Source organism: Enterobacter sp. PI-10 (assembly GCF_027947695.1).
GTDB lineage: Bacteria > Pseudomonadota > Gammaproteobacteria > Enterobacterales > Enterobacteriaceae > Enterobacter > Enterobacter vonholyi.
Window position 1 is genome coordinate 281,373 of sequence record NZ_JAJNOG010000002.1, and the last position, 115,343, is coordinate 396,715.

Below are 115,343 nucleotides of genomic sequence, written 5' to 3' on the forward strand. Positions count from 1 at the left end.
TGCCCAGCGCCAGACCGGCATTGTTGACCAGCACGTCGATGGCGCGCCACTCGGCGGGCAGGTTAGCAATCATCTCTTCAATCGCCGCGCGGTTACGCACGTCCAGCTGCGCGGTCAGGATGCTGTCGCCTAATTCGTCCTTCAGCTCCTGCAGACGTTCCTGACGACGGCCGGTCGCAATAACCTTGTGCCCGTTGGCGACGAAGCGACGCGTGATGCTTTCACCAAAACCTGCCGTTGCCCCGGTAACTAAAATAATCATCTCACTGTTCCTCAACGCTTTTTGTGTTGTACTAACATAGCACGGCCGCAGAGGGTGCGTTAAGGCAACATTTGTATGACGGCGTTGCAGGGGATGGCGGCCTGGCCTACTCTGGGAGGATACCCGTACTCAGGAGCGAAAGATGACGGCCACGAATCCTTTTTTTGAAATCAGCCTGCTGCCTTACCAGGCACCCCATTTTGATAAGATCGACGACAGCCACTATCGTCCGGCCTTCGATGAAGCCCTTCGCCAGAAGCGGGCGGACATTAACGCTATTGTCTCTCAGGCCGCTGCGCCTGACTTCACGAACACCGTGCTGGCGCTGGAGAAAAGCGGCGCTTTGCTCGCGCGCGTCAGCAGCGTGTTCTTCGCCATGACTTCCGCGCACACCAATCCGTATTTACAGGAGCTGGAAGAACAGTTCTCCACCGAGCTTGCCGCGCTGGCAAACGATATCTGGCTGAATGACGTGCTGTTCGCCCGCGTGGAAAGCGTCTGGCAGGACCGTGCCGCGCTGGACGCCGAATCCCGTCGTCTGGTCGAGGAGACGTATCAGCGGTTTATTCTGGCCGGTGCGCGTCTGAATGAGACGGAAAAGGCCGAGCTGAAGGCACTGAATACCGAGGCTGCCTCCCTGACCAGCCAGTTTAACCAGCGCCTGCTGGCTGCCGATAAAACGGGTGGGCTGGTGGTGGATTACGCGCACCAGCTTGACGGGCTCAGCGCCGGTGAAATCGCGGACGCCGCGCAGGCTGCCGCGGAGCGAGGGCTGAACGATCGCTGGCTGATCCCGCTTCTGAACACCACTCAGCAGCCCGCGCTTTCCGCGCTGCGCAATCGTCAGACCCGCGAAAACCTTTTCAACGCAGGCTGGACGCGCACCCAGAAAGGGGATGAAAACGACACTCGCGAGCTGATCCTTCGTCTGACGGCGCTGCGCGCGCGGCAAGCCCGCCTGCTGGGCTTTGAGGATTACGCCAGCTGGAGCATCGCCGATCAGATGGCGAAAACCCCGGCCGCCGCGCTGGAATTTATGCGCGGCATTGTGCCTGCCGCGCGCGCCCGCGCGGAACGCGAGCAGGCCGACATTCAGAAAGTCATTGACGATGAGCAGGGCGATTTCACCGTCCAGGCCTGGGACTGGGCGTTTTATGCCGAGCGCGTACGACAGGCAAAATATGCCCTTGATGAGTCGCAGATCAGGCCCTACTTTGCGCTCAATACCGTGCTGCAGGATGGCGTATTCTGGGCCGCCAGCCAGCTGTTTGGCATTCGCTTCGTCGAGCGCTTTGATATCCCGGTGTATCATCCGGACGTCCGCGTATGGGAAATTTTCGACCACACCGGTGAGGGCATGGCGCTGTTTTACGGCGACTTTTTTGCCCGTGATTCCAAGCAGGGCGGGGCATGGATGGGGAATTTCGTCGAACAATCCTTCGAGTTTGCTTCTCGTCCGGTTATCTACAACGTCTGTAACTACCAAAAACCGACGAATGGCGGGATCGCGCTTCTCTCGTGGGATGACGTGATCACCCTGTTCCACGAGTTTGGCCATACGCTGCACGGTCTTTTTGCCAGCCAGCGTTTCGCCACGCTTTCCGGCACCAATACGCCGCGTGATTTTGTTGAGTTCCCGTCGCAAATCAACGAGCACTGGGCCAGCCATCCACAGGTGTTTACCCATTATGCGCGCCATTACGAAACCGGGGAGCCGATGCCGGACGCTCTGCGGGAAAGCATGCTCAACGCGACCCATTTCAACAAGGGGTATGACATGACGGAGTTGCTGGCTGCCGCGCTGCTGGACATGAACTGGCACGGCATCGGCGAGGCCGTTTCGGACGTTGAAGGCTTTGAAGCGGCAGCGTTGAAAAAAGAAGGGCTGGATCTGCCCGCCGTACCGCCGCGCTACCGCAGCAGCTATTTTGCCCATATTTTCGGCGGCGGGTACGCGGCGGGGTATTACGCCTACCTGTGGACGCAGATGCTGGCGGATGATGGCTATCAATGGTTTGTCGAGCAGGGCGGCTTAACTCGTGAAAACGGGCAAAAATTCCGCGAGGCGATTTTGTCTCGTGGTAACAGCACGGATCTGGCTGAACTTTATCGCAGCTGGCGCGGGCGCGATCCGAAGATTGAACCGATGCTGGAGAATCGCGGGTTGAGCGAATAGCGACAGTTTCGTCAGAAAAAAGAGCCGGGCTTTACGCCCGGTTTTTTAATTTCATCTTGCTGGTAAATGCTTTAGCAAAAAAGTTTTAACAGGCATTCTTTATAAATAAAAAATGTGAGATTAAAACTCGCTTCTACCGGTATATATAATTTTCCAAGTGTAGTCTGTAAGTGAGTGAATAATTAATACTTTGATCTGGATTGTAAAAATAAAAAATCTTTTAACTGCGAATTTTTAACTATAAATTTTTATTATTTTGTGCCGATAAATGAAAATGGCATAAGAATCGACGCAGTAGCAGTCAAGAAGGCGAAAGATGACCCTACCTCTGAACAATCCGGGCTTCACGGATACCGAGCCTTCTAAAGGCCTGATAAATAAAACTTTTAGCTATATAGTAACGTTGTTGATAAGTATTTTTATTGCAGCAATAATTTCCCTGCTCATAATAAAAGATAATGTTAATGAAATCAGCGACAAGCACGATGAATTTTTGCTAAGTAAGGCCCTGGATACCCGCCAGGAAAACATGCGAAGTCATTTGAAAGACAATGCCGAGTGGGGAGATGCCTACAAACATCTTCATCTGACCACAGACGTTCACTGGGCATGGGATAAGCAGAATCTGGGTAAGTCCCTGTATGACAACTTTGGCTACGAAGGGGTGTTTGTTCTCTCTCCGGAAGGGAGCACGCGATACAGCGTGGTTGACGGGAAACTGAAGCTTCAGGATCTGGAGCGCTGGTTAGACAAATCAACCAAAGACCGTTTACTGCGTGAGATAAGCATAAAAAATGGATTGCCGGTTTCTGTACTAACGCTTATCAATTCGGTCCCGGCCATTGTTTCTGCTGAATGGATAACGACCGGCGATGATACGAGCGTGCAACCCTTACCGGGGAAACCTTCGACAATGGTGTTTATAGATAAGTTAACGGCTAAAAAATTCCTCACGATTGGGCAGGATGCCGGCATTCTGAATGTTCGTACCTCACCGGCTACAGTGACTTCTCAAATAAATAATCAGACGGAATTTACCTTAAGCACCCAGAATGGTGATGTGCAAATTATCTGGGACGGTGAAAATCCCGGCCAGGCGTTGATAATTTATTTTTTGCCATTACTCATTCTTTCAGTCGTTCTGACGGTATCAATGACGCTAATATTAATGCGTCATATTATGCACAAGGCTAGAATGCTTGACGAAAATAGCTTTCTCCTTGAGCAGGCGCGATTAAATCTAATTACGAGTGAAAAACGATTCCGGGACGTCAGTGAAACAACCAGCGACTGGTTCTGGGAAGCAGATTTATCGTTAAAGATAACATGGCTGTCAGGTCGTTTTACTACAATAACGGGATATGAAAATAGCAAATGGATAGGCCGCAGCCTGGATGAACTCTTTCCGTCGACAAGCGGGTTATCACATGCCTGTGCCAGCCAGCGGGACTTAACTGAGCGCTTTGAATTTAAAAACTGTCCTTATACTCACGCGCATCAAACCACGTCATATTGCACGCTCCTGGCAAAATTTTCTGCTCAGCCTGATGGAACGGTGGTTTTGCGAGGCGCGGCAACCGATGTCTCTCAGGAAGTTGAAGCAACAAAACGTGTGGAGTTTCTGTCACGTCATGATGAATTAACCGGTCTGCCGAACCGTTATCATATTAAGGAATTTCTGGCAGGTCAGCTGGCTAAAGAAGACCTTAACCATTATCCCTTTGCCATGATTTGTCTCGATTTAGACAAGTTTAAACCCGTCAATGATATTTTTGGGCACTCTACTGGGGATGCTCTGCTCGGTGAGGTCGCTTCACGTCTTAAATATTGCGTTCGACGAGGTGATTTTGTCGCACGGCAGGGAGGGGATGAATTTATGATTCTTCTCGGCAACACCAGCCAGCAAGACCAGATTGAAGAGGTGTGTCGCCGCATCGTGCAAGAACTGAACCGACCTTTTTCCATTGAAGGAAATGAGGTAGCGATAGGCGTAAGCATGGGCATCGCACAGGCTCCCCGGGATAGCAGCAGCGCAAACGATCTTCTACGCTATGCAGATATTGCGCTGTATCAGGCAAAGCAATCCGGCAGAAACCGATGGGTCTATTATCGCCCGGATATGTCGGAAAAGCTGACCGAACGCAGGAAACTGGAATTAGAGCTGAAGACCGCGATTCGCGAAGAACAGCTCTACCTGGTTTACCAACCCCGTTATAACCTCCGGTATTCTAAAATAGAGGCCGTCGAAGCGCTGGTACGCTGGCAGCACCCGACTCGGGGGACCATAATGCCCGACCAGTTTATTCCGCTGGCAGAAGAAACCGGGCTTATTATTAGCCTGAGCAACTGGGTCATACGCAAAGCGTGTGCGGAAACGAAAGATAAATTGCCGGGATTATCGGTATCCGTAAATATTTCTGCTATCGAATTCCAGGCAAGCGATCTTGCTGAAAGGATAAAAGAGTTACTTCACGAAACAGGGCTTGAATCCAACCGGCTGGAAATAGAAGTGACGGAAAACGTAACGCTTTCCGATCCTGAAAAAACGCTGCAGACCATGAAGTCTCTCAAAAAAATGGGCGTCCGCATTCTGATTGACGATTTCGGAACCGGCTACGCCTCTCTGAGCTATCTGCGGAAGTTTCAGTTTGATGGGCTTAAGCTCGACAAGAGCTTTATTTTTACCCTGGGTGACTCGCCGCAGAACCAGTCAGTCGTGGAGAAAATTATCGACCTGGGGAAAGCCTATTCCATGGCGGTAACCGCAGAAGGGGTGGAGACCGTCGAACAGCTCGCTTTTCTTAAAGAAAATAAATGTGATGAGGTTCAGGGCTACTTGCTTGGAAAACCGGTCGCCATTACGGACTTAAATTTAAACGCAAGCAGAGTAAATCTCTAAAGCGTGCTTTCATTCAGGGAAGCGTAACTGAAAAACCGGGCTTCTCGCCCGGTTGAGTATTTACATTGCGTGACAGCTAACGGACGCGATAATTTTATTCCCGCCCATATTGCCCATAATCAGTTCGAGTAATTTTCGGTATTCCTCACGGGTCATCACCTCAGCCCGAATTTCGGTTTTTCCCTCAGCCTGCGCCGTGGCGGAATAAATCGCTTTCAGACTTAACGTCAACTCTTTCGCCATATTAACGATGCTCTGCCGCACCGCATCTTCATGCTCGTCAGCACAGGTGATTTTCAGAACATAGCTTTTTTCGCCTTCATGGAGCACGGGCAGCTGATTAATCCGCTGCGCGGCTTCGCGAAGCAATATGTTGGCGCAGAGAATAATTAAGCTGGCCATGGCGGCATTCCAGAACTGGCCTAAACCACATAGCACGCCAATTCCGGCCGAGCACCACAGCGTGGCGGCGGTGTTCAGACCACGAATATTCATTCCTTCACGCATAATGACGCCTGCGCCAAGAAAGCCGATACCGGAGACGATCTGCGCTGCGATACGCCCCGGGCTATCAGGAGAGGTGGATACCGAGCTTAAGATGAACACTGCCGCGCCCGTGGCAACCAGTGCATTGGTACGAAGTCCGGCCATACGCTGGCGCCACTGTCTTTCCGCGCCAATAATTGCGCCCAGCAGCATCGCTGCGAGCAGATGAGAGATATAAGGGAACATCAGCCTGTCGCCTGTAAACGTTAATAAATAATAAGCGTCAGTGCTTTGCTAAGCACATCATAACGCCGTTTAAATGCTAAACGTGTCAGGACGACGGTGGCGGAAAGAGTGAATGTGTAAACATGAACATGCGATGCCCCACAAATTGAGTGGTTTTACTATTTCGGGATACAATCGCTTAACGAGGATTGCTGCCCACCCTTTCAGGTAAGCAGCGAGAAAATTGCGCTAGCTTACCTTCGTATCGACGATAAAATGACTTTCCAACGAAGGTCTCCTGTGAAAATTTATTGCCAGTATAGTCAGGCGAAATAATGAGTAAAGCGAAAAAACAGCCTCCGTTATGAATTGTTTAAGTTCGAAAGGCATATTTTTAAGACGTCATCTGATTTTCAAAAATACCCGGTATACTACATTTCCTTTTTTTCAGGCGATAACAGACAAAGGCAGGAAGTATGTCTCTTCGTTCGCTGCGGGCATTGTGCCTGACAAGTTTTTTCATCGCGGATGTCCGCGATGGCCTGGGGCCTTTTCTCGGTATTTTCCTGACCGAACGCCACTGGACCCCTGATGATATCGGCATCCTGATGACGGCCGGTGGGCTGGCGGGATTACTGGCCACGCTGCCGGCGGGATTCATCACCGACACCTCACGCAGCAAGCGGACCGTGCTGGCGCTGGTGTGCCTGCTCATTACCCTCAGCACAATCCTGCTCTGGTTTAGCCAGCAGAGCGCTGTTGTCGCCGTTTCGCAAATTGTCTCCGGTATCTGTGCGGCGTTTGTCGGGCCGCTGATCGCCGGGATTACCCTGGGGCTGACCGGCCAGAGCGGGTTCAGCGCGCAGATGGGCAAAAATGAGGCATTCAATCACGGCGGCAACTTTGTTACCGCACTGATTGCAGGGGGCATTGCCTGGTACTGGGGCGTCGGCGGAATTTTCCTGCTGATGACCTGTACCACGCTGTTAACGCTGTGCGCGCTGCTTGCCATTCGCAGCGGGGATATCGATAACGACGCGGCGAGGGGGCTCTCTTCTTCAGCGAGCCTGCCGGTTCCCGGCTTTGCCGTGCTGATTAAAAACCGGGCGCTGTTTGTGACAGGTCTGACGCTGCTGCTGTTTCACCTGGCGAACGCCGCGCTGCTGCCGATGCTGAGCATGAGGGTGGCCGCCGCGCCCGCCTCGATCAACCCCGGTTTGTACGCGGCGGGCACCGTTATCATCTCTCAGGCCGTGATGATCCCCGTCGCCATCTGGGTCGCCCACCGAATAGACCGCTACGGCTACTGGCGCTTGATTATGCTGGCGCTGCTGGTGATGCCGGTGCGCGCCGCGCTGGCGGCGTCTACGGACGCGCCCCTCATGATGATCCCGGTACAAATTCTCGACGGGCTGGCCGCAGGGATCCTGGGCGTCGCGGTACCATCGTTTATCGTGGTGCTGTTGCGCGGGAGCGGGCACGTCAATGCCGGGCAGAGTGTGGTGATGCTGATGCAGGGGATTGGGGCATCCATGAGCCCGGCGTTAACCGGCACGATTGCCGGTCATTACTCATTTGCCACGGCATTCAGTGTCCTGAGCGCGATTGCACTGGCCGCCGTCCTGCTCTGGTGGCGCGTTGCGCACCGGAGCTGGGAAACGGACAGTACGCCGGGTGGGCCATAGCCGCCACCCGGCGTCACGCTTATGCCAGTTCGTTAGGGCACGCTTCGCCCTTTTCCAGCTGCTGCAGGTTCCCCAGCGTGGTTTCTGAAATGCTGATCAGCGCTTCGGCAGTCAGAAACGCCTGGTGGCCGGTAAACAGCACGTTATGGCAGGCAGAGAGGCGACGGAATACGTCGTCCTGGATCACATCATTCGACTTGTCTTCAAAGAACAGATCGCGTTCGTTCTCATACACGTCCATCCCCAGCGCGCCAATTTTCTGGGTCTTCAGCGCTTCGATAGCGGCCTGAGAATCAACCAGCCCGCCGCGGCTGGTGTTGATGATCATCACGCCATCTTTCATCTGGTCAAACGCCGCCTGGTTCAGCAGGTGGTAGTTCTCCGGCGTCAGCGGGCAGTGCAGGGAGATCACGTCAGACTGGGAGAACAGGGTCGGCAGGTCGACGTATTCCACGCCCAGCTCCAGCGCTGCGGCGCTTGGGTACGGATCGAACGCCAGCAGACGCATGCCGAAGCCTTTCAGAATCCGCAGGGCGGCGACGCCGATTTTACCGGTGCCGATCACGCCCGCGGTTTTGCCGTACATGGTAAAGCCGGTCAGCCCTTCCAGCGAGAAGTTGGCGTCACGGGTGCGCTGATAAGCGCGGTGAATACGGCGGTTGAGCGACATCATCATGCCAATCGCATGTTCCGCCACCGCTTCCGGGGAGTACGCCGGAACGCGCACCACCTTCAGACCCAGCTCTTTCGCCGCATCGAGATCCACGTTGTTAAAGCCCGCACAGCGCAGGGCGATGTACTTCACCCCCTGTTTTTTCAACTCTTCCAGCACCGGGCGACTGCCGTCATCGTTTACGAAAATGCAGACGCCTTCACAGCCGTGCGCCGTTTTGGCGGTTTTTTCGGACAGCAGAAAGTCGAAAAATTCAAGCTCAAACCCGTAAGCCTCGTTAACATGTTGCAGATACTTTTTGTCGTACTGCTTTGTGCTATATACCGCGAGTTTCATAAGACTTTCTCCAGTGATTTTGCATTCACGTTAGCATGATTAAAATTATCTTACAATTTCTAAAATATTATTGAATTCAATAAGTTCTATCAATTATTCTAGAGCATCTATCCTTAAAAATGGCATTCCCTTCAACTGACTGGCTAAACATGCGACAATGATCGGCACTGCCGGCTTAATTCTTTCGCTAAATCAGGATATTAACTGCCCATGAAGGGTAAATACAAAGCCGCTCTTGCGCTTTTACTGCTGTTCATACTGTTGCCGCTGACGCTGCTGATGACGCTCGCCCAGTGGGTCCCGACGCTCGCCGGGATCTGGCTGCCCGTGGGGACGCGCATCGCGTTCGAAGAGAGCCCGAAACTAACCCGCCACGCGCTGGTGATCCCCAATCTTCGCTATCTGGTTGAAGATTGCGAAATTGCCCGCATCGATAACGTGACGCTGTCACATCCGAGCCGCTGGAAGCTGGATATCGGCGCGCTGGATTTAAATTCCGTCTGTCTGAGCAAAATTCCTCAGTCAGCGCCTTCAACGGTCGCCCCGAAAACGCTCGCGCAATGGCAGGCAGTATTACCCAATACCTGGCTCACGATTCACCGTCTGACGCTCTCTCCCTGGCAGCAGTGGCAGGGCGAGCTGCGTGCGTCGCTGACCCCGTCCAGTCAGGAGATCGCCTATAAAGGCGAGCAGGTCAGCATTAAAGGCACGCTTCGCGGTCAGACGCTCTCGGTCAGCCAGTTCGATGTACAGCTCCCGGACCAGCCGCAGCCGATTAAGCTGGTGGGCGAATTTACCCTGCCGCTGGTACCGGATGGCGTACCGGTGAAAGGCCACGCGGTCGCGACCTTTAACGTGCCACAGTTGACGTCTCTGGTCGATGCCGATCTGGACTGGGAAGACAATCAGGGACAGCTGGTGGTGATGGCGCGGGACAATCCCGATCCGCTGCTCGACCTGCCGTGGCAGATCACGGCGGAACAGCTGAACATCAGCGACGGGCGCTGGAACTGGGATCTCTCGGGTATGCCGCTGAGCGGGCGGGTGTCCCTTCGCGCCGACAACTGGCAGCAGGGGCTGGAGAAAACCACCCTGACCGGACGGCTGAATGTGCTTACCCACGGTGATGCGGGGAAAGGGAACGCGGTACTGAATATCGGGCCAGGCAGGCTCAGCATGGAAAACAGCGACATGCCTCTGCACCTGAGCGGCGAGGCAAAGCAAAACGATCTCATTCTTTACGCTAAATTGCCCGCAACGCTGACCGGCAGCCTGTATGAACCGAAGCTGGCCTTTGAGCCGGGCGCGCTGCTCCGCTCGCGCGGGCGCATCATTGATTCACTCGATATCGATGAAATCCGCTGGCCGCTGGCGGGCGTGAAGCTCACCCAGAAGGGCGTGGACGGCCGTCTGCAGGCTATTCTGCGCGCCCATGAAAACGAGATGGGCGATTTTGAACTCCACCTGGACGGTCAGGCCAGCGACTTCTTACCCGATAACGGCCTGTGGCAGTGGCGCTACTGGGGGAAAGGCGGTTTTACGCCGATGCATGCCCGCTGGGATGTCGCCGGGAAAGGCGAGTGGCGCGACAATCTTATTGAGCTGACGGCGCTCTCCACCGGTTTTGACAAGCTCCAGTACGGCACGATGGAGGTCAGCAAGCCTCGCCTGGTGCTGGATCAACCGGTGCGCTGGTTACGTGACCCCGAAAAACCGACCTTCAGCGGCGCGCTGTCGCTTAACGCCGGGCAAACCCGTTTCTCCGGCGGCAGCGTGTTGCCGCCATCGGTCCTGACCTTTAGCGTCGACGGCAGCGACCCGACTATTTTTCAGTTTAAGGGTGACCTCCACGCGGACAAAATCGGTCCGGTACAGGTAAACGGGCGCTGGGATGGCGTACGCCTGCGCGGGCAGGCCTGGTGGCCGAAACAGTCTCTCACCGTATTCCAGCCGCTGCTCCCGCCTGACTGGAAAATGACGCTGCGCGACGGGGAACTGTATGCGCAGGTCGCCTTCTCGGCGGCGGCCGATCAGGGTTTTGAAGCGGGCGGGCACGGCGTGCTGAAATCCGGCAGCGCCTGGATGCCGGATAACCAGATTAACGGCGTCGATTTTGTGCTGCCGTTCCGCTTCAGCGACGGAACCTGGTCTCTGGGCACGCGCGGACCGGTGACGCTGCGCATTGGCGAAGTGGTAAACCTGGTGACCGCGCGCAACATTACTGCCGATCTACAGGGGGACTACCCCTGGACGGAGGACAATCCGCTGCTGCTCACCAACGTGAAGGTAGAAACCCTCGGCGGGAAGATCACCATGCAGCAGCTGCGGATGCCGCAGCACGATCCGGCCCTGCTGCGGGTGGACAATATCTCTTCGAGCGAGCTGATTAGCGCCGTTAATCCGAAACAGTTTGCCATGTCGGGGCCAGTCAGCGGGGCGCTGCCGTTCTGGCTGGACAATGAAAAATGGATCATTGAAGATGGCTGGCTCACCAACCCGGGCCCAATGACGCTGCGCATCGACAAAGATACGGCCGACGCCATCGTCAAAGATAATATGGTCGCGGGTGCCGCGATTAACTGGCTCCGCTATATGGAAATTTCGCGTTCGTGGACGAGAATCAATTTAGATAATCTGGGTGAATTAACCATGCAGGCGACCATCAAGGGGAACAGCCAGGTGGATGGCAAAAGCAGCTCCGTCAACCTGAACTATACCCATGACGAGAATGTCTTTACCCTCTGGCGTAGCCTGCGCTTTGGGGACAACCTGCAAACCTGGTTTGAGCAACATGCGGCGATACCTGCTCCCCGCAGTTTGACCGGCAAGGAAAGTGAGGAACAACAATGAAAAAGATGGCTGGTGTGCTCACCGTTGCCGTTGCCGCGCTACTGACCGGCTGTACGCCGCGTATTGAAGTCGCTGCGCCAAAGGAGCCGATTACCATCAATATGAATGTCAAAATCGAACATGAGATCCACATTAAGGTCGATAAAGACGTCGAAACCCTGCTTAAATCGCGCAGCGATCTGTTCTGAGGACGCCATGAAACGAGTAGCACTGATTTTACTGGCGCTGGGGATGAACGTGCAGGCGGCTGCGCTCACCCTGAACGATGCCCGGGCGCAGGGGCGCGTGGGGGAAACCCTCAGCGGTTATCTTGCCCCGATTCAGCAGGACGCCGAAACGCTGGCGCTGGTCAATCGCATCAATGCGGCGCGCACGGAAAGCTACCAGAAGCTGGCTGATAGCAATAATTTGCCGGTTGATGAAGTGGCCAAAATGGCAGGGCAAAAACTGGTTGCCCGCGCGCAGCCGGGCGAGTATGTGAAGGGCATTAACGGAAAATGGCTCAGAAAGTAGCTAGCGGTAGCGCCTGCGGTATTCACCCGGCGAGACGCCAAAACGCTGCTTAAACGCCGTTGAAAAATGGCTATGGTCGGTAAAGCCCCAGCTGTAGCCAATGCCCGCCAGCTTTTCATCATCGCCAGCAGTGCGCAGTACCTGCGCGCAGAGATCCAGGCGACGGTTTTTAATGTACTGCGCGACCACCAGCCCCTTTTCGGCAAACATGCGGTAGAGACTGCGCACAGACATACCGCTCTCGGCGGCAATCCATTCAGGACGCAGCGATTCAGACTGAATATGGTCGTCAATCAGCGCCACCACATGCTGGAACTGGCGCTCCTTGCGCGGCTGAATGATTTCACGTTGCTGGAAAGCGGGGCGCAGCAGGCAGATCATCGCTTCGAGCGCGGCTTCACTTTCACGATCGCTCAGGTCGGCATTGCTCATACTCTCCATCAACAGGCGATGGCTCAGCTGCACCGTGGGTAAGGTGCGGGAAAGGGCGGTCGCGCAGCTTATCTCCTGGAAACGACACTGCTGCTCAATAATCTGACGCGGAACCAGGAGCGAAATCTGGCGGGATTTTTCCTGCCAGTTGATTGAACAGGGACGCGACGCGTCAATCAGCGTGATATCACCGGTTTTGAGCAGCGCGCGACGGTCATCCTGCTCAATTTCTGCACTCCCTTCGAGCTGGAACACGGTATAGAACCAGGCATCGTTACTCTGAGCGATCTCCTGGCGGGAGCGGAACAGGTTAACGCCACCCGCGGTCACGGTACTGAGCTTCAGACTGCGCGCATAGCTGGTCTCCAGCTCGCCGTAGAATTTACCCCCGGTGGGCTGCGCGTTAAAACGCCCGCAAACCTGGTTAATTTGCGCCAGCCAATGCTGATACTGTTCCTGCTCGCTTGCACACGCCATCGTTTCTCTCACTGCACCGTCAACGTTTTCGCATTGTTGCATTTGTGTTGCATTTTGTCAGAGCTATGAGGCTGACTATAGGAAAGAACACTCACCGGTTACAGCGATATAAGCGGCAATTATCGCGATTTGCGGAGCCTGTCACAGGTGGCAAAGCGAATGTCACAGAGACAAAAGCGAGAATGCAAAACCCCTCTTAGACTGGATGAACACCCTGCGAAGAATAACGAAGGAGTATCCTATGTCTGAATCACAGGTGGCTATTCAGCCTGCCGTGCAGCAGTTTTTAGACCGACATCATGGCCTGTGGATTGAAGGGCGTCAGGCCGCGTCGGACAGTGAAAAGCGGCTGAATGTCTTCAACCCGGCTACGGGCGAGGTGATTGCCTCGACTGCCGATGCCAGCGTCGATGACGTTGATCGTGCCGTCATGTCCGGCTGGCGCGCCTTTGTGGCCCGCACCTGGGCCGGAAAACTCCCGGCGGAGCGCGAGCGGATCCTGCTCCATTTCGCCGATCTGGTGGAACAGCACAGCGAGGAGCTGGCCCAGCTTGAAACGCTGGAGCAGGGCAAATCCATCAACATTTCCCGTATGTTTGAAGTCGGCTGCACCCTGAACTGGATGCGCTATACCGCCGGGCTGACAACCAAAATTTCGGGTAAAACTCTCGATCTTTCTATCCCGCTGCCGCAGGGCGCCCGCTATCAGGCGTGGACGCGTAAAGAGCCGGTTGGCGTGGTGGCCGGGATTGTGCCCTGGAACTTCCCGCTGATGATCGGCATGTGGAAAGTGATGCCAGCGCTGGCAGCTGGCTGCTCTATCGTCATTAAGCCGTCTGAAACCACGCCGCTGACCATGCTGCGCGTGGCGGAACTGGCCAGTGAAGCGGGCATCCCGGATGGGGTGTTCAACGTGGTGACCGGGAGCGGCGCGGTGTGTGGCGCGGCGCTGACCTCGCATCCGCATATCGCGAAGGTGAGCTTCACCGGCTCAACGGCGACGGGTAAGCAAATTGCCCGCGCGGCGGCGGACACGCTAACCGGCGTGACCCTGGAGCTGGGCGGGAAAAACCCGGCAATTGTGCTCAAGGATGCAGACCCTGCGTGGGTGATCGAAGGCCTGATGACCGGCAGCTTCCTGAACCAGGGGCAGGTGTGCGCGGCGAGCTCGCGCATCTACATTGAGGCACCGCTGTTTGACACGCTGGTCAGCGGGTTTGAACAGGCGGTGAAATCCCTGAGCGTCGGGCCAGGCATGTCGCCGGAAGCGTTTATTAACCCGCTGGTGTCGCGCGCGCATTGCGACAAGGTGCAGACCTTCCTCGATGAGGCGAAGTCGCGCCACGCGGAGCTGATCGTCGGTAACCGGGGGCCGGAAGGCAAAGGCTATTACGTTTCACCTACGCTGGTGGTGAACCCGGATGCCTCGCTGCGCCTGACCCGCGAAGAGGTGTTTGGCCCGGTGGTCAACCTTGTGCGCGTCGCCGACGGGGAAGAGGCGCTCCAGCTGGCAAACGACACCGAATATGGCCTGACGGCCAGCGTCTGGACGCAGAATATCAGCAAGGCGCTGGAGTATACCGACCGGCTGCAGGCGGGCACCGTCTGGGTGAACAGCCATACGCTAATCGACGCCAACCTGCCGTTCGGCGGCATGAAGCAGTCCGGTACCGGACGCGATTTTGGCCCGGACTGGCTGGACGGCTGGTGTGAAACCAAGTCGGTGTGCGTGCGGTATTAAAAAGCAAGCCGGGTAAGGCGTAGCCGCCACCCGGCTTTTTTTCTACAGCGACCACCGATCCCGACCTGCCTCTTTCGCCCGATACAGCGCCGCATCGGCGCGGGCGATGATCTCGGTGCCCGCTAACCCCTCGGCCATGCTCGCAATCCCCATGCTCACGGTGACATGGTCGCTGACCGTCGAGGCGCCGTGTGGTATGGCTTCCGTACGCAGGCCGTCCTGAATACGCAGGGCAACCTTTTCCGCGATGTTCTCCGGGCAATTAAACAGAATCACCAGAAACTCTTCGCCGCCGTAGCGTGACACCACATCGTCAGGCGTGCGCACGGACTGCTTCAGCACGCGCGCCACGCGCGTCAGACAGTCGTCGCCCGCCTGGTGCCCGTAGGTATCGTTGTAGCGCTTGAAGTAGTCGATATCCAGCATGATCACCGAGAAGGTTTTTTTCTGCTCAACCGCGTTCTCCAGCACCACCTCCATTTTCCGGCGATTGGCGGTTTTGGTTAACGGGTCCTGATGCGCCAGCGCGTCCAGCCGCGAAATAAGCAGCTGATTTTGCTGGTTACGTCGCCAGGCTTCGTCAAACCAGCTCAGCAGAATGAAACGCCCGCAGATCAGGATCAGCGTAAACACGCTCCAGATAACAACGAAGTGTAGGTTGAGGCCATCGTTTCGTATCCAGCTTGCTATCGGCAGGGTGATCCAGAGCGGGAGCACAAAGGCGAGCAGCCCTTCAGGGTAGAAATAGAGCGCCGTCAAACCGGCGAGTAACAGAATAAGGCACAGCGGCCAGACGTGCGGGAGCAGCAGCTGGGTGATAAACCAGAAGCAGGAGACCGACCAGATGGCGCTGCAGATAAACAACACCACGCTGATACCGGCGATACGCCGCCAGGCCATGAGGATCAGCGCGGCCGAGAGGATGATAATACCGAGCATGGAGGCATCAACCATTCTCGTCAGCTGGGGCGAGTGGGGATAAAGGGGATCGCTGGGCTTAAGCAGAACGTGTCGCAGCAGAATCATCACCGCAAAGCTGATATTGACGAAGGCCAGCCACGGCAGGTTCATCGCCAGCCCGTGCATGACCATGGCATGGCGCGTTGGCCAGGTCGCCCGTTCCAGCGACGGTTTTTTTCTTTTTTCCATAAAGCCCTTTCCCGTCCGGGGGATAAATCATGTCGATGAGATATCTGTAACTATAAGCAAGCCAGGACGATCCTCAAACGTCAGGGCAAAAAAAACCGGGCTATTGCCCGGCGGGTGGTTATTTTTCGTCTTTTTTCTTCCCGAGCGTTGGCGTCTCGTCGAAGAAGTTCCACGGCTTAAGCAGGGTATGCACCCATTCCGTTGGCATGATCGGCCACTCTTCCGCGCGCGCCACGTGGGTGGTGCCGGTGGTCATCCAGACTACGTCGTCCCGATCGTTGAGCGACTCGTTATCCTTGCTGTACTGCCCGAGGCCCGTGTCGTGTACGGAGCGGTTAGGGAATTTACCTTCCGGGTAGAGCTCATCAGGGTGGTAGCGGGTCACCCACAGCTGTTTGTCCATAAAGCTCAGGCGATGGTAGATCCACTCGTCCGGGGCAAATTTCGCGCCGGTCGCTACCGGGTGCGTACCGCCCGCATAAGGGATGATCTGGTACGAGACCGGGTTACCCATGCGGTTCTCTTTACTTGTGTTGCTCAGCAGGCGAATCGTGCCCGGGTCGAACTTCTGCGCCGCCTGCTGCTCGGTATCAATATCATACTGATTGATCTGCATGGTGCTGGTGCGCGGACCACCGGCGGTATTCGGCTTCACTTCCGGATCCATAGCCACCAGCTTGTTGTTGATGCCATCCACGTCCATATCAAGACGGAAGTTGTAGATGTGCTGGTGCGTGGTGCCCACGATGTTGTGGTCGATCAGCGTGCCGTATTTGGTGTCATCTTTGGCGGTGGCATCGTGCATGGTTTTCGCCTGCACGCCTTTCACCGCTTCGATACCCGTCGCGCCGGCGTCAATACCGATGGTGCCATTTTCATGGAACACCCAGTCGAAGATGTAATCGTAGTTGCCCACGGTACTCACCCAGCGCACCACCAGCTCGCGGCGCTCGGTGCTGACGTTTGGCTGACCCATCTCCTGATGTTTGTATTCCGGCCCCGCGTAGCGTTCGAAAATGGCGATCGCGCGCGGGATCTCCATCGGCGCGCCGGTGTAATCCGGGATGGTTTCGTTGAGCATCACCGCGTTGGACGGCACGTCTTTCCCGCGCACCAGAGGGGAGGTCAAGGTGCCCATGCCGTAGTCGCCGGAATCAAGATAGGCCTTGAAATACCAGCCCACGTCCGGATCGCCGTAAGGGACGATCATGCCGCCGAGCGACCCCTGATACATAATCTGGCGCTTTTTACCGTTGTCGTTATACGTGACGGTTGAAATCATCGGACCGACGCGAGAGTCCAGGCTCAGGTGGAAATCCCAGTTCTGCCAGTGCACCATATCGCCGGTAATGGTGTAGTTCTTACCTTCCGGCTCGATGATGTCGAGCGGTTTTTTCGGCGTTTCTATACGATCGCGGCCATCGTAGGGGCGCGGCGTCATCGGAACCGGAACAACGGCACCTTCCTCAATCTTCTGGATTTTCTTCTGCTCAAGATCGACCACGGCCACCAGGTTTTCAATCGGGTGCGCCCAGTAGTTGCCGTCGCCCACATCCAGATAGCTCACCACCTTCAGCAGGCGATCTTCCTGCTTCAGGCCGTCTTTACCGTCGAAATAGCCGACGGTCAGCGGCGTGGTAATCACTTTTTTCGGGTCGGTGATGCCGTGTTTTTTAAGCACCTCGGCAAATTCCGTACTCTCGTTAACGATCTGCTGTACCGCGGTGAAATCATCCAGCAGCACCATGCCGTGCGCGTCTTTCACCGGCTCCCAGCGCAGGATTTTTTTATCCTTCAGATCCACCAGGCTTTCGATAACGTGCTTTCCATCGAGCATCACAATCTTTGCCTGACGCGGGGCATCCACCGCCGTACCGTTAAGCACAAAGTCCCACACTTTGGCTTTCTCTGGCTCTGCAAGGGCAATCTGGGTAAAGCGCGTATTAGGCTTAAAGTCCGCCGAGGCTTTCACAATCTCAACGGCCTGCTTAATTTCGTCCGCCGTTAGCGCGTTTAGCGGGTGAGGGCGTTTTTCAACCTGGAAGGTCTGGTCAAGGCCGGACTGGAAAACATCGTTGATAAAGGTATCGGAAATAAAGGCTTTCTTGCCTTTCATCACCACCGGCACCTCAAGCCTGAGGGTTTTACCGTTGACGATGGCGGTTTTAGCGCCCGGCTTGACCTTCACGAAGGCACCGTCTTTCGCAATGGTGAACATCTGTGCGTAATCATCCCACTGAACGTCGGCGCCAAAGTCCTGCAGCGTTTTGTCCATCGGGACCATATGCGCCTCACTGCCGTGGGCGAAAACAGGGGATTGCCAGGCGCAACACAGCGCAACGGCCATAGCCAGCGCCGTTCTACGGGCAGAAAAAGAAGAATTGCTTCCCATCGTAGACCTCATCTTGTTGTGTTTATTGTGTTGTGACAGCCTTATCCTGACAGGCGCCTGAGAAAAGCGTTTGCCTGCATCTGCCAGATTATTTGCCAGTCTTGCCAGGTTAAAAAAAGAGCGGGGATACATCACATGCCGGGCCATTTCCTCTCCCCACAAATGATGTCAGCACAGGCGACCCCCTCTCCCTTGAGGGAGAGGGCTGGGGTGAGGGGGAACATACGGCTGTAGTGGTCATTCCGTTCACTTCATGTTCCTTGCTACTCTGTCACGACATGACCAGTGAACGTGCCAGGGCGGCTCAATCGCCGCCGCCCTGGCGACCCGGGCTCCCGGCGGTAAATCGCCGCTTCGCGGTGCCCTCAGCTTATTCCTTCAGGCTATCGGGTCGGGCATGAGCCTGCATCCCTGCAGGCCACGCCCTCTCGGCGCATCCCTGCGCCTCGCCCCGGCCTTACGGAAACGCTTCGGCGATTTGCAGCCGGACCAGGGTATCGCTGTAAGCCATTAATTTTCGTGAAGCAATTTATCGCTTCTGGTTAAAAAAATTACAGGGATTCCTCCCCCTTTGGGGAGAGGGTCAGGGTGAGGGGCGTTAGCTGAAATCTCCCTGCTGGCGCGCCACCAGCGTCAGAATGGAGTAAAGCGCCACGGCCTGCTGGTGCTGGTTGAAGATCTCAACCGCCCATTCCACCACGCCGGTCGGTTTTTCCTCGGCGGTGCGCTGTTTCTTCAGCGTTTTGCGCTTGCAGGTCAGACGCACCTGAATGGTATCGCCCGGTTTGACCGGCTCGATAAAGCGCAGGTTTTCCATGCCGTAGTTGGCAATCACCGGCCCGACGCCCGCATCAACGAACAGTCCCGCCGCGGCGGAGATCAGGAAGTAGCCGTGCACCACGCGCTCGCCAAAGATCGACTCTGCCGCGCCGATCTTGTCCATATGGGCGTAGAAGTGATCGCCGCTCAGGCAGGCAAAGTTCACGATGTCCGCTTCCGTGAGGGTACGGCGCGGCGTCAGCAGGCTGTCGCCCGGCTGTAGCTCCTCAAAGTATTTGCGGAACGGATGCACGCGATCTTCCTGCACCGTTGCGCCACGCACCCACTGCTTGCCGATGGCGGCCAGCATGCTCGGACTGCCCTGAATCGCGGTGCGCTGCAGGTAGTGCTTCACCGCACGCAGGCCGCCCAGCTCTTCGCCGCCGCCCGCGCGACCCGGGCCGCCGTGCACCAGCTGAGGAAGCGGGGAGCCGTGGCCGGTGGACTCTTTCGAGGCTTCCTCGTTGAGGATCTGAATACGCCCGTGGGCGCGCGCCGCGCCGAGAATAAACTGGCGGGCAATGTCCTGGTCTGCGGTGACCAGCGTGCCCGCCAGGCTGCCGCCGCCCGCGCGGGCAAGCTGCATTGCGTGCTGTGCATTGCGATACGGCATCAGCGTCGCAACCGGGCCAAAGGCTTCGGTTGAGTGCACTGCCGGAGTTTCATCCGGCTGCGGGCAGAACAGCAGCGTCGGCGGGAAGAACGCGCCCGCGGCCTGCAAATCCGCTTTGCCACCCAGGCGGACCTGGCAGCCTGCGGCGATCAGGTGATCCACTTTCTCCTGCACGTCCGCACGCTGTTCGGCGTTGACCAGCGCACCCATCTTTACCCCTTCCTGCGTCGGGTCGCCCACCAACACCTTTTCCAGCCGGGCAATCAGCGCCTGGCTCACGGCGTCAATCTGGCTCTGCGGGACGATAATGCGGCGAATGGCCGTACATTTCTGCCCGGCTTTGGCGGTCATCTCGCGGACCACTTCCCGGATGAACAGGGCAAATTCCGGCTGCTCAGGGGTGACGTCTTCCCCCAGCACGCAGCAGTTCAGGGAGTCGGCCTCCATGGTGAACGGAATGGCATTCGCCACAATATTCGGGTGCACGCGAAGGCTTTGCCCGGTGCTGGCGGAGCCTGTAAAGGTCACCACGTCCTGGCTGTCGAGCTGGTCGAGCAGATCGCCCGCGCCGCCGCAGATCAGGCTGATGGCACCGTCCGGCACCAGCCCGCTGTCGACGATGGATTTCACCATCGCCTGCGTCACCTGCGCGGTGGCGGTGGCGGGTTTGATGATGGCGGGCATGCCGGCAAGCCAGGTCGGCGCCAGCTTTTCCAGCATCCCCCAGCAGGGGAAGTTAAAGGCGTTGATGTGCACCGCCACCCCGGATTTTGAGGTCAGGACGTGGCGCGCCGCAAAGCCGCCTTCTTTCGACAGCGGGATTAACTCGTCTTCCGGCCACACGGTGTCATCCGGCAGCTCGCGGCTGCCCAGGCTGGCGTAAGTGAAAAGGGTGCCGATCCCGCCTTCAATGTCCACCCAGCTGTCCGCTTTAGTCGCCCCGGTCTGGGCGGACAGGGCATAAAACGTCTCTTTCTCGCTAAGCAGGTGCTTTGCCACCGCCTTCAGCATGGCTGCGCGTTCGATAAAGGTCATCGAGTGAAGCGCTTCGCCGCCGCGATCAATCGCATAGCGGCGGGCGGCCGCCATATCCAGCCCTTCGCTGGTCACGCTCCACAGCGCTTCGCCACTGATGGCGTGATGAATAGTGCGTTCGCGGCCCCGGCCAGACTGCCAGGAACCGGACAAGAAGCTGGCTAACTGCTGCATCGCTTATCTCCAAATGTTACGTGATTTACTCATTAATAGTTTAATCATGAATCATAAAAATCAAGCGGCGTTTTTAATGAATTGTTAATGATGTGATCTGGCTGGATGAATTTCAGAATACGAAGGCCCGCTTATCAAGGCTTCCAGAAAAAGGCTTGCGAGCAACGTCACAGAATCAGGAAACAATTCTTGGGGTTGTATTTAACCTTTGTGTAACTTTTAAAAAACAAAGTGATTCAACATTACGCTTTAATTTGCAAACTAACGAATCATAAAGGTGATGACGTGACGCAAGAACAACGGTTTGAGCAGCGCATAGCGCAGGAGACGGCGATTGAGCCTCAGGACTGGATGCCTGACGCCTACCGTAAGACGTTGATCCGTCAGATTGGCCAGCATGCGCACTCCGAAATTGTCGGCATGCTGCCGGAAGGGAACTGGATCGCCCGCGCCCCGACGCTGCGCCGAAAAGCGATCCTGCTGGCGAAGGTGCAGGACGAAGCCGGACACGGGCTTTACCTCTACAGCGCGGCGGAAACGCTGGGCTGCGCGCGGGAAGACATCTACCAGAAGATGCTCGACGGCAGGATGAAATACTCCTCCATCTTCAACTATCCGACCCTGAGCTGGGCCGATATCGGCGTGATCGGCTGGCTGGTGGACGGCGCGGCCATCGTCAACCAGGTGGCGCTGTGCCGCACTTCCTACGGTCCGTATGCCCGCGCGATGGTGAAAATCTGTAAAGAAGAGAGCTTCCACCAGCGTCAGGGCTTTGAGGCCTGCATGGCGCTGGCGCAGGGCAGCGAGGCCCAGCGCCAGATGCTGCAGGATGCCATCAACCGCTTCTGGTGGCCGGCGCTGATGATGTTCGGGCCGAACGACGACAATTCGCCGAACAGCGCCCGCAGCCTGGCGTGGAAAATCAAACGCTTCGGCAACGACGAGCTGCGCCAGCGTTTCGTCGACAACACGGTGCCGCAGGTGGAAATGCTGGGCATGACGGTGCCCGATCCCGACCTGCGTTTTGATGAAGAGAGCGGTCATTATCGCTTCGGCGAGATCGACTGGCAGGAGTTTGACGAGGTCATTAACGGGCGCGGCATCTGCAACCACGAACGCCTGGCCGCGAAACGTAAAGCCTGGGAAGAGGGCGCGTGGGTGCGGGAAGCCGCGCTGGCGCACGCCGAAAAACAGCGCGCCCGTCAGGCCGCGTAAGAGGAAACAACCATGAGCAATGTCTACTGGCCGCTGTACGAAGTGTTCGTACGCAGCAAACAGGGGTTATCCCACCGTCACGTTGGCAGTCTGCATGCCGCCGACGATCGCATGGCGCTGGAAAACGCGCGTGATGCCTACACCCGCCGCAGCGAAGGCTGTTCTATCTGGGTGGTTAAGGCGAGCGAGATTGTCGCCTCCCAGCCGGAAGAGAGCGGCGAGTTCTTCGACCCGGCGGAGAGCAAGGTTTACCGCCATCCGACGTTCTACACCATTCCCGACGGCATCGAGCATATGTGAGGCAAACAATGAATTCAGTGACTGCCTATGCCCTGCGTCTGGGCGACAACGGTCTGGTGCTTTCCCAGCGTCTCGGCGCCTGGTGTGGCCACGCGCCGGAGCTGGAAATCGACCTCGCGCTCGCCAATATCGGTCTCGACCTGCTGGGGCAGGCGCGCAATTTCCTGACCTATGCCGCGGAGCTGGAAGGCCAGGGCGATGAAGACACGCTGGCGTTTGGCCGAGACGAGCGCCAGTTCCGCAACGTTCTGCTGGTGGAGCAGCCGAACGGCAGCTTCGCCGACACCATTGCCCGCCAGTACCTGATGGATGCCTGGAACGTGGCGCTGTACGAACGCCTGACCCATAGCCGCGACGGCCAGCTTGCCGCCATCGCCGCCAAAGCGGTTAAAGAGGCGCGCTACCACCTGCGCTTCAGCCGCGGCTGGCTGGTGCGTCTGGGCGACGGGACCGAAACGTCCGCGCAAAAAATGCAGCAGGCTATCGACAATCTGTGGCGTTTTACGGCGGAGCTGTTTGAAGCCGATGACGTCGAGGTGGCGCTGATTGAGCCCGGCGTGGCGGTTGACCCGCGCGTCCTGCGCCAGCCGTGGGAAAGCGAAGTCTTTGCCGGTCTGAATGAAGCCTGCCTGCAGGTTCCCGCCGAGGTGGCGTACCGCACCGGGGGCAAACAGGGGCTCCATACCGAACATCTGGGCCCGATGCTGGCGGAAATGCAGTATCTCCAGCGCGCGTATCCCGGTCAGCAGTGGTAAAGGAGAACGCTATGCAACGCCTCGTCGACATCGCGCCTGCGCAAATCCCGCAGATCTGGTCGCTGTTAAGCCAGATCCCCGATCCGGAAGTGCCGGTATTAAGCATCACCGATTTAGGCATGGTGCGCAGCGTGAAGGCGCAGGGTGAAGGTTGGGTTATCGGCTTCACGCCCACCTACTCGGGCTGTCCGGCGACGGAGCACCTGCTGGGGGCGATCCGCGAGGCGATGACCGCGCACGGCTTTACCCCGGTGCACATTGTGCTCCAGCTTGAACCCGCCTGGACCACCGACTGGATGACCCCCGACGCGCGCGAGCGCCTGCGGACGTACGGCATCAGTCCGCCGGTGGGGCATAGCTGTCACGCGCACGCCCCGGTGGAGGTGAGCTGCCCGCGCTGCGCCAGCACCGACACCGCGCTTATCAGTGAATTTGGCTCGACGGCCTGCAAAGCGCTCTACCGCTGCAATTCCTGCCGTGAACCCTTCGACTATTTCAAATGTATTTGAGGCTGCCATGACAACGTTTCATTCATTAACAGTGGCAAAAGTGGAACCCGAAACCCGCGACGCGGTGACCATCACCTTTGCGGTGCCGCAGGCCCTGCAGGAGGCCTACCGCTTCCGTCCCGGCCAGCACCTGACGTTAAAAACGAAGCTTGAGGGGGACGAGCTGCGCCGCTGCTACTCCATCTGCCGGAGTACCGCCCCGGGCGAAATCAGCGTGGCGGTCAAAGCCATCGACGGCGGGCGCTTCTCCCGCTATGCCCGGGATGAGATCAAAGCGGGCATGGCGCTGGAGGTAATGGTTCCTCAGGGGCAGTTTGGCTACCAGCCGCGGGCCGAACGCGAAGGCCACTATCTGGCAATTGCGGCAGGCTCCGGGATCACCCCGATGCTGGCAATTATCTCCGCGACGCTTGAGACCGAACCGAACAGCCATTTCACCCTGATCTACGGCAACCGCAGCAGCCAGAGCATGATGTTCCGCCAGGCGCTGGCGGACCTGAAGGACAAATACCCGCAGCGGCTGCAGCTGGTCTCCATCTTCAGCCAGGAGCGGCTGGACAGCGATCTGCTCTATGGCCGCATCGACGGGGAAAAACTGCAGGCGCTGGCGAAAACCCTGATCAACTTCCGCCAGTACGACGAGGCGTTTATCTGCGGCCCGTCCGCAATGATGGACGACGCGGAAGCCACGCTGAAGGCGCTGGGGATGCCGGACAAATCCATTCACCTTGAGCGCTTTAACACCTCCGGAATCACCGTTAAGCGCGCGGTGCACGTGCAGGTGGGTGGACAAAAAGTGACCGTTCGCCAGGACGGGCGCGACCGTGAAATCACCCTGACGGCGGACGACGAAAGCATTCTCGATGCCGCCCTGCGTCAGGGGGCGGATCTGCCTTATGCCTGCAAGGGCGGCGTCTGCGCCACCTGTAAATGCAAAGTGCTGCGCGGGAAGGTGGACATGGCAACCAACTACAGTCTGGAGCCGGACGAGCTGGCGGCCGGGTATGTGCTGAGCTGCCAGTCGCTGCCGTTAACCGCCGACGTGATCGTCGACTTCGACGCGAAGGGGATGGCATGAGCGAACTGATTGTTACCCGTCATGGCCGCGTGCTGCAGCTGACGCTAAACCGTCCGGCGGCGCGCAACGCTCTCAACAACGCGCTGTTGACCCAGCTTGCGGAACAGCTTGAGGCCGCCGCCGTGGATGCCGAGATTTCCGTCTGCGTGATTTACGGCAGCGAGCGCTGCTTTGCCGCCGGGGCCGATCTCAACGAAATGGCGGAGAAAGACCTGCCCGCCACGCTAAACGATATTCGCCCGCAGCTGTGGTCACGCATCAATACGTTCAGTAAACCGCTGATCGCCGCCGTGAACGGCTTCGCGCTGGGCGCAGGCTGCGAGCTGGCGCTGCTGTGCGACGTGGTGATTGCCGGTGACAACGCCCGTTTCGGTCTGCCGGAAATCACGCTCGGCATCATGCCCGGCGCGGGCGGCACCCAGCGTCTTATCCGCAGCGTCGGGAAATCGCTGGCCAGCAAAATGGTGCTGACCGGTGAGAGCATTACCGCAGAGCAGGCGCTGAGCGCCGGGCTGGTGAGCGATGTTTTCCCGGCAGCGCTGACGCTGGAGTATGCCCTGAAGCAGGCGGCCCTGATGGGGCGCCACTCGCCGCTGGCTTTACAGGCAGCCAAACAGGCGCTGCGCCAGTCTCAGGAGGTGCCGCTTCAGGCTGGTCTGGCCCAGGAGCGCCAGCTGTTTACGCTGCTTTCTGCCACCGAAGACCGCCGCGAAGGCATCAACGCCTTCCTACAAAAACGCACTCCCGACTTTAAAGGACGCTAATTGTGGAATTTATTCTCAGTCATGTAGAACAGGGCGTGATGACCATTACGCTGAACCGTCCGGAGCGTCTGAACAGCTTTAACGACGTGATGCACCAGCAGCTGGCCGAGTGCCTGAAACAGGCCGAGCGCGATGACACTATCCGCTGCCTGCTGATCACCGGGGCAGGACGCGGCTTTTGCGCCGGTCAGGACCTCAACGACCGCAACGTCGACCCTAACGGCCCGGCGCCGGATCTGGGCATGTCCGTTGAAACCTTCTACAACCCGCTGGTGCGCCGCCTGACAAAGCTGCCGAAGCCGGTCATCTGTGCCGTTAACGGCGTGGCGGCGGGCGCGGGCGCCACGCTGGCGCTCGGGTGCGACATGGTGATTGCGGCGCGCTCCGCCAGCTTCGTGATGGCCTTCAGCAAGCTCGGCCTGGTGCCGGACTGCGGCGGCACCTGGCTGCTGCCGCGCGTGGCCGGACGCGCTCGCGCCATGGGGCTGGCGCTGCTCGGGGACAAACTCAGCGCCGAACAGGCGCAGGCGTGGGGCATGATCTGGCAGGTGGTGGATGACGAGCAGCTCTCCACCACGGCACAGCAGATGGCCCTGCATTTTGCGTCGCAGCCGACCTTCGGCCTGGGGCTGATCAAGCAGGCGATCAATGCTTCGGAAACCAATACTCTGGACGCGCAGCTCGATCTCGAGCGCGACTATCAGCGCCTGGCCGGGCGCAGCGACGACTACCGCGAGGGCGTCAGCGCCTTCCTCGCGAAGCGCGCACCGAACTTTACGGGGAAATAAGATGCTGAACATACGTACGGTCGCCGTGATTGGCAGCGGCACGATGGGTGCCGGGATTGCCGAAGTGGCGGCCAGCCACGGGCATCAGGTGCTGCTCTATGACATTTCCAGCGATGCGATATCACGCGCCATCGACGGGATCCGCCAGCGTCTGGCCTCCCGTGTGACGCGCGGAAAACTCTCCGCCGATGCCGGGAGCCAGACCCTTGCCCGGCTTGTTCCCGTCACGGAGATCGACGCGCTCTCCGCGGCCGATCTGGTGATTGAAGCGGCCTCAGAACGGCTGGAGGTGAAAAAGACGCTGTTTGCCCAGCTGGCTGAGATCTGCCCGCCGCAGACGGTGCTGACCAGCAATACCTCCTCCATCTCCGTCACGGCGATTGCGGCGGACGTCCACCACCCGGAGCGCGTCGCAGGGCTGCATTTCTTTAACCCGGCGCCGGTAATGAAGCTGGTGGAGGTGGTCAGCGGGCTGGCGACCTCCCCGGAAGTGGCCGACGCGCTGTGCGAGCTGGCCCTGAACTGGGGCAAACAGCCCGTTCGCTGCCAGTCAACGCCGGGGTTCATCGTCAACCGCGTCGCGCGTCCGTTTTATTCTGAAGCCTGGCGCGCGCTGGAAGAGCTGGTCGCGCCGCCGGAGGTGATTGATGCCGCCCTGCGCGAAGGCGGCGGCTTCCCGATGGGGCCGCTGGAACTGACCGACATGATTGGTCAGGACGTAAATTTTGCGGTGACCTGCTCGGTATTTAACGCCTTCTGGCAGGAGCGTCGTTTTCTGCCTTCGCTGGTTCAGCAGGAACTGGTGCTGGCTGGAAGGCTGGGCAAGAAAAGCGGGAAGGGCGTGTACGACTGGCAGGGCGACAAACCTGACGTGCAGTGGGTTGAGTCGGTGAACGACAGCTATAGCCCGATGCGCGCGGAAAAAAGACGTGACGGTGTCACAGAAATTGATGATGTGTACCTGATTGAAACGCAGGGAGAGACCGCGCAGGCGCTGGCGCTGCGGCTTAACGGCCCGGTAGTGGTGGTAGACCGCATCGAGCGTGACGTGGCGGTCATTGCCGCCGCGGTCAGCAACCCGCATACCGCAACGCAAAAAGCCATCCGCTACCTGCAACAGCAGGGACACCGGGTGGTGCGAATTGCCGATTATCCCGGCCTGCTGATCTGGCGAACGCTGGCGATGATTGCCAACGAAGCGCTGGATGCCCTGCAAAAAGGGGTCGCCAGCGAGAAGGATATCGACACGGCCATGCGCCTGGGCGTGAACTACCCGAGCGGGCCGATCGCCTGGGGCGAACGCCTGGGCTGGCAGCGCCTGCTGACGCTGCTGGAGAACCTGCAGCGTCATTACGGCGAAGAGCGCTATCGCCCCTGTTCACTGCTGCGCCAGCGCGCGCTTCTGGAGAGTAGCTATGAGTCATAACGCCTGGCATAACGCCCGCACCATGTACGAACGGGACGCCTGCGCGCAGGCGATGGGGATGGACATTGTCGAGATGGACGAGGGCTATGCGGTTGTCACCATGACCATCACCCCGCAGATGCTGAACGGCCACAAAACCTGCCACGGCGGCCAGCTGTTTTCGCTGGCGGACACTGCCTTTGCCTACGCCTGCAATAGTCAGGGGCTGGCGGCGGTGGCCTCCGGCTGCTCAATTGATTTCCTGCGTCCGGGCTTCGCCGGGGACACGCTCACCGCCACCGCGCGGGTGAAGCATCAGGGCAAGCTGACCGGCGTGTACGACATTGAAATCCAGAACCAACAACAGAAAACCGTCGCCCTTTTTCGCGGAAAATCTCACCGCATCGGCGGCAGCGTGACAGGAGAAGCCTGATGCGTGACGCATTTATTTGTGATGGCGTTCGAACCCCGGTGGGTCGCTACGGCGGCGCGCTTTCCGCAGTCCGAACCGACGATCTGGGTGCCGCTCCGCTGCGCGCGCTGCTGGCCCGCTACCCGCAGCTCGACCTGGAGCGGATCGACGACGTGATTTTCGGCTGCGCCAACCAGGCGGGGGAAGATAACCGCAACGTAGCGCGCATGTCGTCGCTGCTGGCCGGGCTGCCGGAGACGGTGTCCGGGACCACCATTAACCGCCTGTGCGGTTCCGGGCTGGACGCGATTGGTTTTGCCGCCCGCACCATTAAGGCGGGCGACGGCGACCTGCTGATCGCGGGCGGCGTGGAGTCGATGTCCCGCGCGCCGTTCGTGATGGGCAAAGCCACCGCCGCGTTTCAGCGTCAGGCGGAGATCTTTGATACCACCATCGGCTGGCGATTTGTGAATCCGCTCATGCATCAGCAATTCGGAACTGACAGTATGCCGGAAACGGCAGAGAATGTAGCTGAATTGTTAAATATCAGCCGTGCCGATCAGGACGCGTTCGCCCTGCGCAGCCAGCAGCGTACCGCGCTGGCACAGCAGAACGGCATTCTGGCGCAGGAGATCGTGCCGGTGCAGGTGCCGGGTAAAAAAGGGGCGGTCACAGAGTTCAGCGTGGATGAACATCCGCGCGCGGACACCACGCTTGAACAGCTTGCCGGGCTGAAAACGCCATTCCGTAAGAACGGGGTGGTCACGGCGGGGAATGCCTCCGGGGTCAACGACGGCGCTGCGGCGCTGATCGTCGCCAGCGAGAGGATGGCGCTGGCGCAGGGGTTAGTCCCGCGCACGCGGATCGTGGCGATGGCGACGGCAGGCGTGGAGCCACGTCTGATGGGGCTCGGCCCGGTGCCGGCCACCCGCAGGGTGCTGGAGCGCGCCGGACTCAGCATTCACGATATGGACGTCATCGAGCTTAACGAAGCTTTCGCCGCGCAGGCGCTGGGCGTGCTGCGTCAGCTGGGCCTGCCGGATGATGCCGCGCACGTTAACCCGAACGGTGGCGCGATTGCGCTGGGACACCCGCTGGGCATGAGCGGCGCCAGGCTGGCGCTGGCCGCGAGTAATGAACTGCACCGACGCGGCGGGCGCTACGCGCTGTGTACGATGTGCATCGGTGTGGGTCAGGGCATTGCCATGATCCTTGAGCGTGTTTGAGCATAAAAACAATGTGAGTACCCTACAATGACAAATACAACAAAGCTTGATCCGATTGAAACGGCCTCCCTTGACGAGTTACAGGCGCTGCAGACAGAGCGTCTGAAATGGACGCTGCATCACGCCTACAACAACGTGCCGATGTACAAACGCAAGTTTGACGCCGCGGGCGTTCACCCTGACGATTTCAAAGAGCTGGCGGATATCCGTAAATTCCCGTGCACCACCAAGCAGGACCTGCGGGATAACTATCCGTTCGATACCTTTGCCGTGCCGATGGAGCAGGTGGTGCGCATTCACGCGTCTTCCGGCACCACCGGCAAACCGACCGTTGTCGGCTATACGCAGGGCGACATTGATAACTGGGCCAATCTGGTGGCCCGCTCCCTGCGCGCGGCGGGCGGCAGCGCGAAGGACAAAATTCACGTGGCGTATGGCTACGGCCTGTTTACCGGCGGGCTGGGGGCGCACTACGGGGCCGAGCGTTTAGGCGCGACGGTGATCCCGATGTCCGGCGGCCAGACGGAGAAACAGGCGCAGCTGATCCGTGATTTCCTGCCGGACATGATCATGGTGACGCCATCCTACTGCCTCAACCTGATTGAAGAGCTGGAACGCCAGATGGGCGGCGATGCCAGCACCTGTTCCCTGCGCGTGGGCGTCTTCGGCGCCGAGCCGTGGACGCAGGCCATGCGCCGGGAAATTGAAAAACGCTTAGGCATTACGGCGCTGGACATCTATGGCCTCTCCGAAGTGATGGGGCCGGGCGTGGCGATGGAGTGTATCGAAACCGTCGACGGCCCGACCATCTGGGAAGATCATTTCTACCCTGAGATCGTCAACCCGAACGACGGCACGCCGCTGGATGACGGCCAGCAGGGCGAGCTGCTGTTCACCACGCTGACCAAAGAGGCGCTGCCGGTGATCCGCTACCGCACCCGCGACCTGACGCGCCTGCTCCCGGCCACCGCGCGCAGCATGCGCCGTATGGACCGGATCAGCGGCCGCAGCGACGATATGCTGATCATCCGCGGCGTCAACGTCTTCCCGTCGCAGCTGGAAGAGGAGATCGTGAAGTTCGAACATCTTTCGCCGCACTACCAGCTGGAGGTGAACCGTCGCGGACATCTTGATTCACTTTCCGTGAAGGTGGAGCTAAAAGAGAGCAGTCTGACGCTGACCCACGAGCAGCGTTGCCAGGTGTGCCACCAGCTGCGCCACCGCATTAAGTCGATGGTGGGGATTTCCACCGACGTGACGATCGTGAACTGCGGCAGCATCCCGCGCTCGGAGGGAAAAGCCTGCCGGGTGTTTGACCTGCGTAAAGCGGCGGCCAACGGCTAAGTTTCCTCTCACCCCGGCCCTCTTCCAAAGGGAGGGGGTTAGGGTGAGGGGCTATCCCAGAATCCTATGCTATGATTCATCCAGGACAAAAATAACAACAGAATGAATCACATGAATAAACTCGACGCCTTTATCCAGCACGCGGTCAGCTCCGTTCCCGTCAGCGGGACCTCGCTTATCTCCTCGTTATACGGTGACGCGCTTTCCCATCGCGGCGGTGAGATTTGGCTCGGCAGCCTGGCTGCCTTACTGGAAGGCATGGGGTTTGGCGAACGGTTCGTGCGTACCGCGCTGTTTCGCCTCAACAAAGAGGGCTGGCTGGACGTCTCGCGCATCGGGCGTCGTAGCTTTTACCGCCTGAGCGATAAGGGGCTGCGCCTGACGCGTCGCGCGGAGAATAAGATCTACCGCGCGGAACTGCCCGCCTGGGACGGAAAATGGCTATTGCTGCTCTCAGAAGGGCTGGACAAAACCACCCTTGCCGACGTCAAAAAGCAGCTGATCTGGCAGGGGTTTGGCACGCTGGCGCCGAGCCTGATGGCCTCGCCGTCGCAGCATCTTGCGGACGTGCAGTCCCTGCTTCACGATGCCGGCGTGGCGGAAAACGTGATTTTCTTTGAAGCCCACTCGCCGCTGGCGCTCTCCCGCGCCGCGCTGCGTTCACGCGTGGAAGAGTGCTGGCAGTTAACCGAGCAAAACGCGATGTACGAGTCGTTTATCAGCTCGTTCCGGCCGCTGCTGCCGCTGCTGAAAGAGGCCGCGCCCGAGGAGCTGACGCCGGAACGCTGCTTCCAGATCCAGCTGCTGCTGATTCACTTTTATCGTCGCGTGGTGCTGAAAGACCCGCTGCTGCCGGAAGAGTTGCTGCCCGCGCACTGGGCGGGACAAAGCGCCCGACAGCTCTGCATTAATATCTATCAGCGTGTCGCGCCGGGAGCGCTGGTGTTTGTCAGCGAGAAGGGCGAAACCTCCGTCGGCGAACTGCCCGTGCCCGGCACGCTCTACTATCAGCGCTTTGGTGGTCTTACAAGCGCCTAAGGAGGGAAGATGCCTGTTTATCAAATTGACGGCCTGACGCCGGTGGTACCTGACGAGAGCTACGTTCACCCAACGGCGGTGCTGATTGGCGACGTGATTCTGGGCAAAGGCGTGTATGTCGGTCCTAACGCCAGCCTGCGCGGTGATTTTGGCCGTATCGTGGTGAAAGACGGGGCGAACATTCAGGATAATTGCGTGATGCACGGCTTCCCGGAGCAGGACACGGTGGTGGAAGAGGACGGGCATATTGGCCACAGCGCCATTCTTCACGGCTGCGTGATCCGCCGCAATGCGCTGGTGGGCATGAACGCGGTGGTGATGGACGGGGCGGTCATTGGTGAAAACAGCATCGTCGGCGCGGCTGCGTTCGTGAAGGCGAAAGCGGAGATGCCCGCCAACCATTTGATTATCGGCAGCCCGGCCAAAGCGATTCGCGAGCTGAGCGAGCAGGAGCTCGCCTGGAAGCAGCAGGGCACGCGGGAATACCAGGTGCTAGTGGAGCGCTGCAAGCTGACGATGCATCAGGTTGAACCGCTGCGCGAAGTTGAGCCTGAACGGAAGCGGCTGACGTTTGATGAGAATTTAAGGCCGAAGTCGGCGGTGTAGGACGGGAAGTCTGCGCCAGGGCACTAACGGGAAGATGTGACCCCGCCTCATCATGCTATAAATCCTCCGACACAGACTCATCACGATAAAGGACGCAGAATTATGCTGAGAGGAAAACGCGCTGTTATCACGGGCGGCGGCGGGGGATTTGGTCAGGCGCTTTGCGTCTGGCTGGCGCGAGAGGGCGTTGACGTTGATTTTAGCGCCCGTCGCGAGGAGGATATAGAAAAAACTTGCGCCCTCATCGCGGCTGAAGGGGGTATGGCAAGAGGGTATCTCTGTGATTTAGCCCAGCCGGAATCCGTTTCTCAGTTCTCTTCGCAAGTCTTACATTCAGACAGGCCAATCGATATTTTAATACTGAATGCTGCTCAGTGGCTGTCAGGAACAATAGACGAACAATCGAGCTCTGAAATCGTCAATACCGTTAGTTCAGGCCTGACAGGTTCAATCCTGCTCGCCCAGACGCTGCTTTCAGGATTGCGACGCTCAGACGGCGCAGACATCATTGCGATTATATCCGCATGCGGTATTCCGAACTTTACAGATTCCATTGCCCATCCCGCTTTTTTTGCCAGTAAACACGGGCTAAGCGGCTTTCTAACAAAACTGTCAGCACACTTATCCAAAGAAAATATTCGGGTAACCGGGTTATATCCGCCTGATTTTGAACTGACCGGTTTAGATGCGCCTGTCGAACGTCAAACAAGAATGGGGGAGCGTCTGGTGAATGGACGGTCCATCTGGGAAACGATGCGTTTTGTGCTGACTCAGCCTCGAAGTTGCCATATTAGTACCATCTACTTTCAGGGGCCGACTCGTGAAGATCTGGCGCATCAGGCCTGAATCTGACGGCGGGCGCTCACCGTAATTGCTGATAAACGCGTTCAGGCATCCCATTATTCGCAAAACGGTTGCCAGAGATAATAAGGCTGTCTTTTTTCGCCATGTCCATCAACAGCGCGATGCCAATGTAATTACTCCAGTTAAAGGTATTTTGCAGCACCACCACCGCATTGCCTTTTTCTTTGTCATAACCGATAAAGCTGGAGTAGCCGCCGATATAGCCGACCTGATAGGTGATTTTTTCCAGACCGATAAAGTCGGTGGTCCAGGCAATACCCTGTACCCCGTCGGGACGTTGAATATCGGTATTTCTGACTTCGGCAAAGACGCTGTCCAGCAAGGGATTGTGGGTCGTCGATACGTGATAGCGCGCATAGGCCGCCAGATCTTCGGCGTTGCTGTATAAGCTCGCTGCCGCCACCATGTTGTTGGAAAAATGCCAGTCCGGCGTGAGCTGTCCGCGCGGGATGAATTTCGGCTGATCGCCCGCGTGGCCGAGGGCGCGCTGCGGGTATCCTTTTAGCTGCTGTGGCGTAAAGCTGCTGTTAGCCATTTGCAGCGGATGGAAAATATAGCGCGAGGCTAAACTCTGGATATCTTCGCCTGTTTTGTGTTTCAGGATATAGCCGATCAGCGCGTAGCCGGTATTGGAGTATTGCGGCACTTTACTCTTTGGCGCTTGCCAGTCGGCGAGGTAACGCAACACGTTATCGCTATCCAGCTCGCCGTAGAAATTATCGCCCGTGCTTAAATAGCTGATGAATTTTCCAAGCATCGGAACATCCATATTCTGACGCGGCAGGCCGGAGGTGTGGGTAACCAGTTCAAGCAGGGTGATTTTTTGTGCATCCGCGCTAAGCGGCGTACCCGGCGGTAACAATGTTGCCAGGCTATCGTTCCAGTTCAGTTGCCCTTCATTGACCAGACAAGCCACCACTTCCGCCGTGATCCCTTTGCTGAGCGAGCCGAGTGCAAACAGGGTGTCGGGCCTGACCGGATAACGATTGACCGCATCGGTTACGCCCCAGGTGTAAAACTGCGGTGAGCCGTGATTATGAATGACCGCGACCGTCATTCCTGGAACGGATTTTTGCGCCATGTAGTGACGCACCACGCTGTCAACGTCGCCATCCAGCGAATCATGAGTGAGAAGTTCCTGAGTACCTTCCGGGGAGGACATTTGTGAAAGCGTGCCACAACCGCTGAGGAGTGGGAGAGTAAGCAGAAGCCAGCGAAATTTTTTTGTTATGTTCTGCATACCTGATAGCGAGTGTGGTGGTCATTGGCGCGCCAGGAATGTATCACAAATAGCCTGCTTGAATGTAAACTTTCTACACGGTGACGGCCCTGCGGGTGGTCACCATGACTTTTCGGCCAGCTTTGAGGGATTTTAGTATGACTCGCTTTTATCAACTTACCGCCACCCGTCTGGATGGACAGCTTACCTCTATGGCCGACTATGCCGGAAAGGTGGTTTTGGTCGTGAATACCGCCAGCCAGTGTGGCTTCACGCCGCAATATGCTGGTCTTGAAGCGCTGTACAAGAAGTACGCCGATCGGGGGTTAGTGGTGCTGGGCTTCCCCTGCAACCAGTTCGGTAAACAGGAACCCGGCGGCGCCGACGAAATCTCGAAAACCTGTTACATCAACTACGGCGTGAGTTTCCCGATGTTCGAGAAGGTTGAGGTTAACGGTAGCGCAGCGCATCCGCTGTTTCGTTATCTGAAAAACGAATTACCCGGCGTGCTGGGTGAGCGAATTAAGTGGAACTTTACTAAGTTTCTTATCGGACGCGACGGTAAACCACTGAAGCGCTTTGCTCCGATGACTACCCCAGAGAAAATGGAGGGGGAGATTGTTGAGGCTTTGCGGAGGTAGGTGCTGTGGTGACTGGAGCATTCCACAAATCCAGTGCTAACGAAAATGAATTATATGGAAGCTGGCAACTGACGCCCCTCGATTGTGGAAGATCTTACTGCCTTTCCTTATGACTGCTTTGTGCCAAAAGCGGACGATATGAGAGTATAAGTATTAGTAGTTCCAATAACTTATATTAGAAGTTGAATATGAACATTCTGACAAAATTAAATGTGGCACTTACTCGTTCATCATTGGAAGCTTTTTAAGAAACTCTTTAAGATTCCAGGCATCCCACGGCAGATGTTCGGTAATACCTATAATCACAATTTCTGTTTCAGCAGAGACATCACGGATGATTCTGAGCATCTGTGCAAGATTCAGTTTTCCTACCGGATACACTGCCTGCCAGTCAAACTCAGGTTCAGGCTCTGCGAACAGCAGTGAACGAAAAACCTCCGGGTTAAGGACGTCCAGGTCCAGATGCACTGCCAGTTTGCGGATGTTCTGTTCTTTTATCCAGCGAGTGATCCTGTCACTGTTCTCATAAAGTTCTTCAGGCCGGGCGATCTGCAGACCAAGATCGCTGATAACGGACGATTCCTGCTCGGTCAGCCCTTCTTCAATCAGACCGGCATACATGACGCGCGAGGGTGCTACCGGAGTTTTCACTTTTGAAGCAAACCCCGTATCGCCGCCGCCTAAAAGATTGCCCAGTACCATGGTATGACCATTGGTAAAATCGCGCGGGGTCTTCACATCGGGGTGTGAATCGATCCACAGTACGCCCATTTCACCATTGTGCCTGGCGTTCATCCAGGCAAACGGAGCCTGGTCTACAAGGCAGTCACCGCCGAACACCACGATATGATCCGGTTCTTCTTTTTCCAGCACTGCCCAGGCTTCATCATGCTGGCTGAGTAACTGCCGGCGATAAAGCAGACCCTCTTCAGGCTCAGGCGTGTCCGGGTTAAATTCCGGCACGCTGATAGTATGCAGAGGAGAGCGTGACTCCGGAGAGAGCCAGTGCAGCAACCGGGCACCAAACCCGTAGAGCTCCTGGTTGCCACCCTGCCACTGTGGAAATAAGATCCTGATGGTTTTTTTCGACTTGTCAGTCATGTTAACTCCCTGGTTTCAGCACAGCTGGTGATAACAATTAAAAACGCTCTTTTTCCTTAATGTCCGCAACCGGCGAAAGAATATCGCCAGGAAGTTCGTGGAGTGGCAGACCGCTGCCGACTTTTCGTGGCCAGTCAGGATTGGCAAGCGCAGCCTTGCCAATGGAAACAAAGTCTGCCCCCATACCCAGAAGTTTTTCTGCCGTTTCACCGTCATCCAGCCCACCGTTAGCAATTATGATGGTCTCCGGAGCGGCTTCACGGGCAAGCTCAACAAGGCTCTTGTCGCTGTTTTCGAATGCAGGTAGCCAGGATTTGTATTCGGTCACATGGATATAGTCCACGCCAGCATCGGCGAGCAGACCGAAGATTTTCCTGGCACCGGCCTCACCTTCTTTCCATTTATGATGAAAATCGTTTACTTTTCCCTGCGAAATCCTGACGCCCAGAGTCTTTTCTGCGCCAATTTTGCCGCGTACGGCACGGATAACTTCCAGCGTAATGGCCAGCCGGTTTTCTAGGGAACCACCCCATCCATCGGTACGCTGGTTGGTATAATCTGTCAGGAACTGGTCAAGCAGGTACCCGTTCGCCGCATGGATCTCAACCCCGTCAAATTTTGCATCACTGACGGCGCGCTCCGCGCTGTCGGCAAAACTGGAGATGATATCGCGGATCTGCTCTTCATTGAGTGCCCGGGGAGTGCTGTATTCTCCGGAACCATAGTAGAACTCAAGCTGCTGCCCTTTAGGTTTTACGGGGGAAGGACCGGCAGAGTCCGGACGGTAAATATTTTTCTGAGACAATGTGCCGGCATGAATGAGCTGGGCTATGACCCGTGCACCGCGCTGATGCGCTTTTTCGACAATATTTTCCCAGCCGCAGATCTGTTCTTCATTCACGATGCCTGGCTGAAACGCATAGGTCTGTGACCACGCCTGATCAATGTAGATCCCCTCGGTGATGATGGCGCCGAAACCTCCCCGGGCAAAGCGGGAGTAATAATCCTGCATCTTTTCCCCCGGTACGCCGGTTTCAGACGCGGAGATACGCGTCATAGGGGCAACCATGATGCGATTGCGGTACAGAGTGCGGTTAATAAATGTGGCTTCGAATAATGATGCGTGGCGCATGGTGACTCCTCGGTAACAATTATAATAAAAATAATTATAATGCCGTTATCAGGAACGTTATACTGGTAAGAAATGCATCGCTGTATAACGGAAATGGATATAATGAATCTCCGGGACGTCGAACTGTTCACCGTTCTTGCGGAAACCTGCAATCTTTCTCAGGCCGCACGCAGACTTGGCATGAGCGCGATGAGCGTGTCGCGACATCTCGCCCAGCTGGAAAAGGATTTAGGTGCGCGTCTGTTTCAGCGCACGACACGCGCGGTGTCGCTGACCAGCGAGGGCGAAGAATTTCTTCCCTATGCCAGAACCATGATGGAAGCAGAGCAGGGCGCGCGGATTATATTCAGCGAGGACGCTGGCGGGGCAACAGGCCTCTTGAGGATCACGGCACCCTCCGGCATCGGCCGCCGTTACATACTTCCCCTGCTGCCTGAACTCATGGAACGGAATCCGAAGATGAAAATCGACCTTAACCTCAGCGATGACGTGGTGGATATCGTGGGTCAGGGATACGATGTGGCCATCAGGGTTGCCCCGCTCAGGGATTCGAACCTGATTGCCCATAGACTCAGCAGCAACCCCCGGGTCCTCTGCGCCTCACCTGCTTATCTGTCCCAGCACGGGATTCCCACCACTTTTGCAGAACTGACCAATCATCAGTGTTTGAGAACGGCAATGGTGTCTCAGTGGACATTTGTGAAAGATGAGAACCTACTCAGTCATTTATTTGAGCCACGGTTCATTTGTAACAATGTAGAAGGTGTCCGAAGTATGTGTAAGGCCGGAGCGGGCCTGGCACAACTAACAAAAGCAGATATTCACTCTGAACTGGCAACCGGAGAACTCGTCGAAATAACACTTAGTGATGCGGAATGCCACATGCTGGCAATATGGGCGCTGTTTCCGACAAAGCGCTATCTGCCATGCCGCGTTACTGTCTTTCTAGATGCTTTAAAGTCTTCGCTGAATAGACTTATGCCATGAATGTTAAGTTTAAATTTTGCAGAGAGTGATAAGGCCACAATGTCCACATTTCGCTCAAAGCAGACATTATCCTCATCCAAGTCTGCATCGCGCCAGGATAAAACCCATTACCCCCGCAGCCACGGCGTAATCGTCAGCCCGGTAAGCAAACCTTCCGGGCTGAGCAGGCGAGTGACGGTTTGCCCCCACGGCTCTATACGGTTAGCCACCAGCAACCGATAGCCTTTTTCGCTCAGAACGCGGGTAGCCGAGTCCAGATCCTGTACTTCGTACTCAATCCATCCCTGCGGTATCGGGTGCTCCGTGGGCCACAGTTCTTCTCCAAAACAGGACGCAGCCGCCTGTGCGAGCGGCCAGACGGCAAAATGCTTCACGCCTTCCAGCTGGCCCTCTTCAGTGAGCAGATATTCGCTGTTCCCCTCCATCCGCCTCAGCGGAAGGCCGAGTGTCTGGACATAAAACGCGGCGCTGGACTCCGTATCCCGCGATATGGGCCCGAACCCGGCGACGAACAAGACATCAATACCCGGTAACGTCTGCAACATATCCACTCCTGAATGAGGTGAAATTCACCCTGAAATTATCTCACGATCGGCTGAAATACGACTCTCAATTTTGGTATCGCATTCACCGTGCCTGAACGTCCACGACGGGTTTAAAATTCAGCGCGATGACGATCAGCAGCACGACTCCCGCACTCATGATCAACCATGCGCTGGTCAGCGAGACCGAACTGTCGCGAACGATCCCCGCAATTAACGGCATAAGCGCGGCAATCATATATCCACCTCCCTGAACTTTAGACAGTAACTTCCCGGCCTGCGCGGGCGTTCGCGCATGATCGAACGTGACGATAAGCGACAGCGGGAAGAGGGCGCCGATCCCGGTGCCAAGCAGCAGCGTGGATAAGACGGGCGTTGTACCCGGCGAAAAGACCAGGCACAGGAGTCCCGCCAGCAGCAGCAACAATACGGCGATCAGCGGCACGCGGCGATCGGGGAATTTACCAATCAGCGCGGAGACGACAAACCCTGCAACAACCTCGGTTAACGTCAGCCAGGCCAGCATGTAGCCGCTGCTGCGTGCGGTCCATCCCGCCTGAATATAGAGCGGGGGCAGCCAGGCCAGTACCAGCGTATAGGCTCCCGTTCCCACGCCGAAAAAGAGCAACAGTTGTGACGTACGGGAGGACGAGAGCGTAACGGTTTCGCGTGCTGGTTTTTCCCCCTGAGGATGCTTAACCAGAGTTAACCACATTATCAACGCCAGCAGCGCTAACAGCCCTGCCATAGCCAGTGCGGGCTTGAGCGTGAGCCATGAAAACAGCGGCTCGGCGCTGGCGGCGGCGACAGCAGCTCCGGCCATAATGCCCGTGCTGAATAGCGACATAATCGTGCTGGCCGTTTGCGTATACTCCTTTTTTATCAGGGCGGGCATTAACGCCTGGATAGTGCCTATGCTGGCCCCGCCGAGTAACGCGGTGCCCATAAGATTCTCCGGTGAGGCGCTAAAACCGCGTAATAAGCAGGCTACCAGCAGGATGAATAGCCCGAACATAATTCCCCGTACGGCTCCGACTGTGGCCAAAAGCCAGGGACCACACAGGGCAGCCAGTCCCATCATCGCCACCGGCAGGGTGGTCAGCAGGCTAAATTGCGTAGCGGTCAGTCCCGCTTCGCGCTGCAGCACGGAGAAAAGTGGTCCGACCGAGGCCAGAATGGGGCGCAGGTTCAGCCCGACGATAAAAGCGATAACGGCGAAGAGTAATGGCGATGTGCGTTTCAACAGGAGATCCTTTTCGGTTGTGAATGGCCCGGGCAAATCGCTGCGAGCATTTATCTTAACGTTAAGATAAAATGTGTTTTTGCGTAAGATGTACCGCACAACAGGATAAATACCCACCCCATTAGAGGTGAAAATGAAAGACCATGTAGATTTCGTCGTCGGCCAGTGGGGCCGCGCCATGCCGGAGCTGGACGCCTCGTCGATGAAAATTTTTGGCCGAATGCTCCGGCTGATGAAGCATCTTGGAAAAGAATGGGCGGAGGCGATGGCGCAGTTTGGCTTTCGCGAGGGCGAGTTTGACGTCCTCGCCACGCTGCGTCGCGCCGGGGAGCCGTACTGCCTTTCGCCCACGCAGCTGTATACATCGCTGTTGATCACCTCCGGGGCGATGACGAACCGGCTCAACCGTCTTGAACAACAAGGGCTTATCAGGCGGATTGCCGATCCCGATGACAAGCGCAGCTCGCTCGTCAGCCTGACGCCGCGCGGGCAGGCTCTTATCGAACAGGCGCTGGTCGTGCACACGGAAACGCAGAATGCGCTACTGAGCAGCTTGTCGGACGCGCAGCGCGCGCAGCTAGAGTCCCTGCTGAGGGAATTGCTGCTGACGTTCCCATCTGAGGAATTGGGCGACAAGTCACTGAGTGCCGATAATACAAAAACTGCATGATTACACCTTACAGAAAGGGAACGTATGTCTTTACCGCCACTGTATGCGCTGCGCGCGTTTGAAGTTGCCGCACGGCTGAACTCCTTCAGCAAAGCGGCTGAAGTCCTGAATATCACGCCGGGTGCGGTCAGCAGGCATGTCCAGACGCTAGAAATGTGGTTCGACTGCGAGCTGTTTAAACGACAGGGGCCGAGAGTGGAGGTCAGCGACGCCGGGCGTATTCTGGCCGGTCAGCTTAGCGAAAGTTTCTCGAATATTGAGTGGGCCTGTCGCGCATTTAAAAGTGAAAACCACCTTCTGCGACTCAAAGCACCAAGCTCCCTGACGATGCGATGGCTTCTGAATGTGCTTAAATCCTTTCGCGAGAACCATGCGAAGCCGAAAATCGAAATTGCCAGCGTCTGGATGGACTTCGACACGGTTGACTTCAGCCGGGAACCTTACGATTGCGCGATCCTCCTCGGTAATGGCTATTTCGGCGAGTCGACAGAAAGCAGGCTGCTCTTCAGTGAATGGCTTATTCCGGTTTGTACCCCGTCTTTGCTGGAGTCTGCGCGGCATCAGCTTGCCCAGTGCGAGCTTATCCACCCCTCACCGGACCGACGAGACTGGCGACGCTGGCTTAAAAGGACGGGCTTATTCCCCGGACTCGACATGAGCGGCGGGATCGTGTTCGACACCCTGGAGCAGGGAAGCCTTGCGGCCATGCACGGACATGGTGTTGCTATAGCCGATCTTCGACTCACGCTGGAAGCCCTGAAAAGCGGGCTGCTTGCATTGCCCTTCAGGGAAGCCATCGCAACCGGTGACGGCTACTATCTTGTCTGGCCCAAAAGTTCGCTCAGAGGAGAGAGCATTGAACGGTTGCTGGCCTGGCTTAACCTTAATGCGCCAGTGGTGCCTTCTTTGGATATCGTCTGTATTGATTTCAATGAAAAGCGGGTTTAATAAATAGCGGAATATGAATTGCGAGATATTCCGCATATTGAACGTATTTATGCGTAGGGGATATTTGCCATCTTTTTATATCTATCCGGCAGGGCGCTGTTCAGGTTGAGTAATTTATCCAGTATATAAAGCGCAGGCGTTCCCTTTGCGCGTTCAGCTTCGATCAGCGCAGAGCGTAACAGATTGGCAGCCGATGTCATTTCACGGAAGTACTCCTCAGATTCAGCCGTCTGAACTTCGCCTGACGCGGCGTAATGCACCCTTGGCCAGTCCGCAAAGTCAAGCAGCGGAAGGAGACCATCTTCTTTGGGCAAATGCGCTGAGAGCAACTCTTCAGCGTTACCCGGATTGCTTTGGGCGAAAGACAGAAGATGCAGTCGATGAATAAAGGGCGAAAGCACCTCACCGCTATCGTTTTCTGACGAAAGTAACGTTATTAACGCATGAATATTTTCACCCGTGATGTTTTTTTCAGGTGAGATCATTTTCATTAGATGAAATAAAACATCGAGTGTCATACGTACTCCATATGCATGCAGGTGTATTTATTATTTGAGTTTCGCTCTCTGTTCCAGGTCAGGAAGAGACCGGGAATGAAGGGATGGTATTTCAATGAGATTACGTTTGAAAAACGAGAAATAGTGGGAATCAATGTGAGTTTAACTCAACATAGGTTTTATTATTCAATGAGATTCTCCAGATGTGATGATTAACTTACAATGATCAGCAGAATATCTGTCCGACAACCGTCTACAGAGGCGAGCAGACATGAGATTAGAGAGTGCGTCAGTTTTAGAAGAACTCCGGACCAGGCTAAGACCCGCATCGGTCGCGCAGGTCGGTGGGTTCCGGCCGCCTGAAGATCCCATTACGTCATGGTTTCTGAAGGGCGTTTCTCGCGCAGATGAAGGATTACCCACCTGGAAGGGCAAACCCATGTTTCCACTTCTTCAGATCAGGGTCGACGAGCTTCCTGTTATTCCTGACCAGTTGAAGGGCATAGCCCTTCTGGTGTTGTTTCACAATGTGGAACAACATCCCTTTGACGAACCGCACGGTGAAGGATGGTTAATTCGCGAGTATGCCAGCCTCGAAGGGCTTCAGCCATTGCCTGAATTGGACACGCCGTATCGGCCGTTTCCAGTTCAATGGCTGAGTGTCATTGACGATGCTCCTGGATGGGAAGATGCCTGGGATATTATTGATCTCTCTTGCGTAAATGATGATGAGCAGGCCAGTGAGAGTTTTTTTGAAGATTTCAATCGCTACAGGGGAACCAAGGTAGGGGGATTTCCGACTGAGATACAACACGGTGTGGGAATCGAAGAGTTTGTTTTTCAGGTTGGGTCAGAAGAAAAAGTAAACTGGATGTGGGCGGATAACGGTATCGGTTACTTTCACCGGTCATCAGAAGGGGAATGGCGGTTTTCATGTCAGTTCTACTGATGAGCTTCCTGCCGGGGGATCGACCACTCGCCCGGCAGTGATTTGTTTCACAAATCCCATCGCTCCTCGAGCGTTCAGGATGGTATAACGTCCTGCGGCAACCGGGTTGCCGCAGACAGCCCACATAACTAAAGGCGTATATGAAACAGATTACTTTCAGTGACCTGCAGCAGCAAAGCGAGCAGGCGGCTAATTCCCCTCGCTTACGCGCGCATCGCAATTTACATCCTGAGCTTAGCGACCCGGTGCAGCGCCTGGCCATTGCAATGGAGCCCGGCACCTATGTTCGTCCCCATCGCCATCCGCACACCTTTGAACTGCTGACGGCGCTGAGCGGTCGCTTTCTGGTGCTGAACTTTGATGACAGCGGTAGCGTGACCCGGCGCGTCGTATTAGGCGAAGAGTGCAAGGTGCTGGAGATGGATGCCGGTACCTGGCATGCCGTGCTGTCGCTGGATAAAGGCGGCGTCATTTTTGAGGTTAAGCACGGGGGGTATCAGCCCGTGCCCGAGCACGATACCGCCCCATGGTCACCGGCAGAAAACGAGCCCAGCACCGGGAAGCTGATGAAATGGTACGCTCAGGCACAGGTGGGTGACGGTGGGTTTACCCTGTAATTATTCTCTTATGTGCCCGGCGTGCGGAAAGGCGAGCCGGGTAAAGAGATAAGCGATCACCTGAGTCAACTCACCGTACTAAAAAGCCAGTCACGAGCAGTCGACAGCGTCACAAACGGGCCTGCCAGCGTGCTGTTGTGATGGGCAATAATGTCGCTGGCGGATAAATAGTCATTATCCATTGTGGTATGCGCATCTGAAATCAATACCGTCCTGAAACCCAGCTCCGGTGCGGCCCGGCAGGTCGTATCGACACAAAACTCTGTTTTCATCCCGGCAATGACCAGCTGTTTGATGCCTCTCTGATTAAGTTCACGCAGCAATTCGGTATCACGAAAACAGCTGGGATAGCGCTTGATGAAAACAACGTCCTGCTCCTTCACGTCCAGTTCAGGTATCAGCTGTGATAACGGCCCATTCTCTGAGAGCGGGGAATCATCTGGTCCAATATGGCGGGCAAAAAAGACGGGCGCCTGAGCGTGTCGCGCGTTGGTGATTAACAGACGGATATTGGCCAGAACGGCATCGGCGGAGCGAGGGGAAACCGGGACCCGAAAGAGGCCCTGCTGCATGTCGATAATCAAGAGAGCATTGTCAGATGAAACCATTTTCTTTCTCCATTCAGAGGGTGGTGAACGGAGAGAGATTTCCCCGTCCATGTCGGCGGGGATTGAGGTTCTGTTTGTCAGTCGTTCACTACAGATACGCTCGCACCGCCGAAGGTTCCGGTGGTGGTGAGGATGGTTGTTGGCTGAACTGACGTAAACATGTTATGACCTTCGCTGATATATCTTTTAAATCATATCCGGACGAGCCGTTAAACTTTAAAAATTTGCTGCCGATAGTTCTTTTCAATACCATCAATATGCATGTAAAGATGAACAAAATCATATCAGCATATTTGGTAGTTGCGTATTTGTCGGCTCGACTTATTGCACAATCCAACTGTGCGAGAGACTGGATAAAAACCGTTGTGTTTCGATAAAAAATCACAAAAAGGATGTGCATATGTTGAAAAGATTAGTCGCGGGACAGATGAGCTTACCGATGACTTTCTGGGGATGGGGAATTTGCGGTAATTTTCTACTGGGTCTCATTGGGCTTGCTGGAGTGCAGACCGGTCACCCGGCCATGGTGCCGCTTTCCTATATACTAAAAGCCATTCTGTTCAGTGCTGTACTTTCCGGCATAACTTTCATTCTGCGTCGAAAAATCACGGTATTGGGTGGGATCGCTTTTTTTATTATTTTGATTCAGGTGATTATGAGTGTAGTGATGACGATTGGCCTTTTCTCGTTATTTTTTGAATAATCACAAGAAAGAGAGTTCCGGTTTGCCAGCAGGATCCCTGACGGTTAGTAACATCGAGAACTCGTGCCTCCTTATGGCGAAGGAGGCACGCCGTTGCTGGCTGGATAGCCGATATTATTTTAGGTTGCCGATCTCGCTCAGGAATTCGTCAACCTGCTCGGGCGTCGCCGTGTCTGCCTGGTAAAGGATATCGAGCTTGACGTTCTTCAACCCGCAGAAGCCAAACACGCCTTCGATAATCTGCGTCTGAATCGCCGTCGAATAGCCGTGTTTATCAAATCCGGTCAGATCGCTACCGCCAGTGGCAATCAGGCGGACGGGAACATCCCGTAAGTTGCCCACAATCCGGCCGTCTTCGGCCACCTTATACGCCCAGTTCAGGGTTAACACGCGATCGAACCAGCCTTTCAACAGCGCGGGAACCGACCACCAGTACACCGGGAAGACGAATACCAGCATATCCGCGCGCTCGACGCGCTGCTGCTCGCGCAGAATATCGTCGGGAAGGGCGCTCGGATTGCCGTGATACAAATCGAGATCGGCGCGGGTCATCGCCGGATTAAACCCTTCAGCATGCAGATCGGCGAACTCAACCTGCGTACCTTCCTCGCGTAATTTCCCGGCAATACGGGCTGCCAGCGTATGGGATAACGAATTGTCGATCGGGTGTGCCGTCACGATCAGCGCGTTTTTAATGGCATGTGTTGCAGACATAGCGACCTCCAGAAGGGGGAGAAGTAACGCCTATATTACTATTGGTAACTTAGGTGTCAATCCGCCCCAGGCGATCATTTTGTGCTATCCGCGTAGGTCTCCAGCACCCCGGTCATGGCGCCGCTGAGCGTATCTTCCGCCACGTTCCGGGCGAGCACGCCGTTGCCCGCCGCGGTGCTGAGCGCCTCCGCCGCGCCAATAATAGCCGTCAGTACCGCTTCCCCCTGAACGCCTTTTAAGACGATAAAAGGGGAAAGCGCGGTGCGCAGGCAGTCGGCACATTCGGCCACGCATGCTTCCCGAAACGTCTGCAGCGCGCGAGAACCGGACAGCGCCGCGGCGATTGGCCCGGTTTCAGGCCCGGCGGCAATCGCACAGTCGATATAGGCCGCGCTGAAAAAGCGGATCGTCTTCTCCAGCGTTTTGCTGTCGACCGCCAGCGTCTCGCGGAATTTCGCCAGCTGCCGATCGCTATAATCCTTGTACAGCGCCATCAGCAACCCTTCACGATCGCCAAAGTGGTCGTAGGGGATAGGTTTGGTCACGTTTGCCCGCTCGGCCAGGTAGCCAAGCGTCAGCGCCTCCGTGCCTTGCTGACGCACGATCCCTCGCGCAACCTCCAGCAGCTGCACGCGGCGATCCTCTTTTCTTAAGCGCTTAACAACCATGCTTTCCTCAGAAGTGTTATCTACTCATGGTAGTTTACACGTTTTCAGTAACGTGCTGCACGCGTTGTTCCGCGGGGCGGATCCGAAACCAGATCGCATACATCGCGGGCAGGAAGACGAGCGTAATAATCGTCCCGCCCAGCGTTCCGCCGATCAACGTCCAGGCCAGCGTGCCCCAGAATACCGAATGCGTCAGGGGAATGAACGCCAGCACGGCCGCCATGGCGGTCAGTAAGACCGGGCGTGCGCGCTGGACAGTCGCTTCAACCACCGCCTGGAACGGATCGAGGCCGTCCTTCTGGTTATGATCGATTTGACCGATCAGGATCAGCGTATTGCGCATCAGAATGCCGGAAAGGGCGATCAGACCGACCAGCGCGTTAATGCCAAACGGCTGATTAAATATCAGCAGGGTCGGCACGACGCCAATCAGCCCCAGCGGCGCGGTTAAGAACACCATCACCATCGCGGAGAGTGAGCGCACCTGCAAAATGATGATCAGCAGCGTCAGAGCTATCATGATCGGGAACAGCGGTAACATCGCCTGCGTCGCTTTGCCCGATTCCTCAATCGAACCCGCCATGTCAATACGGTATCCGGCCGGCAGCGCATCAACGATCGGCTGGAGCTGCTTCATGATGGCGACCGACACGTCCGGTGGCTGAAGATTGTCGGCAATATCGCCCCGCACGGTAATTGTCGGGGTGCGATCGCGACGGCGAAGGACCGGGTCTTCCATGCCGACCTCTATCTTGCCAATTTGAGACAGCGGCACGCGCTGTCCCGCATTGCCGACCAGGGTAAAGCCTTCGATTTTTGCCGGGTCAAGACGGATATCGCCCGCCGCGCGGGCAACGACGTCTACCGATCGAATATCTTCCCGCACGGAGGTGACAGGCACGCCTGAAAGCAGAAACTGAAGCTGATCGGCAACGGCGCTGGAGGTTAAGCCGGTCGCCTGCAGGCGGTTTTGATCGAGAGTGAAATGCAGGACGGGAACGCGTGACCCCCAGTCGGTGTTGACGGTTCGCATCATCGGGCTTGCCTGGAGTACGGCTTTCACCCGTTCGGCGATGTCCTGCACCTGTTTGACATCCGGGCCCGACACGCGCCAGGCAACCGGGAAGGGCGAGTAGGGGCCAAACACCAGCTGCGTCACCCGCACGCGGGCTTCGGGCGCAATACCGCTGGCGACGGCCTCCCTGAGCCTGAACTTAAGCGCCTCGCGTGACGTCTCGCTGTTCGTCAGGATCACGATTTTTGCAAAAGAGGGATCGGGCAGTTCAGGTGCCATTGCCAGATAAAAACGGGGCGAACCCTGACCAATATAGGCCGTGACGATTTTGGCTTCCGGCTGCTGGCCCAGCCACGCTTCTATTTTTGCGGTGGCGGCGCTGGTTTGCGCAATCGAGGTGCCGTAGGGCATCTGTACTTCAACCAGCACTTCCGGGCGATCGGAGGTCGGGAAAAACTGTTTTTTTACCAGCCCCATGCCGAGCACGGCCAGAATGAAAATGGCAACCACGGAGCCGGCCACGCGCCACTTTCTGGCGATAACGCGGCCAAGCAGCTGGCGAAAACGGTTATAGCGGGGCGTGTTATAGATGGCGGCATGACCCCCTTCTACTTTGGGGATCGCCGGCAGGATCTTCACCCCAAGATAGGGCGTGAACACCACCGCGACAAACCACGATGCAATCAGGGCGAGGCCGACAATCCAGAACATATTGCTGGTGTATTCCCCGGCGGTCGACTGGGCAAACCCATTCGGCATAAAGCCAATCGCCGTCACCAGGGTTCCGGCCAGCATGGGCGCGGCGGTATGGCTCCAGGCGTAGGCTGAGGCTTTGATTCTGTCGTAACCTTCCTCCATCTTCACCACCATCATTTCGATGGCGATAATGGCATCATCAACCAGCAGGCCGAGGGCGAGTATCAGGGAGCCCAGCGTGACGCGGTCAAAGTTTATTCCCGCGGCCTCCATCACCACGAAGACGACCGCCAGCGTCAGCGGGACCGCCGCCGCAACGACTACCCCCACGCGCCAGCCCATGCTGACAAAACAAACCACCATGACCACAAGCAGTGCGACAAAGAATTTGATCATGAACTCATCGACCGACGAGCGAATATTGACGGACTGATCGGTGACTTTGGTCAGGGACATGCCAAGCGGCAGGCTATCATTAATTTTTGCCGTTTCCGCATCCAGCGCTTTACCCAGCGCCAGACCGTTCCAGCCTTCGCGCATTACGATACCCAGCAGAAGGGCGGGTTCATGCTGATTGCGTATCAGCATCGTCGGGGGATCTTCGTAGCCTCGCTCAACCGTTGCCACATCGGACAGCTTGAGGGTTTTGCCCTGAGCGACAAAAGGCGTATCGCGGATTTTCTGCAGTTCATCGAACGCGCCGTCAAGGCGGATAAAAATCTGCGCTCCTCGGGTCTCAATCGAACCCGCCGCGGTCAACGCGTTCTGGCTGTTGAGGGCCTTGAAAATATCCTGGGGTGAGAGCCCTATCGTCGCCAGACGGTCGTGGGAGAAGGCGACATAAATCCGCTCGGCCTGTTCGCCGATAATGTTCACTTTCTTCACGCCGGGAACGTGCAGAAGCTGCTGGCGCAGGCCTTCGGCATCGCGTACCAGCTGCCGCTGCGGTTCGCCTTTTGCTTTCAGGGCAAAGAGAGCAAAGGTGACATCCGAGAATTCGTCATTGATCATCGGGCCGATGACGCCCGCCGGGAGACGCTGCGATTCATCTCCAAGCTTTTTACGCGCCTGATAGAACTCCTCCTGCACTTCGGCTGGCGGGGTCTTGTCCTGCAACGACAGCGTGATGAATGCCATGCCGGGACGGGTATAAGTTTCGGTACGGTCATACCATTTGAGTTCCTGCAGGCGCTTTTCCAGCGGCTCCGCGACCTGATCCTGGATCTCCTGCGCGGTCGCACCCGGCCAGACGGTTATCACCGTCATTTGCTTCACCGTGAAGGGCGGATCTTCCGCGCGCCCGAGCCCAAAGAAGGCGTAAATTCCGGCAATCGTGACCAGAAAGATCAGAAACAGCGTGATGGAACGTTCGCGGACGGCCAGCGCGGACAGGTTGAAGCGGCTTCCGCTCATGGCGTGTTCTCCGCCAGGGCGTTATTGCGTTGTTTCGCGAGCCTGACGACCTCACCTTCGTGCAGAAGATGTGCGCCTAGCGCAACAATCTTCTCACCGGGCTTCACGCCGCCCGTGACCTGCGCCGCATCTTCACTCACGCTCAGCACCTTGACGGGCGTCCATGCGACCTTTGCGGGCTGGGCGGAAATGCGCCAGACGCCGGGACCTTTTCCTGCATCATAGAGTGAGGCCAGCGGGACCTGCATGATCTGACCTTCCGCTTTATTGTCCTGAATGTTCAGCGTGACGGTCGCCCCCAGCGGCGCGTTCGCCAGCAGGCCATCCAGCACGTAGCGGGCTTCATACGTGCGGGTCGCGGCATCGGCCGAGTCAGACAGCAGGCGAAGCGTTGCGGTGACTGGGTGTTTTTCATTGCCATAAAGCGTGGCCTGCGCTTCGCTGCCGACGGCAGGGCGCAATGTTTCCGGAAGCTGCACGAGCGCTTCACGCTGTCCCGCTCTGGCGAGCCTGATCGTCACCTGTCCGGCACTGACGACCTGACCCGGCTCGGCGAGCGTCTCCATCACCACGCCGTCTGAATCCGCCAGCAGTACGGCATATCCCGTGGCGTTTTGCGCCACGTTGGCCTGCGCGCGGGCGGCGCTGAGATCCGCCCTGGCCGTATCGGCCGCCGCTTTAATCTGATCGTACTCCGAGGCAGAAACGGCGCCGGACGCCACAAGTCCGCGATAGCGCGCCTCATCGCTGGAGGCTTTTCGCGCGCGCGCCTGAGCCGCATCCACCGCACGCTGCTGCGCCTGTGCCTGTAATTTCAGGTCAACCGGATCCAGGCGCAGCAAGGGCTGACCCTGTTTGACGGTCTGGCCCGTATCAACCAGTCGCTCAAGGATTTTGCCCTGAACTCTGAAACCTAAATCGCTTTGCGTTCTTGCGACCACCACGCCCGTGAAGGCGCGGGCGCTATTGTTCGCAAGCTCGACGGATGCGGATCGGACAAGCGGTGGCTTTGTACGCGGATCGTCACTTGCGGAAATATCGCCGCATGCCACCAGGGCAAACGGCATGAGACAAACGGCAACGCGGGCTGAAGTGAGCCTGAGCATGGGAAACCTTTTCGACGTAACAGGACGGTTTCCGCATTCTCTGACTAGTGACCAAAAATGTCAATGGTCACAAGTTAGGGGGCAAGGCTTCTTAAAATGAGTGAAGAGAGAAGCACCGCCGCGGTGGGAGCCATTTCGAGATTGTACTGCAGCTGAACGGGATTAATAAAAGGACACATCACCATGTGGATAGCCTGAGTGACCTCATCCAGCGGCGTTTTTCTTTCAAACTCTCCGGCCTGCCTGCCTTCGATAATGATGCTCTCAATCAGCTTCATCAGGCTTTCTGCATACCGCTCTGTCGACGGCCACTGCTCGCGCGCGGCGACGGCGGCGATGTCGTAAAGCTTACGATCGTGGAAAAACAGCTCGCTTCCCGCCTCGGTGAGCGCCTTGAAAAGACGGCGGAGTTTTTCGCTTGCTGACGGCGCATCCTCAATGGCGGAAAGCACTGCCGCCATGATCAGCTCCAGGCGGTTAGCGCAGATCACTTCGCCAATAGCCTGCTTGGAATCGAAGAACTTATAAATGTAGGATTTTGAAAAACCAATGGATTTAGCCAGTTCGGCGACGGTGGTTTTTTCATAGCCGTAGTGACCGAAGTGCTCAAAGGCCGCTTCGACGATTTGCTCTCTGACAGAATGGTCAAGTGGACCACGTATTGATGGGGCGTTCATAGTTTTAGTCATTATGTAAGCTTAGCGTGACGGGCCATGGTTGGCAACGAGTGACCATTTTGTATTTTGGTTACAGTTGTGCTGCCTTACGCCGTAAAGACGGGACAATCGGCCAGGTGGAGTAAGTGTATCACTGTTTTTTACGTTAATGTTTTTTAAGCCAGTCGAGAAAAAACTGGCTAAACGCCGTGACCTGAAGCGGCTGCAGTTTGCGCTGCGGGTAGACAAACTGCAGCCCGACATCTTTGCGATCGTATCGGCTAAACCCGGTGAAACTGTCGGCAAACAGCACCGTGAGCCTTCCGGTTTCAACGTCGTCTTTGACGTCCCACCACGATTTCCCCGCGATGCCCGCTCCGCTGAGCGCCCACTGACGAAGCAATGCTCCGTCGTCGCACACCATGGCGGGCTCAACGCGAACAATGCTTTCCTCACCATTAGTTTCAAAGCGCCATTCATTCATCACCACGCCCTGCGATTCCAGCGCCAGGCACCGGTGCCGGGCTAAATCGGCAAACGTGGCGGGGACGCCGTGGTCGTTAAGATACGCCCCGGAGGCAACCAGCACCCGACGGTTCGGGCGGATGTTTCTGACAACAAGACTGCTGTCCGGCAGGTTGCCAAAACGCACGCTCATATCCAGCCGGTTAGCGACCAGATCCTCAACGTGTTCTCTTAACGAAATGAAAAATTTAACGTCAGGATGGCGCCGGGAAAAATCAATGACGGCGGGGCTAAGATACTGTCTGCCAAAATCCGAGGGCGCGGAAAGGCGAATATTGCCGCTGAGCACGCCCTCTTTTTGCGTCAGTAACGACTCGGCATGATGCATCTCTTCCAGCACGCGCAGCGCGGCATGGTAAAACTCTTCCCCGGCGCGGGTCAGGGTGAGGGATCGCGTTGAGCGGTGAAACAGGCGCGTCTGGTAACGCTCCTCAATCGCCTTCAGCCTGGCCGTCATGGTCGCGGGGGAAAGCGACAGGCGTCGTCCGGCGGCGGAAAGACTTCCGGCCTCGGCAACTTCCACCAGTAAAGCCATGTCTTCGAGTTTACCCATTATTCATATTTTCCGAAAAGTGCATCTGCTTTTAGCGTAATTATCAAAATCAGATGCGGACTGTAAAGTGATTTTATCCAAACCATAAGGGATAAAATCATGCAACGTACCTCACTTTTTGAACGCTACAGGCTGGGTTCGCTGGACCTGAAAAATCGTATCGTCATGGCGCCGATGACCCGCGCACGCTCCCTTCAGCCGGGAAATATCCCCTCCGCGCTGATGGCAGAGTATTACCGGCAGCGTGCCAGCGCGGGATTAATCATCACGGAAGCCACGCAGATTTCGCCTCAGGGCCAGGGATACTCATGGACACCCGGCATCCATTCGCCTGAACAGGTTTCGGGATGGCAACTCACGACGGGCGCCGTGCATCAGGCGGGCGGAGTGATTTTTTCGCAACTCTGGCACGTCGGGCGAATGTCGCACGCCAGTTTTCACCAGGATGGTCAGCCCGTCGCCCCGTCAGCGCTGGCCCCGGATGCGCAGGTGTGGGTGGTGAATGAGCGTGGGGAAGGCCAGATGGTTGACTGCCCGCAGCCGAGAACGCTCTCGCGCAAGGACATTCAGAACATCGTCGCGGACTATCGCCAGGCCGCTTTGAATGCCGTTCAGGCCGGGTTTGATGGTGTCGAGGTCCACGGCGGAAACGGGTATCTGATAGACCAGTTCCTGCGCCAAACCTCCAACAAACGCACGGATGAGTACGGCGGTACGCTGGTGAACCGCATCCGTTTTGCCCAGGAGGTGTTAAGCGCCATTGCCGAGGCCATTGGTCACGAGCGCACGGGCATCCGCCTTTCCCCATTTATTACCCAGCGCGGGATGAACGACCCGCAGGTCTCTGAAGCCATACTTGCGCTTGCGGCCTGGTGTGAACAAAAAGGTATTGCATTCATCCATCTGGCGGAAGCCGACTGGGATGATGCCCCTCAGGTACCCGATCATTTCCGTCAGTCCCTTCGCGAGACCTTCAGGGGAACTCTTATCGTCGCGGGTAACTATGACCTTGATAAAGCAGAAAAGATCCTTGCTGCCGGCTATGCCGATTTGATTGCCTTCGGCCGACCGTTTATTGCCAACCCCGATTTGCCCCACCGGCTGGCAAACCAGCTGCCTCTTGCCCAGGTGCGCGACCCCGCCACGCTGTTTGGCGGTACCGGCACGGGATATACCGATTACCCAACGTACGCTCTACAGGAGGAAACATTATGACCCGTAAAACCTTAATTATCGGCGGCGCTTCCGGCATCGGTTTCGCCGTGGGCAGCCTGCTTGCCGGGCGCGGTGAGGAGATTATTCTTGCGGGACGCGACAGCGCAAAACTGGACGCCGCGCGACAGCGGCTGAGCGCCCACGCCGCGTCCGTTCACACCCTCGTGCTGGACATCAGCCGTGAGGAAGAGCTTGTTGCGCTCGGGGAAACGCTGGGCGAGGTCAATAATGTTGTCGTCACGGCGGGTTCACAGGCGCCGGGCGGGTTGCTTTCCGGACTGGATCTCCGTGCGGCAAGGCAGGCCTTTGATACAAAATTCTGGGGAAGCCTCAATGTCGCCCGCTATCTCAGCGGGAATATTGCCCCCCGCGGTACGTTGACGTTCACCAGCGGTTTCGTGGCGCGCCGCACCGTGGCGGGCGCCATCGTAAAAACAACGATGAATGCCGCCATTGAAGCTGCGACAAAAGTGCTGGCGAAAGAGCTTTCACCGCTGCGCGTCAACGTCGTCAGTCCGGGGCTGACCGACACGGAAGCGTATGCGGGGATGGACGCCGCCGCGCGGGAAAAAATGCTCGTCGGCGCGGCGGAAACCCTGCCAGCCAAGGCCTGGGGAAGGGCGGAGGACATCGCGCAGGGGTATCTTTTCGCCATTGATAATCCCTTTGTCACGGGATCGATTATTGATATTGAGGGCGGGGCGTTAATTAACTGACCCTCATTAAATTGGTCCGCAGGTCTTCGTCTGCGGGTGACGTAATACTCTATTGAGAAACAACATGAAATATACGACGTGTTTTCGTCCCTCTATCGCGGCGCTTATTTTTGCCGGTCTGTCGGGCAATGCTATTTCCTCGCAGGGGGAATGGCTACAGCCGAAACAGCTTATTGTGGACAACAGTCTGTCACAGGCACAATTAAAGGCGAATGAAGCCGCTGCCAGAAAATATGCCACGTTCTGGAACACCGGTAATGAAACTCTGGCGCGTGATGCCCTGGCAGTAAACTTTATTGATAAAACGCCCCCGGAAGGACGTAAGCAAGGTCCCGAGGGCGCTATTCTAGCTTCCAGGGCGTTTCGGACAGCCGTGCCTGATTTGCGTTGTGACGTTGAGCAAATGATTATTTCAGGCGATCGCGTGGTTTCGCATCTACATTTTCACGGCACCTTCACCGGGACATTTGGCAAGCTGAAAGGACAGGGGCAGAAAATAGATTTTATCGCCACCGATATTTATGAAGTCGCTGACGGTAAGATTGCGGCAAACTGGCACATTGAGGACAACCTGACGCTGATGAAACAGCTCGGCGCGCTGTAAAGTCACCACTCCGGGGCGGCCCGGAGTGATGCGAAAATCCTATAAGCCAAGATCGCTCAGCGAAGGGTGATCGTCCGGGCGTCTGCCCAGCGGCCAGTGGAACAGGCGCTCGGATTCTTTTATCGGCATATCGTTTACGCAGGCAAAGCGGCGCTTCATCAGGCCGTCCGGCTCAAACTCCCAGTTTTCATTGCCGTAAGAGCGGAACCAGTTGCCGGAATCATCATGCCATTCATAGGCATAGCGCACCGCGATCCGGTTATCCGTAAATGCCCAGAGCTCTTTAATCAGACGATACTCCAGCTCTCTTTTCCATTTCCGCTCCAGAAACGCCTGGGCTTCTTCACGGTTGGTGGCGAACTCTGCGCGGTTACGCCATTGGGTGTCCAGCGTATAGGCAAGCGCGACTTTCGCCGGATCGCGGCTGTTCCAGCCATCTTCTGCCAGCCTGACTTTTTCGATGGCGCTTTCACGAGTGAACGGCGGTAAAGGAGGACGAGTGTTCATGGCGATTACCTCAGTGTGATTTATGTAGACAGGTCTGTCTACTTGCGGTAATCTATGCCTGAAAAATAACGCTGTCAACACTCTTTTTGAGGCTGTCGAAAAAATGAAAACCGAACCCGCAGGTAACGAGACAAAAATCAGCGTCAGAGATAAAATATTACTCACGGCGCACGATCTTTTTTATTCCACTGGCTTCAGGGCGACGGGGGTGGACACGCTGATTAAAGCATCGAAAGTGACTAAGGTGACGTTTTATCGCCATTTTCCGAGTAAGAGCTTGCTTATTCTCGCCTATTTACACTATCGACATGAAATATGGATTAACTGGTTTGAGGCCACGCTTCGTCGACATCTCGTTGAAGGCCAGACGCCTGCGGACGCTCTATCGGCTACCCTTTATGAATGGTTTATTTCGCCCGAATTCCACGGCTGCGCGTTTATTAACGCCAGCGCGGAAGCCAAATCCGAAGAGATTGAAAGCGAAATAAAAGAGATTTGCCGCGATCATAAAATCGAAACAAAGAAGATTATTGCGTTGCTGACGAAGATTGCTGATGAGCGCGTCGTCAATGAAATCATGTTGCTCATTGACGGCGCAATTATTCATGCGCAAATGGGCATGGATACAGAAACGATAATAAATGCGTTAAAAAGGGTCTTAGCGGAACTGACCGGCCAGTGAGATTCCGGTGCTTAATCAACTCTTGCACCAGGTCGATTAAGCATCCGCGTTACACTGTTGGAATGGTGCCGCCATCAATCACAAATTCAGTACCTGTGATACTCGCAGCATGCGATGAAGCGAGGAAGACGATGAGGTTGGCAACCTCAATCGGTCGGGCAGGGCGTCCGAGCGGTATTCCACCTAACGCCTTCATAATGATCTGTTTGCCACCTTCATAGTCTGTTCCTGCCTGCTTTGCCAGTCTCTCCGCCAGTGCCACTGCCGCTTCAGTTTCGATCCAGCCGGGGGCAACGCGCACCACCCGAACACCTTTCGGCGAGACTTCCTTTGAAAGACTTTTACTGTAGGTTGAGAGGGCTGCCTTAGCCGCCGCATAACCCGTTGTTGAATCCGGTAAAGGCAGTTCGCGCTGGATAGACGTCACGTGAATAATCACCCCATTTCCCTGCTCAAGCATTCCGGGAAGCAGGGCGCGATCTAAGCGTACTGCAGGTAACAAATTAAGATTGAGCTCCTGCTGCCACTCGTCTTCGCCAAGTGCAGCAAAACCGCCACCGGGTGAGGTTGAACCGCCTGCAACATGGATAATTACGTCGACACCTCCCATCTGTTCCTGCACTGCGGATGCGACTGAGGCACATCCAGCGACCGTAGTAAGATCAGCGGCTACGAAAGTATCCGCGATATTTACGTCTGGATCGTGGCGCGCCGTGGTAAATACCGTTGCACCGAGTTGTTTTAAAAGTCCGACGACTGCTTTGCCGAGCCCTTTCGTGCCAGCGGTAACAAGCACGCGCTTGCCTTTAAAATCAATATCTAATGACATGGACTTTCGCTCCCATTATTTACAGTACAGGTATATTCAACATAGACTGAGTAATTAACAAGTACGCACGAAAAAGTGAGTTACTAAATTATGAGTAAGTTATATAGTCCGGAATCTGCCGCAAGCGGCGTGGAGCAAGTATTACGGTTGCTGGAAGGGCGCTGGAAATTAATTATTCTTTTTCATCTTTTCGACGGAAAAGTGCAGCGCTATTCTGATTTCGAAAAACTGATCCCCGGTATTTCCCAAAAGATGCTGGCGCAGCAACTTCGACAACTCGAGTCCGACGGTATCGTTTCGCGGATGGTTTACCCTCAAGTGCCACCGAAAGTAGAGTATCGCCTCACCGATTGGGGGCAGGCATTATGCCCGGCGCTTGATGCCATGCTGAAATGGGCAGAAAAACGTGAGGCTTACGCAAGCCTGTAAGCCTGGCGGTCAGCACGCTTCAATGGAATAGCGTTATCCGTAACCCATTTGTGCAAAGGAAACGAAAAAATGAGAACACAGAAACGATGCCTTGGCTGCGTAGCTATTGTGGTTGATGACTACGATCGCGCCATTGAGTACTACACCGACAAGCTGGGGTTTACCCTCGTAGAGGATACGCCCCAACCGGGAAAACGCTGGGTAGTCGTCTCACCCAACCCGGAAAGCGACTGCAATATCCTGCTGGCTCGTGCCTCTAACGAGAGGCAGGAAGGTTTTATCGGTAATCAATGCGGCGGCAGAGTTTTCCTGTTCCTTCAGACGGATGATTTTTGGCGCGATTACCATGCCATGAAGGCAAAAGGCGTTCATTTCTGCGAAGAACCTCGTCAGGAAGAGTACGGTACGGTGGTGGTGTTTGAAGATATTTACGGCAACCGCTGGGATCTTTATCAGACTGCGCAACCGTGAATACCACCGCAAATAATGTGTCATTCGCCTTTTGTCCTGTACGCTTCCCAGCAGAGCGTACTCAAAATTATGGGGATGTCTCTTTAGGGCCAGGGCTCTCGTCCCGCTGTGCCAGCGACAGCGCGCTGGCGCTTGCGGGATCGAACAGCGAGATGCTCTCAATCTGATTGAGTAAAATCACCTTGCGGAATGACATGGCGCTGCGGGGTTCAGAGTCGAGCGTAATGTCATGCTCCGCATACCACCTGCTGTAATTATTCTCGATGCGCAGGTTCATCGTCTTCGCATCCCGGTACCCGCTCAACATCGGGATCAGCACGATATTGGCCGTTTTTTCATATTCCAGCGTCGCGGTGTGGATCATGCCGACGTAAATCCGTCTCGAGCGGAGCGTGACCTGCGCCAGCTCGCCTTGTTCCATACACTGGTATAGCAGCTGTTCGATACCGCTCGACTGCGCCAGACGTTTGTAGAGCTTTTTCCGGCTTTCGCCGTCCAGCCTGGCGCTGCCTGCCCAGTTAGAGCGGTAGAGGCAAAACAGGATGGCGAACGCCAGCATCACGACAACCGGCGCCTGGATGCCCAAAAAACTCCAGTTCATAAAGTCGATTTGCCAGTCGGTGTATTTCGGTGAGGCAAAGTGAAAAGCGTTATTGGCGGCGGAAAGGGCGAGCAGCAGCAGCCAGAGCAGCCCCGTAGCAATCACCCCCTGCAAAACGAAAATACAGCCGTAAAGTGCAACTAGAAAATAGACGTCCCAGCCGAAGGAACGCTTGATTTTAAAGCGGGTCGACAGGTCGCGGCTGGTGTACCAGTACCCGCAGACCATCAGCACCATAAATATCGCCGTTCCCATATCAGGCCCTCTTCAGCATGTTGACGTGACGCAGAAAATCCTGCCGCACCTCGTTGCTTTTGTAGTTCACGGAGGCGTTCCCGTCCTGGTCGATTATGATGCGGTCGCCATCTTCGACGGCTTCAATAATTTCCTGCTGGCTCATCACCTGCAGTAAGGATTCCGGGCTGGAGAAAAGAGAGAGAAAGAAACGTTTCATGTCAGGCATCCTTATGAATAAAAAGGATAAGCCTGGAAGATGACCGCTGAATTTGCCTTAAGGATAACCTGAAAGTGAAAGCCGGGTGGCGGCTACGCCTTACCCGGCCTACAAAAACGTCAAATGATTGAGTTATCAAGTTGTTGATATTTATAAGTAATAAAAAATAAATTTGCACAAACTTGGACAAATAACGTTAATTGTGTAAGTTTTAAGTATGCGATTACGCCACGTTGTTTACAGCCAGGATGTGACCCATGAGCACTTTGCCCTCTGTCGTGAGTCGGTTTGTTGAGTACTACGCCGCACTGGATAGCCAGCCGCCGTCCGCGCTGGTCGGGCTTTACCATTCAAACGCCACGCTTGTCGATCCGTTCGGCGAGCATGACGGTATTTTTGCGCTCCAGCGCTATTTCACCCATCTGCTGGCCAACGTCGAGAACTGCCGTTTTTCTATCGATACGCCGCTGTGCAGTGGGAACCGGTTTGTTGTCACCTGGGTGATGCACTGGTCGCATCCGCGCATTGCCGGAGGTGAGCCGCTCGATCTGCCGGGGTGCTCGGTGGTGGAGACGGAAAACGATCTCATCACGCGCCAGCGCGACTACTACGATGCGGGAGAGATGATCTACGAACATCTCCCGCTGCTGGGCTGGGCGGTACGCGGCGTGAAGCGGAGGGTTAAATCATGAAGACGGTGCTGATTACCGGCGCAAGCTCGGGCATTGGCGCCGGGCTGGCAAAATCCTTTGCCGCTGACGGCTACCATGTGATTGCCTGCGGGCGCGATCCGGCGCGTCTGGAAGCGCTGCATCAGACCTGCCCCAATCTTACCGTTCGTCTGTTCGATATGACGGACCGGGACGCCTGTCGCCAGGCGCTGACCGGCAGTTACGCCGATCTGATTATTCTCTGCGCCGGTACCTGCGAATATCTCGACCAGGGCGTGGTGGACGCAGCGCTGGTAGAGCGGGTCATGAACACCAATTTCCTCGGGCCGGTGAACTGCCTTGAGGCGCTACAGCCGCAGCTGGTTGCCGGTAACCGCGTGGTGCTGGTGAGTTCGATGGCCCACTGGCTTCCCTTCCCGCGTGCTGAGGCCTATGGCGCGTCTAAAGCCGCGCTGAGCTGGTTTGCCGAAAGCCTGCGCCTGGACTGGGAGCCAAAAGGCATTGCCGTGACGGTTGTTTCCCCGGGCTTTGTCGATACGCCCCTGACGCAAAAAAACGATTTCGCCATGCCGGGCAGGGTGACCGTCGACGAGGCGGTGAAGGCGATCCGTATCGGGCTGGCGGCTGGGAAAATGCACATCGCGTTTCCGTCCGGGTTTGGCTTCATTTTGCGGCTGCTCTCCGGGCTGCCTGCGTTTCTACAGCGCACGCTGCTGCGCAGGATGGTGCGTTCATGAACATTGCAATTATCGGCAGCGGCATTGCCGGACTGACCTGCGCCTGGCGCCTGGCCGGGCATCATCAGGTGACCCTGTTTGAAGCGGGATCCACACCGGGCGGCCATACCGCAACGGTTGACGTGACGACGCCCCAGGGCACATACGCGATCGATACCGGTTTTATCGTCTACAACGACCGCACCTATCCGCGCTTTATGGGCCTGCTCAGCGAGCTGGGCATCAGCGGGCATAAAACGCAGATGAGCTTTTCGGTACACAACCCCGAAACGGGGCTGGAGTACAACGGTCACACCCTGACGTCGCTGTTTGCCCAGCGTCGCAACCTGGTGAATCCGGCGTTCTGGCGTCTGCTTGGCGAGATCGTCCGCTTCAATCGTCTGGCAAAACAGGCGCTGGATGGGGTGGTGGACCCGAACGCCACGCTGCAGACGTTTCTGGACCAGCACGGCTTTACGCCGTTTTTTGCGCGCCACTATATTTTGCCGATGGGAGCCGCCATCTGGTCATCCTCGCTGCAGGAGATGAAGCGCTTCCCGCTGCCGCTTTTCTTACGTTTCTTCCAGAATCACGGGCTGCTGGATATCACCCATCGCCCGCAGTGGTACGTTGTGCCGGGCGGCTCGCGAGAGTATATCCGTGCGATGCTGGACAAATTAGGCGATCGGCTGACGCTGCATCTCAATTCACCGGTGCAGCGGGTGAGCCGCCACGAGGACGGGGTTACGCTTCAGCTTGAAAACGGCAGCCATACTTTCGATCGGGTGATTTTTGCCTGCCACTCCGCCAGTGCTCTGGCGATGCTTGACGATCCCACCTCCGCAGAGCGCGAGGTGCTGGGCGATATTGGCTGGCAGCGCAACGAGGTGGTGTTGCACAGCGACCCGCGCTGGCTGCCGGTGCGGCCGCGGGCGTGGGCGAGCTGGAACTACCGCCTGAGCGCGCAGGAGCAGGCCAGCGCCTGTGTTACCTACAACATGAACATTCTGCAGGGGCTGCCTGCGGGCAGTCCGCTGTTCTGCGTCACCCTGAACCCTGACGCACCGGTAGATGAACGCTTCGTTCTGCAACGCTTCGTTTATGAACATCCGCTGTTTAACCCGCAAAGCTGGCGGGCGCAGGCGCGGCGCGGCGAGATCAACGGTCATAACCGGAGCTGGTACTGCGGGGCCTACTGGTACAACGGTTTTCATGAGGATGGCGTGCGCAGCGCGCTGGACGTGGTCAATGCGATAGCGGCCGGAGAGGGGAACTAAGATGAACAGCTGCCTCTACCACGGCGTATTACGCCACCGCCGCCTCCAGCCGAAAAACCACGAATTCAGCTACAGCGTCTTTATGGCCTGGCTGGATCTCGATGAACTGCCGCTGCTGCCGTCCGTCGGCGTACGGCACAATCGCTTTGCCGCCGCCTCGTTCCACGACGCGGACTATCCGCTCGGCACGCCGCTTAAGGAGAACGTGCTCAGCAGGCTGGAGAGCCTGACCGGAGAACGTCCGGACGGGCGGGTCATGCTCCTGACGCAGCTGCGCTATTTCGGCTTTCATTTCAATCCGGTCAACTTTTACTACTGCTATGACGAGAAGGAGACGCTGCGCTGGGTGCTGGCGGAGGTCCGAAACACGCCGTGGAATGAACGTCATTACTATGCCGTCAACGGACAGAATGCACAGCCCACGGAAAAAGCGTTTCACGTTTCCCCCTTCAATCCAATGGACATGATCTACCACTGGCGCTTTAACGACCCGGATAACACGCTGCATATGCACATTGAAAATCATCAGGAAGCGAAGGTCTTTGACGCCACGCTGGCGCTGCGCCGGGAGCCTTTGACGCGCCCCGCGCTGCGTGGGCTTTTGGTGCGTATCCCGCTCATGACCCTGAAAACTGTTTTTGCCATTTACTGGCAGGCGCTGCGGCTCTGGCTCAAGCGCGTGCCGCTGTATAACCACCCCGTCAGCAGGAGTGAACGCTCATGACCGATCCCGTCTTTGCGTTAGAACCCGATATCCCGCGCAACGTGCGCATCGCGCGCTGGCTGCTTTTTCGTCTGTTAAGCGGTATCCGCGGCGGCTCGCTCACCCTGCGTGAAGGGGCGCAGACCTTCCATTTTGGCGAGACATCCTCCGCGCTGCACGCCGACGTACAAATCCTCACGCCCGGCGTTTACTGGCGAGTTTTAACGGGCGGTAGCCTTGCTGCCGCAGAAGCCTGGATGGACGGCGAATGGGAAACCACGCACCTTACGCCGCTTCTGGAACTGCTGGCGCTCAACGGCGAGGTGCTTGGCCGTCTGGAAAACGGGTTCCGCCTGTTCGGCAGGCCGCTGGAGCGTCTGCGCCACTGGACGCGGCGTAACTCCCGCGCGCAGGCGCGTGAAAATATTGCCGCTCATTACGATCTGGGCAATACCTTCTATGCCCATTTTCTGGATAAAGAGCTGCTCTATTCCAGCGCCTTGTTTACGGAGGACGAGCAGGACCTGACGGCGGCCCAGCAGGCCAAAATGGCGCGCCTGTGTGACCAGTTAATGCTAGAACCGAGTGACCACCTGCTGGAAATCGGTACCGGCTGGGGCGCGATGGCGGAATACGCGGCCCGTCATTATGGCTGTCGGGTGACTACCACCACGCTGTCGCAGGAGCAATACGTCTGGGCGACCGATCGAATTGCGCGCGCCGGACTGCAGGATCGGGTCGAGGTGCTGCTCTGCGACTATCGCGACCTCACTGGGCAGTACGACAAGCTGGTCTCGATAGAGATGATTGAAGCCGTCGGGCAGCGCTATCTGCCCACGTTCTTCCGTACCTGCCAGGCGCGGCTGCGCCCGGGTGGACGAATGGCGATTCAGGCCATCACCATTCAGGACCAGCGCTATCGCGACTACAGCAAAAGCGTCGATTTTATCCAGCGCTACATCTTCCCCGGCGGCTTCCTGCCGAGCATCACCGCGATGAACGAGCTGATGACGCGCCATACCGATTTCGTGGTGCGCAATCTTTTCGACATGGGACCGGACTACGCCCGCACGCTGGCCCACTGGCGGCAGCGCTTTGTCCACGCCTGGCAGGAGATTGAAAAGCTTGGCTTTGATGAGCGGTTCCGCCGCATGTGGCTGTACTACTTTGGCTACTGCGAAGCCGGGTTTAACGCCCGCACCATCAGCGTGGTGCAGCTGACCGCCGAGCGCGTATGAAACGATATCTTCAGGTCTTTCTGCTGGCCGTCGCGTTCGATCTTTACTGGGCGCTGGTGGTGCTCTTTCGCGAACAGGGCCTGATTATCTGGCTCGCGCTGGCGGTTCTGGCGTGCCTGCTTTTGCCGTCTGTATACCGTTTTTACGCCATTGGGCTGGCCGCGGCGGGAAGTTTGCTGGATACGCTCTGGGCGCTGACGGGACTGATTGCCTTTACGGGCGAGTCCCTGATGCCGCTATGGATGGTGGCATTGTGGCTGATGTTTGCCACCGTCTGGACGCAGCTTACGCGCACCACCACGTTGCCAGGCTGGCTGCTGACCCTGCTTGCCGCCGTGGGAGGCCCGGTAGCGTACCTGATTGGCGAGCGGCTGGGTGCCATCACGTTTCTGGAGCCAACCTTTATCGTCGTCAGCTGGATGGCGCCGGGGTGGCTGGTATTGATGCTGTTTTTCCACCTGCTGATGGGGAGACAAAAATGAGAGCTGCATTTTTGCTGCTTTGTCTGACGCTGGTTGTTCCCGTTGGCCAGGCCGCCGACTGGTTGGCGTGGCGGAAGGTGGGCGACGCCACGCTTACTTGGGGGCCGTTCACGGTCTATACCTCCCAGCTGCGTACTCCGGACGGGCGTTACGGTCGGGAGGACCAGGATCAGGCGCTGATTATTACCTATGCGCGCGACATCGATCGCGATGAACTGGTCGAGGCGACCCGCGACCAGTGGCAGGCGCAGGGTATCCTGGCGCAGGAAGCGCAAAGCGAAGCCTGGCTGCGGATGCTCCAGTCGCTGTGGCCTGATGTCCGACAGGGCTCACAGCTGGCGTTTGTTCTCAACGATAAGCAGGGGCAGTTCTGGTATCGCGATCCGACCCTTCAGAAAACCTTTATTCCCCTGGGACCACGCCAGTCAGAAGCGTTCAGCACCCGCTTTCTGGCCATCTGGCTCGATCCCCGCACGCAATACCCTGAACTGCGTCAGCAGTTAATCGGAGGCCAAAAATGAAACGTTTCCTGATGATGGCGCTGGCATTGACGATGCTTCTGGCGGGCTGTAGCACGGAGGTGACCGAGTACCGCCAGCAGCAGCCGCGGCTGGATATCTTCCACTACTTCCAGGGTAAAACTGAAGCGTGGGGGATGGTGCAGGATCGCAGCGGCAAGCAGATCCGCCGCTTTCACGTTGAGATTGCCGGGGATGTGATTGGCGATACGCTGACGCTCAACGAGCACTTCGTTTATGACGACGGTGAGAAGCAGCAGCGAGTCTGGCATATCCGGCGCCTGGGGAACGATCGCTACGAGGGAACGGCGGGGGATATCGAAGGGGTGGCGACGGGGCAGGCCGCCGGCAACGCGTTCAACTGGCATTACAGCATGAACGTGAAGGCCAACGGGAGCACGTGGCTACTGAACTTTGACGACTGGATGTACCTGCAGGATGAGAACCATCTGTTTAATAAAACCGAGATGAAGAAACTGGGCGTCACCGTCGCCACGGTAACGCTGTTCTTTACCCGTAAGACATGAGTCTAGTCGCGGGTGCTGTGAATTTTACTGCTCGAGTAGATGAACCAGAGAGCAATACCCAGGCAGACTACCGCCCCCAGACGGCTCGGCGAAAAGGGAATAGCGGCATTACCCAGCCAGCCAAAGTTATCAATCAACATGCTCATGGCGAGCTGGCCGAATATGACCGCCACCGTGGCGACGGCGGTGCCGATGCGCTGCACCGCCACGACCATAATCACAATATAAGGCACGCCAAACATTGCCCCGAGAAGCTGCCATTTCGGCACGTCCAGCAGGCTGATGGCCTGCTTAGGCTCAAAGAAGAAAATCAGCAGGGCGGTCACCAGCGCGCCGACGGAAAAGGTCAGAAACGCGCTTTTGAATACGCCCACGCTGCTGCCAAGCTGGCCGTTAATGGCGGCCTGAATGCTCAGCGTCGCGCCGCCGCATACGGCCAGAAGAATCATAATCAGTGTCATACGTTACCCCTGTGCGACCAGAACCAGTGCCGCAATAATGAACCCCAGAGCGATAATCCGCTTCGCATTTATCTTCCTGTGCGGCGAACCCAGCAGACCATAGTGGTCAATGATCAGGCTTTTAAAGACCTGGCCGGCCAGAATGCCAATCATGGTCATGCCGATGCCGATGGTGGGTGTCGCCACGGTCAGGATGACCACGTATACCGGACCGAGCACGCCGCCGAGCAGCTGCCAGCCGGGCTGTGCGAAAAACGACGGGCTGTTGCGCGGGCTGAAAAACAGCATCAGCAGAAACGTCAGCGCGGCACCGACGCCAAAAATGCTGAACGTCGCCCATAAATCTCCGACTTTTCCCCCCAGCGGTCCCAGCAGCCCCGCCTCGACGGAGAGGCCCATCCCGCCAGCAATCACCAGTAAAATCAAAACAAACTGCATTCTTCTTCCTCCGTTTTCAGGCGAAGAAGATTACGTCGCGAGCCTGGTGAGAAAAATGCCATAATGGTGGAAACACCTTTGCGAGAAATGCATTAATGGTTGACGCCAGCAATATCAACATTCGCACGCTGCTGATCTTCATCGACGTGTATGAAGCGCAGAATTTCTCAGTCGTGGCGCGGCGGCAGGGGATATCGGCCTCGCAGATATCGCGCGTGATCCACCAGCTTGAGGATGCGCTCGGGCAGCAGCTTTTCTACCGCAATACGCGGGCCGTCATTCCCACGGAAAGCGGTCATCTGTTTATCCGCTACGCCCGGTCAATGGCGGAAAACCTCGAAGAGGCGCGACGGGAGCTGGACGCGCGTGCGGTGGAACCGTCCGGTGCGATCCGCATTAACGGACCGGTGTTTTTCGGCCAGAAGCACATTGCGCCCGGCCTTCCCGGCCTGTCGGAACGCTATCCGCGCCTGAACGTAGAGCTGACGCTGACCGATGATTTTATCGACCCGCACCGCGATGCCGCCGACGTGATCTTCCGGATTGGCGTGCTAACGGACTCATCTTTTCACGCGCGGGTGTTCGGGCAGCAGGTGTATCATCTGGCCTCGTCGCCTGGCTACGTGCGTAAGTACGGTGCGCCTGAAGGGCCGGACGATCTTAACCGCCATCATTGTCTGGTCTATCGCGGATCGTCAGGGCCTAACCGCTGGCTGTTGCGCAGGGCGGGCGAGGCGTGGAGACACTATCCCGTGACGCCATTGATGACCTCGAATAATGCGGAGGCGCTGCTGGCTGCGGCGCGGGGCGGGATGGGGATTGTATTGTTTCCGGACTGGCTGGTGAGCGAGCCGCTCCAGCGCGGTGAGCTGATTCCGCTCCTGCCCGCGCTGGAGTGCGCCATCAATACGGAACAGCAGGCGATCGCGGCGATCTACCCTGATGCCCGACATCCGCCCCTGAACGTCAGGGCGGTAATTGATTATTACGTTGAGCGTTTTGGTACGCCGCTTTACTGGCAAACGTAAGGGATTACGCGCCAAGCTCTTTGCGGATAATCTCTGCGCCAGCGCTGAGTGCTCTCAGCTTGCCGTTAGCAACCTGACGGGAGAGGGGAGCCATGCCGCAGTTGGTTGACGGATAAAGCTTGTCCGCATCGACAAACTGCAGCGCTTTACGCAGCGTATCGGCCACTTCCTCCGGCGTTTCAACCGTGTTGGTTGCTACGTCAATCGCGCCAACCATCACTTTTTTACCTCGGATCAGCTCAAGCAGATCCATCGGCACGCGGGAGTTGTGGCACTCCAGGGAGATGATGTCGATGTTAGAGGTCTGCAGCTTAGGGAAGGCCTCTTCGTACTGGCGCCACTCGGATCCGAGCGTCTTTTTCCAGTCGGTATTGGCCTTGATGCCGTAGCCGTAGCAAATGTGTACCGCGGTCTCGCACTTCAGCCCTTCAATGGCGCGTTCCAGCGCGGCGATGCCCCAGTCGTTGACCTCGTCAAAAAAGACGTTAAACGCCGGTTCGTCGAACTGGATAATATCCACGCCCGCGGCCTCTAACTCACGCGCTTCCTGGTTGAGGATTTTGGCGAATTCCCAGGCCAGCTTTTCGCGGCTTTTATAGTGCGCGTCGTAGAGGGTGTCGATCATGGTCATCGGCCCCGGCAGGGCCCATTTGATCGGCTTGTCCGTAAGCTGGCGCAGGTACATGGCATCGTCGACGAAGACCGGTTTCTGGCGCGCAACCGCAGAAACTACGGTCGGCACGCTGGCGTCATAACGGTTACGAATGCGCACCGTCTGGCGGTTCTCAAAATCAACGCCGCTCAGGTGTTCAATAAAGGTGGTGACGAAGTGCTGGCGGGTCTGTTCCCCGTCGCTGACGATATCGATTCCCGCACGGATCTGCTCATCCAGAGACAGGCGCAGCGCATCCTGCTTGCCCGCCAGCAGTTCCTGATCCTGTAATTTCCAGGGTGACCACAGCGTTTCAGGTTGCGCAAGCCAGGTCGGCTTTGGCAGGCTGCCAGCGGTAGAAGTCGGGAGCAATGTTTTCATAATAAAAGACCTTTTTTAATGTATTAAAGCGTGTAGTTATCAGACCACTGCTCAAGAATGTGTTTGTAAGGCTTAATAAAGTATTCTTCGGTAAACCGACCCTGTTCAATCGCCAGACGGCTTCGCTCTTCCCGGTCATACACAATTTTGGTTAATGAGTGATCCTGCTGGTTCAGATCCGGTCGGTAGCACAGCCCGGCCGCCGAGTTGGCGTTATAAATCTCCGGGCGATAGATCTTCTGGAACGTCTCCATCGTGCTGATGGTGGCGATCAGTTCGAGATCGGTGTAGTCGCTCAGCAAATCCCCGGTGAAGAAGAAGGCGAACGGCGCCACGCTGTGTTCCGGCATAAAGTAGCGGACGCTCAGGCCCATCTTCGCGAAGTACTGCTCCGTTAGCGATTCGCCGTCCGGCTGATACTCAACGCCCAGCACGGGGTGCTGGTTGCCGGTGCGGCGATAGGTATCTTTGCTGGAGACGCTCAGGCAAATCACCGGTCCTTTTGTGAAGTTCTCTTCGTATTCCGGTGAACTCACAAAATGGCGGAAAATATTACCGTGCAGTTCGCCAAACTTTTCCGGGATGCTGAAGTGCTGCTGGTTCTTGTTGTGCTCCAGCAGCAGGACGCTGAAATCATAATCCCGCACGTAAGACGAGAAGTTATTCCCGACGATGCCAGGGATGCGCAGGTTGTTTTTCTTGTCGACAATAGTGGTTTGCAGTATCTCAATAGCCGGGAACGGCTTTTCCGCGCCAATGTTCAAATCGACAGAGATGATTTCAAGCTCAACCGCATAGCGATCGGCGTTTGGGTTATCCCAGCGCGCCAGAGCGTTGAAGCGGTTGTTGATCATCACCAGCGTATTGCGCAGGTTTTCCTGACGTTTTTCCCCGCGCGCCAGGTTGGCAAAGTTGGTGGTCGTACGCGTATTTTCAGACGGGTTGTAATTCTCATCGAAGCAACTGCGCTTAAGGGTATATGTGAAAGCTTTGCTCATTGTGGTTATGCATCCTAAGTTCATGTTGCTAAGAAGTTACCAATGCATAATTTATGCCTGAGCCCGCGGCGCAGGGGAAGTGACTTAATTTCACTGCAACATGAGGGAAGTTCATGATGTTGTTCACAAATTCCCACGACTCCCGTTTAGTGCCAGTTTTTTTGCTAAGCAGACGGCTTCTTGCCTGCCGATGTAGGGACCATAGTTGTCAATTACGCGGTAGCCATTTCGCTCATAGAATTTCACCGCACGAGCATTAACGTGTCGGGTTTCTAGCCAGATTTCGCTATAACCTAAACGCTGTGCCGACGCTTCAAGAAAAGCCAGTAAAACCTTACCAATACCCGGCTCGCTCCTGTCGGAATACATGCGTTTCAGCTCGGCAACCTGTTCGGAAAGTGGTCGTAGTGCGGCACATCCAACGGCATCACCTGTTTCATTCCTGGCGACCAACCACAGGGCGCGTTCGGCCATCATCGAGTCGACGTTAAAATGACGCGTACCGCCATCCCCGGTAATGTTCGCCAGTTCTGATGATAATTTTTCAATCAGACTCAGGGATTCAGAAGAGTGCAGGTCGGCTTTTTGAATCGTTATCATTGGAGTGTTCCATTGTGTTTTATTTTGCAGGCGTCAAATTATCAGACGGTTAAGGTGAACCGTCCTATGTTTTACTTATGTTTCGGCACGCCCTTAATGACGCTATAATCCCCAAAATTTCCAACCGGTTTAGAAACAATCATGACAAAACTCACCTTACAAGAGCAGATGCTGAAAGCGGGCCTGGTCAGCAGCAAGAAAGCGGCGAAAGTGCAGCGCACGGCAAAGAAATCACGCGTTCAGGCGCGTGAGGCTCGGGAAGCGGTAGAAGAGAACAAGAAGGCGCAGATCGAGCGTGACAAGCTGCTGAGCGAGCAGCAGAAGCAGGCCGTGATGGCGAAAGAGTTTAAGGCGCAGGTGAAGCAGCTGATTGAGATGAATCGCATCACCGTGGCGAAAGGCAACATCACCTTTAATTTCACCGACGGTAATCTGATCAAAAAAATCGACGTCGACAAGCAAACCCAGGCTCAGCTGATCAACGGTCGTCTGGCGATTGCCCGTCTGGTGATTAACGCCAGCGGCGACTGCGAATACGCAATTATCCCGGCGGTGGTGGCCGATAAAATTGCCCAGCGCGATGCCGACAGCATCGTGTTAAACAGCGCGCTCAGCCAGGAAGAGCAGGACGAAGACGATCCGTACGCGGACTTCAAAATCCCTGACGATTTGATGTGGTAAAACGCGTTCAGAACGGGGCGGCGTGACGGGCGTTAACCGGCTCTCCGCTCACGGGATGAATAAAATTCAGCTCGCTGGCATGCAGCATCAGCCGGGGCGTTCCTTCAGCGCCCGGTACGTCAAGACCACCATACAGATCGCAGCCCAGAATCGGGTGCCCCAGCCGCTGGCAGTGAATACGCAGCTGATGGGTTCGCCCGGTCTCCGGAGTAAGTTCAACCCGCGTTAACGGCAGTCCCGTCTCCTGATAAAACCGTTCCATCACCCGGTAGCGGGAGCGGGCGGGTTTCCCGGTGATGGCGCAGATCGACATCAGCGGGAACAGCGCCGGGTCTTTGGCAATCGGCGCATCGATTACACCTTCGTCATTTTCCACATGTCCGCAAAGCAGGGCGCTGTAGACTTTCTCCACGCTACGCTGGCTGAACTGCTGGCACAGTGCCGCGTTGATGGCCTTATTGCGCGCAACCACCATCAGCCCGGACGTGCCGAAGTCCAGGCGGTGTACCAGCGTGCAGCCGGGGAAGGTCTGGACCAGACGATAGTGAACGGAATCAAGGTTTTGCGGGTTTTTGCCCGAGAGGCTGAGCAGGCCGGAAGGCTTATCGATCAGCAGCAGATGTTCATCCTGCCAGAGGATCTGAATGTCATCGTGACACGGTGGGGCAATAAAAGAATCAATGATCGCAGACATCAGGCCGCCCGGCTGGAGAGTGGGAGCGGATGATAACGAAATGCGGGAGAAAAGAAAAACCCTCCCACCGGGCGGTGAGAGGGTGAAGTCTTACGCTGCAACCAGGCTGTCGATAGCGGCTTTCGCGTCGGTCTGCGCTTTGGTCGCCACTTCAGGACCGTAGGCGATGCCTTCTGCGAACACGAAGTTCACGTCAGTGATGCCGATGAAGCCCAGGAACAGGCTCAGGTACGGCGCAACCAGGTCGGTTGGGGTGTCTTTATGAATGCCGCCACGGCTGGTCAGTACGATCGCACGTTTGCCTTTCACCAGACCTTCAGGGCCATTCTCGGTGTAACGGAAGGTTACGCCAGCGCGCGCCACCAGGTCGAAGTAGTTCTTCAGCTGGGTAGGGATGTTGAAGTTGTACATTGGGGCGTTGATGACGATAACGTCGTGCGCCTGCAGCTCGGCAATCAGCTCGTCAGAGAGCGCCAGGGCTTCCTGCTGACGTGGGCTCAGCGGTGCATCGCTTGGGCGCAGCGCGCCAACCAGCTCGCCATCCAGCACAGGAATTGGGTTTGCAGCCAGGTCACGCACGGTGATTTCGTCAGCAGAATGCTGTTCACGCCACTGTTCAACGAAGTAATCAGACAGCTGACCAGACTGAGAGTACCCTGCCAGAATGCTGGATTTCAAAATTAATACTTTGCTCATGGGTGATTCCTGTTTTTGCATTTGATTGAAGGGGGTTGCCCCGTTGCTTGTTGACACTCTATTCACAATCCTGCCATAGAGATAGCGCAATATATCGAAGCCTATGTTCGAATTTTTTGAATAAGGCGCGAAAGGCGTCATTGTGGTACTCTATAGCAATCATTAAAAAGAGAATTTATCAGGGCGTGTAATGCCCTTTAACGCTATGACAGAACAACAAAAATTCACCTTCCCGATGATCCTGCAACAGCTCGATTCTCTGATGCTGCGCGACAAACAGCGTTTCGCCCGCCGTCTGCACGGCGTTAAGAAGGTTAAAAATCCTGATGCTCAGCAGGCCATTTACCAGGAGATGGCGAAAGAGATTGAACAGGCGGCAGGGAAAGTCTTGCTGCGCGAAGCCGCGCGCCCGGCGATTACCTACCCGGAAAACCTGCCCGTCAGCCAGAAAAAACAGGACATCCTTGAGGCCGTCCGCGACCACCAGGTGGTGATTGTCGCGGGTGAAACCGGTTCGGGGAAAACCACCCAGCTGCCGAAAATCTGTATGGAGCTGGGCCGCGGGATCAAAGGCCTGATTGGCCACACCCAGCCGCGTCGTCTGGCGGCGCGCACCGTTGCCAACCGTATTGCCGAAGAGCTGCAGACGGAGCCGGGCGGCTGCATCGGCTACAAGGTCCGTTTCAGCGACCACGTTAGCGATAACACCATGGTCAAGCTGATGACCGACGGTATTCTGCTGGCGGAAATCCAGCAGGATCGCCTGCTGATGCAGTACGACACCATCATCATTGACGAAGCGCACGAGCGCAGCCTGAACATCGATTTCCTGCTCGGCTACCTGAAAGAGCTGCTGCCGCGCCGCCCGGATCTGAAAATCATCATCACCTCCGCGACCATCGATCCGGAGCGCTTCTCGAAGCACTTCAACAATGCGCCGATCGTCGAGGTGTCAGGACGCACGTACCCCGTGGAAGTGCGCTATCGCCCGATTGTGGAAGAGGCGGATGATACCGAGCGCGACCAGCTGCAGGCCATTTTTGATGCCGTTGACGAGCTGGGTAACGAAAGCGCGGGCGACATTCTGATCTTCATGAGCGGCGAGCGCGAAATCCGCGACACCGCCGATGCGCTCAGCAAGCGCGACCTGCGCCATACCGAGATCCTGCCGCTGTACGCCCGTCTGTCCAACAGCGAGCAGAACCGCGTCTTCCAGCCGCACGGCGGGCGACGTATCGTTCTGGCGACCAACGTGGCGGAAACCTCGCTGACCGTGCCGGGGATTAAATACGTTATCGACCCGGGCACGGCCCGCATCAGCCGCTACAGCTACCGCACGAAGGTCCAGCGGCTGCCGATTGAGCCGGTCTCCCAGGCATCCGCTAACCAGCGTAAGGGCCGCTGCGGCCGCGTGTCGGAAGGGATCTGTATTCGTCTCTATTCCGAAGACGATTTCCTGTCGCGCCCGGAATTCACCGACCCGGAAATTCTGCGCACCAACCTGGCGTCCGTTATCCTGCAGATGACCGCCCTGGGGCTGGGCGACATCGCGGCGTTTCCGTTCGTCGAAGCGCCGGACAAACGCAACATTCAGGACGGCGTGCGTCTGCTGGAAGAGCTCGGGGCGATTACCACCGACGAGCAGGCGACGGTTTATAAGCTGACGCCGCTGGGCCGCCAGCTCAGCCAGCTCCCGGTCGACCCGCGTCTGGCGCGCATGGTTCTGGAAGCGCAAAAGCACGGCTGCGTGCGCGAGGCGATGATCATCACCTCTGCTCTCTCCATTCAGGACCCGCGCGAGCGTCCGATGGACAAACAGCAGGCGTCGGACGAAAAGCACCGCCGCTTCCACGACAAAGAGTCCGATTTCCTCGCCTTCGTGAACCTGTGGAACTACCTCGGCGAGCAGCAGAAAGCGCTCTCCTCGAACCAGTTCCGCCGCCAGTGCCGCGTGGATTTCCTCAACTACCTGCGCGTGCGCGAGTGGCAGGATATCTACACCCAGCTGCGCCAGGTGGTGAAAGAGCTGGGCATTCCGGTGAACAGCGAACCGGCGGAGTACCGCGAAATCCATATCGCGCTGCTGACCGGCCTGCTGTCCCACATTGGAATGAAGGACGCCGAGAAGCAGGAGTATACCGGCGCGCGCAACGCCCGTTTCGCCATCTTCCCGGGTTCCGGCCTTTTCAAGAAGCCGCCGAAGTGGACCATGGTCGCGGAGCTGGTGGAAACCAGCCGCCTGTGGGGACGCATTGCGGCCCGTATCGATCCGGAATGGGTGGAGCCGGTGGCGCAGCATCTGCTTAAGCGCTCGTACAGTGAACCGCACTGGGAGCGCGCGCAGGGCGCGGTGATGGCGACCGAGAAAGTGACCGTTTACGGCCTGCCGGTGGTCGCCGCGCGTAAGGTCAACTACAGCCAGATCGATCCGGCCCTGTGCCGCGAGCTGTTTATCCGCCACGCGCTGGTGGAGGGTGACTGGCAGACGCGGCACGCCTTCTTCCGTGAAAACCTGAAGCTGCGCGCCGAAGTGGAAGAGCTGGAGCATAAATCGCGCCGCCGCGACATCCTGGTGGATGATGAAGCGCTGTTCGAGTTTTACGACCAGCGCATCAGCCACGATGTTATCTCTGCCCGCCACTTCGACAGCTGGTGGAAGAAGGCCAGCAAAGAGACGCCGGACCTGCTCAACTTTGAAAAGAGCATGCTGATTAAAGAGGGAGCGGAGTCGGTCAGCAAGCTCGACTACCCGAACTTCTGGCATCAGGGCAACCTCAAGCTGCGTCTGACCTATCAGTTTGAGCCAGGGGCAGACGCGGACGGCGTGACCGTCCACATTCCGCTGCCGCTGTTAAACCAGGTGGACGAGAGCGGGTTCGAGTGGCAAATCCCCGGCCTGCGCCGCGAGCTGGTGATTGCGCTGATCAAATCCCTGCCGAAACCGGTGCGCCGCAACTTTGTGCCTGCGCCAAACTACGCGGAAGCGTTTTTGGGCCGCGTCACGCCGCTGGAGCTGCCGCTGCTGGACGCGCTGGAGCGTGAATTCCGCCGCATGACCGGGACGACCATCGACCGCGACGACTGGAACTGGGATCAGGTGCCCGATCACCTGAAAATCACCTTCCGCGTGGTGGACGATAAAAACAAAAAGCTGCTGGAAGGGCGTTCGCTGAGCGAGCTGAAAGAGGCGCTGAAAGGCAAAGTCCAGGAGACGCTCTCTGCGGTGGCCGACGACGGCATCGAGCAGAGCGGGCTGCATATCTGGAGCTTTGGCCAGCTTCCGGAAAGCTACGAGCAGAAGCGCGGCAATTATAAGGTGAAAGCCTGGCCTGCGCTGGTGGACGAGCGCGACAGCGTGGCGATCAAACTGTTTGATAACCCGCAGGAACAGCAGCAGATGATGTGGCGCGGGCTGCGTCGCCTGCTGCTGCTCAACATCCCGTCGCCGATCAAGTATCTGCACGAGAAGCTGCCGAACAAGGCCAAGCTGGGGCTCTACTTTAACCCGTACGGCAAGGTGCTGGATCTGATTGACGACTGCATCTCCTGCGGCGTGGACAAACTGATCCACGAGGCGGGCGGCCCGGTCTGGACGGAAGAGGGCTTTGCCCAGCTGCATGAAAAGGTGCGTGCGGAGCTGAACGACACCGTGGTGGAGATTGCCAAACAGGTCGAGCAGATCCTCACCACCGTGTTCAATATCAACAAGCGCCTGAAGGGGCGCGTGGATATGACCATGGCGCTGGGGCTGTCGGATGTTAAAGCGCAGATGGCGGGACTGGTGTACCGTGGCTTTGTGACCGGCAACGGCTTCAATCGTCTCGGCGATACGCTGCGCTATCTGCAGGCGATTGAAAAACGGCTGGAGAAGATGGCCATCGATCCGCACCGCGATCGCGCGCAGATGCTGAAAGTGGAGAGCGTCCAGCAGGCGTGGCAGCAGTGGCTCAACAAACTGCCGCCTGCCCGCCGCGACGATGAAGACGTGCAGGCGATCCGCTGGATGATCGAGGAGCTGCGCGTCAGCTTCTTTGCCCAGCAGCTCGGTACGCCGTATCCGATTTCGGATAAGCGTATTCTGCAGGCGATGGAGCAGATTTCCGGTTAAACCCTTGCCGGGTTTTCTCCCTCTCCCTGTGGGAGAGGGTCGGGGTGAGGGCATCAGCCCGCACAATTTTCACCCGTTCACAATCGCCAGCGTAAACCCATCCCATCCCTTAACCCCCACCGTTTGCAGCGCGGTGGCGGTTAAACGCGGATTATCCCCTATCATCTCAATAAAACGCCGCACCCCCAGCACGCGCGCGTCGTCGCTTTCCCCGTTGATTACCTCGCCGTCACGCACCACATTATCGCCGATAATTACCGTGCCGGGGCGGGAGTAGTGCAGCGCCCACTCCAGATAGCCGGGATTGTTTGGCTTATCGGCATCAATAAAGATCAGGTCGAACGGCGGAACCTCGCCGAAATTCTCCAGCGAGCTCAGGGCCGGGCCTTCAATTAATTCAATGCGTTCGTCTAGCCCCGCGAGGTGAATATTCTGGCGGGCAACCCCGGCATGCGTCGGATCGGCCTCAAGCGTAATCAGCTTACCGTCCGGCGGCAGCGCGCGCGCCATCCAGATTGAGCTGTAGGCACCCAGCGTCCCAATCTCAAGAATACGTCTTGCCTGCGTCATGCGCACGAACAGCGCCAGCAGCTGCCCCTGATTGGCCGCTACGTCGTGCTCGGGGAGCCCGGCGCGTTTGTTGTTTTCCAGAACCAGATTCAGTACGTCATCGTCAGAGATAAGAGAAGAAATCATGTAATTATCTACGGCAGACCATTTTTGTTGCATAGATTGACTCCTTGGGTTTTCTCCCTCTCCCTGTGGGAGAGGGCCGGGGTGAGGGCATCAGCGCCCAAACCGGGTTTACGCGCTATTCCAGCCACCGCCCAGCGCTTTATACAAATCAATCTGCGCAAGCATCAGGTTGTTTTTCACCTGCACGACGCTGGTCTGAACCGAGTACAGCGTGCGCTGCGCGTCCAGCACGTCCAGATAAGAGGAGTAGCCGTTGCGATTGCGGTTCTGCGCAATGCGCAGCGTCTCCTGGGCCACCTCCTGCTGGGCAAGCAGCTCCTTCAGCTGTTCCTGATAGCGACTTATCGCATCAAGGCTGTTGTTCACTTCGGCAAACGCGTTACGCACGGTTTTTTCATAGGCGTACAGCGCCTGGTTACGCTGGGACTGGGAAATATCCACCTGCGCATTCAGCGCCTGGCGGTTCAGCAGCGGGGCGAGAATACTGCCCCCGACGCTCCAGAGCTGAAGCGGGTTGTCCAGCAGGCCGGAAAGGGTGCGATCCTGAACCGATCCGGTGGCGGTCAGGTTGATCGACGGCATCAGGCTGGCGCGCGACGCCGCGAGCGAGGCATCCGCCGCCACCAGCTGGCGTTCGGCCTGGACGATATCCGGCCTGCGGTTCAGGAGCGCAGAAGGCAGCTGCGACGGCAGCGTCAGCGGCGTCAGCGCCTCAAAGCTTTCGCTGCGCGCCACCTCGCCGGGATTGCTTCCCAGCAGCAGGCTGAGGGCATTCTCCTGCTGTGCGATCTGGTGCTGCAGCACGGGCACCTGCGCCCGCGTTGAGCGCAGTTCGGAATCCGACTGCATTAGCTCCAGGCGTGAGCTGTAGCCCGTCTCAAACTGACGTTTCGCGAGGTTAAACGCCTCTTCGCGCGATTTCAGCGTGGATTCGGTCACGCGCAGCTGTTCGTCAAGCGAGAGCAGGGTGACGTAGCCGGATGCAACGGAGGAGGCAACGGTCAAATCCGCGGCCGCGGCGGCGGCTTTTTGCGCCGCCAGCGAGGCCTCGGCGGCATTGGCCGTGCTGCGGTTGACGCCCCAGATATCCACGTCATAGCTCGCCGTCAGGCTACCTCTGTACAGCGTGCCGTAGACCGGCAGCCCGGTCGCGGCGGACTGCGAACGGGCGCGCGTCCCGGTTACGCCCGCGTCGAGCGAAGGAAACAGGCTCCCGTCAGCCGCATAGACCCGCGCCTGATACTCGTTAATTCGTTCGCGGGCGATCAGCACGTCGCTGTTATTCTTAAGCGCCTGATCCACATAGCGGTTGAGGTGGTTGTCATGAAAATTGCGCCACCAGAGCTGCTCCGCCGGGCTGGCAGGGCCGGAGACGGTGCGCCACTGCGCAGGAATTTGCAGCGTCGGCTGCGCCGGTTTTACGTCTGCGGACTGGCATCCGGCCAGCATGACCGCCGCCGCCAGCGCGGCAATCGGGCGAAGGATCATTACTTCGCCTCCCGCGTATCAATGGTCACCTGTACCGACATGCCCGGACGCAGCAGGGCGGAGTCCTCAGGCTGACCGAGCACCTCAATACGCACCGGAATACGCTGGGCGATTTTGACAAAGTTGCCGGTGGCGTTGTCCGGCGTGATGGCGCTGAACTCCACGCCGGTCGCCGGGGAAATACTCTCCACGCGGCCCTGATACGCTTTGTTGTTCAGGGCATCTACGGTGAACTTCACCGGCTGGCCGACGCGCAGCTCTGCGAGCTGAGTCTCTTTAATATTCGCAATGACCCAGTGCTGAGGCGGCACCAGGGTGGTGAGATGGGTTCCTGCGGTCACATACGCCCCGAGACGCACGGCGATCTGGCCGAGCTGGCCGTCGCGCGGCGCCACGATGCGGGTGTTTAGCAGGTCAATCTGCGCCAGCTCAAGCGCCGCTTTCGCGTTTTCGACATCCGCCTCCAGCGCGCCGCGGTTCACAATCACCGTCTGCAGATCCTGACGCGACATCTCAAGGGCGGCTTTCGCCTGGTCGATGTCGGCACTGCCCTGGGCGGCACTGGCCAGCGCCGCGTCGCGCTCGCGAATGGAAAGCGAGCCGTCAGACGTCAGCTCTTTCACCCGCTTTAAATCCGCCTGCGTTTTCAGGTTCTGGGCGCGGGCGTTTTTCAGCGCCGCGTCATTTTTTGCGATGACGGCTTCGGCGCTTTTACGCTGCTGCAGGTTGTTATTGAGGGCGGCAATTTTCATCGCCAGCTGTGCCTCGGCTTGATGTACGCGCTGACGATAAATGCGGTCATCAATCTGCAGCAGCAGGTCGCCTTTTTTGACCTGCACAAAGTCCTGAACCTTCACCTCGGTGATATAGCCATTCACCTGGGGGCTGATAAACGTCGTCTGGCCACGCACGTAGGCGTTATCGGTAAACTGCGCGTGGCGAGTGAACGGCGGCAGCTGCCACGCATAAAGGATTACCAGTACGCCGACAATACCGATGGCAGCGGCGGTGAAAACGGAAACAATGCGCACATTTTTGCGGGTGTTGGCCTGCTCTTTGGCGGCATCCTGCTGACTCATAAACTCTCCAGAAATATTTTAATTATTTGTTGCCGGTGGCGTTCTTCAGCGCCAGACGGGCAGTGATGCGCAGGCGCAGCAAGCGCCATAAAATCCAGACCAGCGTGGCGGCAGCGATGCTCGCCGTCAGCAGATAAGTATCGTTATAAGCCAGAATATTCGCCTCCAGCGCGGTCACCGTTTGCAGCTGCGTTATCGCCTGGGTTCCCAGCAGCGCGCTGTCGCCAATCAGGCTTTTATACATCTGGGTATAAAGCTGAATTCGCTCGTTGACCAGCGGGTTGAGCGTGGTGAGCTGGTCCGCCAGCAGGCTGGAGTGGTATTTCTCTCGCCAGGTCTGGAAGGTACCGAGGATCGCGGAGCCCAGCAGGCCGCCGAGGTTCTGGCTCATGCCAAACATCACCGAGAAGCTGACCAGGTTGCGCGGGTCGGCGATCACGCCGCCAATGGCGGCCAGCATGGCGGGCGCCAGGAAGAAGGCGCTGCCGAAGCCGAGCAGGAACTGGCTTACCATCAGCTGATCCGGGCGGGTCAGGTTGTTAGACTGGCTGTCCAGCAGCGAGGCAACAATCATCAGCGCCAGGGAGGTAATAATTGGCCACGCCAGTTTGGTGGGCTTGATGGTGAGACAGCTGGTGACGATCCCGCAGACGATCCCGGCGAAAATGGACCACGCCAGGTGGGTCATCTGCTCATTCTGTAATCCCACGTACTGCAGCCAGCCGATGACGCCGGTGTTTTGCTCTGCCAGCACGATACGGATCAGCAGCATGATCAGCCCCAGACGAACGATGCTGCCGCTCGACAGCCAGCGGGTGTTCAGCAGCGGGTTGGCACGGTTATGTTCAAAGACGATGGCAGCCACAATCAGCACCAGCGATAGCGCCAGCGACCAGCCGATCCACGGCGCTTCGAACCACCAGTCAAGACGGCCTAAGGAGAGCACGGCGCAGAGCAGGGCCATCCCGGGGGCCATTAAAAAGAAGGTGATGAAGTCTTTTTTCTCAAAGACCTTGCGCCGGTCGCCCGGCGGTAGTTTTAAGGCGATGACGCAGGCCAGGGAGATCAGCGCCAGCCCCAGCTCGAAGAAATAGAGCCCGCGCCACTCGTCCAGCTGCAGCAGCTCGGTCGAAAACAGGCGGGCCAGCGGGATGGCGAGTGACGATCCGGTGATGCCGATGGTCAGCGCCTTCAGGCGGTGCTTCGCCGGCCAGGCCTGGATCTGATAGTAAATCCCCAGCGAGCTGAGCGCGGCGGCCACCATCCCGTGCGCGGCGCGAACCATCAGCGCCGAGCTGAGGTCGTTCACGAACAGGTGGAAAAAGGTCACCAGCACATACAGCACCAGAAAACCTTCCGTGAAGGCGCGCAGACCGTACTGCTGGCGGAATTTGACCAGCAGCAGGTTGATAGAGATGTTGGTCATGACGTAAACCGCGGGCAGCCAGGCGATTTCGGTCGACCAGGCGCCGAAGGTCCCCTGCAGATTTTGCAGGTTGGCGGTCACCACCGCATTTCCCAGCGCCCCCGTCAGGCAGACCAGCAGGCCCACGACGCCGTAGGCAATGCGTTTTGGCGTACTGTGTTCGGGCGTGGAGGGCGAACCCAGCAGGGCGGGTTTCTCATGTGGCTGCCACTCGCGAGGAGCATAAGGGTCGCGTTCGGGCAGGCGCATAACGTCGTTTACCTTAGAAATGATTGAATAATTAGCGGGCTAGCGATTCTACGTCTGCCGCAAATGATAATTCAAGTGAATATGATTTACGCATGTTAATCAAATGGTGAAGGGAAATTTAAGGAAAAAGAGCGGCCCGCAGGACGGGCCGGGAACGGTCAGAGACGTTCGGGCTGCGCCTGGATGAGTGTTGCACGCTTAACGCGGCTGGCGCAGAAAATCGCGATTAAGGAAATGGTTACCGTGACGGCAAGATACCAGGCCACCGGCACCCAGTCGCCGTCGTATTTCGCCAGCAGGCCGGTCGCAATCAGCGGGGCGGTACCGCCTGCCAGCGCGGCACCCAGCTGATAGCCGAGCGTAATGCCGGTGTAGCGCACGTTTGCACTAAAAATTTCAGAGCACAGCGTGCCGAGCACCGCCGTGACAGGGGCCCACAGCACGCCAAAGGCGATGACCGTCGCGAGCACGATGCCCCAGGTTGTACCGGTATTGAGCAGCATAAACCACGGTACGATAAACAGGCCCAGCACGAAGACGCTGATTGCGTACATGCGCTGACGGCCTATTTTATCGGAGAGCAACCCCATCAGCGGGATCATAATGGTCGCTACCAGAGCTCCCAGCGTCACGGCTTCCAGCGCCTGTGATTTTTGATAGGTCAGCGTGCTGGTGGCATAGCTCACTACAAACGTAGAGAAGATGTAGAAGGGGGCGGTTTCAACCACCTTCAGACCGGCGGCGATCAGCACTTCACGCCAGTGATGCTTCAGCGTATCGCGCAGCGGGGCCTTAGCCACCTGACCGGACGCTTTGACTCTCTTAAAATCGGGCGTTTCATCAATATCTTTGCGGATCCACAGGCCGAGCAACACCAGAACCGAACTCAGCAGGAACGGGATACGCCAGCCCCAGGAGAGAAAATCCTCCTCGCTGAACAGTGTCATCAGCGAAACGATAAAGGTTGCCATCAGCATGCCGATGGTGACCCCCGCCTGAGGAATGCTGCCGAAGAAGCCTTTACGTTTTTCTGGCGCGTATTCATAGGCCAGCAGCAGCGCGCCGCCCCATTCACCGCCGATGCCCATCCCCTGAATGATACGCATCAGGATCAGCAGAGCGGGAGCCCACAGGCCAATCATCTCATACGTGGGCAGCAGACCAATCATGACGGTTGCACCTCCCATTAGTGAGAGGGTTAGAACGAGGGTTTTTTTACGTCCGATACGGTCGCCAATATGGGCGAAAAGTACCCCGCCAATGGGGCGAATAAAAAAGGTTAATGAGAAAGAGAGATACGAGAGAATGAGACCGATCACCGGATCGACCATCGGGAAAAAGATCTTATTGAAGACCAGCGCGGCCGCCGTACCGTAGAGAAAATAGTCAAACCATTCAATGGCGCTCCCGGTAAGGCTGGCAATTAATACCTTTTTATTTTTTCGTAATACCGTCGTCGTACTTTCATGTTCTGTCATGACCTGAAACCCCGCCACGTTGATGATGAGAGAGAGGTGTCACCTGGCGCGCTTCAGGTGCAACCTGTGATGATGAAAAAGGTTGTGAAATTGTTAAGCAACTTAGGGTTGGATGTTGTTTTTGGCAAGCGAAGGGGGGATAAAACTGGTCAGATCACGGTGAAATAAGCAGCGCCGGGTGCTTTTACATAACGTCTGCACAATACAATGTTTTGTAAGGCTGGAAATCAAAAGCATAATAGGCAGGTGCAACCCGATGATTTTTGGATGTTTCTGGTTATTTCAGAAAATGATAAATTCGGCGCTTCAACAACGTGAGGAGTTCATCATGGTTCAGCCCCATTTTCCCCTTCTGGCGGATGCCACGCTGGCGGCCATCAATACTGTCGGCGTATGGCTGGCGCAGGACGAACTGAGCGTGACGCGTCAGGCCCCGGAGATAGAAGCGGTGATTCTGGCTGGAAACGCGGTGATCCCAACCATTGACGCGGCCTGCCGTATTGCCGCGCAGAGAGAAATCCCGCTCCTGATTAGCGGCGGCATCGGGCATTCGACCACCTTTTTATATGCTGCCATCGCTAGTCATCCGCGTTACCACACCGTACCGGTCGCAGGGCGGGCCGAAGCAAGCATTCTTGCCGACATTGCGCGGGAGTTCTGGCAGATCCCGCAGGCGCATCTGTGGGTTGAGGATCAATCCACCAACTGCGGTGAAAACGCGCGCTTTAGCTGGAACATGATGAAACAGCGTCATCGAACGGCCGGGCGGGTGCTGGTGGTACAGGATCCGACGATGCAGCGCCGCACGATGGCGACGTTTGCCCGCGTGTGTCGTGATGAGCCCGATTCACCGCAGTGGGTCAGCCATCCCGGGTTTACGCCAACGCTGCAAAACGGAAAAGAGGGCGTGGAATTCGGTGAGGGCAACACCGGGCTGTGGCCCGTTGACCGCTATCTTTCTCTGGTTCTGGGGGAACTGCCGCGCCTGTATGATGACGCCAACGGCTATGGCCCGGCCGGGCGGGATTATATTGCTCACGTTGAATTCCCCGTGGCCGTCATGGCCGCATGGAAACAGCTGCAGCAGGATCCGGTCCTGAAGGTGACGCGAAAAATCATCTGAGCACGGAACAATTCCCTCGCCCCATTGGGGAGAGGGTTAGGGTGATGGGAAAAAATCACAGCGCCGCAAACTTATCCAGCGTCCGCACCAGCTGCGTCACAAACCCGTATTCGTTGTCATACCAGGCAACGGCTTTCACCAGCTGAAGTTCTCCCGCCTCTGACACCTCCGTCTGCGTGGCGTCAAACACCGAACCATAGTGCGAGCCAATCACATCTGACGACACAATTTCTTCGTCGGTATACCCAAACGATTTATTGCCCTGCGTCGCCTTTTTCAGCGCGGCGTTGATCTCCTCAACGGTGACTTTCTTGCCCAGAATGGCCACCAGCTCGGTTACCGAACCCGTTTTTACCGGCACGCGCTGCGCGTGGCCCTTCAGTTTGCCGCTGAGCGCAGGGATCACCAGGCCAATGGCTTTGGCGGCCCCCGTGGTGTGCGGAATAATGTTCTCTGCCGCCGCCCGCGAGGCGCGAAGGTCTTTCCCGCGCGGGCCATCTACCAGCGCCTGCGTACCGGTATAGGCGTGAATGGTGGTCATGGTGCCCACCTTAATTTCAAACGCATCGTTCAGGGCTTTCGCCAGCGGAGCGAGGCAGTTGGTGGTGCAGGAGGCGACGGAGATGATGGTATCACTGGCGTCAATGGTTTCGTCATTCACGCTGTAGACGATAGTTTTCATGTCACCCGCAGGCGCAGAAATCAGCACCTTCTTCGCGCCGGCGTCCAGGTGCGCCCGTGATTTCTCTTCGGAAGTATAAAAGCCGGTGCACTCCACGACGATATCCACGCCTGCGGCTTTCCACGGAATGTGCTTCGCCTCTTTCTCGGCGTACACCGCAATGGTTTTACCGTCCACAATCAGCGCATCCTCGGTGAAGTCCACGCTCCACGGGAAGCCACCGTAGTTGGAATCATGCCTGAGCAGGTAGGCCAGCACTTTCGGGGAGGTGAGGTCGTTGATGGCGACGACGGTATTACTGTCCTGGGTTTCAAGAAGGCGACGCAGTACAAGGCGCCCAATGCGTCCAAAGCCGTTAATGCCAATTTTACTCATGGTGCTCTCCTGTAAACGTGTCGATGCGACAGTTTGAACTCATCCAGGCTTAGACCATCACGGGCAGGGCGGCAATTGAAGATGCTTCATGCGGGAGGAAGTATTTGAAAAACCATACAGAAAAGTTAATGAATTTTTAAGGAAAGGGGATTATGTTGGCGCGGTAACTGTTTTTAATCGAGAAATCACATGCGCACTAAATATACAAGCCTGCAAATCGGCATCCACTGGCTGGTGTTTCTGTTAATCATCGTCGCCTACTGCGCCATGGAGTTCAGAGGTTTCTTCCCGCGCACCGCGCGCCCGGCGATCAACATGATCCACGTCTCATGCGGGATCGGTATCCTGGTGCTGATGGTAACGCGTCTTCTGGTTCGCCTGAAGTTCCGCGCGCCACCGATTGAACCGAAGCCAAAAGCGATGGTAACGGGGATGTCCCATCTGGGGCATCTGGTGGTGTATCTGCTGTTTATTGCGCTGCCGCTGATTGGCATTGTGATGATGTATAACCGGGGCAGTGACTGGTTTGCTTTTGGTCTGGCGATGCCGCATGCGGCAGAGTCCAATTTTGACCTGGTTGATGTGCTGAAAGAGTGGCACGAAACGCTGGCAAATCTGGGCTATTTTGTGATTGGCCTGCACGCCGCGGCGGCGCTGATGCACCACTATTTCTGGAAAGATAATACCCTTCTGCGCATGATGCCGAAAAAGCGTTCGTAGTCTTTAACGCTTGCCGGGTGGCGATGCGCCACCCGGCTTGTTTTTTAACCCAGCAAAGCACGCTCTTCGGCAGTTAACGCCAGCCCCTGAGTTGACCCCGTCTCCGACGACTTCACCGCCGCTTCCAGCACGGCCATCACCGCTAATGCCTCAACAGGATGGACAGGATTGGCGATTTCCCCGCGTAGCGCATCACGCACGTTAATATAATACTGTCGCTGATCGCCTTTCGGGGTAGGGATCGTCTGCGGCGCGCCGTCAGCGCCGAAGAACACCATACTGTCGCTGTCTTCGCCCCAGGACTCACTGCCGGGGATCACCCCTGCGAGCAGCTGTGCTTCCTGCTGATCGATTCTGGCCTTCACCACGCTGCCCTTGTCCCCGTGGACGGCAAAGCGCGCCGTACCGCCTGCCACCAGCATGCTGGCGTGCAGAATCACCTTATGCTCCGGGTAGTTTAAGACTACGTGCGCCCAGTCGTTAACTTCTGCGCCGTCGCGCAGCGTCGCGATATTCCCCTGAACCGACTGCGGCAGGCCAAAGAGCTGTAGCGTCTGGTCGATAAGATGAGGCCCCAGGTCAAACCACAGGCCGCTCCCGGGGACGTTCTGCTCGCGCCAGCGCACGCGCACTTCCGGGCGGAAGCGGTCAATGTGCGATTCAAGGTGTTTGACCTTGCCGAGCGTGCCTTGCTCAATAACCTGCTTAATGCCGAGGAAATCGCTGTCCCAGCGGCGGTTGTGGAAGACGGAGAGCAGTAGCTGCTTTTCCTCCGCCAGCGCAATCAGGTCGCGGGCTTCCTGCATGTCGAGGGTGAAAGGCTTATCCACGACCACGTGTTTACCCGAGTTCAGGGCCAGCGTCGCCAGCGGGGCGTGCGTGGCGTTGGGGGAGGCAATCACCACCAGGTCAACATCAGGATGCTGAATAGCCTCTTCAGGGGTGGCGACCACCTGTACGTCCGGCAGATCGCGTTTTACCTTGTCTTCATCGCGAGAAGAGACAACTGCCAGCTTAAGCCCGTCCACAGACTGGATCAGCGGGGCATGGAAGGTTTTCCCGACAAATCCATACCCGATCAGCGCAATGTTGATTGTTTGAACTTTACTCATGACCTTCTCCACGTTAATTCGCGCACACCGTGACCTGCAATGCGCCAGGGTCCCCAAGCTCAGGCCAGGGACGATCTAAAAAGAGTTGTTGAATGTTGGATAACCCGGAAACCAGATACGGCTCGCAGCGGTTAATTTTCAGATGATCGGCGACAATCCAGTGCACGTGGCTTGCGTCCAGCATTGCGCGTTTAACCTCGGCATCCGCTTCTTTACCGGCGCTCAGACCGAGTTCGGCATGAATGGCGCACGCCCCGAGGATGGCGATATCTGCCCGATAACGGGACAGCAAAGATAACGTGGCGCTTCCGGCAAACAGGCGCTGCTGGTGGTCCCATTTGCCGCCGAGCAGGATCAGCTCAACGTCTTCCCGGTCGCTAAAGTGCTGGGCGATATCCAGCGACGTGGTAATGACGGTGAGCGGCCCCTGAAGAAAGGTGGCGACGGCCATCACCGTGCTCCCGGCATCCAGAAAAAGGGTGGAGCCCGGTGGAACCTGCTGTGCGACCTGCTTACCCAGGCGCTGTTTGGTCTCCGGCAGCAGCGTATTGCGGCCCTGACGGTTCATGGCGGAGAGATTCAACGCGATGGCTCCGCCGTGGTTCTTCTGCGCCAGGCCCTGGTTCTCCAGGTCGGTCAGATCCCGACGGATGGTATCGGCTGAAACCTGCAGCTTTTCGGCCAGCTCGGTGATGCTGGCCTGGCCTTGCTCGCTCAGGATATCCAGAACGTAGCGTTGACGAGCGGTTTTGTGCATGGGGTACAATCCTGCAAAATGTCGCAATAGTTTGCATAATACAGCATTTTAACGCAGAGAAAAGGGCAATGTCGTTTTGATGTCGGGGAGTGCGGTGATGATTCAGATGCGTGATTATTAAAATTTTATTAAAAAGGTATAAGCAAGCCGTTTTGAATGTTAATCATAATGTTATTGTTATGTTTTATTTAACAGTTTGGGTTATGTAACCACTGCACCATCATTGTCTGGGTTTTAATTCTGTTAAATGGTGATAGTTCGGTTTTTAATTGCTTTAATTAGTTTATTAATGGCATTAAATTTTAATTGGGCCTGTTTGGCTACTTAAATTGACACTTCTTTGAAAATCTTTGTGTCTGACCCGAGCGGAAATTAACGCAAAAATGTGCAGGGAGCAAATTAAGAATTTTCCTTAAATAACAGTCGGTTTATATGTTTCATCTGAAAGGTCATTTTAAGAGTTTTGTCCAGAAACCCCATGTTTTTTCTTAATTGTAACACCGCCTTAACATTGGGGGTGTAGTGGCCTATAACACATTTTGTTATGCTGCTAACCACTTTAGGAAATAAGTAAATTCTTAATTTAAATAAGACGCAGGCAGATCTCATCTCCAGAGGAAATGGGTATGGGGGAGTTTTACCTAAAATACGGCAAGGATGCTAAATAAGATATTTGTCTAATTATCTATACCTCTTTTTGGGTAATTGCTTCAGTGTCACTCAGAGTCAGGGAGATAACAATGACGATATTACGAAAGCCTATGTTACGCCGATTTACAGCAGCACTGGCATTCATTTCATTAGCCATAAATACGGCGTACGCCAATAGCAGTCAGGTGGGCATTGCCCCGGTTGCCACGACAACCTTAAAAGAAAGCATTCTTTTTGCTATCGATCGCGATCCGTCTATTAGTCAGCAGGCCGCACAATTAGGTATTGGCCAGGCACAAATAGATGAAGCGCGCAGCGGCTGGATGCCGCAAATATCGTTGAACGGGAGTACAGGGCACAGCCAGACCACCGATTCCAGCGGGTCGCTGAAGAATTCGGCCGCCTGGGGGCTGAGCCTGACGCAGCTGCTGTACGATTTTGGCAAGACCAATAACAGCATCAGCCAGTCTTCGGCCCAGCGCGATAGCTATCGCTATCAGCTGATGGGCACGCTCTCTGACGTGGCGGAAAAAACGGCGCTGAGCTACGTCGAGGTCAAACGCTATGCCGATCTACTGCAGGCGGCAAAGGAGAACGTTCAGGCGCTGAAAAACGTTGAGCAGCTGGCAAAGCTGCGTGCCGACGCGGGCGTGAGTTCGACCTCCGATGAGCTCCAGACCCGCACGCGTATTGCCGGCATGCAGGCGACGGTCGCACAGTATCAGGCCGCCTTAAACAGCGCCCGCGCGCGGCTTGCGGTATTAACCGGTATGCAGGCAGAAAACTATTCGCCTGTACCCGCAAACCTCGCGGTTGAACCTGATTCGCTCAACCGCATTGATTATTCGCTGATACCGGCGGTTATGGCCGCGCAAAACATGGAGCGCTCTGCCCAGTACGGCGTGGAAACGGCGAAGTCCCAGCACTGGCCGACGTTAAGCCTGAAGGGCGGGCGCACCCGTTATGAATCGGACAATCGTTCGTACTGGGACGACCAGATCCAGCTCAATATTGACGCACCGCTTTATCAGGGGGGCGCAGTTTCCGCACGAGTGCGGCAGGCTGAAGGAGCACGAGCGATGGCCTCCTCTCAGGTCGATCAGGCGCGTTTCGACGTCCTGCAAAAAGCCTCCGTCGCGCAGGCGGACTGGACCGGCGCACGGGGAAGAATGGAGGCCGGGAAGCAGCAGCTGGAAAATGCCCTGCGCGCCCGGGATGTTTATAAAAATGAGTACACCCTGAGCAAGAGGAGCATTAACGATCTGCTCAGCGTTGAGCAGGATGTCTGGCAGGCTACTTCGGCGAAAATAATCGCTGAGTATGATGGCTGGAGTTCGGCAATTAATTATGCTTCCGCGGTTGATAATTTAATGCCGCTTATTGGAATAGAGAAAAACGCTGCCGCAAAATTACCCGATTTGAGTTAATAAAAGACGCGCAGTGTTGCGCAAAGTAAGACTGAAAATAATGGGTGTTTTTTCCCAGGGATAGCTACATCCATCTGGTGGACATATCCACAGGAATCCGTACACCTGCAAGGAGAAGAATATGAGTAACATAAAAGTTGTTGATGTCATCATTCGCAAAACGGCGGAGAAAACGAAATTAACCGGCGAAGGAAATCTGTCGGTCTCTATTTCATCCCCGAGCGTGATTGAAATCCAGGGTTCTGCTCAGGATGTGGTGCGCTATGTCCGCCAGGGTAAAGACCTCCTTATTTATATGAAAGATGGCAGCGTTATTCGCTGCAATAACTATTTTGTTGAAGATCCTGAAACGCATACTCAGTCAGAGCTGGTATTCAACGATCGTCAGGAACTGACGCATATTTCTTTTGCCGATGCCGGGGACGCGTCAGGCGCTGCGGTGACCGAGTTAACCGCTCAGGCCACACCGATTAGCAGCATTCAACCTTTCCTTGAACAGGAAAGCGTCTTAAGCGACGCGCCGTGGGGCTGGATTGCGGGAGCTGCATTAGGTGGCGGTGCCATCGGGGCGCTGCTGGCAAACGGCGGCGACGGCGAAACTAAGACAAAAGTTATTGATAATACGAAAGAGGTGGAAAGCGCCACGCCAACCTTCCTGCTGTCGGATAAAGCGGGTGACAAGCAGGGCGTGCTGAGCGCAAACGAGATCACAGACGACAGCAACCCAACCTTTAGCGGTACCGGTCAGCCGGGCGCGACCATCCAGGTCAAAGACAGCAGCGGCAGCACCATTGCGAGCACGATGGTCGGCAAAGACGGCACGTGGACGGTAATGTTACCGACCCAGACGGACGGGGAGCACACCTGGTCGGTCGTGCAGATCGACGGCAGTAAAACCACCTCTGCGGGCAGTATCACCGTGACGGTTTCAACCGCCGATGCCGCCATTACGCTTGCCACCACGGCGGGCGATAACGTGCTGAACGCCAGCGAACAATCCGCGGGCTTTACGGTTTCCGGAGCCAGCAAAAACCTGGCGCAGGGTACCTTACTTACCGTAACGCTGAACGGCAAAACCTACGCGGCTGAAGTCGGGGCAGACGGCGCGTGGAGCGTGAACGTGCCTGCAGCAGACGCGCAGGCGCTGGGCGACGGCACCTGGACGATTAACGTCAGCGGCAAAGACGCGGCGGGTAATACCGTGAGCGGCAGCCAGACGATCGGCGTGGATACCACCGCACCAACCCTCTCTGTCGATACCCTCGCGCAGGACAACATCATTAATGCGGCTGAGCACAATCAGCCGCTGACCCTGACCGGTAAAACGAATGCGGAAGCCGGTCAGATCGTCACGGTCACGCTGAACGGTAAAAACTATAACGCTACGGTGGGTAGCGACGGCACCTGGTCCGTCACGCTTGCAGCGAACGACGTGCAGGCGCTCAACGAGGGCAATCACACTCTGACGGTTAACGTTAGCGACAAAGCGGGCAACGGTACGTCCGTGACGGGAGATTTCACGGTTGATACCACTGCGCCGGTCGTCACTATCGATACCGTGGCGGGCGACGATACCCTCAATATCAGCGAGCAGGGGCAGGCGCAGATTATTTCCGGGCAGGCGAGCGGCGTGTCGGCAGGCGATGTGGTCACCGTGACCGTTGGCGGACAGTCTTTCACCAGCGTGGTGCTGGCGGACGGCAGCTGGAGCGTAGGCGTTCCGGCGTCCGTGCTGGGCGCGTTGGGAGAAGGTAACCATACGATTTCAGTTTCCGTGACCGACGCGGCAGGCAACACCGGCAGCGCCACGCACGATATTACGCTGAGCGGAAACCCGCCAGAATTTACGATTGACGCCATCAGCCAGGACAACGTGCTGAATGCTCAGGAGGCAATGCAGCCGCTGAGCCTCACAGGCATCAGCAACCTGCCTGACGGCAGCACCATCACCGTGACGCTGAACAACGTCAGCTATCAGACCACAGTTGAAAACGGTATCTGGGCGGTCCAGGTGCCGGTTTCCGACGTGCTGAATCTGGCGAACACCCTTTACACCGTCAGCGTCAGCGGTACCGACAGCGTGGGTAACAGCGGCTCTGCCGGGGCGACGCTGCTGGTGGATACCGTACTTCCGCAGGTCATTATCAACACCTTTGCGGGCGACAACCTGGTCAATAACGCCGAAGCGGGCGTCGATCAAACCCTCAGCGGTCGCGTTACCGGCGCAGCGGCGGGCGACACCGTATCTGTCACCGTGGGCGGCAAGAGCTACACCGCAACGGTTGGCAGCGACCTGACCTGGAGCGTGAAAATTCCGTCAGCGGATCTTCAGGCCTTCGGCGACGGGGATTTAACCTTTACCGCGTCGGTGACCAACGGGCACGGCAATACCGGCACCGGCGAGCGCGATATCAATATCAATGCTGAACTGCCGGGCCTGCGCGTAAACACCATTTCCGGCGATGACGTGATCAACGCCATTGAGCAACAGCAGGATCTGAGCGTCACCGGCTCCAGCACCCATCTGGCAGCGGGCACGCAGATTATCGTCACCATCAACAACGTTGAGTACGTTACCGCGGTGAATGCCAGCGGCCACTGGCAGATTGGCGTTCCGGCGGCGGACCTGCAGGCCTGGACGGAGGGAGAGGTGACGGTAAGCGTCAGCGCTGAAGATGCCTGGGGCAACACCGTTGCGGCTGAACACCCGATTGAACTGGATCTGAACGCCGTGGCGGTCACCATTGATACCGTCTCCGGCGACGATCTGCTGAATGCGGCAGAAAAAGGCGCCGATTTAACCCTTTCCGGCCAGACGCAGGGCGTGGAGGCGGGGCAGACCGTGGTGGTGAAATTCGCCGACCAGACCTTCACCGCGCTGGTGCAGCAGGACGGCTCCTGGAGCCTGACCGTGCCCGCCAGCGCCATGGAAACCCTGATTGACGGGCGCGCGCAGGTGAGCGTCAGCGTCACTAACGTCAATGGCAACAGTGCCGACGCGTCGCGCGTGGTCACGGTGGATACGCAGCCGCCGGCGATTACGCTCGATAACCTGACCGCCGATAACATCATCAACGCGGCTGAAGCGCAGCAGGATTTACTGTTAAGCGGTAGCAGCAGTGCGGAACCTGGCCAGACGGTTACCGTGACGCTGAACGGCAAAACGTATCAGACTACGGTCCAGACGGACGGTACCTGGCAGCTGAGCGTCCCAGCGGCTGATGTCGGTGCCCTCAACGATGGCATCGTTACCGTGACGGCCACCGTGAGCGACGTGGCGGGCAACACCAGCAGCGCCGACCGCGTGGGGCTGGTGGACGCGACCGTGCCGCAGGTGACCATCAACAGCTTTGTCACCGACACCAACACCGTTAACCAGCTCGCCCATTCACAGGCGCAGGTCCTGAGCGGCTCCGTCACCGGCGCGGCAGCGGGCGATCTGGTGACCATCACCATTAACAGCATCGATTACACCACCGTGGTGGATGCGGCGGGCAACTGGAGCCTTGGCCTGCCGGCGTCCGTCGTGCAGGGGCTGGCTGACGGCACCTGGACAGTTGACGTCTCCGTGACCGACAGATCCGGCAATACCGGAAGCAGTTCGCTGGATGTGGTGGTGAATACCGTGACGCCTGTCATCGGTATCAACACGCTGGCGGCGGACGACGTGATTAACGCGACCGAGAAAGGCGAAGATCTGCAGATTTCCGGCACCAGCAACCAGCCGGAAGGCACGACTATTACGGTGACCCTGAACGGCATTCAGTACACGGCCACCGCTGACGCCAGCGGCAACTGGAGCGTGACCGTACCGGCGGCAAACGTGCTGGCGCTGGGCGAAGCGAATTACACCGTGACGGCGAACGTCACCGATAGCGTAGGCAACAGCGCCTCAGCCTCACACGATGTGCTGGTAGACAGCTCGCTGCCGGTGGTGACGATTAACACGCTGGCGGGCGACAATATCGTTAACGCGGCGGAAGTGGCGTCAGGGCAAACCCTGACCGGTAAGGTCACGAACGCGGCGTCAGGTGACACTGTCACGATTATCCTTGGCGGCCAGACATACACGGCTACCGTGCAGGACGATCTGACCTGGAGCCTGCCGTTAAGCGAGAGCCAGTTCACCGCGCTCGGCAACGGGGATCTCACCGTATCGGCCAGCGTCACCAACGCGCACGGCAATACCGGTTCCTCTTCGCTCGACTTCACCATCGACGCCCAGCTTCCGGGACTGCGTATTGATACGGTCGCAGGCGACGACGTGATCAACGTGATTGAACACGCGCAGAACCTGATTGTGTCCGGCACCAGCACCGATCTGGCGGCGGGCAGCGCCGTGACCGTGACCATCAACGGCAAAGCCTATTCCGCAACGGTGCTGGCGGACGGCACCTGGCAGGCAGCGGTACCTGCAGCGGACGTGTCCCAGTGGGCGGATGGCTCGCTGGATATCAAGGCAAGCGCGCAGGATGCTTCTGGCAACCCGGTAACCATCGGGACCGTCGTGGACGTCGATCTCGCGCCGGTCGCCATCACCATCAACAGCGTGACCGACGACAACGTGCTTAACGCGGCGGAAAAAGGCCAGGATTTGGTGCTGTCCGGCACCACTTCCAGTGTTGAAGCGGGCCAGACCGTGACCATCACCTTCGCAGGGAAAACCTACACCACGACGGTGGATGGCAACGGCGACTGGACCTGGACCGTTCCGGCTGCCGATCTGAGCGGCCTGAAAGACGGCGACGCCAGCGTGCAGGTTAGCGTCACCAACGTCAACGGCAACGCCGCGTCTTCGGCGCAGGAGTTCAGCGTCGACACCACCGCGCCGACGGTGACAATCAACACCATCAGCGGCGATAACATGCTGAATGCGGTAGAGGCGGCGCAGGATCTGACCCTGAGCGGGACCTCTACTGCCGAAGCGGGCCAGACGGTCACCGTGACCTTCAACGGCAATCAATACAGCGCGCAGGTGCAGGCGGACGGCAGCTGGACGCTGGACGTGCCTGCGGCGGATCTGGCGGGCATCACCGACGGCAGTGCCGCGGTCACGGCATCCGTGTCCGATAAAGCAGGTAACCCGGCCAGCGCGGGCTCATCGGTGCTGGTGGACACCACCGTACCGCAGATTAGCTTCAACATCGTTGCGGGCGATGACATCATCAATATTGCCGAGCACGGCCAGGCGCTGATCGTCTCCGGTAAGGTGACGGGCGCGCAGGCGGGTGACGCGATCACCGTGACCCTGAATGGTAAAGATTACACCGCCATGCTGGATACTTCCGGCAACTGGAGCGTGGGCGTTCCGGCGGCGGACGTGGGCGCGCTGGTCAACGGTGAGCAGACGATTTCTGCGACCCTCACCGACAAAGCCGGTAACAGCACCACCGCGACGCACGAGTTTGACGTCTCCCTGACCGCGCCGGTCATTGCCATCAATACCCTGGCGGCTGACGACGTGATCAACGCGACCGAGAAAGGCCAGGATCTGCAGGTGTCCGGCACCAGCAACCAGCCGGAAGGAACCGCCATTACGGTGACGCTGAACGGCATCAGCTATACGGCCACCGCCGACGCGAGCGGGAACTGGAGCGTGACCGTTCCGGCGGCAAACGTCTCCGCGCTGGGCGAAGCGAGCTACGTGGTGACGGCGAGCGTAACCGACACCGCGGGCAACAGCGCGGGCACCGGTCACAGCGTGCTGGTCGACAGCGCGCTGCCGCAGGTCACCATCAACCCGGTCGCCACGGACGACGTTATTAACGCGGCGGAAGTGGCTGCCGGACAGACCCTGAGCGGGAAAGTGAGCGGCGCGGCGAGCGGTGACACTGTCACCGTTACCATCGGTGGCAATACTTATACGGCGACGGTTCAGGACGATCTGAGCTGGTCGGTCAACGTGCCGTCCACGGTCTTAACCGCCATCGGGAACGGCGATCTGACCGTGTCAGCCAGCGTCACCAACGGCCACGGCAACACCGGCACCGGCGAGCGCGACATCAGCATCGACGCCAACCTGCCGGGCCTGCGCGTCGATACCGTGGCGGGCGACGATGTCATCAACAGCATCGAGCACGCTCAAAACCTGATTATCACCGGCTCCAGCGAAGGCCTGGCAGCGGGCGCGGCGTTAACGGTGACCGTCAATGGTAAAACCTACGCCGCAACCGTGCTGGCGGACGGGACCTGGACGGCGGCCATTCCGGCGGCAGACGTCAGCGCGCTGAATGCGGGCACGGTCACCGTGACCGTGGACGGCCAGAGCGCGGCGGGCAATCCGGTTTCCATCAGCCATGACGTGAAGGTGGATCTGGCGGCAGTCGCCATCAGCATTGACCCGATTGCCTCTGACGACGTGATTAACGCGGCGGAGAAAGGCGCGGACCTGGTGCTGTCCGGCTCCACCACCAACGTGGAAGAAAACCAGACCGTCACCATCACCTTCGGCGGCAAGTCGTACACCGCGACGGTCGATGCCGACGGCAACTGGACGGCTACCGTGCCGTCCGCCGATTTGGGCAGCCTGAAGGACGGCGATGCCAGCGTGCAGGTGAGCGTCACCAACGTGAACGGCAACAGCGCGTCCGCGGGCCGCGAGTACAGCGTGGACGCTACCGCGCCGACGGTGTCTATCGAGATCGTCAGCGACAATAACATTATCAATGCGGCCGAAGCGCAGCAGGATCTGGTGATTAACGGCGTCACCAACGCCGAAGCGGGTCAGACCGTCACCGTGACCCTGAACGGCGTGGACTACACCACCACCGTTGAGGCTAACGGCAGCTGGAGCGTGACCGTACCGTCCGCCGATCTGGGCGCGATTGCCGACGGGAACTACACCGTCAGCGCCGCCGTATCGGATAAAGCGGGCAACCCGGCCTCCGCGGATCGCGACGTGCTGGTTGATACCACCGTTCCACAGCTGACCATTCACACCGTTTCCGACGACGACGTGATCAACAGCGCCGAGCATGCGCAGGCCCTGATTGTCACCGGTTCCGTGACCGGCGCGGCGGCGGGCGATGTGGTCACCGTCACCCTCAATGGCAAATCGTACACCGCCACTCTCGACGCCTCCGGCAACTGGAGCGTTGGCGTGCCTGCGGCGGACGTAACCGCGCTGGCCGCCGGGGATTACACCATCACCGCGGCGCTGACCGATAAAGCCGGCAACAGCAACAGCGCCACGCACGGCGTAGAGGTGAACCTGACCGCGCCGGGGCTGACCATTGACACCGTTTCCGGTGACGATGTAATCAACAATACTGAGAAAACCCAGGATCTGACCCTCTCCGGTACGGCTTCCGGCCTGGCGGCAGGCGCGGTGGTGACCGTGATGCTCAACGGCAAAGCGTACAGTGCGCAGGTGGACGATAACGGAAAATGGACCACCACCGTTCCGGCGAGCGAAGTCGGTCAGCTGGGCGAGGCGCTTTACACCGTCACCGCCTCGGCGACGGACGGCGTCGGTAACAGCACCAGCGCGTCGCACACCGTGAACGTGGAGTCCGTTCTGCCGGGCGTGATCGTTAACACCATTGCGGGCGACGACGTCATTAACGCGGCTGAGCTTGCAGCCGGCCAGACCATCAGCGGTAAGGTGGTGAATGCCGAAGCGGGCAACACCGTGACCGTGACCATTGGCGGTAACATCTACACCGCAACGGTGCAGAGCGATCTCACCTGGTCCGTCGATGTGCCTGAATCTGTTCTGACGGCGCTGGGCAACGGCGATTTGACGGTGTCAGCCAGCGTGACCAACGGCGTCGGCAACAGCGGATCCGCTGAGCGCGATATCACGATCGACGCTAACCTGCCGGGCCTGCGCGTGGATACCGTGGCGGGTGACAACGTGATCAACAGCATCGAACACGGGCAGAACCTGATTATCACCGGTTCCAGCGACGGGCTGATGGCAGGCGCGGCGCTGACCGTGACCGTAAACGGCAAAACCTATCCGGCGACCGTGCTGGCGGACGGCACCTGGAGCGCGGCGATCCCGGCCGCGGACGTCGGCGCATTGAGTGCTGGCACGGTTACCGTGACCGTTGCGGGCCAGAGCAGCGCCGGTAACCCGGTTTCCATCAGCCACGATGTAACGGTGGATCTGGCGAGCGTTGCCATCAGCATTGACGCCATCGCCACCGATGACGTGATTAACGCGGCCGAGAAGGGCGCGGATCTGGTGTTCTCAGGCACTACCTCAAACGTCGAAGAAAATCAGACCGTCACCATCACCTTCGGCGGCAAGAGCTACACCGCGACCGTAGGCGCCGACGGCAAGTGGACGACCACGGTGCCAGCGGCCGATCTGGCGGGTCTGAAAGACGGCGACGCCAGCGTGCAGGTGAGCGTCACCAACGTCAACGGCAACAGCGCCTCTGCGGGCCGCGAGTACAGCGTGGATGCGACCGCACCGTCCGTGACCATCAATACCCTGGCGACGGACGACATTCTCAATGCCACCGAAGCGAAGAGCGATCTGACGGTTTCCGGCACCAGCACCGCCGAAGCGGGCCAGACGGTCACCGTATCGCTGAACGGCAAAGACTACACCACAACCGTCAGCGCGGACGGCAGCTGGACGCTGAACGTTCCGGCGGCCGATCTGGCAGGATTAACCGACGGCAGCGTCACCGTTACCGCATCAGTCAGCGACAAGGCGGGTAACCCGGCGTCCGTGGATCACAACCTGGCGGTAGATATCACCGTCCCGGCGGTGACCATCAATACCGTGGCGGGCGATGACGTGATTAACATCGCAGAACACGGCCAGGCGCAAATCATCAGCGGCACCGCCACCGGCGCGGCAGCGGGCGATAAGGTCACCGTCACCATCGGCGGCCAGACGTACACCACCGTGCTGGACGCGGCGGGGAACTGGAGCGTGGGCGTCCCGGCGAACGTGATTTCCGGCCTCAGCGACGGCACCGTGACCGTCACCGCGTCGGTCACCGACGCGGCGGGCAACACCGGCACCGGCACGCATAGCGTGACCGTCGATACCGGTCTGCCTTCGGTCAGCTTCAACGCCATCAGCGGCGATAACGTGCTGAACGCGGTGGAGAAAGGTCAGGACCTGAGCGTCAGCGGCACCAGCGCCAACCTGGCGGAAGGCACCGTGGTGACCGTGACCCTGAACGGCAAAAACTACACGGCCACGACGGCGGCAGACGGCACCTGGAGCCTGACGGTTCCGGCGGCAGATCTGGCGGGTCTGGGTCAGGCCAACTACACCCTGAACGCGAGCGCTACCAACGGCGTGGGCAACAGCGTGAGCAACACCGCGAACCTGCTGGTGGATACCGCGCTGCCGACCGTCACCATCAACACCGTGGCGGGCGATAACGTCATTAACGCGGCGGAAGTGGCGGCAGGCCAGACCCTGAGCGGCACCGTGGCGAATGCCGAAGCGGGCAACACCGTCACCGTGACCATTGGCGGCAACACCTACACCGCGACGGTGCAGAGCGATCTGACCTGGTCCGTCAACGTGCCGTCTGACGTGCTGACCGCGCTGGGTAACGGCAGCCTGAGCGTAACGGCGACCGTCACCAACGGCCACGGCAACACCGGTACCGGCGAGCGCGAAATCGCTATCGACGCTAACCTGCCGGGCCTGCGCGTCGATACCGTGGCGGGCGACAACGTGGTCAACAGCATCGAACATACTCAAAACCTGATCGTCAGCGGATCCAGCGACGGGCTGGCACCGGGCACGGCGCTGACCGTCACCATCAACGGCAAAGACTATGCGGCCACGGTGCTGGCGGACGGCTCCTGGAGTGCGGCTGTTCCGTCTACCGACGTGAGCGCGTGGCCGGAAGGCTCCGTCAAAATCAGCGTGACCGGCGACAGCTCAGCGGGTAACCCGATTACCATCAGCCATGATGTGACGGTAGATCTGGCGACCGTTGCCATCAGCATCAATGCGATTGCGACCGACGACGTGATTAACGCGGCGGAGAAGGGCGCGGATCTGGTGCTGTCCGGTGCGACCACCAACGTGGAAGCCGGGCAGACCGTGACCATCAGCCTGAACGGCAAAATCTACACCACCACGGTGGACGACAGCGGCAGCTGGACCTGGACCGTACCGTCTGCGGATCTGGCTGGCCTGAAGGACGGCGATGCCAGCGTGCAGGTGAGCGTCACCAACGTCAACGGCAACAGCGCCTCGGCGGGACGTGAGTACAGCGTGGATGCCACCGCGCCGACCGTCACGATTAATACCCTGGCGACGGACGATATTCTGAATGCCGCCGAAGCGAAGAGCGATCTGACCGTGTCCGGTACCAGCTCTGCAGAAGCTGGCCAGACGGTGACCGTGTCGCTGAACGGCAAAGACTACACCACAACCGTCAGCGCGGACGGCAGCTGGACGCTCAACGTCCCGGCGGCCGATGTTGCGGCCCTGACGGACGGCAGCGTGACCGTTACCGCATCGGTAAGCGACAAGGCGGGCAACCCGGCGTCGGTTGATCACACTCTGACGGTGGACGTCACCGTTCCTGCGGTGACCATCAATACCGTGGCGGGCGACGATGTCATTAACCTCGCAGAACACAGCCAGGCGCACATCATCAGCGGCACCGCCACCGGCGCGGCTGCGGGCGATAAGGTCACCGTCACCATCGGCGGCCAGACGTACACCACCGTGCTGGACGCGGCGGGGAACTGGAGCGTGGGCGTCCCGGCGAGCGTGATTTCCGGCCTCAGCGACGGCACCGTGACCGTCACGGCGTCGGTTACCGACGCGGCGGGCAACATCGGTAGCGGCAGCCATAACGTGACCGTCGATACCGGGCTGCCGTCCGTGGCGTTCAACGCCATCAGCGGCGACAACGTGCTGAACGCGGTAGAGAAAGGTCAGGATCTGAACGTCAGCGGCACCAGCGCCAACCTCGCGGAAGGCACCGTGGTGACCGTGACCCTGAACGGCAAAAACTACGCGGCCACGACGGCGGCAGACGGCACCTGGAGCCTGACCGTTCCGGCAGCGGATCTGGCGGGTCTGGGCGAAGCGAATTACACCCTGAGCGCGAGCGCCACCAACGGCGTGGGCAACAGCGTGAGCAACACCGCGAACCTGCTGGTGGATACCGCGCTGCCGACCGTCACCATCAACACTGTGGCGGGCGATAACGTCATCAACGCGGCGGAAGTGGCCGCGGGCCAGACCCTCAGCGGCAAGGTAACGAACGCGGAGGCGGGCAATACCGTCACCGTGACCATTGGTGGCAACACCTACACCGCGACGGTGCAGAGCGATCTGACCTGGTCCGTGAACGTGCCGGAGTCCGTCCTTACGGCGCTGGGCAACGGTGACCTGACCGTGTCAGCCACCGTCACCAACGGCCATGGCAACACCGGGACCGGCGAGCGCGAAATCGTTATCGACGCCAGCCTGCCGGGCCTGCGCGTTGATACCGTGGCGGGCGACGATGTGATCAATAGCATCGAACATACTCAAAACCTGATCGTCTCTGGCACCAGCGACGGGCTGGCGGCAGGCACAACGCTCACCGTGACCGTCAATGGCAAAACCTATGCGGCCTCCGTGCTGGCAGACGGCTCCTGGAGCGCGGCGATCCCGGCGGCAGACGTCGCGGCCTTCGCAGCAGGTACGGTCACCGTGACCGTTGCAGGCCAGAGCGCGGCGGGCAACCCGGTGACCATCAGCCATGACGTGACCGTCGACCTGGCGTCGGTGGCTATCAGCATCGATGCGATTGCCACCGACGACGTGATTAACGCGGCGGAAAAAGGCGCGGATCTGGTGCTCTCCGGCAGCACCTCGAACGTGGAGGAAAACCAGACCGTTACTGTTACCTTTGGCGGCAAGACGTACACCGCGAAGGTGGACGCCGACGGTAACTGGACGGCCACCGTGCCGTCTGCGGATCTCGCGGGCCTGAAGGACGGCGATGCCAGCGTGCAGGTGAGCGTCACCAACGTCAACGGCAACAGCGCCTCGGCGGGGCGTGAGTACAGCGTGGACGCGACTGCGCCAACCGTGACCATTGATACGGTTGCAGGCGATAACGTGATTAACGGCAGCGAAGCGGCTGCGGGCGTTGCCATCTCCGGCACCACTACGGCGGAAGTCGGTCAGACGGTCACCGTGACGCTGGGCGGTAAGAGCTATACCGCGCAGGTGCAGCAGGGCGGCATCTGGAGCGTTAACGTTCCGGGCAGCGATCTCTCCACGCTGGCGGATAACGGCTACACCGTGCAGGTTAGCGTGAGCGACGCCGCGGGTAACCCGGGCAGCGCGGGCAAGACAATTACGCTTGATACCACGCCGCCGACCGTCAGCTTTAACGTTGTCGCGGGCGATGATGTCATTAACAGCGTGGAGCACGGCCAGGCGCAGATCGTCAGCGGGTCGGCAACCGGCGCGAACGTTGGGGATAAAGTGGTTATCACCCTCGGTTCGCACCAGTACACCACCACCGTTGACGCCAGCGGCAACTGGAGCGTGGGCGTTCCGGCCAGCGTGATTTCCGCCCTGACCGACGGCACCGTGACCCTCAGCGCGACCATTACCGACAGCGCGGGTAACAGCAGCACCCAGACCCATGACGTGGTGGTCAACACCGCCTCCGTGGCGCTGACGGTGAACACCGTTAGCGGTGACGACGTCATCAACGCGGCTGAAGCCGGTTCGTCACTGGTGATTAACGGCTCCAGCGCGCAGTTCGCCAGCGGGACCCAGGTCACCGTGACCCTGAACGGCAAGAGCTATACGGCCACCATTCAGAGCGACGGCACCTGGACGACTACCGTACCGGTTGCAGACGTCAGCGCCCTGGCCGATGGCGCCAGCTATCAGGTGTCCGTATCGGCACAGGACAGCGCGGGCAACAGCGCCTCCGCAACGCATACTATCAGCGTGGATACCACTGCGCCGGTGGTGAGCATTGGGACGCTGTCGGTTGACGACATGCTGAACGCCGCGGAAGCGCAGCAGCCGCTGACCGTGCACGGTTCTTCCAGCGCGGAGGCGGGTCAGACCGTTACCGTGACGCTGGGCAGCAAAACCTATACTGCGCTTGTCGGCAGCGATGGCACCTGGACGCTCGACGTGCCGGCAGCCGATCTGGCTGCCCTTAGCCAGGGCGCGCTGACGGTGACCGCCTCGGTCAACGACAAAGCCGGTAACAACGGCCAGACCACGCACACCTTAACGGTAGACACCGTTGCGCCAACCGTGACCATCAGCACCGTGGCCGATGACGATATCGTCAACAGCGCGGAGCAGCTGGCGGGCCAGACGATCCGTGGTACGACCACGGCGGAACAGGGCCAGACGGTGACCGTCTCCTTCAACGGGCACAGCTATCAGGCGACCGTCGGGGCGGACGGATCGTGGTCGGTCTTCGTGCCGGGCCGTGATTTCCTCGGCCTGAGCGACGGGGAGTACACCATCACCGCTTCGGTAAGCGACAAGGCGGGCAACCCGGGCAGCGCAACGCACGACGTGACGCTGAACGGCGATGTCCCAACCATCACCATCAACACCTTTGCGCAGGACGACATCGTCAACGCCGCCGAGCACGGCACGCCGCTGGTCATCAGCGGTACCACCGACGCGCCTGCAGGCCAGACGGTAACCATCACGCTGAACGGTAAAACCTATGCGGCTACCGTCCAGAATGACGGCACCTGGAGCTACACGGTGGGCAGCGCTGACGTGACCGCGCTGGCAGACGGCGGCTCGTACGTGATTAACGCCCTGGTGAGCAACACCATCGGCAACAGCGCCAGCGATAACCATACCGTCACGGTGGATCTCACCGCGCCGTCGATGGGGATAAGTATTGATTCGCTGCAAAACGATACCGGCCTGAGCGCAACGGATTTCATCACCAACGACAGCCAGGTCGTCGTCAACGGCTCGCTGACCGCGCAGCTCGGCAATAACGAGAAGGCGCAGATCAGCCTCGACGGCGGCGTCACCTGGGTTGACCTGACCGTGACCGGCACCACCTGGCGCTACGCCGATGGCCGCACCCTGACGGACGGTACGTATCAGTACCAGGTCCGCGTGATTGATAACGCGGGCAACGTGGGGGCAACGGACAGCCAGGACGTGGTGATTGATCTGACGAAGCCTGCGGCAACCACCATTACCGTGGATTCCATTACGCAGGATACCGGCCTGTCCGGCAGCGACTTCATCACCAGCGACAACCAGATCAGCCTTAAAGGCACGCTGGGCGCGGCGCTGGGCAGCGGCGACCACGCGCAGATCAGCCTTGACGGCGGCGTCACCTGGACCGACGTCAGCGTCAGCGGCCTGAGCTGGACGTACGTCGATGGCCGCACGCTGGCCGACGGAGATTACAACTACCAGCTGCGCGTGATTGACGATGCGGGCAACATCAGCGCCACCGCCTCTCAGGTGGTGACCATTGATACCGTTGCGCCGGACGCCAGCAAAACGATCGCCATCGACAGCATCAGCGACGATACCGGCCTGAGCAGCAGCGACTTTATCACTCGCGACACGTCCCTGACGCTGCACGGCTCGCTCGGCGCGACGCTTGCCGACGGCGAATACGCCCAGATCAGCATCGACGGCGGCGTCACCTGGCAGAACGTGATTGTCACCGGCAACAGCTGGTACTACGTGGACGGCCGCACGCTGGGTAACCAGACCTATGACTACTACGTTCGCGTGGTGGATGCGGCCGGTAACGTGGGCGCCAGCGCCCATCAGCAGGTGACCGTCGATACGGTCGCCCCGGATGCGGCGATTACGGTGACCGTGGATAACATCACCGTGGATACCGGCTTCGACAATAACGACTTCCTGACCAGTTCGACCTCGTACACGCTGCACGGAACGCTCGGCGCAGAACTCGGCGCGGGTGAATTCGTGCAGGTGAGCATGGACGGCGGCAGCACCTGGGTATACGCCACCGTGAGCGGTACGTCGTGGAGCTACAGCGACACGCGTACCCTGACCGACGGCAGCCACAACTATCAGGTACGGGTCGTCGATCTGGCGGGGAACGTGGGGGCAACCACCTCGCAGGCGGTGACGGTGGATACCCAGGCGCCGCAGTACGGCGTCACCATCGACAGCATCAGCGAAGATACCGGCCAGTCCGGCAGTGATTTCATCACCATGGACACCACGCTGACCATTAACGGTTCGCTGGGCAGCGCGCTGGCAAGCGACGAGCGCGTCCAGATCAGCCTGGACGGCGGGAATACGTGGCTCGATACCACGGTCACCAACCAGCGCTGGAGCTACACCGATACCCGCGATCTGCCTGACGGCGACTACACCTACCAGGTGCGGATTATCGACCAGGCGGGCAATGTGGGTTCCACCGCGTCTCAGATCGTCACGGTAGACACCACGCCGCCGACCACGGTTGGCACGGTCGTGAGCTACACCGACGGCGAAGGCGAGCGTCAGGGCACCTTTGGTAGCGCGGTGGCAACGGACGATAACTCGCCGCTGATCAACGGGACACTGAACCGTGCCCCGGATGACGGCGAGATCGTGCAGCTCTACCGTGACGGGGTTCTGCTCGGCCAGGTGACCATGAACGGCAGCGCGAGCTGGTCCTTCCAGGACAACGGCCTGAGCGACGGGAATCATACCTACATCGTGCGCGTCACCGACAGGGCCGGAAACTACACGGAATCCGACGGCTTTGTGCTGAACGTCGATACCAGCATTCCGACCACCACGGCGGCGATTACCGCGCAGACCACGTCGGACACTACGCCGATCGTCAGCGGTACCGTCTCCGCTGACCTGGTGAACGGTGAATATCTGGTGGTGACGGTGAACGGCAAAACCTACACCTCCCAGACGGGCGGTGCGGTGGTGGTCGACCCGGATCACAACACCTGGTATCTGCAGATCCCGGACGGCGATGCGCTGAGCGTGGCGAGCTACAGCGTGACCGCGCAGGTGAAGAGCAGCGCGGGTAACGGCAATACCACGGGTACGGCGACCGGCAGCCTGGTGATTGATACCACCTCGGTGAATACCGACTGGGCAACCACGGCGGGGAACAGCAACAACTCCACCATGACCCTCGGCATGAACAGCAGCGGTCTGTGGAATATCATCGCTAACGGCCAGTCTTACTCCAGCAGCGATAGCTCGACCTATGCCGGGAATACGCTGACCAACACCCGTAACTACTACGTGGTGAGCCAGACCGCCGCCGACTTTGACCGTAACGGCACGCAGGACATTTTCGCGACGGAAAATACCTACGCCGGGTCAACGCAGGTGATGTGGACCTACGATGGCAGCACCTATAACGCCAGCCAGCTGGCAATGGGCACTACCATCTGGTACGGCGGCGTAATTGCGTACGATAAAACCGGCGATGGCTATCTGGATCTGGCCTACGGTGACTCCGGCGCGGACTCCATTACGTACCTGATCAACAAGAACGGCGTACTGTCGCCGGATGGGACCAATGGCGGAGCAGGTTTCTGGGGGCAATTCACCACCATGCGTGAAATCTCCGGCGTCGATCTGAACAACGACGGCACGGTAGATATTGTCCAGCACACTAACCGCAGCGGCGCGTACTCGTTAACCGTGATCAACAACAACGGTAACGGCACGCTCTCCATCGGTCAGAACCTGACGAACGTGTTTGTGGCAAACGCTTCAAATACCACCACGGCGGCATCCATGACGTGGGCGGACTTCAACGGCGATGGCTACATGGATCTGTACCTGGGCAGCAGCTACAACAACAACGGCGGGGTGATCTACTACAACGACGGTACCGGGAAGCTCTCGGCCACCAAGAGCGCGGTAGAAGCCTCTAACGCAGCGGCGGGCTATTTGTCTGTGGCGGTGGACTGGAACGGCGACGGACAGATGGACATCGTCAAGCTCAGCACCTACGGCGGCTCGCAGACGGCGACCCTGTTCACCAACAACGGTTACGGCTCTACCTGGACCTCAAGCCAGCTGGCTTCAGGCCTGGCGAACGTCACCGGCGTGGCGGCTGTGGACTACAACTGGGACGGCGCGCAGGACCTGCTGGTTTCTCAGCAGAACGGCAAGGTGGTGCTGGTGCAAAACAGCAAAACCATTGCTGACGGCACCGCGATGCATCTGCACATTGTCGACAGCGAGGGCATCAACGCCTACTACGGCAACACGGTCAATCTGTACAACGCCGCGGGCGTGCTGGTGGCCTCGCAGATCATCAACGCCCAGTCCGGTATCGGTTCGAACGATACCTCTGCGCTGGTGAGCTTCTACGGGCTTGATCCGAATGAAACCTATTCGGCTGAGATCCTGAAGATCACCAACGGCGTGTCGGATAACGTCACCTGGAGCGGTCTGGAAGCGGGCAACGGCAAAGAGGGCTACGTTCTGACGGCCGAAGCCGCCACCGGTGGCCACAGCGGGACTATCACCGGGACCGGGTATAACGACACCTTTATCGCGGAAAACGGCACCTATACCTACAACGGTTCCGGCGGATGGAATACCCATTCCGACTATGACACCTGGAGCAACACCGGTGGGATGGACGTGGTGGATTACCGCAATGCGACGTCTGGCGTAACCGTTGACCTGCGCCTCTCAACCGCGCAGGACACCGGGTTCGGCACCACGCGTCTGCTGAACATTGAAGGGATTAACGGTTCGGATTTCGACGACGTCATCACCGGCAACAGCGGTGATAACCAGTTCGAAGGCCGCGGCGGAAATGACACCTTCAACATCGGCAGCGGCGGTCACGATACGTTGCTCTACAAGCTGATCAACGCGTCGGATGCGACGGGCGGTAACGGTCACGACGTGGTGAACGGCTTTACGGTCGGGACCTGGGAAGGGACAGCGGACACGGATCGTATTGACCTGCGCGATCTGCTCTCCGGCAGCGGCTATACCGGCACGGGCTCGGCGAGCTATGTGAACGGCGTGGCCACGCTGGACAGCAGCGCGGGTAATATCAGCGATTACATCCGCGTGGTGCAGAACGGCAGCAATACCGAGATCCAGGTTGACCTGGACGGTACGGGCGGCCAGTTCTCGCCGACCACTCTGGTGACCCTGAACGGCGTGCAGACGGATCTGGCGACGCTGCTGGCGAACCATCAGCTGTTAATTGCGTAAAACAACGCCGCGGGGAGCGATCCCCGCGGCCTTTTGGCATTTCTTTACACGAATAGTCATAACCCTATATTTCACAAGATTATTTTGCGGGCTCGTTTAGAAAGCGTTCGTTTTTTAATCATCCCGTAAAGGTATCATTTCAGGGCGGAATTACCGCTCTGGACAGGACGTAGCCTTATGAAGACACATCCACAGTACGAACCCTGGCTGCAGGGCATGCTCATCATCGCGAAGCACTACCGGCTGGATTTTTCCGCGGAGCATGTTCGGGTCACGATTAACCATGAAAGCCAGTCTCCGCGCCAGCTGGTGCTGGAGGAGATGGCGCGCCAGCTTGGGCTGGGGATGCGTGTGGTGGCGGCGGAAGCGGTATCCCTCGATCCGTGGCGTCTGCCGCTGCTGGCGGAATTCACCGGCGGGCAGATTGCGGTGATCAACCGCATGGACAGCGAAGGCAACGTCAGCCTGCAGTTCAGCGGCGATGCGGGGCTGGAGACGACGCTGACGCGCGAGGAGATCGGGTCGCGGTTAAAGGGCCTGATGGTGCTGCGCCCGCTCGAATCCACGCCGGATGCCCGCGTGGATGACTACATCAAACCGTACGAGAAAAACTGGTTCTGGCAGCTGGCGCTGAAGGACTGGCGACGCTACAGCGACATTATGCTGGTGGCGCTGGTGGCTAACGTGCTGGCGCTCTCAGGCATGGTCTTCTCCATGCAGGTGTACGACAGGGTGGTGCCGTCGCAGTCGGAGGCCACGCTGTGGGTGCTGTTTGGCGGCGTGATGATTGCCATCGTGTTCGAATTCATCATGCGCATGCTGCGGGTGCATATTTCTGACGTAGTGGGCAAGCGCGCCGACCTGCGTATCTCTGAACGCGTTTTTGCCCACGCGCTGCGGATTAAAAACGGCGCGCGCTCGAAATCAACCGGATCGTTTATCGCGCAGATCCGCGAGCTGGAGTCGGTGCGCGAGCTGATCACCTCCACCACCATTGCGGCGATTTCCGATCTGCCGTTCTTCCTGCTGTTCGTCTTCATTCTGTGGATGATTGGCGGCCCGCTGGTGCTGGTGGTCCTGCTCGCCGTGCCGCTGCTGCTCATCCCGGGCCTGCTGGTACAGCGCCCGCTGGGGAAACTCTCCAGCGAAGGGATGCGCGAATCCGCCATCCGTAACGCGACGCTGGTGGAAGCGGTGCAGGGCATTGAAGACATCAAGCTGATGCGCGCCGAACAGCGTTTCCAGAACCAGTGGAATAACACCAACGACGTCGCCGCCAGCGTCGGCATGAAGCAGCGCTGGCTGACGGGCCTGCTGCTCACCTGGACGCAGGAGGTGCAGTCCATCGTTTATGCGGTAGTGCTGCTGGTGGGGTGTTATCTGGTTATCAGCGGCGATATGACCACCGGTGCGCTGGTCGGGACCTCGATTCTGGCGTCGCGGACCATTGCGCCGCTGTCGCAGATCTCAGGCGTGCTCTCGCGCTGGCAGTCGGCGAAAGTGGCCCGCAAGGGGCTGGACGAACTGATGCAGCGTCCGATTGACGATCCGCAGCACGGCAAGAAGGTGCACAAGGCCCACCTGCGCGGCGACTATTCGCTTGAGGACGTTGGGTTTTACTACGACGAGGAAGAGAAACTCACCGTGCTCAACATCAGCAAGCTGCAGATCCGCGCCGGGGAGCGCGTGGCGGTGCTTGGACGCAATGGTTCCGGGAAAAGCACGCTGTTACAGCTTCTGGCGGGCATGCAGGAGCCGCAGCAGGGCAGCATTCTGCTGGACGATATTGCGCTCAATCACCTCGACCCGGCCGACGTGCGTCGGGACATGCAGCTGCTGAGCCAGCAGGCCCGTCTGTTCTTTGGCTCCGTGCGGGACAACATCCTGATGGGGAACCCGCTCGCCACCGATGACGAAATTCATCAGGCGCTGGTCAACAGCGGCGCGCTGGAGTTTGTGCGCAAGCAGAAAATGGGGCTGAACACCGTCATCAACGAGGGCGGAACGGGCCTCTCCGGCGGACAGCGTCAGGCGCTGCTGCTGGCGCGCGCCCTGATCACCTCGCCAAATATCCTGCTGCTGGACGAGCCTACCGCCTGGCTGGACGAAATGAGCGAGAAGCAGTTTATTCAGCATCTTCACAAATGGCTGGGTAAACGCCGGACGCTGGTCGTGGCGACGCATCGCCTGCCGATTCTGGACCTGGTCGATCGCATCATCGTGCTGGAAAACGGCAAGGTGGTGATGGACGGACCGCGCGACGCTATCCTGCACCAGCACGGTATGGCACCGCAAAAAGCAGCACAGCGCACCGTGACCATGAAGCCGGCGGCGGTTGCAGAGGAGGGCGCGGCATGAATGATTTGTCTCGTTTCAATAGCCGGCTGAAGGAGCCTCGCCTGCCGCGCTCTACCCTGGTGGCATGGTCGCTGTTTGCCCTGCTGGCGGTGTTTATCGCCTGGGCAAGCCTGTTCCATCTGGATGAGGTGACCACCGGCAGCGGTAAGGTGATACCGTCTTCGCATGAGCAGGTCATTCAGTCCCTGGAAGGCGGCATTATCCACAGCCTGATGGTGCGCGAAGGCGACATTGTGGAACGCGGCCAGCAGCTCGCGCAGCTTGACCGGACGAAAACCGAGTCGAGCGTGCTGGAGAGCGAGTCTCGTCTGAATGCCGCGCTGGCCACGGCGGCACGCCTGAAGGCTGAAGTTAACGACACGGAGCTGACGTTTCCTGAGGAGCTGGATGACGACGTTGAGCTGGTCAAACAGGAAACGGCGCTCTACCAGTCCCGTCGTGAAAGCCTCGAAAAAGGACTGGCCGGTTTACGTCAGGGTGCCGAGCTGGTGCAGCGCGAGCTGTCGTTAACCCGTCCGCTGGTGACCCAGGGGGCGGCCAGCAAGGTGGAGGTGCTGCGTCTTGAGCGTCAAAAAAATGAGCTTGAGAATAAAATCACCGAGATGAAAAACCAGTATTACGTCCGCGCCCGCGAAGAGCTGGCGAAAGCCAATGCGGAGATTGAAGCCCAGCGTTCGGTGATGAAGGGGCGTGAAGACTCTCTGACCCGACTGACCTTCAATGCGCCGGTTCGCGGGATCGTGAAGGATATTGACGTCACGACCGTGGGCGGCGTCATCCCGCCGAACGGCAAGCTGATGAGTCTGGTTCCGCTTGACGATCAGATGGTGGTAGAAGCGAAAATTTCGCCGCGCGATGTGGCGTTTATCCATCCCGGCCAGAAGGCGCTGGTGAAAGTGACGGCCTATGACTACTCCATTTACGGCGGGCTGGAAGGGGAAGTGACCATGATTTCGCCGGACACCCTGCAGGATGAGGTGAAAAGAGATGTTTATTACTATCGCGTCTATATTCGTACCGACAGTAACCATCTGACCAATAAGCAGGGTCAGGAATTTCCGGTCTTTCCGGGCATGATTGCCACCGTTGATATTAAAACCGGCAGCAAAACCATTCTGGATTATCTGTTAAAACCGCTGAACAAGGCAAAAGAGGCGTTGCGGGAACGATAGATGAGTGGCGTTCGGAACACCGAACGCCTGGTGAATTATACGGTTGACGTCATGTTATGAGCGTGGCGTCGCTCTTTAGGTACGACGTTGATGTAATGGGTAACATACGCAAAATATAATCCGGCATAATTTTCGACAAGTTCGAGAAACGCCGGGTATATCGACATTCGACCATCACCACGATCTTTAAGATAACCCGCCTCTTGTGCCGATTTAATAATTCGGTTGACGTGAATGCGCGAAACAAAAAATTCTTTTGCTAGCGTGCTTGCTGAGTATTCAATGACGGCACCATGGGCAGATTTGTTTTTCATGGCCTGCAGGTAAAGATAAAGCATAATCATACGCCCGCCATCTTTATCGATAAATAATCCCACTTCTGGCAGCACCTTTCGGAACGTTAATCCCCGAAAAAGATATTCAGCCGCACGGCGAAAAAAGTTGTTTCTCAAAATATCATTATCCAGCAGGTTAACATTAATGTTAAATGCTGGGTAAAGAATGCTGACGGGCAAAAAAGCACCGGACATATAACGCTTAAGTTCATTAAGACCTTTTTCAGTGGGCGCGATTCTCGTTTTACGTCGGTCTTCCGTGCAGCGCCAGGTCCTGATGCGCCCGGTAGTTCTGAGTATCGTAATGATCGCAATAACGCTGTTAGGGCTGGCTATCTTATAGCGAGAACATAACTCTTTAATCTCTGAAACTGACTCGGCCTGATTTCCAAAAATAAAGCAACACATGGAGAGAATAATATTGAATCGTGATTCCTGCAGCATTGTCTTGTAGAACAAAGGTTGTTTTTTGTAGATGGTGTCATTAATTGTGTAGTGCTCTAATATTGCCTCACTGAATCGCGGATTGCTCTTTATAACATCCCTTCGATGTAGCAAGGCCCTGGATGAGATATGATTATCCATAGCATTTTTCTCGTATTTGAATGAACCGATAGATGAAGTATCCAGTCTTCTTTTTCGGAATTTTCATTATACCCTGAGAATGAGATGTTTGTCGGGGTTATTTGAAAAGAAAAGTATATTTAAACCGCGGTGATTAACGCAAAGATGTTCCGGTGAGTTCAGCTGATAATTGTTTCGCACCCTGTGGCTGTATTGTAAAATTAATGATTATAAGAGGTGCGGTAAATTTTACGTATTCACAAATGGAAAAGGTGCGTTAGTGCCCAGGAGCAGTTTATGACCCACAAAATTTCTCACAGAAATGGGGCGTGCGATGAACAAAAATTTGTCATTTCAGCCTGCGGTTTTACGTTCCAGGGATATCGTCTGATCCTAAGCCAGTACGAAATAGAGGCTTCGCATCTGCACTTTGAGGGGGATGAGATATCCGAGCGGGATATGGAAAATATCCTTATAAATCAAAATGCTCATATCGTTGTCTTTCTTGGTAAGGGGGTCGTGAATCTCCTGGAAAGCCTGAAGCGTCTGGCATCCGTGCTCAATACACTTCCCGTTATTAGACGTGTCACCCTGTATGGTGACATACCGGATGGCTGGCTGTATCGCACCCTGGGCAGTCTTTTAAATAATAGTTATCAGTTATCATTGATTCGTATAGCCCGCGTTTCAGATATTATAACCTTTATTCATACGCACCATAATGTATTTAAGGACCGTTCGTACTTATTACGCGATCGTTACCGGGATAACTCTTCCCAGGAAAACGTAAAGTGGCTAACAAAAAGAGAGATTGATGTTTTATTAAATTTCTATCGCGGTATGTCAGTAAAAGAAATGTGCGAAAGAATGGGGTTGTCGAATAAAACGGTTTATACCCATCGGAAGGAGGGTGTGCTCAAATTAAACTTAATTAAGCGATGGCTACACGATCCGCATAATTTAAAAGCGGAAGGGCGAATTAAACATCAGCGCCAGAAAACAGAATTCACGGATAAGGAAACAGAAATATTTAATGCGCTACTTAAAAGAGAGATCTTCCCTGCCTATCAGATTATTACCGATCGTGACAAAAAGGGCGTAGGTTTTGAAATACTTATTCGCTGGAATAAAAATGGTAAAATTGTCAAGCCAGCCAGTTTTCTCACGGACATCTCAAATCATGAGATATGGTTAAAAATAACAGCGTTAGTCATCCATGCCGCCGTTTCGGGTATTAATAAGTATAACGGGAAATATTATTTTTCTGTGAACATCCCGCCTCGCCTGGCTTCCGGAAATGCATTGCCTGATATGGCACGCAAAGCCATCGATATGCTGCTCAAACCGCAGTGGGCCGAAAAGCTGGTCTTTGAATTTGCAGAGGATATTGACGTAACGAAGGACAAAAGGATCCCTGAAACCATGCGGCATTTACGTAATACAGGGTGTCGATTGTATCTGGATGACTGCTTCTCAAATCATCAAACCATGTTCCCGGTGCGCCAGGTGCATTTTGATGGACTTAAGCTGGATCGGGACATCGTTGAGCATTTTGTGGCAAACGACAATGACTATAACCTGATTAAAGCGATACAGCTTTATAGCGATATGACCGGAACGGACTGTATTGCCGAGGGGGTTGACAGTGAAGAAAAGTTTGAAAAATTAGTCGCGCTGGGCGTCAAGAATTTTCAGGGGTATTATTTATCGCGGGCCGTGAAAGAGGAAGAGTTAGACCGTATGGTAAGATTGTTTAGTTAGGTAAAAATAAAGCCCCGAAGGGGCTTTTGTTATTTTCGACCCAGCAACAGACCGAGAACAATACCGACAGCACCCGCGGCGACGAGGCCGGTGAGGGGATTATTTCTGACCGCTTCTGTTACATCGGAAACGGCATCGCTGGCCTGCGCGGCATATTTTTTAGCTGCACCTTTTACCTGATGCTTTGGTGAATCAACGAATTCACCAAACTGCTGCTGCGCTGAGCCTGCTAGTTCATCAAATTTATTTTTTGCTTTATCTTCAGCAAACTGGGTGTTTTTATCAGTACCGAAATCAGACATTTTTGCCTCCTTTTGTTGATAATTAAAGGATAGCCGTTCTTTGTGGATACGGGAGACGCAACGCTAAATTCGGCACCTTAAAGGGCGGTTTTCGGATATATCTCTATATCCGGAACCCGTTATTTCTCATTGTCATCCTGACCGTAAAACAGTTTCCCGATGCGGATCAGCGGGCGGCCCTGTGACTTACGGTGCAGGTTACTGTCTCTGAGCGAATAAACGCAGCCGCAGTATTCCTGCTGGTAAAACTGTTCCCGCTTGCTGATCTCAATCATGCGTGAAGAGCCGCCCTGTTTGCGCCAGTTATAGTCCCAGTAAACCATACCCGGATAGCGCGCGGCCGCACGCTGGCCGCAGTCGTTTATCTGCTGCATGTTCTTCCAGCGGGAGATCCCGAGCGAGCTGCTGATGACGCTGAATCCATTCTCTGCCGCATAGAGCGCCGTACGCTCGAAACGCATATCGAAGCACATGGTGCAGCGGACGCCGCGCTCGGGTTCCCATTCCATGCCTTTCGCGCGTTCAAACCAGTTATCGGTGTCGTAATCGGCATCAACAAACGGCACGCCGTGTTTTTCCGCAAAGCGTATATTCTCCTCTTTACGAATGAGGTATTCCTTTTGCGGATGGATATTGGGGTTATAGAAGAAAATGGTGTACTCAATGCCCGACGCCTGGATGGCCTCCATCACTTCACCCGAGCAGGGGGCGCAGCAGGAGTGCAGCAGCAGTTTGTCAGCGCCGTTTGGCAAGGTGAGTTGAGGGCGGATAAAAGGGGCTGTCGTCATGGCGTTCTGCACTATGTTTATGAAATTTATGGAAGGGTAGCATAAATTCAGAATCTGTTGAGACGGGATCGACGCAGGAAAGAGCGATCCCGCGGGGCGGGATCTTCTCGGGTATGACGTGCCGCTATTCGGCAAATTTGAGCAACGCTTCTCCGTCAAGACGGTATCGCACCCATTCGGACTGCGGCAGCGCGCCAATGCTCAGATAAAAATCGATGGCGGGCTGGTTCCAGTCCAGCACGCTCCATTCAAGGCGGCCACACTGCCGTTTTACCGCGAGCTGAGCAATATGTTTCAGCAGCGCTCTTCCCGCGCCTTTACCGCGATATTCCGGGGAAACGTAAAGGTCTTCCATATAAATCCCGTTGCGGCCAAGCCAGGTTGAATAGCTGGTGAAGAACACGGCATAGCCGGCGATCTTGCCTTCATACTCCGCGATCAATGCCTCGGTTTTAGTGCCTGCACCAAAGAGCGTTTCCCGGATCTCCTCCGGCGTGGTAACCACTTCTTCCGGGGCTTTTTCATACACCGCCAGCTCGTAAATCATGGCGTAAATGGCCGCCGCATCTTCGGGGCGTGCTTGACGAAGGGTGATGCTCATTGTTTTTCCTGCTTTTTAGCGTGTGTCCTGATTGATGGCGTTAAGCATACGGAGTATTGTCCGAAGAATTAAGTGCAATGAAATCAACATATGATGAATATTATGCATCCGGCCCTGAGACGACTTGATTTAAACCTGCTGCCCGTTTTCGACGCGATCTACCGCCACCGTTCCGTTCGGCTGGCCGCTGACGAGCTGGCGATGAGCACATCCGCGCTCAGCCATGCGCTGTCGCGCCTGCGCGCCAGCTT

At 57.4% G+C, this 115,343-nt stretch carries 95 protein-coding genes and 2 pseudogenes (2 of these 97 cut by a window edge); 54 read left to right on the top strand and 43 right to left on the bottom strand.

Annotated elements, in window-relative coordinates; translation table 11 throughout:
* On the bottom strand, positions 1–262 hold the 5' portion of the coding sequence (gene ydfG / locus LRM19_RS05875; RefSeq protein ID WP_023292548.1) for a bifunctional NADP-dependent 3-hydroxy acid dehydrogenase/3-hydroxypropionate dehydrogenase YdfG. Its footprint begins 485 nt before the window's first position; only the first 262 of its 747 coding nucleotides appear in the window; the start codon lies at positions 260–262; its stop codon lies beyond the left edge, outside the window.
* Positions 263–404: 142 nt separating this feature from the next.
* On the opposite strand from ydfG, the gene dcp reads away from it, so the two are divergent.
* Entirely contained in the window at positions 405–2,438 is a 2,034-nt protein-coding gene (gene dcp, locus LRM19_RS05880; protein WP_271367791.1) for a peptidyl-dipeptidase Dcp, read from the top strand.
* A gap of 316 nt (positions 2,439–2,754) precedes the next feature.
* Entirely contained in the window at positions 2,755–5,337 is a 2,583-nt protein-coding gene (locus tag LRM19_RS05885; RefSeq protein WP_271367792.1) for a bifunctional diguanylate cyclase/phosphodiesterase, read from the top strand.
* Between the two features lie 60 nt (positions 5,338–5,397).
* Here LRM19_RS05885 and LRM19_RS05890 read toward each other — a convergent pair whose 3' ends face one another.
* Positions 5,398–6,069: an MgtC family protein gene (locus tag LRM19_RS05890; RefSeq protein ID WP_127730655.1), complete on the bottom strand. Its 672-nt coding sequence runs from the start codon at positions 6,067–6,069 to the stop codon at positions 5,398–5,400.
* A gap of 455 nt (positions 6,070–6,524) precedes the next feature.
* On the opposite strand from LRM19_RS05890, the gene LRM19_RS05895 reads away from it, so the two are divergent.
* Positions 6,525–7,733, top strand: coding sequence for an MFS transporter (locus tag LRM19_RS05895; RefSeq protein WP_271367793.1), 1,209 nt, complete (start codon positions 6,525–6,527; stop codon positions 7,731–7,733).
* Positions 7,734–7,752: 19 nt separating this feature from the next.
* On the opposite strand, the gene LRM19_RS05900 is transcribed toward LRM19_RS05895, so the two are convergent.
* Positions 7,753–8,742: a 2-hydroxyacid dehydrogenase gene (locus LRM19_RS05900; RefSeq protein ID WP_080327224.1), complete on the bottom strand. Its 990-nt coding sequence runs from the start codon at positions 8,740–8,742 to the stop codon at positions 7,753–7,755.
* A gap of 210 nt (positions 8,743–8,952) precedes the next feature.
* Between LRM19_RS05900 and LRM19_RS05905 the strand changes: the two genes are divergently transcribed.
* The 3 genes from LRM19_RS05905 to LRM19_RS05915 are packed head-to-tail and all read left to right on the top strand — an operon-like array spanning position 8,953 to position 12,105.
* Positions 8,953–11,592: a YdbH family protein gene (locus LRM19_RS05905; RefSeq protein ID WP_271367794.1), complete on the top strand. Its 2,640-nt coding sequence runs from the start codon at positions 8,953–8,955 to the stop codon at positions 11,590–11,592.
* On the top strand, positions 11,589–11,780 hold the full coding sequence (locus LRM19_RS05910) for a YnbE family lipoprotein (RefSeq protein ID WP_014169918.1): 192 nt from the start codon (positions 11,589–11,591) through the stop codon (positions 11,778–11,780). The genes LRM19_RS05905 and LRM19_RS05910 overlap by 4 nt, the downstream gene beginning before the upstream one ends.
* Positions 11,781–11,787: 7 nt before the next feature.
* Positions 11,788–12,105: a YdbL family protein gene (locus tag LRM19_RS05915; protein WP_127730663.1), complete on the top strand. Its 318-nt coding sequence runs from the start codon at positions 11,788–11,790 to the stop codon at positions 12,103–12,105.
* Here the strand turns inward: LRM19_RS05915 and feaR are convergent, their stop codons facing one another.
* Positions 12,106–13,014 carry a transcriptional regulator FeaR gene (gene feaR / locus LRM19_RS05920; RefSeq protein WP_271368221.1) on the bottom strand — a complete coding sequence of 303 codons (909 nt, stop codon included), beginning with the start codon at positions 13,012–13,014 and terminating at the stop codon, positions 12,106–12,108.
* Between the two features lie 241 nt (positions 13,015–13,255).
* On the opposite strand from feaR, the gene LRM19_RS05925 reads away from it, so the two are divergent.
* Entirely contained in the window at positions 13,256–14,755 is a 1,500-nt protein-coding gene (locus LRM19_RS05925; RefSeq protein WP_271367795.1) for an aldehyde dehydrogenase family protein, read from the top strand.
* Positions 14,756–14,797: 42 nt separating this feature from the next.
* On the opposite strand, the gene LRM19_RS05930 is transcribed toward LRM19_RS05925, so the two are convergent.
* From LRM19_RS05930 to paaZ, 3 genes are all read right to left on the bottom strand, one after another.
* Complete coding sequence (locus tag LRM19_RS05930; protein WP_271367796.1) at positions 14,798–15,904, bottom strand: GGDEF domain-containing protein; 1,107 nt, start codon at positions 15,902–15,904, stop codon at positions 14,798–14,800.
* 118 nt (positions 15,905–16,022) lie between these two features.
* Complete coding sequence (tynA, locus tag LRM19_RS05935) at positions 16,023–18,296, bottom strand: primary-amine oxidase (protein WP_271367797.1); 2,274 nt, start codon at positions 18,294–18,296, stop codon at positions 16,023–16,025.
* Positions 18,297–18,894: 598 nt separating this feature from the next.
* Positions 18,895–20,937, bottom strand: coding sequence for a phenylacetic acid degradation bifunctional protein PaaZ (gene paaZ / locus LRM19_RS05940; RefSeq protein ID WP_271367798.1), 2,043 nt, complete (start codon positions 20,935–20,937; stop codon positions 18,895–18,897).
* A 285-nt stretch (positions 20,938–21,222) separates the two neighbouring features.
* Between paaZ and paaA the strand changes: the two genes are divergently transcribed.
* The 14 genes from paaA to LRM19_RS06010 all read left to right on the top strand — a co-directional run bounded on the left by paaA (position 21,223) and on the right by LRM19_RS06010 (position 33,223).
* Positions 21,223–22,152, top strand: coding sequence for a 1,2-phenylacetyl-CoA epoxidase subunit PaaA (gene paaA / locus LRM19_RS05945; RefSeq protein WP_271367799.1), 930 nt, complete (start codon positions 21,223–21,225; stop codon positions 22,150–22,152).
* 12 nt (positions 22,153–22,164) lie between these two features.
* A complete protein-coding gene (paaB, locus tag LRM19_RS05950; RefSeq protein WP_003857353.1) occupies positions 22,165–22,452 on the top strand; it encodes a 1,2-phenylacetyl-CoA epoxidase subunit PaaB in 288 nt (95 codons plus the stop codon).
* A gap of 8 nt (positions 22,453–22,460) precedes the next feature.
* A complete protein-coding gene (gene paaC, locus LRM19_RS05955; protein WP_271367800.1) occupies positions 22,461–23,207 on the top strand; it encodes a 1,2-phenylacetyl-CoA epoxidase subunit PaaC in 747 nt (248 codons plus the stop codon).
* Between the two features lie 11 nt (positions 23,208–23,218).
* A complete protein-coding gene (gene paaD, locus LRM19_RS05960) occupies positions 23,219–23,716 on the top strand; it encodes a 1,2-phenylacetyl-CoA epoxidase subunit PaaD (RefSeq protein ID WP_271367801.1) in 498 nt (165 codons plus the stop codon).
* Between the two features lie 7 nt (positions 23,717–23,723).
* Positions 23,724–24,794 (top strand): 1,2-phenylacetyl-CoA epoxidase subunit PaaE, encoded by a 1,071-nt coding sequence (paaE, locus tag LRM19_RS05965; protein WP_271367802.1) that lies wholly within the window; start codon positions 23,724–23,726, stop codon positions 24,792–24,794.
* Positions 24,791–25,558, top strand: coding sequence for a 2,3-dehydroadipyl-CoA hydratase PaaF (paaF, locus tag LRM19_RS05970; RefSeq protein WP_223582124.1), 768 nt, complete (start codon positions 24,791–24,793; stop codon positions 25,556–25,558). The genes paaE and paaF overlap by 4 nt, the downstream gene beginning before the upstream one ends.
* Positions 25,558–26,346 (top strand): 2-(1,2-epoxy-1,2-dihydrophenyl)acetyl-CoA isomerase PaaG, encoded by a 789-nt coding sequence (paaG, locus tag LRM19_RS05975; RefSeq protein ID WP_271368223.1) that lies wholly within the window; start codon positions 25,558–25,560, stop codon positions 26,344–26,346. The genes paaF and paaG overlap by 1 nt, the downstream gene beginning before the upstream one ends.
* Before the next feature lies 1 nt (position 26,347).
* Positions 26,348–27,772, top strand: a complete 1,425-nt coding sequence (paaH, locus tag LRM19_RS05980; protein ID WP_271367803.1) for a 3-hydroxyacyl-CoA dehydrogenase PaaH — start codon at positions 26,348–26,350, stop codon at positions 27,770–27,772.
* On the top strand, positions 27,762–28,184 hold the full coding sequence (gene paaI, locus LRM19_RS05985; protein WP_008502373.1) for a hydroxyphenylacetyl-CoA thioesterase PaaI: 423 nt from the start codon (positions 27,762–27,764) through the stop codon (positions 28,182–28,184). The genes paaH and paaI overlap by 11 nt, the downstream gene beginning before the upstream one ends.
* A complete protein-coding gene (pcaF, locus tag LRM19_RS05990) occupies positions 28,184–29,389 on the top strand; it encodes a 3-oxoadipyl-CoA thiolase (RefSeq protein ID WP_271367804.1) in 1,206 nt (401 codons plus the stop codon). The genes paaI and pcaF overlap by 1 nt, the downstream gene beginning before the upstream one ends.
* Before the next feature lie 27 nt (positions 29,390–29,416).
* Positions 29,417–30,733: a phenylacetate--CoA ligase PaaK gene (gene paaK / locus LRM19_RS05995; RefSeq protein ID WP_271367805.1), complete on the top strand. Its 1,317-nt coding sequence runs from the start codon at positions 29,417–29,419 to the stop codon at positions 30,731–30,733.
* 102 nt (positions 30,734–30,835) lie between these two features.
* The gene (paaX, locus tag LRM19_RS06000) at positions 30,836–31,771 is read left to right on the top strand and encodes a phenylacetic acid degradation operon negative regulatory protein PaaX (protein ID WP_271367806.1); all 936 of its coding nucleotides are present in this window, start codon (positions 30,836–30,838) and stop codon (positions 31,769–31,771) included.
* A gap of 9 nt (positions 31,772–31,780) precedes the next feature.
* On the top strand, positions 31,781–32,377 hold the full coding sequence (gene paaY / locus LRM19_RS06005; protein WP_025757959.1) for a phenylacetic acid degradation protein PaaY: 597 nt from the start codon (positions 31,781–31,783) through the stop codon (positions 32,375–32,377).
* Between the two features lie 102 nt (positions 32,378–32,479).
* On the top strand, positions 32,480–33,223 hold the full coding sequence (locus tag LRM19_RS06010; protein ID WP_271367807.1) for an SDR family oxidoreductase: 744 nt from the start codon (positions 32,480–32,482) through the stop codon (positions 33,221–33,223).
* A gap of 16 nt (positions 33,224–33,239) precedes the next feature.
* Here the strand turns inward: LRM19_RS06010 and LRM19_RS06015 are convergent, their stop codons facing one another.
* Positions 33,240–34,481: a serine hydrolase domain-containing protein gene (locus tag LRM19_RS06015; protein WP_271367808.1), complete on the bottom strand. Its 1,242-nt coding sequence runs from the start codon at positions 34,479–34,481 to the stop codon at positions 33,240–33,242.
* 137 nt (positions 34,482–34,618) lie between these two features.
* Here LRM19_RS06015 and LRM19_RS06020 point away from each other — a divergent pair, with 137 nt between their 5' ends.
* Positions 34,619–35,101, top strand: a complete 483-nt coding sequence (locus tag LRM19_RS06020; RefSeq protein ID WP_127730688.1) for a glutathione peroxidase — start codon at positions 34,619–34,621, stop codon at positions 35,099–35,101.
* 219 nt (positions 35,102–35,320) lie between these two features.
* Here the strand turns inward: LRM19_RS06020 and LRM19_RS06025 are convergent, their stop codons facing one another.
* Both LRM19_RS06025 and LRM19_RS06030 read right to left on the bottom strand, forming a co-directional pair.
* Complete coding sequence (locus tag LRM19_RS06025; protein ID WP_271367809.1) at positions 35,321–36,202, bottom strand: arginase family protein; 882 nt, start codon at positions 36,200–36,202, stop codon at positions 35,321–35,323.
* 37 nt (positions 36,203–36,239) lie between these two features.
* On the bottom strand, positions 36,240–37,334 hold the full coding sequence (locus LRM19_RS06030) for an NADH:flavin oxidoreductase (protein WP_271367810.1): 1,095 nt from the start codon (positions 37,332–37,334) through the stop codon (positions 36,240–36,242).
* A gap of 93 nt (positions 37,335–37,427) precedes the next feature.
* Here LRM19_RS06030 and LRM19_RS06035 point away from each other — a divergent pair, with 93 nt between their 5' ends.
* Positions 37,428–38,321 (top strand): LysR family transcriptional regulator, encoded by an 894-nt coding sequence (locus tag LRM19_RS06035; protein ID WP_271367811.1) that lies wholly within the window; start codon positions 37,428–37,430, stop codon positions 38,319–38,321.
* A gap of 107 nt (positions 38,322–38,428) precedes the next feature.
* Here LRM19_RS06035 and LRM19_RS06040 read toward each other — a convergent pair whose 3' ends face one another.
* Positions 38,429–38,866 carry a VOC family protein gene (locus tag LRM19_RS06040; protein WP_271367812.1) on the bottom strand — a complete coding sequence of 146 codons (438 nt, stop codon included), beginning with the start codon at positions 38,864–38,866 and terminating at the stop codon, positions 38,429–38,431.
* A gap of 82 nt (positions 38,867–38,948) precedes the next feature.
* Positions 38,949–40,106 carry an MFS transporter gene (locus tag LRM19_RS06045; RefSeq protein WP_271367813.1) on the bottom strand — a complete coding sequence of 386 codons (1,158 nt, stop codon included), beginning with the start codon at positions 40,104–40,106 and terminating at the stop codon, positions 38,949–38,951.
* A 133-nt stretch (positions 40,107–40,239) separates the two neighbouring features.
* Between LRM19_RS06045 and LRM19_RS06050 the strand changes: the two genes are divergently transcribed.
* Positions 40,240–40,776: a MarR family winged helix-turn-helix transcriptional regulator gene (locus LRM19_RS06050; protein ID WP_127730696.1), complete on the top strand. Its 537-nt coding sequence runs from the start codon at positions 40,240–40,242 to the stop codon at positions 40,774–40,776.
* 24 nt (positions 40,777–40,800) lie between these two features.
* Positions 40,801–41,724 carry a LysR substrate-binding domain-containing protein gene (locus LRM19_RS06055; RefSeq protein ID WP_111964705.1) on the top strand — a complete coding sequence of 308 codons (924 nt, stop codon included), beginning with the start codon at positions 40,801–40,803 and terminating at the stop codon, positions 41,722–41,724.
* 47 nt (positions 41,725–41,771) lie between these two features.
* On the opposite strand, the gene LRM19_RS06060 is transcribed toward LRM19_RS06055, so the two are convergent.
* The gene (locus LRM19_RS06060) at positions 41,772–42,242 is read right to left on the bottom strand and encodes a hypothetical protein (protein WP_271367814.1); all 471 of its coding nucleotides are present in this window, start codon (positions 42,240–42,242) and stop codon (positions 41,772–41,774) included.
* A 250-nt stretch (positions 42,243–42,492) separates the two neighbouring features.
* On the opposite strand from LRM19_RS06060, the gene LRM19_RS06065 reads away from it, so the two are divergent.
* Positions 42,493–43,170 carry a DUF1963 domain-containing protein gene (locus LRM19_RS06065; RefSeq protein ID WP_149366831.1) on the top strand — a complete coding sequence of 226 codons (678 nt, stop codon included), beginning with the start codon at positions 42,493–42,495 and terminating at the stop codon, positions 43,168–43,170.
* Between the two features lie 140 nt (positions 43,171–43,310).
* The gene (locus LRM19_RS06070) at positions 43,311–43,787 is read left to right on the top strand and encodes a WbuC family cupin fold metalloprotein (protein ID WP_271367815.1); all 477 of its coding nucleotides are present in this window, start codon (positions 43,311–43,313) and stop codon (positions 43,785–43,787) included.
* A 65-nt stretch (positions 43,788–43,852) separates the two neighbouring features.
* Here LRM19_RS06070 and LRM19_RS06075 read toward each other — a convergent pair whose 3' ends face one another.
* Positions 43,853–44,395 (bottom strand): cysteine hydrolase family protein, encoded by a 543-nt coding sequence (locus tag LRM19_RS06075; protein WP_271367816.1) that lies wholly within the window; start codon positions 44,393–44,395, stop codon positions 43,853–43,855.
* Positions 44,396–44,795: 400 nt separating this feature from the next.
* Between LRM19_RS06075 and LRM19_RS06080 the strand changes: the two genes are divergently transcribed.
* Positions 44,796–45,098, top strand: coding sequence for a hypothetical protein (locus LRM19_RS06080; protein WP_032651739.1), 303 nt, complete (start codon positions 44,796–44,798; stop codon positions 45,096–45,098).
* Positions 45,099–45,212: 114 nt separating this feature from the next.
* On the opposite strand, the gene LRM19_RS06085 is transcribed toward LRM19_RS06080, so the two are convergent.
* The 6 genes from LRM19_RS06085 to LRM19_RS06110 all read right to left on the bottom strand — a co-directional run bounded on the left by LRM19_RS06085 (position 45,213) and on the right by LRM19_RS06110 (position 52,444).
* On the bottom strand, positions 45,213–45,812 hold the full coding sequence (locus LRM19_RS06085) for an NAD(P)H-dependent oxidoreductase (RefSeq protein ID WP_111964700.1): 600 nt from the start codon (positions 45,810–45,812) through the stop codon (positions 45,213–45,215).
* Positions 45,813–45,886: 74 nt separating this feature from the next.
* On the bottom strand, positions 45,887–46,480 hold the full coding sequence (locus LRM19_RS06090) for a TetR/AcrR family transcriptional regulator (RefSeq protein WP_271367817.1): 594 nt from the start codon (positions 46,478–46,480) through the stop codon (positions 45,887–45,889).
* 34 nt (positions 46,481–46,514) lie between these two features.
* Entirely contained in the window at positions 46,515–49,604 is a 3,090-nt protein-coding gene (locus tag LRM19_RS06095; protein ID WP_271367818.1) for an efflux RND transporter permease subunit, read from the bottom strand.
* Entirely contained in the window at positions 49,601–50,710 is a 1,110-nt protein-coding gene (locus tag LRM19_RS06100; protein WP_115874977.1) for an efflux RND transporter periplasmic adaptor subunit, read from the bottom strand. The genes LRM19_RS06095 and LRM19_RS06100 overlap by 4 nt, the downstream gene beginning before the upstream one ends.
* A 74-nt stretch (positions 50,711–50,784) precedes the next feature.
* Positions 50,785–51,399 (bottom strand): TetR/AcrR family transcriptional regulator, encoded by a 615-nt coding sequence (locus LRM19_RS06105; RefSeq protein WP_115874978.1) that lies wholly within the window; start codon positions 51,397–51,399, stop codon positions 50,785–50,787.
* Between the two features lie 133 nt (positions 51,400–51,532).
* Positions 51,533–52,444, bottom strand: coding sequence for a LysR family transcriptional regulator (locus LRM19_RS06110; RefSeq protein WP_271367819.1), 912 nt, complete (start codon positions 52,442–52,444; stop codon positions 51,533–51,535).
* 99 nt (positions 52,445–52,543) lie between these two features.
* Between LRM19_RS06110 and LRM19_RS06115 the strand changes: the two genes are divergently transcribed.
* From LRM19_RS06115 to LRM19_RS06125, 3 genes are all read left to right on the top strand, one after another.
* A complete protein-coding gene (locus LRM19_RS06115) occupies positions 52,544–53,659 on the top strand; it encodes an alkene reductase (RefSeq protein WP_271367820.1) in 1,116 nt (371 codons plus the stop codon).
* Positions 53,656–54,375, top strand: coding sequence for an SDR family oxidoreductase (locus LRM19_RS06120; protein WP_271367821.1), 720 nt, complete (start codon positions 53,656–53,658; stop codon positions 54,373–54,375). Before LRM19_RS06115 ends, LRM19_RS06120 begins: the two co-directional genes overlap by 4 nt.
* A 64-nt stretch (positions 54,376–54,439) precedes the next feature.
* On the top strand, positions 54,440–54,979 hold the full coding sequence (locus tag LRM19_RS06125; protein ID WP_271368224.1) for an ester cyclase: 540 nt from the start codon (positions 54,440–54,442) through the stop codon (positions 54,977–54,979).
* A 39-nt stretch (positions 54,980–55,018) separates the two neighbouring features.
* Here LRM19_RS06125 and LRM19_RS06130 read toward each other — a convergent pair whose 3' ends face one another.
* Positions 55,019–55,486 (bottom strand): nuclear transport factor 2 family protein, encoded by a 468-nt coding sequence (locus tag LRM19_RS06130; RefSeq protein WP_143345068.1) that lies wholly within the window; start codon positions 55,484–55,486, stop codon positions 55,019–55,021.
* A gap of 103 nt (positions 55,487–55,589) precedes the next feature.
* On the opposite strand from LRM19_RS06130, the gene LRM19_RS06135 reads away from it, so the two are divergent.
* Positions 55,590–56,168 (top strand): TetR/AcrR family transcriptional regulator, encoded by a 579-nt coding sequence (locus LRM19_RS06135; RefSeq protein ID WP_136194816.1) that lies wholly within the window; start codon positions 55,590–55,592, stop codon positions 56,166–56,168.
* 49 nt (positions 56,169–56,217) lie between these two features.
* Here the strand turns inward: LRM19_RS06135 and LRM19_RS06140 are convergent, their stop codons facing one another.
* Complete coding sequence (locus tag LRM19_RS06140) at positions 56,218–56,997, bottom strand: SDR family oxidoreductase (protein ID WP_049121983.1); 780 nt, start codon at positions 56,995–56,997, stop codon at positions 56,218–56,220.
* A 90-nt stretch (positions 56,998–57,087) separates the two neighbouring features.
* Between LRM19_RS06140 and LRM19_RS06145 the strand changes: the two genes are divergently transcribed.
* Together LRM19_RS06145 and LRM19_RS06150 are read left to right on the top strand one after the other, a co-directional pair.
* Positions 57,088–57,426 carry a winged helix-turn-helix transcriptional regulator gene (locus LRM19_RS06145; RefSeq protein WP_115874985.1) on the top strand — a complete coding sequence of 113 codons (339 nt, stop codon included), beginning with the start codon at positions 57,088–57,090 and terminating at the stop codon, positions 57,424–57,426.
* 69 nt (positions 57,427–57,495) lie between these two features.
* Positions 57,496–57,897: a VOC family protein gene (locus LRM19_RS06150; protein WP_271367822.1), complete on the top strand. Its 402-nt coding sequence runs from the start codon at positions 57,496–57,498 to the stop codon at positions 57,895–57,897.
* Positions 57,898–57,964: 67 nt separating this feature from the next.
* Here LRM19_RS06150 and LRM19_RS06155 read toward each other — a convergent pair whose 3' ends face one another.
* A complete protein-coding gene (locus tag LRM19_RS06155; protein ID WP_115874987.1) occupies positions 57,965–58,753 on the bottom strand; it encodes a hypothetical protein in 789 nt (262 codons plus the stop codon).
* Position 58,754: 1 nt separating this feature from the next.
* On the bottom strand, positions 58,755–58,952 hold the full coding sequence (locus tag LRM19_RS06160) for a hypothetical protein (RefSeq protein ID WP_023311615.1): 198 nt from the start codon (positions 58,950–58,952) through the stop codon (positions 58,755–58,757).
* Positions 58,953–59,209: 257 nt separating this feature from the next.
* On the opposite strand from LRM19_RS06160, the gene LRM19_RS06165 reads away from it, so the two are divergent.
* Genes LRM19_RS06165 through LRM19_RS06200 form a run of 8 tightly spaced genes read left to right on the top strand, consistent with a single transcriptional unit; the run spans position 59,210 to position 65,084 of the window.
* Entirely contained in the window at positions 59,210–59,644 is a 435-nt protein-coding gene (locus LRM19_RS06165; protein ID WP_127730730.1) for a nuclear transport factor 2 family protein, read from the top strand.
* Positions 59,641–60,360 carry an SDR family NAD(P)-dependent oxidoreductase gene (locus LRM19_RS06170; RefSeq protein ID WP_127730732.1) on the top strand — a complete coding sequence of 240 codons (720 nt, stop codon included), beginning with the start codon at positions 59,641–59,643 and terminating at the stop codon, positions 60,358–60,360. The genes LRM19_RS06165 and LRM19_RS06170 overlap by 4 nt, the downstream gene beginning before the upstream one ends.
* Entirely contained in the window at positions 60,357–61,616 is a 1,260-nt protein-coding gene (locus LRM19_RS06175; protein ID WP_115874990.1) for an NAD(P)/FAD-dependent oxidoreductase, read from the top strand. Before LRM19_RS06170 ends, LRM19_RS06175 begins: the two co-directional genes overlap by 4 nt.
* Position 61,617: 1 nt before the next feature.
* A complete protein-coding gene (locus LRM19_RS06180) occupies positions 61,618–62,340 on the top strand; it encodes a DUF1365 domain-containing protein (protein WP_115874991.1) in 723 nt (240 codons plus the stop codon).
* On the top strand, positions 62,337–63,557 hold the full coding sequence (locus LRM19_RS06185; protein ID WP_115874992.1) for an SAM-dependent methyltransferase: 1,221 nt from the start codon (positions 62,337–62,339) through the stop codon (positions 63,555–63,557). Before LRM19_RS06180 ends, LRM19_RS06185 begins: the two co-directional genes overlap by 4 nt.
* On the top strand, positions 63,554–64,039 hold the full coding sequence (locus LRM19_RS06190; RefSeq protein WP_115874993.1) for a DUF2878 domain-containing protein: 486 nt from the start codon (positions 63,554–63,556) through the stop codon (positions 64,037–64,039). Before LRM19_RS06185 ends, LRM19_RS06190 begins: the two co-directional genes overlap by 4 nt.
* Complete coding sequence (locus tag LRM19_RS06195; RefSeq protein ID WP_115874994.1) at positions 64,036–64,560, top strand: hypothetical protein; 525 nt, start codon at positions 64,036–64,038, stop codon at positions 64,558–64,560. The genes LRM19_RS06190 and LRM19_RS06195 overlap by 4 nt, the downstream gene beginning before the upstream one ends.
* The gene (locus tag LRM19_RS06200) at positions 64,557–65,084 is read left to right on the top strand and encodes a DUF3833 domain-containing protein (RefSeq protein ID WP_111964680.1); all 528 of its coding nucleotides are present in this window, start codon (positions 64,557–64,559) and stop codon (positions 65,082–65,084) included. The genes LRM19_RS06195 and LRM19_RS06200 overlap by 4 nt, the downstream gene beginning before the upstream one ends.
* Before the next feature lie 2 nt (positions 65,085–65,086).
* On the opposite strand, the gene LRM19_RS06205 is transcribed toward LRM19_RS06200, so the two are convergent.
* Both LRM19_RS06205 and LRM19_RS06210 read right to left on the bottom strand, forming a co-directional pair.
* Positions 65,087–65,545, bottom strand: coding sequence for a DMT family transporter (locus LRM19_RS06205; protein WP_271367823.1), 459 nt, complete (start codon positions 65,543–65,545; stop codon positions 65,087–65,089).
* A gap of 3 nt (positions 65,546–65,548) precedes the next feature.
* On the bottom strand, positions 65,549–65,983 hold the full coding sequence (locus LRM19_RS06210; protein WP_271367824.1) for a DMT family transporter: 435 nt from the start codon (positions 65,981–65,983) through the stop codon (positions 65,549–65,551).
* A 95-nt stretch (positions 65,984–66,078) separates the two neighbouring features.
* Between LRM19_RS06210 and LRM19_RS06215 the strand changes: the two genes are divergently transcribed.
* The gene (locus tag LRM19_RS06215) at positions 66,079–67,011 is read left to right on the top strand and encodes a LysR family transcriptional regulator (RefSeq protein WP_271367825.1); all 933 of its coding nucleotides are present in this window, start codon (positions 66,079–66,081) and stop codon (positions 67,009–67,011) included.
* Positions 67,012–67,015: 4 nt separating this feature from the next.
* On the opposite strand, the gene LRM19_RS06220 is transcribed toward LRM19_RS06215, so the two are convergent.
* From LRM19_RS06220 to LRM19_RS06230, 3 genes are all read right to left on the bottom strand, one after another.
* Positions 67,016–68,044, bottom strand: a complete 1,029-nt coding sequence (locus LRM19_RS06220) for a methionine synthase (RefSeq protein ID WP_271367826.1) — start codon at positions 68,042–68,044, stop codon at positions 67,016–67,018.
* A 23-nt stretch (positions 68,045–68,067) separates the two neighbouring features.
* Positions 68,068–69,042 (bottom strand): DUF1852 domain-containing protein, encoded by a 975-nt coding sequence (locus LRM19_RS06225; RefSeq protein WP_271367827.1) that lies wholly within the window; start codon positions 69,040–69,042, stop codon positions 68,068–68,070.
* Between the two features lie 123 nt (positions 69,043–69,165).
* Positions 69,166–69,642 (bottom strand): GNAT family N-acetyltransferase, encoded by a 477-nt coding sequence (locus LRM19_RS06230; protein ID WP_127730749.1) that lies wholly within the window; start codon positions 69,640–69,642, stop codon positions 69,166–69,168.
* 141 nt (positions 69,643–69,783) lie between these two features.
* Between LRM19_RS06230 and LRM19_RS06235 the strand changes: the two genes are divergently transcribed.
* Positions 69,784–70,323, top strand: coding sequence for a DUF2058 domain-containing protein (locus tag LRM19_RS06235; RefSeq protein ID WP_115875000.1), 540 nt, complete (start codon positions 69,784–69,786; stop codon positions 70,321–70,323).
* Positions 70,324–70,330: 7 nt separating this feature from the next.
* On the opposite strand, the gene LRM19_RS06240 is transcribed toward LRM19_RS06235, so the two are convergent.
* Entirely contained in the window at positions 70,331–71,017 is a 687-nt protein-coding gene (locus LRM19_RS06240) for an RluA family pseudouridine synthase (RefSeq protein ID WP_271367828.1), read from the bottom strand.
* Between the two features lie 90 nt (positions 71,018–71,107).
* Positions 71,108–71,713, bottom strand: coding sequence for an FMN-dependent NADH-azoreductase (azoR, locus tag LRM19_RS06245; protein WP_271367829.1), 606 nt, complete (start codon positions 71,711–71,713; stop codon positions 71,108–71,110).
* 205 nt (positions 71,714–71,918) lie between these two features.
* On the opposite strand from azoR, the gene hrpA reads away from it, so the two are divergent.
* Complete coding sequence (gene hrpA, locus LRM19_RS06250; protein ID WP_271368225.1) at positions 71,919–75,821, top strand: ATP-dependent RNA helicase HrpA; 3,903 nt, start codon at positions 71,919–71,921, stop codon at positions 75,819–75,821.
* A gap of 69 nt (positions 75,822–75,890) precedes the next feature.
* On the opposite strand, the gene LRM19_RS06255 is transcribed toward hrpA, so the two are convergent.
* The 5 genes from LRM19_RS06255 to LRM19_RS06275 all read right to left on the bottom strand — a co-directional run bounded on the left by LRM19_RS06255 (position 75,891) and on the right by LRM19_RS06275 (position 82,237).
* The gene (locus LRM19_RS06255; RefSeq protein WP_271367830.1) at positions 75,891–76,550 is read right to left on the bottom strand and encodes an O-methyltransferase; all 660 of its coding nucleotides are present in this window, start codon (positions 76,548–76,550) and stop codon (positions 75,891–75,893) included.
* A 75-nt stretch (positions 76,551–76,625) separates the two neighbouring features.
* A complete protein-coding gene (locus tag LRM19_RS06260) occupies positions 76,626–78,005 on the bottom strand; it encodes an efflux transporter outer membrane subunit (protein ID WP_271367831.1) in 1,380 nt (459 codons plus the stop codon).
* Entirely contained in the window at positions 78,005–79,084 is a 1,080-nt protein-coding gene (locus LRM19_RS06265) for an HlyD family secretion protein (RefSeq protein ID WP_271367832.1), read from the bottom strand. Before LRM19_RS06265 ends, LRM19_RS06260 begins: the two co-directional genes overlap by 1 nt.
* A 22-nt stretch (positions 79,085–79,106) precedes the next feature.
* A complete protein-coding gene (locus tag LRM19_RS06270) occupies positions 79,107–80,759 on the bottom strand; it encodes an MFS transporter (protein WP_061715208.1) in 1,653 nt (550 codons plus the stop codon).
* 158 nt (positions 80,760–80,917) lie between these two features.
* Positions 80,918–82,237 (bottom strand): MFS transporter, encoded by a 1,320-nt coding sequence (locus LRM19_RS06275; protein WP_248174042.1) that lies wholly within the window; start codon positions 82,235–82,237, stop codon positions 80,918–80,920.
* Positions 82,238–82,565: 328 nt separating this feature from the next.
* Between LRM19_RS06275 and LRM19_RS06280 the strand changes: the two genes are divergently transcribed.
* Positions 82,566–83,360 carry a YdcF family protein gene (locus tag LRM19_RS06280; RefSeq protein ID WP_271367833.1) on the top strand — a complete coding sequence of 265 codons (795 nt, stop codon included), beginning with the start codon at positions 82,566–82,568 and terminating at the stop codon, positions 83,358–83,360.
* 55 nt (positions 83,361–83,415) lie between these two features.
* Here the strand turns inward: LRM19_RS06280 and gap are convergent, their stop codons facing one another.
* On the bottom strand, positions 83,416–84,417 hold the full coding sequence (gap, locus tag LRM19_RS06285) for a type I glyceraldehyde-3-phosphate dehydrogenase (RefSeq protein ID WP_115875007.1): 1,002 nt from the start codon (positions 84,415–84,417) through the stop codon (positions 83,416–83,418).
* A 189-nt stretch (positions 84,418–84,606) separates the two neighbouring features.
* On the opposite strand from gap, the gene cybB reads away from it, so the two are divergent.
* A complete protein-coding gene (gene cybB, locus LRM19_RS06290; RefSeq protein WP_115875008.1) occupies positions 84,607–85,137 on the top strand; it encodes a cytochrome b561 in 531 nt (176 codons plus the stop codon).
* Between the two features lie 44 nt (positions 85,138–85,181).
* Here the strand turns inward: cybB and LRM19_RS06295 are convergent, their stop codons facing one another.
* Both LRM19_RS06295 and LRM19_RS06300 read right to left on the bottom strand, forming a co-directional pair.
* Positions 85,182–86,249 carry an oxidoreductase gene (locus LRM19_RS06295; RefSeq protein WP_271367834.1) on the bottom strand — a complete coding sequence of 356 codons (1,068 nt, stop codon included), beginning with the start codon at positions 86,247–86,249 and terminating at the stop codon, positions 85,182–85,184.
* Positions 86,250–86,262: 13 nt separating this feature from the next.
* Complete coding sequence (locus LRM19_RS06300; RefSeq protein WP_115875010.1) at positions 86,263–87,006, bottom strand: DeoR/GlpR family DNA-binding transcription regulator; 744 nt, start codon at positions 87,004–87,006, stop codon at positions 86,263–86,265.
* A gap of 740 nt (positions 87,007–87,746) precedes the next feature.
* Between LRM19_RS06300 and LRM19_RS06305 the strand changes: the two genes are divergently transcribed.
* From LRM19_RS06305 to LRM19_RS06320, 5 genes and pseudogenes are all read left to right on the top strand, one after another.
* Positions 87,747–89,084: a TolC family outer membrane protein gene (locus tag LRM19_RS06305; RefSeq protein WP_133294365.1), complete on the top strand. Its 1,338-nt coding sequence runs from the start codon at positions 87,747–87,749 to the stop codon at positions 89,082–89,084.
* A gap of 121 nt (positions 89,085–89,205) precedes the next feature.
* Positions 89,206–105,298 (top strand): annotated as a pseudogene (locus LRM19_RS06310) (Ig-like domain-containing protein); the annotation flags it as partial.
* Between the two features lie 314 nt (positions 105,299–105,612).
* Positions 105,613–107,211, top strand: a pseudogene (locus tag LRM19_RS21190) (FG-GAP-like repeat-containing protein); the annotation flags it as partial.
* 177 nt (positions 107,212–107,388) lie between these two features.
* The gene (locus LRM19_RS06315) at positions 107,389–109,569 is read left to right on the top strand and encodes a type I secretion system permease/ATPase (protein WP_271367836.1); all 2,181 of its coding nucleotides are present in this window, start codon (positions 107,389–107,391) and stop codon (positions 109,567–109,569) included.
* The gene (locus LRM19_RS06320; RefSeq protein ID WP_271367837.1) at positions 109,566–110,741 is read left to right on the top strand and encodes an HlyD family type I secretion periplasmic adaptor subunit; all 1,176 of its coding nucleotides are present in this window, start codon (positions 109,566–109,568) and stop codon (positions 110,739–110,741) included. The genes LRM19_RS06315 and LRM19_RS06320 overlap by 4 nt, the downstream gene beginning before the upstream one ends.
* A 35-nt stretch (positions 110,742–110,776) precedes the next feature.
* On the opposite strand, the gene LRM19_RS06325 is transcribed toward LRM19_RS06320, so the two are convergent.
* Positions 110,777–111,661, bottom strand: coding sequence for a MarR family transcriptional regulator (locus tag LRM19_RS06325; protein WP_271367838.1), 885 nt, complete (start codon positions 111,659–111,661; stop codon positions 110,777–110,779).
* 276 nt (positions 111,662–111,937) lie between these two features.
* Here LRM19_RS06325 and LRM19_RS06330 point away from each other — a divergent pair, with 276 nt between their 5' ends.
* A complete protein-coding gene (locus LRM19_RS06330; protein ID WP_115875016.1) occupies positions 111,938–113,401 on the top strand; it encodes an EAL domain-containing protein in 1,464 nt (487 codons plus the stop codon).
* Positions 113,402–113,430: 29 nt separating this feature from the next.
* Here the strand turns inward: LRM19_RS06330 and LRM19_RS06335 are convergent, their stop codons facing one another.
* From LRM19_RS06335 to LRM19_RS06345, 3 genes are all read right to left on the bottom strand, one after another.
* Positions 113,431–113,703: a DUF883 family protein gene (locus LRM19_RS06335; protein ID WP_023311651.1), complete on the bottom strand. Its 273-nt coding sequence runs from the start codon at positions 113,701–113,703 to the stop codon at positions 113,431–113,433.
* A gap of 119 nt (positions 113,704–113,822) precedes the next feature.
* Positions 113,823–114,491: an epoxyqueuosine reductase QueH gene (locus LRM19_RS06340; protein ID WP_008502293.1), complete on the bottom strand. Its 669-nt coding sequence runs from the start codon at positions 114,489–114,491 to the stop codon at positions 113,823–113,825.
* A gap of 124 nt (positions 114,492–114,615) precedes the next feature.
* Complete coding sequence (locus tag LRM19_RS06345; RefSeq protein WP_047717718.1) at positions 114,616–115,092, bottom strand: GNAT family N-acetyltransferase; 477 nt, start codon at positions 115,090–115,092, stop codon at positions 114,616–114,618.
* A gap of 90 nt (positions 115,093–115,182) precedes the next feature.
* On the opposite strand from LRM19_RS06345, the gene LRM19_RS06350 reads away from it, so the two are divergent.
* A protein-coding gene (locus tag LRM19_RS06350; RefSeq protein ID WP_271367839.1) for a LysR family transcriptional regulator crosses the window boundary here: on the top strand, positions 115,183–115,343 show its beginning. 769 nt of this gene lie beyond the right edge of the window; the window shows 161 of its 930 coding nt (coding positions 1–161); its start codon is at positions 115,183–115,185; its stop codon lies beyond the right edge, outside the window.

What these genes read in the sequence shown, in the direction of transcription:
- LRM19_RS06110 (WP_271367819.1), bottom strand. Translation starts at nt 52,444, where the DNA reads ATGGGTAAACTCGAAGACATGGCTTTACTGGTGGAAGTTGCCGAGGCC.
- LRM19_RS06280 (WP_271367833.1), top strand. Translation starts at nt 82,566, where the DNA reads ATGGTTCAGCCCCATTTTCCCCTTCTGGCGGATGCCACGCTGGCGGCC.
- LRM19_RS06105 (WP_115874978.1), bottom strand. Translation starts at nt 51,399, where the DNA reads ATGACTAAAACTATGAACGCCCCATCAATACGTGGTCCACTTGACCAT.
- LRM19_RS06085 (WP_111964700.1), bottom strand. Translation starts at nt 45,812, where the DNA reads ATGTCTGCAACACATGCCATTAAAAACGCGCTGATCGTGACGGCACAC.
- gap (WP_115875007.1), bottom strand. Translation starts at nt 84,417, where the DNA reads ATGAGTAAAATTGGCATTAACGGCTTTGGACGCATTGGGCGCCTTGTA.
- LRM19_RS05890 (WP_127730655.1), bottom strand. Translation starts at nt 6,069, where the DNA reads ATGTTCCCTTATATCTCTCATCTGCTCGCAGCGATGCTGCTGGGCGCA.
- LRM19_RS06145 (WP_115874985.1), top strand. Translation starts at nt 57,088, where the DNA reads ATGAGTAAGTTATATAGTCCGGAATCTGCCGCAAGCGGCGTGGAGCAA.
- LRM19_RS06080 (WP_032651739.1), top strand. Translation starts at nt 44,796, where the DNA reads ATGTTGAAAAGATTAGTCGCGGGACAGATGAGCTTACCGATGACTTTC.
- LRM19_RS06330 (WP_115875016.1), top strand. Translation starts at nt 111,938, where the DNA reads ATGACCCACAAAATTTCTCACAGAAATGGGGCGTGCGATGAACAAAAA.
- paaC (WP_271367800.1), top strand. Translation starts at nt 22,461, where the DNA reads ATGAATTCAGTGACTGCCTATGCCCTGCGTCTGGGCGACAACGGTCTG.
- LRM19_RS06185 (WP_115874992.1), top strand. Translation starts at nt 62,337, where the DNA reads ATGACCGATCCCGTCTTTGCGTTAGAACCCGATATCCCGCGCAACGTG.
- LRM19_RS06225 (WP_271367827.1), bottom strand. Translation starts at nt 69,042, where the DNA reads ATGAGCAAAGCTTTCACATATACCCTTAAGCGCAGTTGCTTCGATGAG.
- LRM19_RS06215 (WP_271367825.1), top strand. Translation starts at nt 66,079, where the DNA reads ATGGTTGACGCCAGCAATATCAACATTCGCACGCTGCTGATCTTCATC.
- LRM19_RS06140 (WP_049121983.1), bottom strand. Translation starts at nt 56,997, where the DNA reads ATGTCATTAGATATTGATTTTAAAGGCAAGCGCGTGCTTGTTACCGCT.
- LRM19_RS06075 (WP_271367816.1), bottom strand. Translation starts at nt 44,395, where the DNA reads ATGGTTTCATCTGACAATGCTCTCTTGATTATCGACATGCAGCAGGGC.
- LRM19_RS06260 (WP_271367831.1), bottom strand. Translation starts at nt 78,005, where the DNA reads ATGATCCTTCGCCCGATTGCCGCGCTGGCGGCGGCGGTCATGCTGGCC.
- paaK (WP_271367805.1), top strand. Translation starts at nt 29,417, where the DNA reads ATGACAAATACAACAAAGCTTGATCCGATTGAAACGGCCTCCCTTGAC.
- LRM19_RS06125 (WP_271368224.1), top strand. Translation starts at nt 54,440, where the DNA reads ATGAAATATACGACGTGTTTTCGTCCCTCTATCGCGGCGCTTATTTTT.
- LRM19_RS06055 (WP_111964705.1), top strand. Translation starts at nt 40,801, where the DNA reads ATGTCTTTACCGCCACTGTATGCGCTGCGCGCGTTTGAAGTTGCCGCA.
- LRM19_RS06175 (WP_115874990.1), top strand. Translation starts at nt 60,357, where the DNA reads ATGAACATTGCAATTATCGGCAGCGGCATTGCCGGACTGACCTGCGCC.
- LRM19_RS06155 (WP_115874987.1), bottom strand. Translation starts at nt 58,753, where the DNA reads ATGGGAACGGCGATATTTATGGTGCTGATGGTCTGCGGGTACTGGTAC.
- LRM19_RS05900 (WP_080327224.1), bottom strand. Translation starts at nt 8,742, where the DNA reads ATGAAACTCGCGGTATATAGCACAAAGCAGTACGACAAAAAGTATCTG.
- paaH (WP_271367803.1), top strand. Translation starts at nt 26,348, where the DNA reads ATGCTGAACATACGTACGGTCGCCGTGATTGGCAGCGGCACGATGGGT.
- paaF (WP_223582124.1), top strand. Translation starts at nt 24,791, where the DNA reads ATGAGCGAACTGATTGTTACCCGTCATGGCCGCGTGCTGCAGCTGACG.
- paaB (WP_003857353.1), top strand. Translation starts at nt 22,165, where the DNA reads ATGAGCAATGTCTACTGGCCGCTGTACGAAGTGTTCGTACGCAGCAAA.
- LRM19_RS06200 (WP_111964680.1), top strand. Translation starts at nt 64,557, where the DNA reads ATGAAACGTTTCCTGATGATGGCGCTGGCATTGACGATGCTTCTGGCG.
- paaZ (WP_271367798.1), bottom strand. Translation starts at nt 20,937, where the DNA reads ATGCAGCAGTTAGCCAGCTTCTTGTCCGGTTCCTGGCAGTCTGGCCGG.
- LRM19_RS05930 (WP_271367796.1), bottom strand. Translation starts at nt 15,904, where the DNA reads ATGGAAAAAAGAAAAAAACCGTCGCTGGAACGGGCGACCTGGCCAACG.
- paaD (WP_271367801.1), top strand. Translation starts at nt 23,219, where the DNA reads ATGCAACGCCTCGTCGACATCGCGCCTGCGCAAATCCCGCAGATCTGG.
- LRM19_RS06265 (WP_271367832.1), bottom strand. Translation starts at nt 79,084, where the DNA reads ATGAGTCAGCAGGATGCCGCCAAAGAGCAGGCCAACACCCGCAAAAAT.
- LRM19_RS06195 (WP_115874994.1), top strand. Translation starts at nt 64,036, where the DNA reads ATGAGAGCTGCATTTTTGCTGCTTTGTCTGACGCTGGTTGTTCCCGTT.
- LRM19_RS06275 (WP_248174042.1), bottom strand. Translation starts at nt 82,237, where the DNA reads ATGACAGAACATGAAAGTACGACGACGGTATTACGAAAAAATAAAAAG.
- pcaF (WP_271367804.1), top strand. Translation starts at nt 28,184, where the DNA reads ATGCGTGACGCATTTATTTGTGATGGCGTTCGAACCCCGGTGGGTCGC.
- LRM19_RS06040 (WP_271367812.1), bottom strand. Translation starts at nt 38,866, where the DNA reads ATGTTGCAGACGTTACCGGGTATTGATGTCTTGTTCGTCGCCGGGTTC.
- paaI (WP_008502373.1), top strand. Translation starts at nt 27,762, where the DNA reads ATGAGTCATAACGCCTGGCATAACGCCCGCACCATGTACGAACGGGAC.
- tynA (WP_271367797.1), bottom strand. Translation starts at nt 18,296, where the DNA reads ATGGGAAGCAATTCTTCTTTTTCTGCCCGTAGAACGGCGCTGGCTATG.
- LRM19_RS06135 (WP_136194816.1), top strand. Translation starts at nt 55,590, where the DNA reads ATGAAAACCGAACCCGCAGGTAACGAGACAAAAATCAGCGTCAGAGAT.
- LRM19_RS06240 (WP_271367828.1), bottom strand. Translation starts at nt 71,017, where the DNA reads ATGTCTGCGATCATTGATTCTTTTATTGCCCCACCGTGTCACGATGAC.
- LRM19_RS06065 (WP_149366831.1), top strand. Translation starts at nt 42,493, where the DNA reads ATGAGATTAGAGAGTGCGTCAGTTTTAGAAGAACTCCGGACCAGGCTA.
- LRM19_RS06205 (WP_271367823.1), bottom strand. Translation starts at nt 65,545, where the DNA reads ATGACACTGATTATGATTCTTCTGGCCGTATGCGGCGGCGCGACGCTG.
- azoR (WP_271367829.1), bottom strand. Translation starts at nt 71,713, where the DNA reads ATGAGCAAAGTATTAATTTTGAAATCCAGCATTCTGGCAGGGTACTCT.
- LRM19_RS06100 (WP_115874977.1), bottom strand. Translation starts at nt 50,710, where the DNA reads ATGCTCAGGCTCACTTCAGCCCGCGTTGCCGTTTGTCTCATGCCGTTT.
- LRM19_RS06025 (WP_271367809.1), bottom strand. Translation starts at nt 36,202, where the DNA reads ATGACTGACAAGTCGAAAAAAACCATCAGGATCTTATTTCCACAGTGG.
- paaE (WP_271367802.1), top strand. Translation starts at nt 23,724, where the DNA reads ATGACAACGTTTCATTCATTAACAGTGGCAAAAGTGGAACCCGAAACC.
- LRM19_RS06020 (WP_127730688.1), top strand. Translation starts at nt 34,619, where the DNA reads ATGACTCGCTTTTATCAACTTACCGCCACCCGTCTGGATGGACAGCTT.
- LRM19_RS06230 (WP_127730749.1), bottom strand. Translation starts at nt 69,642, where the DNA reads ATGATAACGATTCAAAAAGCCGACCTGCACTCTTCTGAATCCCTGAGT.
- LRM19_RS06030 (WP_271367810.1), bottom strand. Translation starts at nt 37,334, where the DNA reads ATGCGCCACGCATCATTATTCGAAGCCACATTTATTAACCGCACTCTG.
- LRM19_RS06015 (WP_271367808.1), bottom strand. Translation starts at nt 34,481, where the DNA reads ATGCAGAACATAACAAAAAAATTTCGCTGGCTTCTGCTTACTCTCCCA.
- LRM19_RS06220 (WP_271367826.1), bottom strand. Translation starts at nt 68,044, where the DNA reads ATGAAAACATTGCTCCCGACTTCTACCGCTGGCAGCCTGCCAAAGCCG.
- LRM19_RS06180 (WP_115874991.1), top strand. Translation starts at nt 61,618, where the DNA reads ATGAACAGCTGCCTCTACCACGGCGTATTACGCCACCGCCGCCTCCAG.
- cybB (WP_115875008.1), top strand. Translation starts at nt 84,607, where the DNA reads ATGCGCACTAAATATACAAGCCTGCAAATCGGCATCCACTGGCTGGTG.
- dcp (WP_271367791.1), top strand. Translation starts at nt 405, where the DNA reads ATGACGGCCACGAATCCTTTTTTTGAAATCAGCCTGCTGCCTTACCAG.
- LRM19_RS06130 (WP_143345068.1), bottom strand. Translation starts at nt 55,486, where the DNA reads ATGAACACTCGTCCTCCTTTACCGCCGTTCACTCGTGAAAGCGCCATC.
- LRM19_RS05885 (WP_271367792.1), top strand. Translation starts at nt 2,755, where the DNA reads ATGACCCTACCTCTGAACAATCCGGGCTTCACGGATACCGAGCCTTCT.
- LRM19_RS06170 (WP_127730732.1), top strand. Translation starts at nt 59,641, where the DNA reads ATGAAGACGGTGCTGATTACCGGCGCAAGCTCGGGCATTGGCGCCGGG.
- LRM19_RS06235 (WP_115875000.1), top strand. Translation starts at nt 69,784, where the DNA reads ATGACAAAACTCACCTTACAAGAGCAGATGCTGAAAGCGGGCCTGGTC.
- LRM19_RS06050 (WP_127730696.1), top strand. Translation starts at nt 40,240, where the DNA reads ATGAAAGACCATGTAGATTTCGTCGTCGGCCAGTGGGGCCGCGCCATG.
- LRM19_RS06060 (WP_271367814.1), bottom strand. Translation starts at nt 42,242, where the DNA reads ATGACACTCGATGTTTTATTTCATCTAATGAAAATGATCTCACCTGAA.
- LRM19_RS05910 (WP_014169918.1), top strand. Translation starts at nt 11,589, where the DNA reads ATGAAAAAGATGGCTGGTGTGCTCACCGTTGCCGTTGCCGCGCTACTG.
- hrpA (WP_271368225.1), top strand. Translation starts at nt 71,919, where the DNA reads ATGACAGAACAACAAAAATTCACCTTCCCGATGATCCTGCAACAGCTC.
- LRM19_RS06070 (WP_271367815.1), top strand. Translation starts at nt 43,311, where the DNA reads ATGAAACAGATTACTTTCAGTGACCTGCAGCAGCAAAGCGAGCAGGCG.
- LRM19_RS05905 (WP_271367794.1), top strand. Translation starts at nt 8,953, where the DNA reads ATGAAGGGTAAATACAAAGCCGCTCTTGCGCTTTTACTGCTGTTCATA.
- LRM19_RS06320 (WP_271367837.1), top strand. Translation starts at nt 109,566, where the DNA reads ATGAATGATTTGTCTCGTTTCAATAGCCGGCTGAAGGAGCCTCGCCTG.
- LRM19_RS06095 (WP_271367818.1), bottom strand. Translation starts at nt 49,604, where the DNA reads ATGAGCGGAAGCCGCTTCAACCTGTCCGCGCTGGCCGTCCGCGAACGT.
- LRM19_RS06190 (WP_115874993.1), top strand. Translation starts at nt 63,554, where the DNA reads ATGAAACGATATCTTCAGGTCTTTCTGCTGGCCGTCGCGTTCGATCTT.
- LRM19_RS06115 (WP_271367820.1), top strand. Translation starts at nt 52,544, where the DNA reads ATGCAACGTACCTCACTTTTTGAACGCTACAGGCTGGGTTCGCTGGAC.
- LRM19_RS06255 (WP_271367830.1), bottom strand. Translation starts at nt 76,550, where the DNA reads ATGCAACAAAAATGGTCTGCCGTAGATAATTACATGATTTCTTCTCTT.
- LRM19_RS06090 (WP_271367817.1), bottom strand. Translation starts at nt 46,480, where the DNA reads ATGGTTGTTAAGCGCTTAAGAAAAGAGGATCGCCGCGTGCAGCTGCTG.
- feaR (WP_271368221.1), bottom strand. Translation starts at nt 13,014, where the DNA reads ATGGCGTGTGCAAGCGAGCAGGAACAGTATCAGCATTGGCTGGCGCAA.
- LRM19_RS06300 (WP_115875010.1), bottom strand. Translation starts at nt 87,006, where the DNA reads ATGCACAAAACCGCTCGTCAACGCTACGTTCTGGATATCCTGAGCGAG.
- LRM19_RS06165 (WP_127730730.1), top strand. Translation starts at nt 59,210, where the DNA reads ATGAGCACTTTGCCCTCTGTCGTGAGTCGGTTTGTTGAGTACTACGCC.
- LRM19_RS06335 (WP_023311651.1), bottom strand. Translation starts at nt 113,703, where the DNA reads ATGTCTGATTTCGGTACTGATAAAAACACCCAGTTTGCTGAAGATAAA.
- LRM19_RS06160 (WP_023311615.1), bottom strand. Translation starts at nt 58,952, where the DNA reads ATGAAACGTTTCTTTCTCTCTCTTTTCTCCAGCCCGGAATCCTTACTG.
- paaY (WP_025757959.1), top strand. Translation starts at nt 31,781, where the DNA reads ATGCCTGTTTATCAAATTGACGGCCTGACGCCGGTGGTACCTGACGAG.
- LRM19_RS06210 (WP_271367824.1), bottom strand. Translation starts at nt 65,983, where the DNA reads ATGCAGTTTGTTTTGATTTTACTGGTGATTGCTGGCGGGATGGGCCTC.
- LRM19_RS06035 (WP_271367811.1), top strand. Translation starts at nt 37,428, where the DNA reads ATGGATATAATGAATCTCCGGGACGTCGAACTGTTCACCGTTCTTGCG.
- LRM19_RS06120 (WP_271367821.1), top strand. Translation starts at nt 53,656, where the DNA reads ATGACCCGTAAAACCTTAATTATCGGCGGCGCTTCCGGCATCGGTTTC.
- LRM19_RS06345 (WP_047717718.1), bottom strand. Translation starts at nt 115,092, where the DNA reads ATGAGCATCACCCTTCGTCAAGCACGCCCCGAAGATGCGGCGGCCATT.
- paaX (WP_271367806.1), top strand. Translation starts at nt 30,836, where the DNA reads ATGAATCACATGAATAAACTCGACGCCTTTATCCAGCACGCGGTCAGC.
- LRM19_RS05895 (WP_271367793.1), top strand. Translation starts at nt 6,525, where the DNA reads ATGTCTCTTCGTTCGCTGCGGGCATTGTGCCTGACAAGTTTTTTCATC.
- LRM19_RS05925 (WP_271367795.1), top strand. Translation starts at nt 13,256, where the DNA reads ATGTCTGAATCACAGGTGGCTATTCAGCCTGCCGTGCAGCAGTTTTTA.
- LRM19_RS05915 (WP_127730663.1), top strand. Translation starts at nt 11,788, where the DNA reads ATGAAACGAGTAGCACTGATTTTACTGGCGCTGGGGATGAACGTGCAG.
- LRM19_RS06305 (WP_133294365.1), top strand. Translation starts at nt 87,747, where the DNA reads ATGACGATATTACGAAAGCCTATGTTACGCCGATTTACAGCAGCACTG.
- LRM19_RS06295 (WP_271367834.1), bottom strand. Translation starts at nt 86,249, where the DNA reads ATGAGTAAAGTTCAAACAATCAACATTGCGCTGATCGGGTATGGATTT.
- LRM19_RS06340 (WP_008502293.1), bottom strand. Translation starts at nt 114,491, where the DNA reads ATGACGACAGCCCCTTTTATCCGCCCTCAACTCACCTTGCCAAACGGC.
- LRM19_RS06010 (WP_271367807.1), top strand. Translation starts at nt 32,480, where the DNA reads ATGCTGAGAGGAAAACGCGCTGTTATCACGGGCGGCGGCGGGGGATTT.
- LRM19_RS06150 (WP_271367822.1), top strand. Translation starts at nt 57,496, where the DNA reads ATGAGAACACAGAAACGATGCCTTGGCTGCGTAGCTATTGTGGTTGAT.
- LRM19_RS06325 (WP_271367838.1), bottom strand. Translation starts at nt 111,661, where the DNA reads ATGGATAATCATATCTCATCCAGGGCCTTGCTACATCGAAGGGATGTT.
- LRM19_RS06315 (WP_271367836.1), top strand. Translation starts at nt 107,389, where the DNA reads ATGAAGACACATCCACAGTACGAACCCTGGCTGCAGGGCATGCTCATC.
- LRM19_RS06270 (WP_061715208.1), bottom strand. Translation starts at nt 80,759, where the DNA reads ATGCGCCTGCCCGAACGCGACCCTTATGCTCCTCGCGAGTGGCAGCCA.